The organism is Candidatus Pelagibacter sp. (assembly GCF_052049835.1).
Lineage (GTDB): Bacteria > Pseudomonadota > Alphaproteobacteria > Pelagibacterales > Pelagibacteraceae > Pelagibacter.
Genome location: NZ_JBNGZF010000017.1, coordinates 1 through 111,146, shown reverse-complemented (window position 1 = coordinate 111,146; position 111,146 = coordinate 1). Strand labels below are relative to the sequence as shown.

125 protein-coding genes (1 of these 125 running past the window's edge) are annotated in these 111,146 nt (G+C 29.4%); 53 read left to right on the top strand and 72 right to left on the bottom strand.

Translation table 11 applies throughout. The features are described 5' to 3' along the window. Together ACTT9R_RS06880 and bcp are read left to right on the top strand one after the other, a co-directional pair. Window positions 1–36, top strand: partial view of a glycosyltransferase family 2 protein gene (locus tag ACTT9R_RS06880; RefSeq protein WP_440927263.1) — the final stretch only. 942 nt of this gene lie to the left of the window's left edge; 36 of the gene's 978 nt are visible here — the last part of the coding sequence; its start codon lies off the left edge, out of view; it ends in the stop codon at window positions 34–36. After that, on the top strand, window positions 29–499 hold the full coding sequence (bcp, locus tag ACTT9R_RS06875; protein ID WP_440927262.1) for a thioredoxin-dependent thiol peroxidase: 471 nt from the start codon (window positions 29–31) through the stop codon (window positions 497–499). The genes ACTT9R_RS06880 and bcp overlap by 8 nt, the downstream gene beginning before the upstream one ends. Window positions 500–634: 135 nt before the next feature. Here the strand turns inward: bcp and ACTT9R_RS06870 are convergent, their stop codons facing one another. The 3 genes from ACTT9R_RS06870 to rseP all read right to left on the bottom strand — a co-directional run bounded on the left by ACTT9R_RS06870 (window position 635) and on the right by rseP (window position 3,627). Beyond that, the gene (locus ACTT9R_RS06870; RefSeq protein ID WP_440927261.1) at window positions 635–1,936 is read right to left on the bottom strand and encodes an ammonium transporter; all 1,302 of its coding nucleotides are present in this window, start codon (window positions 1,934–1,936) and stop codon (window positions 635–637) included. 146 nt (window positions 1,937–2,082) lie between these two features. Next, complete coding sequence (locus ACTT9R_RS06865; protein ID WP_023853992.1) at window positions 2,083–2,358, bottom strand: HU family DNA-binding protein; 276 nt, start codon at window positions 2,356–2,358, stop codon at window positions 2,083–2,085. A 156-nt stretch (window positions 2,359–2,514) separates the two neighbouring features. Continuing rightward, window positions 2,515–3,627, bottom strand: a complete 1,113-nt coding sequence (gene rseP / locus ACTT9R_RS06860; RefSeq protein ID WP_440927260.1) for an RIP metalloprotease RseP — start codon at window positions 3,625–3,627, stop codon at window positions 2,515–2,517. A 111-nt stretch (window positions 3,628–3,738) separates the two neighbouring features. On the opposite strand from rseP, the gene ACTT9R_RS06855 reads away from it, so the two are divergent. Beyond that, window positions 3,739–4,224 carry a YajQ family cyclic di-GMP-binding protein gene (locus tag ACTT9R_RS06855; RefSeq protein ID WP_440927259.1) on the top strand — a complete coding sequence of 162 codons (486 nt, stop codon included), beginning with the start codon at window positions 3,739–3,741 and terminating at the stop codon, window positions 4,222–4,224. Here the strand turns inward: ACTT9R_RS06855 and ACTT9R_RS06850 are convergent, their stop codons facing one another. From ACTT9R_RS06850 to ACTT9R_RS06835, 4 genes are read right to left on the bottom strand one after another with little or no spacing between them, the layout of a single operon-like run. After that, window positions 4,225–4,845, bottom strand: a complete 621-nt coding sequence (locus ACTT9R_RS06850) for an SOS response-associated peptidase (protein WP_440927258.1) — start codon at window positions 4,843–4,845, stop codon at window positions 4,225–4,227. Further along, a complete protein-coding gene (locus ACTT9R_RS06845) occupies window positions 4,845–5,393 on the bottom strand; it encodes a tetratricopeptide repeat protein (protein ID WP_440927257.1) in 549 nt (182 codons plus the stop codon). The genes ACTT9R_RS06850 and ACTT9R_RS06845 overlap by 1 nt, the downstream gene beginning before the upstream one ends. A 40-nt stretch (window positions 5,394–5,433) precedes the next feature. Further along, window positions 5,434–5,889, bottom strand: a complete 456-nt coding sequence (locus tag ACTT9R_RS06840) for a hypothetical protein (RefSeq protein ID WP_440927256.1) — start codon at window positions 5,887–5,889, stop codon at window positions 5,434–5,436. Then, window positions 5,890–6,501, bottom strand: a complete 612-nt coding sequence (locus ACTT9R_RS06835) for an arylesterase (protein ID WP_440927255.1) — start codon at window positions 6,499–6,501, stop codon at window positions 5,890–5,892. Here ACTT9R_RS06835 and ACTT9R_RS06830 point away from each other — a divergent pair. Next, window positions 6,500–7,165 carry an ABC transporter ATP-binding protein gene (locus ACTT9R_RS06830; protein WP_440927254.1) on the top strand — a complete coding sequence of 222 codons (666 nt, stop codon included), beginning with the start codon at window positions 6,500–6,502 and terminating at the stop codon, window positions 7,163–7,165. The two genes, ACTT9R_RS06835 and ACTT9R_RS06830, sit on opposite strands and share 2 nt — an antisense overlap. Next, window positions 7,149–9,683, top strand: coding sequence for an ABC transporter permease (locus ACTT9R_RS06825; protein WP_440927253.1), 2,535 nt, complete (start codon window positions 7,149–7,151; stop codon window positions 9,681–9,683). The genes ACTT9R_RS06830 and ACTT9R_RS06825 overlap by 17 nt, the downstream gene beginning before the upstream one ends. On the opposite strand, the gene ACTT9R_RS06820 is transcribed toward ACTT9R_RS06825, so the two are convergent. The 6 genes from ACTT9R_RS06820 to ACTT9R_RS06795 all read right to left on the bottom strand — a co-directional run bounded on the left by ACTT9R_RS06820 (window position 9,684) and on the right by ACTT9R_RS06795 (window position 13,883). Then, entirely contained in the window at window positions 9,684–10,097 is a 414-nt protein-coding gene (locus ACTT9R_RS06820) for a carbonic anhydrase (RefSeq protein ID WP_440927252.1), read from the bottom strand. Next, complete coding sequence (locus tag ACTT9R_RS06815; protein WP_440927251.1) at window positions 10,097–10,663, bottom strand: SOUL family heme-binding protein; 567 nt, start codon at window positions 10,661–10,663, stop codon at window positions 10,097–10,099. Before ACTT9R_RS06815 ends, ACTT9R_RS06820 begins: the two co-directional genes overlap by 1 nt. A gap of 2 nt (window positions 10,664–10,665) precedes the next feature. Then, window positions 10,666–11,220, bottom strand: a complete 555-nt coding sequence (locus tag ACTT9R_RS06810; protein WP_440927250.1) for a hypothetical protein — start codon at window positions 11,218–11,220, stop codon at window positions 10,666–10,668. Between the two features lie 50 nt (window positions 11,221–11,270). Beyond that, window positions 11,271–12,017 carry a sulfite exporter TauE/SafE family protein gene (locus ACTT9R_RS06805; protein ID WP_440927249.1) on the bottom strand — a complete coding sequence of 249 codons (747 nt, stop codon included), beginning with the start codon at window positions 12,015–12,017 and terminating at the stop codon, window positions 11,271–11,273. Then, window positions 12,008–12,277 carry a GNAT family N-acetyltransferase gene (locus ACTT9R_RS06800; RefSeq protein ID WP_440927248.1) on the bottom strand — a complete coding sequence of 90 codons (270 nt, stop codon included), beginning with the start codon at window positions 12,275–12,277 and terminating at the stop codon, window positions 12,008–12,010. Before ACTT9R_RS06800 ends, ACTT9R_RS06805 begins: the two co-directional genes overlap by 10 nt. Window positions 12,278–12,449: 172 nt before the next feature. Next, on the bottom strand, window positions 12,450–13,883 hold the full coding sequence (locus ACTT9R_RS06795; RefSeq protein WP_440927247.1) for a helix-turn-helix domain-containing protein: 1,434 nt from the start codon (window positions 13,881–13,883) through the stop codon (window positions 12,450–12,452). A gap of 112 nt (window positions 13,884–13,995) precedes the next feature. On the opposite strand from ACTT9R_RS06795, the gene ACTT9R_RS06790 reads away from it, so the two are divergent. The 3 genes from ACTT9R_RS06790 (at window position 13,996) to ACTT9R_RS06780 (ending at window position 16,713) form a co-directional block, all read left to right on the top strand. Next, window positions 13,996–14,157: a hypothetical protein gene (locus ACTT9R_RS06790; RefSeq protein ID WP_023854007.1), complete on the top strand. Its 162-nt coding sequence runs from the start codon at window positions 13,996–13,998 to the stop codon at window positions 14,155–14,157. A 51-nt stretch (window positions 14,158–14,208) separates the two neighbouring features. Beyond that, window positions 14,209–15,483: an isocitrate lyase gene (gene aceA, locus ACTT9R_RS06785; protein ID WP_440927246.1), complete on the top strand. Its 1,275-nt coding sequence runs from the start codon at window positions 14,209–14,211 to the stop codon at window positions 15,481–15,483. Between the two features lie 90 nt (window positions 15,484–15,573). Beyond that, window positions 15,574–16,713 (top strand): glycine cleavage T C-terminal barrel domain-containing protein, encoded by a 1,140-nt coding sequence (locus tag ACTT9R_RS06780; RefSeq protein WP_440927245.1) that lies wholly within the window; start codon window positions 15,574–15,576, stop codon window positions 16,711–16,713. On the opposite strand, the gene ACTT9R_RS06775 is transcribed toward ACTT9R_RS06780, so the two are convergent. Both ACTT9R_RS06775 and ACTT9R_RS06770 read right to left on the bottom strand, forming a co-directional pair. Further along, on the bottom strand, window positions 16,710–17,477 hold the full coding sequence (locus ACTT9R_RS06775; RefSeq protein WP_440927244.1) for an ABC transporter permease: 768 nt from the start codon (window positions 17,475–17,477) through the stop codon (window positions 16,710–16,712). The genes ACTT9R_RS06780 and ACTT9R_RS06775 overlap by 4 nt on opposite strands. Next, window positions 17,467–18,402: an ABC transporter ATP-binding protein gene (locus ACTT9R_RS06770; RefSeq protein WP_440927243.1), complete on the bottom strand. Its 936-nt coding sequence runs from the start codon at window positions 18,400–18,402 to the stop codon at window positions 17,467–17,469. The genes ACTT9R_RS06775 and ACTT9R_RS06770 overlap by 11 nt, the downstream gene beginning before the upstream one ends. Before the next feature lie 69 nt (window positions 18,403–18,471). Between ACTT9R_RS06770 and ACTT9R_RS06765 the strand changes: the two genes are divergently transcribed. Next, complete coding sequence (locus ACTT9R_RS06765) at window positions 18,472–18,840, top strand: thioredoxin family protein (protein ID WP_440927242.1); 369 nt, start codon at window positions 18,472–18,474, stop codon at window positions 18,838–18,840. On the opposite strand, the gene ACTT9R_RS06760 is transcribed toward ACTT9R_RS06765, so the two are convergent. From ACTT9R_RS06760 to ACTT9R_RS06750, 3 genes are all read right to left on the bottom strand, one after another. Then, window positions 18,833–20,272, bottom strand: a complete 1,440-nt coding sequence (locus ACTT9R_RS06760; protein ID WP_440927241.1) for a sodium:solute symporter family transporter — start codon at window positions 20,270–20,272, stop codon at window positions 18,833–18,835. The two genes, ACTT9R_RS06765 and ACTT9R_RS06760, sit on opposite strands and share 8 nt — an antisense overlap. A gap of 126 nt (window positions 20,273–20,398) precedes the next feature. Further along, window positions 20,399–20,692: a hypothetical protein gene (locus ACTT9R_RS06755; RefSeq protein ID WP_440927240.1), complete on the bottom strand. Its 294-nt coding sequence runs from the start codon at window positions 20,690–20,692 to the stop codon at window positions 20,399–20,401. A 3-nt stretch (window positions 20,693–20,695) separates the two neighbouring features. Then, complete coding sequence (locus tag ACTT9R_RS06750) at window positions 20,696–21,205, bottom strand: pentapeptide repeat-containing protein (protein WP_440927239.1); 510 nt, start codon at window positions 21,203–21,205, stop codon at window positions 20,696–20,698. A gap of 104 nt (window positions 21,206–21,309) precedes the next feature. Here ACTT9R_RS06750 and ACTT9R_RS06745 point away from each other — a divergent pair, with 104 nt between their 5' ends. Next, window positions 21,310–22,374 (top strand): tartrate dehydrogenase, encoded by a 1,065-nt coding sequence (locus tag ACTT9R_RS06745; RefSeq protein ID WP_440927238.1) that lies wholly within the window; start codon window positions 21,310–21,312, stop codon window positions 22,372–22,374. On the opposite strand, the gene ACTT9R_RS06740 is transcribed toward ACTT9R_RS06745, so the two are convergent. The 12 genes from ACTT9R_RS06740 to ACTT9R_RS06685 form a co-directional block, all read right to left on the bottom strand. Next, a complete protein-coding gene (locus ACTT9R_RS06740; RefSeq protein WP_440927237.1) occupies window positions 22,371–23,408 on the bottom strand; it encodes a Gfo/Idh/MocA family protein in 1,038 nt (345 codons plus the stop codon). The two genes, ACTT9R_RS06745 and ACTT9R_RS06740, sit on opposite strands and share 4 nt — an antisense overlap. A gap of 3 nt (window positions 23,409–23,411) precedes the next feature. Beyond that, window positions 23,412–24,380 (bottom strand): aldose epimerase family protein, encoded by a 969-nt coding sequence (locus ACTT9R_RS06735; RefSeq protein ID WP_440927236.1) that lies wholly within the window; start codon window positions 24,378–24,380, stop codon window positions 23,412–23,414. Between the two features lie 5 nt (window positions 24,381–24,385). Next, complete coding sequence (locus tag ACTT9R_RS06730; RefSeq protein ID WP_440927235.1) at window positions 24,386–25,147, bottom strand: SDR family NAD(P)-dependent oxidoreductase; 762 nt, start codon at window positions 25,145–25,147, stop codon at window positions 24,386–24,388. A gap of 1 nt (window position 25,148) precedes the next feature. After that, window positions 25,149–26,243, bottom strand: a complete 1,095-nt coding sequence (locus ACTT9R_RS06725; protein WP_440927234.1) for an ABC transporter ATP-binding protein — start codon at window positions 26,241–26,243, stop codon at window positions 25,149–25,151. A 2-nt stretch (window positions 26,244–26,245) separates the two neighbouring features. Continuing rightward, the gene (locus ACTT9R_RS06720) at window positions 26,246–27,151 is read right to left on the bottom strand and encodes a carbohydrate ABC transporter permease (RefSeq protein WP_440927233.1); all 906 of its coding nucleotides are present in this window, start codon (window positions 27,149–27,151) and stop codon (window positions 26,246–26,248) included. Further along, entirely contained in the window at window positions 27,141–28,016 is an 876-nt protein-coding gene (locus ACTT9R_RS06715; protein WP_440908057.1) for a carbohydrate ABC transporter permease, read from the bottom strand. The genes ACTT9R_RS06720 and ACTT9R_RS06715 overlap by 11 nt, the downstream gene beginning before the upstream one ends. 73 nt (window positions 28,017–28,089) lie before the next feature. Continuing rightward, window positions 28,090–29,346: an ABC transporter substrate-binding protein gene (locus ACTT9R_RS06710; RefSeq protein WP_440927232.1), complete on the bottom strand. Its 1,257-nt coding sequence runs from the start codon at window positions 29,344–29,346 to the stop codon at window positions 28,090–28,092. Between the two features lie 191 nt (window positions 29,347–29,537). Beyond that, window positions 29,538–30,440: an ROK family protein gene (locus ACTT9R_RS06705; RefSeq protein ID WP_440927231.1), complete on the bottom strand. Its 903-nt coding sequence runs from the start codon at window positions 30,438–30,440 to the stop codon at window positions 29,538–29,540. 2 nt (window positions 30,441–30,442) lie between these two features. Then, window positions 30,443–31,192: an SDR family NAD(P)-dependent oxidoreductase gene (locus ACTT9R_RS06700; protein ID WP_440927230.1), complete on the bottom strand. Its 750-nt coding sequence runs from the start codon at window positions 31,190–31,192 to the stop codon at window positions 30,443–30,445. Further along, entirely contained in the window at window positions 31,179–32,666 is a 1,488-nt protein-coding gene (locus tag ACTT9R_RS06695) for a tripartite tricarboxylate transporter permease (protein ID WP_440927229.1), read from the bottom strand. Before ACTT9R_RS06695 ends, ACTT9R_RS06700 begins: the two co-directional genes overlap by 14 nt. Then, on the bottom strand, window positions 32,667–33,173 hold the full coding sequence (locus tag ACTT9R_RS06690) for a tripartite tricarboxylate transporter TctB family protein (RefSeq protein WP_440927228.1): 507 nt from the start codon (window positions 33,171–33,173) through the stop codon (window positions 32,667–32,669). A gap of 23 nt (window positions 33,174–33,196) precedes the next feature. Beyond that, window positions 33,197–34,171 carry a Bug family tripartite tricarboxylate transporter substrate binding protein gene (locus tag ACTT9R_RS06685; protein WP_075504332.1) on the bottom strand — a complete coding sequence of 325 codons (975 nt, stop codon included), beginning with the start codon at window positions 34,169–34,171 and terminating at the stop codon, window positions 33,197–33,199. A gap of 69 nt (window positions 34,172–34,240) precedes the next feature. On the opposite strand from ACTT9R_RS06685, the gene ACTT9R_RS06680 reads away from it, so the two are divergent. Then, the gene (locus tag ACTT9R_RS06680; protein WP_440927227.1) at window positions 34,241–35,236 is read left to right on the top strand and encodes a 4-hydroxythreonine-4-phosphate dehydrogenase PdxA; all 996 of its coding nucleotides are present in this window, start codon (window positions 34,241–34,243) and stop codon (window positions 35,234–35,236) included. A 2-nt stretch (window positions 35,237–35,238) separates the two neighbouring features. Here ACTT9R_RS06680 and rbsK read toward each other — a convergent pair whose 3' ends face one another. The 8 genes from rbsK to iolD all read right to left on the bottom strand — a co-directional run bounded on the left by rbsK (window position 35,239) and on the right by iolD (window position 43,565). Continuing rightward, a complete protein-coding gene (rbsK, locus tag ACTT9R_RS06675; protein ID WP_440927226.1) occupies window positions 35,239–36,150 on the bottom strand; it encodes a ribokinase in 912 nt (303 codons plus the stop codon). A 10-nt stretch (window positions 36,151–36,160) separates the two neighbouring features. Next, window positions 36,161–36,622 (bottom strand): RbsD/FucU family protein, encoded by a 462-nt coding sequence (locus ACTT9R_RS06670; protein ID WP_440927225.1) that lies wholly within the window; start codon window positions 36,620–36,622, stop codon window positions 36,161–36,163. Window positions 36,623–36,695: 73 nt separating this feature from the next. Continuing rightward, window positions 36,696–37,628 carry a sugar ABC transporter substrate-binding protein gene (locus ACTT9R_RS06665; RefSeq protein WP_440925425.1) on the bottom strand — a complete coding sequence of 311 codons (933 nt, stop codon included), beginning with the start codon at window positions 37,626–37,628 and terminating at the stop codon, window positions 36,696–36,698. A 120-nt stretch (window positions 37,629–37,748) separates the two neighbouring features. Further along, a complete protein-coding gene (locus tag ACTT9R_RS06660; RefSeq protein WP_440927224.1) occupies window positions 37,749–38,762 on the bottom strand; it encodes an ABC transporter permease in 1,014 nt (337 codons plus the stop codon). A 2-nt stretch (window positions 38,763–38,764) separates the two neighbouring features. Next, complete coding sequence (locus ACTT9R_RS06655; protein WP_440927223.1) at window positions 38,765–39,514, bottom strand: ATP-binding cassette domain-containing protein; 750 nt, start codon at window positions 39,512–39,514, stop codon at window positions 38,765–38,767. A 22-nt stretch (window positions 39,515–39,536) separates the two neighbouring features. After that, a complete protein-coding gene (locus ACTT9R_RS06650) occupies window positions 39,537–40,559 on the bottom strand; it encodes an NAD(P)-dependent oxidoreductase (protein ID WP_440927222.1) in 1,023 nt (340 codons plus the stop codon). After that, window positions 40,560–41,714 (bottom strand): Gfo/Idh/MocA family protein, encoded by a 1,155-nt coding sequence (locus ACTT9R_RS06645; protein WP_440927221.1) that lies wholly within the window; start codon window positions 41,712–41,714, stop codon window positions 40,560–40,562. It abuts the gene before it with no gap. Window positions 41,715–41,720: 6 nt separating this feature from the next. Beyond that, the gene (gene iolD, locus ACTT9R_RS06640; protein WP_440927220.1) at window positions 41,721–43,565 is read right to left on the bottom strand and encodes a 3D-(3,5/4)-trihydroxycyclohexane-1,2-dione acylhydrolase (decyclizing); all 1,845 of its coding nucleotides are present in this window, start codon (window positions 43,563–43,565) and stop codon (window positions 41,721–41,723) included. A 93-nt stretch (window positions 43,566–43,658) separates the two neighbouring features. Here iolD and ACTT9R_RS06635 point away from each other — a divergent pair, with 93 nt between their 5' ends. Together ACTT9R_RS06635 and ACTT9R_RS06630 are read left to right on the top strand one after the other, a co-directional pair. Continuing rightward, a complete protein-coding gene (locus ACTT9R_RS06635) occupies window positions 43,659–45,101 on the top strand; it encodes an NAD-dependent succinate-semialdehyde dehydrogenase (protein WP_440927219.1) in 1,443 nt (480 codons plus the stop codon). Window positions 45,102–45,105: 4 nt separating this feature from the next. Then, complete coding sequence (locus ACTT9R_RS06630) at window positions 45,106–45,900, top strand: HpcH/HpaI aldolase family protein (protein ID WP_440927218.1); 795 nt, start codon at window positions 45,106–45,108, stop codon at window positions 45,898–45,900. Here the strand turns inward: ACTT9R_RS06630 and ACTT9R_RS06625 are convergent. From ACTT9R_RS06625 to ACTT9R_RS06615, 3 genes are read right to left on the bottom strand one after another with little or no spacing between them, the layout of a single operon-like run. After that, window positions 45,897–46,712 carry a 3-methyl-2-oxobutanoate hydroxymethyltransferase gene (locus ACTT9R_RS06625; RefSeq protein WP_440927217.1) on the bottom strand — a complete coding sequence of 272 codons (816 nt, stop codon included), beginning with the start codon at window positions 46,710–46,712 and terminating at the stop codon, window positions 45,897–45,899. The two genes, ACTT9R_RS06630 and ACTT9R_RS06625, sit on opposite strands and share 4 nt — an antisense overlap. Then, window positions 46,709–47,125 (bottom strand): MarR family transcriptional regulator, encoded by a 417-nt coding sequence (locus tag ACTT9R_RS06620; RefSeq protein ID WP_023854035.1) that lies wholly within the window; start codon window positions 47,123–47,125, stop codon window positions 46,709–46,711. Before ACTT9R_RS06620 ends, ACTT9R_RS06625 begins: the two co-directional genes overlap by 4 nt. Before the next feature lie 27 nt (window positions 47,126–47,152). Beyond that, window positions 47,153–48,130 carry a DUF1907 domain-containing protein gene (locus ACTT9R_RS06615; RefSeq protein ID WP_440927216.1) on the bottom strand — a complete coding sequence of 326 codons (978 nt, stop codon included), beginning with the start codon at window positions 48,128–48,130 and terminating at the stop codon, window positions 47,153–47,155. A gap of 88 nt (window positions 48,131–48,218) precedes the next feature. Here ACTT9R_RS06615 and ACTT9R_RS06610 point away from each other — a divergent pair, with 88 nt between their 5' ends. From ACTT9R_RS06610 to ACTT9R_RS06600, 3 genes are read left to right on the top strand one after another with little or no spacing between them, the layout of a single operon-like run. After that, on the top strand, window positions 48,219–49,163 hold the full coding sequence (locus ACTT9R_RS06610) for a ketopantoate reductase family protein (RefSeq protein WP_440927215.1): 945 nt from the start codon (window positions 48,219–48,221) through the stop codon (window positions 49,161–49,163). Further along, entirely contained in the window at window positions 49,164–50,033 is an 870-nt protein-coding gene (locus tag ACTT9R_RS06605) for a 2OG-Fe(II) oxygenase (protein ID WP_440927214.1), read from the top strand. Window positions 50,034–50,064: 31 nt separating this feature from the next. Beyond that, entirely contained in the window at window positions 50,065–51,045 is a 981-nt protein-coding gene (locus ACTT9R_RS06600; RefSeq protein WP_440927213.1) for a phytanoyl-CoA dioxygenase family protein, read from the top strand. A 2-nt stretch (window positions 51,046–51,047) separates the two neighbouring features. Here the strand turns inward: ACTT9R_RS06600 and ACTT9R_RS06595 are convergent, their stop codons facing one another. Both ACTT9R_RS06595 and ACTT9R_RS06590 read right to left on the bottom strand, forming a co-directional pair. Next, window positions 51,048–52,199: a Gfo/Idh/MocA family protein gene (locus ACTT9R_RS06595; protein WP_440927212.1), complete on the bottom strand. Its 1,152-nt coding sequence runs from the start codon at window positions 52,197–52,199 to the stop codon at window positions 51,048–51,050. Further along, a complete protein-coding gene (locus ACTT9R_RS06590; protein ID WP_440927211.1) occupies window positions 52,199–53,254 on the bottom strand; it encodes a sugar phosphate isomerase/epimerase family protein in 1,056 nt (351 codons plus the stop codon). Before ACTT9R_RS06590 ends, ACTT9R_RS06595 begins: the two co-directional genes overlap by 1 nt. 116 nt (window positions 53,255–53,370) lie before the next feature. On the opposite strand from ACTT9R_RS06590, the gene ACTT9R_RS06585 reads away from it, so the two are divergent. The 9 genes from ACTT9R_RS06585 to ACTT9R_RS06545 all read left to right on the top strand — a co-directional run bounded on the left by ACTT9R_RS06585 (window position 53,371) and on the right by ACTT9R_RS06545 (window position 61,514). Continuing rightward, window positions 53,371–54,675 (top strand): ABC transporter substrate-binding protein, encoded by a 1,305-nt coding sequence (locus ACTT9R_RS06585; protein ID WP_440927210.1) that lies wholly within the window; start codon window positions 53,371–53,373, stop codon window positions 54,673–54,675. A gap of 65 nt (window positions 54,676–54,740) precedes the next feature. Continuing rightward, complete coding sequence (locus ACTT9R_RS06580; RefSeq protein ID WP_023854043.1) at window positions 54,741–55,640, top strand: carbohydrate ABC transporter permease; 900 nt, start codon at window positions 54,741–54,743, stop codon at window positions 55,638–55,640. After that, on the top strand, window positions 55,640–56,584 hold the full coding sequence (locus ACTT9R_RS06575; RefSeq protein ID WP_440908460.1) for a carbohydrate ABC transporter permease: 945 nt from the start codon (window positions 55,640–55,642) through the stop codon (window positions 56,582–56,584). Before ACTT9R_RS06580 ends, ACTT9R_RS06575 begins: the two co-directional genes overlap by 1 nt. Before the next feature lie 20 nt (window positions 56,585–56,604). Next, complete coding sequence (locus ACTT9R_RS06570) at window positions 56,605–56,775, top strand: hypothetical protein (protein WP_256998244.1); 171 nt, start codon at window positions 56,605–56,607, stop codon at window positions 56,773–56,775. Window position 56,776: 1 nt separating this feature from the next. Next, a complete protein-coding gene (locus tag ACTT9R_RS06565) occupies window positions 56,777–57,859 on the top strand; it encodes an ABC transporter ATP-binding protein (RefSeq protein WP_440927209.1) in 1,083 nt (360 codons plus the stop codon). Next, window positions 57,859–58,869, top strand: a complete 1,011-nt coding sequence (locus tag ACTT9R_RS06560) for an ABC transporter ATP-binding protein (RefSeq protein WP_440927208.1) — start codon at window positions 57,859–57,861, stop codon at window positions 58,867–58,869. The genes ACTT9R_RS06565 and ACTT9R_RS06560 overlap by 1 nt, the downstream gene beginning before the upstream one ends. Next, window positions 58,859–59,488: a dihydroxyacetone kinase subunit DhaL gene (dhaL, locus tag ACTT9R_RS06555; RefSeq protein WP_440927207.1), complete on the top strand. Its 630-nt coding sequence runs from the start codon at window positions 58,859–58,861 to the stop codon at window positions 59,486–59,488. Before ACTT9R_RS06560 ends, dhaL begins: the two co-directional genes overlap by 11 nt. 8 nt (window positions 59,489–59,496) lie before the next feature. After that, entirely contained in the window at window positions 59,497–60,489 is a 993-nt protein-coding gene (gene dhaK / locus ACTT9R_RS06550; RefSeq protein WP_440927206.1) for a dihydroxyacetone kinase subunit DhaK, read from the top strand. Between the two features lie 59 nt (window positions 60,490–60,548). Then, entirely contained in the window at window positions 60,549–61,514 is a 966-nt protein-coding gene (locus tag ACTT9R_RS06545) for a hydroxyacid dehydrogenase (protein WP_440927205.1), read from the top strand. Between the two features lie 13 nt (window positions 61,515–61,527). Here ACTT9R_RS06545 and iolE read toward each other — a convergent pair whose 3' ends face one another. Further along, complete coding sequence (gene iolE / locus ACTT9R_RS06540) at window positions 61,528–62,430, bottom strand: myo-inosose-2 dehydratase (RefSeq protein WP_440927204.1); 903 nt, start codon at window positions 62,428–62,430, stop codon at window positions 61,528–61,530. A 138-nt stretch (window positions 62,431–62,568) separates the two neighbouring features. On the opposite strand from iolE, the gene iolG reads away from it, so the two are divergent. Both iolG and ACTT9R_RS06530 read left to right on the top strand, forming a co-directional pair. Beyond that, entirely contained in the window at window positions 62,569–63,570 is a 1,002-nt protein-coding gene (iolG, locus tag ACTT9R_RS06535) for an inositol 2-dehydrogenase (protein WP_440927203.1), read from the top strand. A gap of 1 nt (window position 63,571) precedes the next feature. After that, a complete protein-coding gene (locus ACTT9R_RS06530) occupies window positions 63,572–64,549 on the top strand; it encodes an aldo/keto reductase (protein WP_440927202.1) in 978 nt (325 codons plus the stop codon). Window positions 64,550–64,603: 54 nt separating this feature from the next. Here the strand turns inward: ACTT9R_RS06530 and ACTT9R_RS06525 are convergent, their stop codons facing one another. After that, on the bottom strand, window positions 64,604–65,905 hold the full coding sequence (locus ACTT9R_RS06525) for a tetratricopeptide repeat protein (RefSeq protein WP_440927201.1): 1,302 nt from the start codon (window positions 65,903–65,905) through the stop codon (window positions 64,604–64,606). A gap of 142 nt (window positions 65,906–66,047) precedes the next feature. Between ACTT9R_RS06525 and ACTT9R_RS06520 the strand changes: the two genes are divergently transcribed. The 9 genes from ACTT9R_RS06520 (at window position 66,048) to ACTT9R_RS06480 (ending at window position 71,186) form a co-directional block, all read left to right on the top strand. Then, entirely contained in the window at window positions 66,048–66,374 is a 327-nt protein-coding gene (locus tag ACTT9R_RS06520) for a GYD domain-containing protein (RefSeq protein ID WP_075504306.1), read from the top strand. Window positions 66,375–66,436: 62 nt separating this feature from the next. Continuing rightward, window positions 66,437–67,429, top strand: a complete 993-nt coding sequence (gene moaA, locus ACTT9R_RS06515) for a GTP 3',8-cyclase MoaA (RefSeq protein WP_440927200.1) — start codon at window positions 66,437–66,439, stop codon at window positions 67,427–67,429. Then, window positions 67,429–67,974, top strand: coding sequence for a cyclic pyranopterin monophosphate synthase MoaC (gene moaC, locus ACTT9R_RS06510; protein ID WP_440927199.1), 546 nt, complete (start codon window positions 67,429–67,431; stop codon window positions 67,972–67,974). The genes moaA and moaC overlap by 1 nt, the downstream gene beginning before the upstream one ends. Next, entirely contained in the window at window positions 67,974–68,243 is a 270-nt protein-coding gene (locus tag ACTT9R_RS06505; protein WP_440927198.1) for a MoaD/ThiS family protein, read from the top strand. The genes moaC and ACTT9R_RS06505 overlap by 1 nt, the downstream gene beginning before the upstream one ends. Next, the gene (locus ACTT9R_RS06500; RefSeq protein ID WP_440927197.1) at window positions 68,243–68,689 is read left to right on the top strand and encodes a molybdopterin synthase catalytic subunit; all 447 of its coding nucleotides are present in this window, start codon (window positions 68,243–68,245) and stop codon (window positions 68,687–68,689) included. The genes ACTT9R_RS06505 and ACTT9R_RS06500 overlap by 1 nt, the downstream gene beginning before the upstream one ends. Window position 68,690: 1 nt before the next feature. After that, window positions 68,691–69,596 (top strand): protein-methionine-sulfoxide reductase catalytic subunit MsrP, encoded by a 906-nt coding sequence (msrP, locus tag ACTT9R_RS06495; protein WP_440927196.1) that lies wholly within the window; start codon window positions 68,691–68,693, stop codon window positions 69,594–69,596. Then, window positions 69,596–70,174: a sulfite oxidase heme-binding subunit YedZ gene (locus ACTT9R_RS06490; RefSeq protein ID WP_440927195.1), complete on the top strand. Its 579-nt coding sequence runs from the start codon at window positions 69,596–69,598 to the stop codon at window positions 70,172–70,174. The genes msrP and ACTT9R_RS06490 overlap by 1 nt, the downstream gene beginning before the upstream one ends. Then, window positions 70,171–70,500: an XdhC family protein gene (locus tag ACTT9R_RS06485; RefSeq protein WP_440927194.1), complete on the top strand. Its 330-nt coding sequence runs from the start codon at window positions 70,171–70,173 to the stop codon at window positions 70,498–70,500. Before ACTT9R_RS06490 ends, ACTT9R_RS06485 begins: the two co-directional genes overlap by 4 nt. Beyond that, window positions 70,500–71,186 (top strand): XdhC family protein, encoded by a 687-nt coding sequence (locus ACTT9R_RS06480; protein ID WP_440927193.1) that lies wholly within the window; start codon window positions 70,500–70,502, stop codon window positions 71,184–71,186. The genes ACTT9R_RS06485 and ACTT9R_RS06480 overlap by 1 nt, the downstream gene beginning before the upstream one ends. Window positions 71,187–71,188: 2 nt before the next feature. On the opposite strand, the gene ACTT9R_RS06475 is transcribed toward ACTT9R_RS06480, so the two are convergent. Next, window positions 71,189–71,542 (bottom strand): DUF779 domain-containing protein, encoded by a 354-nt coding sequence (locus ACTT9R_RS06475; protein WP_440927192.1) that lies wholly within the window; start codon window positions 71,540–71,542, stop codon window positions 71,189–71,191. A 54-nt stretch (window positions 71,543–71,596) separates the two neighbouring features. Further along, window positions 71,597–73,141 (bottom strand): aldehyde dehydrogenase family protein, encoded by a 1,545-nt coding sequence (locus tag ACTT9R_RS06470; RefSeq protein WP_440927334.1) that lies wholly within the window; start codon window positions 73,139–73,141, stop codon window positions 71,597–71,599. Between the two features lie 309 nt (window positions 73,142–73,450). Here ACTT9R_RS06470 and ACTT9R_RS06465 point away from each other — a divergent pair, with 309 nt between their 5' ends. Further along, the gene (locus ACTT9R_RS06465; protein WP_440927191.1) at window positions 73,451–73,696 is read left to right on the top strand and encodes a DUF1244 domain-containing protein; all 246 of its coding nucleotides are present in this window, start codon (window positions 73,451–73,453) and stop codon (window positions 73,694–73,696) included. Here ACTT9R_RS06465 and ACTT9R_RS06460 read toward each other — a convergent pair whose 3' ends face one another. After that, window positions 73,697–74,197: a molybdenum cofactor synthesis domain-containing protein gene (locus ACTT9R_RS06460; protein ID WP_440927190.1), complete on the bottom strand. Its 501-nt coding sequence runs from the start codon at window positions 74,195–74,197 to the stop codon at window positions 73,697–73,699. 9 nt (window positions 74,198–74,206) lie between these two features. Here ACTT9R_RS06460 and ACTT9R_RS06455 point away from each other — a divergent pair, with 9 nt between their 5' ends. From ACTT9R_RS06455 to ACTT9R_RS06445, 3 genes are read left to right on the top strand one after another with little or no spacing between them, the layout of a single operon-like run. After that, a complete protein-coding gene (locus ACTT9R_RS06455; protein ID WP_440927189.1) occupies window positions 74,207–74,953 on the top strand; it encodes a sulfite exporter TauE/SafE family protein in 747 nt (248 codons plus the stop codon). A 36-nt stretch (window positions 74,954–74,989) separates the two neighbouring features. Further along, window positions 74,990–75,580 (top strand): putative 2OG-Fe(II) oxygenase, encoded by a 591-nt coding sequence (locus tag ACTT9R_RS06450; protein WP_440927188.1) that lies wholly within the window; start codon window positions 74,990–74,992, stop codon window positions 75,578–75,580. Further along, window positions 75,580–76,485 carry a homocysteine S-methyltransferase family protein gene (locus tag ACTT9R_RS06445; protein WP_440927187.1) on the top strand — a complete coding sequence of 302 codons (906 nt, stop codon included), beginning with the start codon at window positions 75,580–75,582 and terminating at the stop codon, window positions 76,483–76,485. The genes ACTT9R_RS06450 and ACTT9R_RS06445 overlap by 1 nt, the downstream gene beginning before the upstream one ends. Here the strand turns inward: ACTT9R_RS06445 and ACTT9R_RS06440 are convergent. Both ACTT9R_RS06440 and ACTT9R_RS06435 read right to left on the bottom strand, forming a co-directional pair. Further along, on the bottom strand, window positions 76,478–77,365 hold the full coding sequence (locus ACTT9R_RS06440; protein WP_440927186.1) for a DMT family transporter: 888 nt from the start codon (window positions 77,363–77,365) through the stop codon (window positions 76,478–76,480). The genes ACTT9R_RS06445 and ACTT9R_RS06440 overlap by 8 nt on opposite strands. Continuing rightward, entirely contained in the window at window positions 77,362–77,844 is a 483-nt protein-coding gene (locus ACTT9R_RS06435; RefSeq protein WP_440927185.1) for a YbaK/EbsC family protein, read from the bottom strand. Before ACTT9R_RS06435 ends, ACTT9R_RS06440 begins: the two co-directional genes overlap by 4 nt. Before the next feature lie 137 nt (window positions 77,845–77,981). On the opposite strand from ACTT9R_RS06435, the gene glnA reads away from it, so the two are divergent. Then, window positions 77,982–79,388 (top strand): type I glutamate--ammonia ligase, encoded by a 1,407-nt coding sequence (gene glnA, locus ACTT9R_RS06430; RefSeq protein WP_440927184.1) that lies wholly within the window; start codon window positions 77,982–77,984, stop codon window positions 79,386–79,388. A 9-nt stretch (window positions 79,389–79,397) separates the two neighbouring features. Here glnA and ACTT9R_RS06425 read toward each other — a convergent pair whose 3' ends face one another. From ACTT9R_RS06425 to ACTT9R_RS06385, 9 genes are all read right to left on the bottom strand, one after another. Then, entirely contained in the window at window positions 79,398–79,568 is a 171-nt protein-coding gene (locus ACTT9R_RS06425; protein ID WP_023855029.1) for a hypothetical protein, read from the bottom strand. A 66-nt stretch (window positions 79,569–79,634) separates the two neighbouring features. Next, entirely contained in the window at window positions 79,635–79,970 is a 336-nt protein-coding gene (locus ACTT9R_RS06420; RefSeq protein ID WP_072091219.1) for a HesB/IscA family protein, read from the bottom strand. Next, the gene (locus tag ACTT9R_RS06415; protein WP_440927183.1) at window positions 79,970–80,269 is read right to left on the bottom strand and encodes an SUF system Fe-S cluster assembly protein; all 300 of its coding nucleotides are present in this window, start codon (window positions 80,267–80,269) and stop codon (window positions 79,970–79,972) included. Before ACTT9R_RS06415 ends, ACTT9R_RS06420 begins: the two co-directional genes overlap by 1 nt. Window positions 80,270–80,272: 3 nt before the next feature. After that, window positions 80,273–80,737, bottom strand: coding sequence for a Fe-S cluster assembly sulfur transfer protein SufU (gene sufU, locus ACTT9R_RS06410; RefSeq protein WP_440927182.1), 465 nt, complete (start codon window positions 80,735–80,737; stop codon window positions 80,273–80,275). After that, on the bottom strand, window positions 80,737–81,954 hold the full coding sequence (locus tag ACTT9R_RS06405) for an aminotransferase class V-fold PLP-dependent enzyme (protein WP_440927181.1): 1,218 nt from the start codon (window positions 81,952–81,954) through the stop codon (window positions 80,737–80,739). Before ACTT9R_RS06405 ends, sufU begins: the two co-directional genes overlap by 1 nt. After that, window positions 81,951–83,198: a SufB/SufD family protein gene (locus ACTT9R_RS06400; RefSeq protein WP_440927180.1), complete on the bottom strand. Its 1,248-nt coding sequence runs from the start codon at window positions 83,196–83,198 to the stop codon at window positions 81,951–81,953. The genes ACTT9R_RS06405 and ACTT9R_RS06400 overlap by 4 nt, the downstream gene beginning before the upstream one ends. Beyond that, window positions 83,199–83,933, bottom strand: coding sequence for a Fe-S cluster assembly ATPase SufC (sufC, locus tag ACTT9R_RS06395; protein WP_075504281.1), 735 nt, complete (start codon window positions 83,931–83,933; stop codon window positions 83,199–83,201). Beyond that, window positions 83,933–85,375: a Fe-S cluster assembly protein SufB gene (sufB, locus tag ACTT9R_RS06390; protein WP_440927179.1), complete on the bottom strand. Its 1,443-nt coding sequence runs from the start codon at window positions 85,373–85,375 to the stop codon at window positions 83,933–83,935. The genes sufC and sufB overlap by 1 nt, the downstream gene beginning before the upstream one ends. Window position 85,376: 1 nt before the next feature. Next, the gene (locus ACTT9R_RS06385; RefSeq protein ID WP_072091208.1) at window positions 85,377–85,802 is read right to left on the bottom strand and encodes an Rrf2 family transcriptional regulator; all 426 of its coding nucleotides are present in this window, start codon (window positions 85,800–85,802) and stop codon (window positions 85,377–85,379) included. 148 nt (window positions 85,803–85,950) lie between these two features. Between ACTT9R_RS06385 and ACTT9R_RS06380 the strand changes: the two genes are divergently transcribed. After that, window positions 85,951–86,595, top strand: a complete 645-nt coding sequence (locus tag ACTT9R_RS06380) for an alpha/beta hydrolase (protein ID WP_440927333.1) — start codon at window positions 85,951–85,953, stop codon at window positions 86,593–86,595. Here ACTT9R_RS06380 and ACTT9R_RS06375 read toward each other — a convergent pair. Then, on the bottom strand, window positions 86,592–87,734 hold the full coding sequence (locus tag ACTT9R_RS06375; protein WP_440927178.1) for an anhydro-N-acetylmuramic acid kinase: 1,143 nt from the start codon (window positions 87,732–87,734) through the stop codon (window positions 86,592–86,594). The two genes, ACTT9R_RS06380 and ACTT9R_RS06375, sit on opposite strands and share 4 nt — an antisense overlap. A 45-nt stretch (window positions 87,735–87,779) precedes the next feature. Between ACTT9R_RS06375 and tyrS the strand changes: the two genes are divergently transcribed. Next, the gene (gene tyrS, locus ACTT9R_RS06370) at window positions 87,780–89,009 is read left to right on the top strand and encodes a tyrosine--tRNA ligase (protein ID WP_440927177.1); all 1,230 of its coding nucleotides are present in this window, start codon (window positions 87,780–87,782) and stop codon (window positions 89,007–89,009) included. Here tyrS and ACTT9R_RS06365 read toward each other — a convergent pair. From ACTT9R_RS06365 to ACTT9R_RS06355, 3 genes are all read right to left on the bottom strand, one after another. Beyond that, a complete protein-coding gene (locus tag ACTT9R_RS06365) occupies window positions 89,006–91,435 on the bottom strand; it encodes a hypothetical protein (RefSeq protein WP_440927176.1) in 2,430 nt (809 codons plus the stop codon). The genes tyrS and ACTT9R_RS06365 overlap by 4 nt on opposite strands. Next, window positions 91,425–92,526 (bottom strand): peptide chain release factor 2 gene (gene prfB / locus ACTT9R_RS06360; RefSeq protein WP_440927175.1). Its coding sequence is split into 2 segments (ribosomal slippage): window positions 91,425–92,456 and window positions 92,458–92,526, totalling 1,101 coding nucleotides; the frame shifts between segments, so codons are not numbered across the junction. Before prfB ends, ACTT9R_RS06365 begins: the two co-directional genes overlap by 11 nt. Next, window positions 92,526–94,862 carry a penicillin-binding protein 1A gene (locus ACTT9R_RS06355; protein WP_440927174.1) on the bottom strand — a complete coding sequence of 779 codons (2,337 nt, stop codon included), beginning with the start codon at window positions 94,860–94,862 and terminating at the stop codon, window positions 92,526–92,528. Before ACTT9R_RS06355 ends, prfB begins: the two co-directional genes overlap by 1 nt. A gap of 99 nt (window positions 94,863–94,961) precedes the next feature. Between ACTT9R_RS06355 and ACTT9R_RS06350 the strand changes: the two genes are divergently transcribed. After that, a complete protein-coding gene (locus ACTT9R_RS06350) occupies window positions 94,962–96,779 on the top strand; it encodes an Rne/Rng family ribonuclease (RefSeq protein ID WP_440927173.1) in 1,818 nt (605 codons plus the stop codon). Here the strand turns inward: ACTT9R_RS06350 and ACTT9R_RS06345 are convergent. After that, window positions 96,772–97,545 carry a thiazole synthase gene (locus ACTT9R_RS06345; protein WP_440927172.1) on the bottom strand — a complete coding sequence of 258 codons (774 nt, stop codon included), beginning with the start codon at window positions 97,543–97,545 and terminating at the stop codon, window positions 96,772–96,774. The two genes, ACTT9R_RS06350 and ACTT9R_RS06345, sit on opposite strands and share 8 nt — an antisense overlap. 1 nt (window position 97,546) lies before the next feature. After that, window positions 97,547–97,765, bottom strand: a complete 219-nt coding sequence (thiS, locus tag ACTT9R_RS06340) for a sulfur carrier protein ThiS (protein WP_440927171.1) — start codon at window positions 97,763–97,765, stop codon at window positions 97,547–97,549. Window positions 97,766–97,781: 16 nt separating this feature from the next. On the opposite strand from thiS, the gene aroQ reads away from it, so the two are divergent. From aroQ to accC, 3 genes are read left to right on the top strand one after another with little or no spacing between them, the layout of a single operon-like run. Further along, on the top strand, window positions 97,782–98,231 hold the full coding sequence (gene aroQ / locus ACTT9R_RS06335; RefSeq protein ID WP_440927170.1) for a type II 3-dehydroquinate dehydratase: 450 nt from the start codon (window positions 97,782–97,784) through the stop codon (window positions 98,229–98,231). Next, window positions 98,218–98,652, top strand: coding sequence for an acetyl-CoA carboxylase biotin carboxyl carrier protein (locus ACTT9R_RS06330; RefSeq protein WP_440927169.1), 435 nt, complete (start codon window positions 98,218–98,220; stop codon window positions 98,650–98,652). The genes aroQ and ACTT9R_RS06330 overlap by 14 nt, the downstream gene beginning before the upstream one ends. A gap of 3 nt (window positions 98,653–98,655) precedes the next feature. Beyond that, window positions 98,656–99,993, top strand: coding sequence for an acetyl-CoA carboxylase biotin carboxylase subunit (gene accC, locus ACTT9R_RS06325; protein WP_440927168.1), 1,338 nt, complete (start codon window positions 98,656–98,658; stop codon window positions 99,991–99,993). Here the strand turns inward: accC and ACTT9R_RS06320 are convergent. Together ACTT9R_RS06320 and ACTT9R_RS06315 are read right to left on the bottom strand one after the other, a co-directional pair. Next, entirely contained in the window at window positions 99,990–100,397 is a 408-nt protein-coding gene (locus ACTT9R_RS06320; RefSeq protein ID WP_440927167.1) for a DUF2155 domain-containing protein, read from the bottom strand. The two genes, accC and ACTT9R_RS06320, sit on opposite strands and share 4 nt — an antisense overlap. Next, window positions 100,360–100,719: an NADH-ubiquinone oxidoreductase subunit NDUFA12 family protein gene (locus tag ACTT9R_RS06315; RefSeq protein WP_440927166.1), complete on the bottom strand. Its 360-nt coding sequence runs from the start codon at window positions 100,717–100,719 to the stop codon at window positions 100,360–100,362. Before ACTT9R_RS06315 ends, ACTT9R_RS06320 begins: the two co-directional genes overlap by 38 nt. 114 nt (window positions 100,720–100,833) lie before the next feature. On the opposite strand from ACTT9R_RS06315, the gene ACTT9R_RS06310 reads away from it, so the two are divergent. Further along, window positions 100,834–101,658, top strand: coding sequence for a TSCPD domain-containing protein (locus ACTT9R_RS06310; protein WP_440927165.1), 825 nt, complete (start codon window positions 100,834–100,836; stop codon window positions 101,656–101,658). 1 nt (window position 101,659) lies between these two features. On the opposite strand, the gene aspS is transcribed toward ACTT9R_RS06310, so the two are convergent. Genes aspS through ACTT9R_RS06295 form a run of 3 tightly spaced genes read right to left on the bottom strand, consistent with a single transcriptional unit; the run spans window position 101,660 to window position 105,182 of the window. Next, the gene (gene aspS / locus ACTT9R_RS06305; protein WP_440927164.1) at window positions 101,660–103,444 is read right to left on the bottom strand and encodes an aspartate--tRNA ligase; all 1,785 of its coding nucleotides are present in this window, start codon (window positions 103,442–103,444) and stop codon (window positions 101,660–101,662) included. Next, a complete protein-coding gene (locus tag ACTT9R_RS06300) occupies window positions 103,445–104,107 on the bottom strand; it encodes a DNA replication protein (protein WP_440927163.1) in 663 nt (220 codons plus the stop codon). Next, complete coding sequence (locus ACTT9R_RS06295; protein ID WP_440927162.1) at window positions 104,094–105,182, bottom strand: hypothetical protein; 1,089 nt, start codon at window positions 105,180–105,182, stop codon at window positions 104,094–104,096. The genes ACTT9R_RS06300 and ACTT9R_RS06295 overlap by 14 nt, the downstream gene beginning before the upstream one ends. 11 nt (window positions 105,183–105,193) lie before the next feature. Here ACTT9R_RS06295 and purM point away from each other — a divergent pair, with 11 nt between their 5' ends. Further along, complete coding sequence (gene purM, locus ACTT9R_RS06290; protein WP_440927161.1) at window positions 105,194–106,225, top strand: phosphoribosylformylglycinamidine cyclo-ligase; 1,032 nt, start codon at window positions 105,194–105,196, stop codon at window positions 106,223–106,225. Then, window positions 106,200–106,781, top strand: a complete 582-nt coding sequence (purN, locus tag ACTT9R_RS06285; RefSeq protein WP_440927160.1) for a phosphoribosylglycinamide formyltransferase — start codon at window positions 106,200–106,202, stop codon at window positions 106,779–106,781. The genes purM and purN overlap by 26 nt, the downstream gene beginning before the upstream one ends. On the opposite strand, the gene ndk is transcribed toward purN, so the two are convergent. Together ndk and ACTT9R_RS06275 are read right to left on the bottom strand one after the other, a co-directional pair. Continuing rightward, window positions 106,771–107,181, bottom strand: coding sequence for a nucleoside-diphosphate kinase (ndk, locus tag ACTT9R_RS06280; protein WP_440927159.1), 411 nt, complete (start codon window positions 107,179–107,181; stop codon window positions 106,771–106,773). The genes purN and ndk overlap by 11 nt on opposite strands. After that, a complete protein-coding gene (locus tag ACTT9R_RS06275; RefSeq protein WP_440927158.1) occupies window positions 107,174–108,628 on the bottom strand; it encodes a leucyl aminopeptidase in 1,455 nt (484 codons plus the stop codon). Before ACTT9R_RS06275 ends, ndk begins: the two co-directional genes overlap by 8 nt. 60 nt (window positions 108,629–108,688) lie before the next feature. Here ACTT9R_RS06275 and ACTT9R_RS06270 point away from each other — a divergent pair, with 60 nt between their 5' ends. From ACTT9R_RS06270 to ACTT9R_RS06260, 3 genes are all read left to right on the top strand, one after another. Continuing rightward, on the top strand, window positions 108,689–109,798 hold the full coding sequence (locus ACTT9R_RS06270) for an LptF/LptG family permease (protein ID WP_440927157.1): 1,110 nt from the start codon (window positions 108,689–108,691) through the stop codon (window positions 109,796–109,798). Beyond that, on the top strand, window positions 109,791–110,870 hold the full coding sequence (locus tag ACTT9R_RS06265; protein WP_440927156.1) for an LptF/LptG family permease: 1,080 nt from the start codon (window positions 109,791–109,793) through the stop codon (window positions 110,868–110,870). Before ACTT9R_RS06270 ends, ACTT9R_RS06265 begins: the two co-directional genes overlap by 8 nt. Then, the coding region (locus ACTT9R_RS06260; protein ID WP_440927155.1) for a hypothetical protein at window positions 110,860–111,146 on the top strand (287 nt) is incomplete at its 3' end. The genes ACTT9R_RS06265 and ACTT9R_RS06260, both read left to right, overlap by 11 nt.

Sequence of the window (111,146 nt, the reverse complement as noted above, 5' to 3'; positions counted from 1 at the left end):
AAAAAACTTTGGGAGGAGAACGAAATAAATGATTAAAGAAAATACAAAAGCACCAATTTTTAAATTACCATCCACAAATAAAAAAGAATACTCTCTTAAAGATTCAATAGGAAATTATGTGATTATTTATTTTTACCCTAAAGATGATACTCCAGGCTGTACGATTGAAACAAATGATTTTAATAAATTACTTCCAAAATTTAAAAAGTTGAACTGTGAAATTCTGGGTATTTCTAAAGATAATTTAAAAAGTCATAATAAATTTAGAGATAAATACAAAATTAAATTTGATTTACTTGCTGACGAAGAATTAAAAGTTCTTAAAAAGTATAAAGTTTGGGGCAAGAAAAAATTTATGGGCCGTGAATTTATGGGAATAATCAGATCGACTTATTTAATCGATAAAAAAGGCAAAATACTTAAAGTTTGGGATAACGTTAAAGTAAAAGACCATGCTAAGGAAGTATTTAAAACTCTCCAAAATATTATAAATAAATAAATAAAAAGACCCCTTAGAAATAAGGGGTCTTTAGTTAACTAACTAGAGAGAGAGATTATAGTTAATTCTTTGTTATTAGAGGCTCTTCAATGAGATAACGACATGGAGATCGAAGAGCCTCTATATTGCATACAATTAGTCTCGTATTGCGTAGGCTATTACACCTGTTTCTGTAACGTCAGTACCTTTGGTTTCAGCTTCTTTACTTAACCTAATTCCAAACGTAGCTTTCATTATTGACCAGATTATATAAGACACAACAAACACAAAAATGTTAATTGAAAGTACACCTATTAATTGTGCACTAAACGTTGCATCAGCGTTTGTTAATGGCACTGCTAATGTTCCCCAAATACCAGCAAACATGTGAGCTGGAATTGCACCTACAACATCGTCAAGTTTGAAACTGAATAATAATTTAGTTCCAAACACTACGATTAATCCACCTACAGCTCCAATGAAAATTGCTGCTAAAGGTGATGGCGCTAATGGTTCAGCTGTAACAGCTACAAGACCACCAATTGCTCCGTTTAACATTTGAATTACGTCTGTTTTACCAAACATTAATCTTGTAATTATTGCAGCAGCCATAACACCACCACAAGCAGCAAGATTAGTATTGATAAATATACTTGATACAGCTACTGCATCATCAAATGTTCCAATAGCTAGTTGAGATCCACCATTGAATCCAAACCAACCTAACCATAATATAAATACTCCAACAGTTACTAATGGAATTGAAGAGGCAGCAAAAGGTTTAATTGCTTTCGCCTCACCTTTGCTATCAAATCTTCCATATCTAGCACCTAAAAGCATGATACCTGCTAAAGCAGCTGCACCACCTGTTGAGTGTACTAATGTAGAACCAGCAAAATCAGAGAAGCCTAGCTCTGCTAACCAGCCCCCACCCCATTGCCAACCCATAACAATTGGATAAATAATTCCAGCTAAAATAGCTGCAAATAAGAAAAATGGCCATAGCTTAATTCTTTCAGCCATAGCACCTGAACAAATTGAAACTGTTGTTGCACAGAATACCATTTGGAAAAACCAGTCTGAGCCATCAGCATAACCTGTATCAACTGCACTTGCATCTGACCAAGGTGTAAATGTTCCAATGTATCCTCCTTCAGGAATTCCGTAAGCTAAATTATAACCAAAAAGCCAAAACATAATTCCGGCAATTGAATATAGACCTATGTTCTTAGCACAAATTACTGATACACTTTTTGAAGTTACCATACCAGATTCTAGCATCGCAAACCCTGCTGCCATGAACATGACAAGGAAACCACAAATTAAAAATAGAAGCGAATTAAATATCGCTTGAACTTCTCCAGAGACTGTTGTCTCTGCCATACCTGCACTACTCATGTTTAATAAAAAAATTAAACTAAGAAGCGGTGCTGATATTTTTTTTATTATTTTAGTCATTAGACCTCCACTTGTTTAAGAGGTGTCTTATAAGTTTATTAATTTTTATAACTAACGCTGATTAGGAAAAGTGGCTATGCAGTTTTTGCATATAGAAACAGCCCCAAACGTGCTTTTAAAACGTTTAGGGCTGTAGAAAAAGAATATTATCTGTTGAATACTTCTTTTAAAGCTTTGGCTGGTAAGAATTTTACCTTTTGAGAAGCAGCGATTTGAATCTGTTCACCAGTTCTTGGATTTCTTCCAACTCTTGCTTTTCTCTTAGCAACTTTGTACGTACCAAATCCAGCAATTTTTACTGAATCATCACCTTTTAGAGCATCTAAAATAGTGTTGGTAATTGTATCAAAAGTTCGCTCAGCATCTGCTTTGCTCAAGTTTAATGAGCCAGAAAGCTTAGCAATTAGTTGTTTTTTGTTCATTTTAGCTCCGGTTTTGTTGGTTAATATTTATACTTGTCATAAACGTTGATAAATCAAGCTTTTTTTTAGTGTATAGTTTTTTAAAACACACAATATGTTGTAAAAACATAAATAAACGTTGATTTTATTGACTTTTTTAACTTTTAAAAATATGAATTATCTAAACAAACCTAGGTCTTTTAGATCATTAAATGTCGTGAAAAACATCAATGATAACAACAAAAACAATCCGATTCGAAAAAAACCTTCTTGAGTTTTTTGTGATAAAGGTCGGCCCAAAACTTTCTCAAATGCATAAAACATTAAATGTCCTCCATCTAACATTGGTATTGGAAAAAGATTAATAAGTCCTAAACTAATTGAAATATAAGCCATCATACTAATGAAAGCCAACACTCCAAACGTTGCAACTTGTCCAGAAATTTTAGCAATTCTAATTGGACCTCCCAGTTGAGAAGTATCTGCTTTTCCTAAAATCATTCCTCCGATGTATTTTAATGAGGAAAAGCTTACAAAATAAACTTCATAACCTGCATGATATAAAGCCTGAGCAGGTCCTAATTTAACATGGTTAACTTTATTATTGTAAGCTCCAAGCTTAATACCTACCATTCTTTTATTTATTTTATTACCTAATCCATCATCACCTTCAACAATATTAGGTTTTACTTTTAATATTAATTCACCATAGGAACGCTTAACTTTGAAATCTATAAAATCACCAGTAGACATCGTGATAAACTTAGAAACTTCCATAATGCTTTTAACTTCATTGCCGTCTATTTCTAAAATTATATCCTCAGCTTTTAGCCCTCCTTCCATTGCTGGACTATCTTTCTGAACTTCATTAATGACTGCAGGAGTAAAATCTTTACCTACAAAGGTATAGATTGAAAAAAATATTACTAAAGCTAATAAAAAATTAGCTAAAGGCCCGCCAAATACGATTAAAACTCTCTGGTATAAAGGTTTTAAAATAAATAATTTTTCCCGTTCCTCTTCATTATATTTTTCTAATATTTCTTGATGATCAGCTTGTGAATAAACATTTCTATCTCCAAAAAATTTTACATATCCACCTAGAGGAATTGCACAAATTTTCCATCTTGTTCCAGATTTATCGTTCCAACCAAATAACTCTTTACCAAAACCAATTGAAAAATCTGTAACACCTACTCCATATTTTCTTGCAAAATAGTAATGTCCATATTCATGTATAAAAACAACTACTAAGATAAGTATTAAAAATGGAATGATATAACTAAGCATAACTTAAATATATTATTATTTACAATTAACTCAATAAGCTAAAATGCCTTATTATTGCTAGAATTTATATTTTAGTTTAAATTTTGATCATTAATACTGTATAATATAAATATGCCTTCATTCGATGTAATTAGTAAAATAAATTATCAAGAATTTGATAATGCTTTAGCTAATTGTTTAAGAGAAATCAGTAACCGTTATGATTTTAAAGGACTTCATATTTCAATTGAACGAAAAGATAAAACGGTAACTACCAATGCACCTGATGAATTAAAATTAAAGCAAGTAAATGAATTATTACAAACCCATTTAGTTAGAAGAAAAGTAGATCCAAGGGTTTTAGAAGTTAAAAGTTCTGAAGGAGCGTCAGGAGGATCTATTAGACAAGTCAGTGAATTAAAAGAGGGAATTAGCCAAGAAAATGCTAAAAAAGTTATTGCTGATATCAAAAAACTAAAACTTAAAATTCAAATTAAAATCCAAGGCGATGAATTAAGAGTAGATGGCAAAAAAAAAGATGATCTTCAAGAAGCTATCGCTGCAATCAAAGCAATTGATATTGGGCTTCCAATTGATTTTGTTAATTTTAGAGACTAATTAAACTTTTTGAATTAAGGATGCGCTATTATTTGTAGGCTTATTAACATCTTTTGAAACTTCATGAAAAATTAAATTAGGAATTTTACGTTCCTTTAAAAATGTAGAACCTTGTAATTCTAAATTTAAATAACGATTAATATCAGCTTGATTTAAAATAACTGGTTGTCTGTGATGAATTTCATTTATATTTTCTTTTGCTTCCTCTGTAATCAAACAGAACTGATCATTTTCAAAGATGCCAGCAAAATAAATAGGATTAGTATCTTCACGGGTAAAATAATGAGGAGTTTTTTCTTTTTCTTCTCTTTTCCACTCATAAAAACCATCTGCAACTGCTACACATCGATTATTTTTTATTAGTTTTTTAAATGAAACTTTTTCATCAATGGTCTCAAGTCTTGCATTAATCAAAGCTTTAAAATCTTTATCTTTAGCCCAACTAGGTACCAAGCCCCATTGTAGATTTTCTAAAGTATTTCCATTTTTATATTTTTTTATGACAGGCAGTTTTTGATATGGATGAGCATTATAGTTTTCAGTATCTTCAACCTGAATTGCAGATTTAACTAATTTATTTGTTTTTGTTACGGGGTTTTTTATTACGTATCTTCCACACATTATATTGTTTGTTGTTTCATTAATTCTTCTATTTGCTTGATCATTATTTTTGGTGATCTCATAGCAGGATAAATTTCTTGTGCTTGTTCATAACTTCTTATTGCTTTTTCATAATTCTTAAGCTGAATATTCACTAAACCCTGCCCCGCTAAAGCTCCAAAGTGTCTTTGTTCTAGGGCTAATACTTGATCTATATCATCTTGAGACTTTTGAAATTCTCCTAACATATAAAGTACAGTTGCTCTTTTATTCCAAGCCTCAGCCCAACTTTGATCAAGATTAATTACTTCAGTAAAAATATCTTTTGCTTTTATATAGTTTTGATCTCTCACAAATTGAGAGCCCTCTTCTAGTCTTGCAGTAAGTTTTTCGTCTGTTGGATGTGTACTCCATAAAGCCCAAATTTCTTGTTCTATTATAAAAGCTACTTTCGATTTATTTGCTTTTAACTCATTAAACAATTGGTTAAGCCTAGTATCTCTTTCATTTGCTAAAGAACTAGCCTGTGTAAATAAACAAACAAAAACTATTAAGAATAACTTCTTCATATTTAAATATTATCAAATATTAGAATTAGAGTCTTTGGTCTTAAGTGTCTTTGTTGTTATTTTTACAACTATAAAAAGAAATATCTTTTTCTTTTTCCTCTTGTTTTATATTGGTTGTGATTTCGTGAATTAGTTCGCCTGTTTTTCTAGTATAGACTGCAGACTCAGAGTAATTCCTCTCTTTATCGAATGCTTGAATTAAGAATATATCCTTATTTGAAATTTTAACCTCTAAATCAATTTTATTAAAAAATTCTGATAAATTTTTAACATTTAGAACATCTGGTGTTTTTGACTCGATTATTAACTTATTAATATCTTTTCTTTTAATTTGATCTTTTGTGAAAGATTCAAAGTTATGGTCTGGATTTTTTAAAATTACTTTTTCAAATTTACAATTTAAGTTTAAATCAGAATTTAAAGTAATATTTGTATTTTGAGCTTGAGCAAAACTAAAACAACATAATAAGCTAAATATTGATAGAAAGATTTTCATTTAATTAATTATATTAATAATACTTTTTTTTATTGTTTCACTTACTTTAATTGTTCCATCTTTATTAGGGTGTATACCGTCTTGTTGATTCAAACTTGGATTAAGTGCCACACCTTCAAGAAGAAATGGGATAAATGCTAAATTATACTTTTTTGATAACTTCGGATAAATAGCATCAAACTCTTTTTTATATTGTTCCCCATGAGTATCAGGCGCTACCATTCCAGCTAAAATAATTTTAATTTTTTTATTCGTAGCAACATTTATTATTTGTTCTAAATTTCTTTCTGTTTCTTCTGGTTGGATTCCTCTAAGCATATCATTAGCACCTAATCCTAAAATAATTAAATCAATACCTGGCTCTGATAAACTCCAATCAGCTCTATTTAATCCACCTGATGACGTGCTTCCAGAGACACTTCCATTAATGACTTTAATATTTAACCCAGCTTGTTTAAGATTGTTTTCTAAAACTATTGATAAATGATGTTCTTTAGGTAATCCATAACCAGCCATCAAACTATCACCGAATAAAACTACCTTTTCTATTGCACTTGCGTTTATGTGCACTAGAAAGAATATCAAAATTTTAATAAATATAGTTTTATTCATGAGTACTCTTCTTAAATTAAAAAAAATAAATCTCAAATACCAAACTGGTAAAGATAGTATCAGTGTTTTAAAGAATATTGATTTAAATATTAAGAAAAAAGAAACTGTTTCAGTAGTTGGGGAAAGTGGCTCAGGTAAAACAAGTTTAATAATGTTAATTGGAGGCTTAGAAAAACCAACCTCTGGTAAAATAATTTTTAATGATCAAGAAATAACAGGCCTTGGTGAAGATGAAGTGTCGGAGATAAGAAAGAAAAATATTGGAATAATATTTCAATCGTTTTATTTAATTCCTAATTACACAGCAGTTGAAAATGTTGCTTTAACGCTTGAACTTAATAATTTTAAAAATCCAGAAAAAGAAGCTAAAATTTTATTAGACCGATTTGGTTTGAAACATCGTTTTAATAATTTGCCAAGTCAATTGTCAGGTGGTGAACAGCAACGAGTTGCTATAGCTAGAGCAATTGCAATGAAGCCTGAATTAATCTTAGCAGATGAACCAACAGGAAACTTAGATACTGAAAATTCTATCATGATTGCAAATATTTTATTTAAATATGTAAAAGAAGAAGGTTCGTCTTTAATAATGGTAACTCATGATCCTAAACTTGCTGACAAAGCTAAAAGGAAAATAAAAATTAAAGATGGAAAAATTAAATAATCCTTCAGAATTTAGTTTGATTTTTAAATACGCTTTAAAAGACTTAAACAGAAATTATCATAAAATTTCTAGTATCATTGTTACGCTATTTATAAGTCTTTTTATCTTAAGTGCTATTTTCACAATTGAAGATAGTCTTAAAAAAGAACTAAATGATAATGCCAAAGCACTTTTAGGTGGGGATTTAGAAATTGATTACAATCGTAATCAGGGAAATTTGGATCTAGTTAACATAGTGAAAGAATTTGCAACTGTTTCTCAAATGATTGAGTTCAGTACTATGCTTTCAACTACTGGCAGAGAAAAAAATAAATCATTATTTACTAGAATTAAAACTGTAGATGAAAAATATCCTTTATATGGAAATGTTGTTTATGAACCAATGGGTGCTTATGATAGAATGCAAAAAGAACCTAATACCATCCTAATCAATGAAAGTTTATCAAAAACCCTAAATATTAAAATTAATGAAATAGTAAAAGTTCAAGATCAAAATTTTAAAGTAATTGGAATTATTAAATCAGTACCAGATGTAAGTGGATTTGTTGCATTTGGTGATTGGGCTTTAGCGGGAAAACAAACTTTAGAAATTTTAAAACTAAACGGTATTGGAAGCTTTTTAAACTATGAATACAAAGTAAAATTTAATGAAAATGATAAACCAGAAGAAATTGAGAAAAGAATTGAAGAAATATTTAAAGACGATCAAAAAGTTAAACTTAGATATCCTGAAAATTCTGCAAGTGGTATAAAGAGAATTATTAATAATTTTTCTCAATTTTTATCTCTCGTATCTATCAGTGCAATGTTGATAGCAGGTATCGGAATAGCAAACACTCTGCTTTCCTTTATTAATCAAAACAACATGTCTATAGCTGTTAGAAAGGCAGTTGGCTTTTATTCGGGCAATATTAAAACCCTATATTATCTGCAGTTATTTATACTTTTATTTATCATCACTGTTGTTGCTTATGGATCAAGTTTTTTAATTGTACCAATAGCAGATAAATATTTGTCTGACGGACTAGGGTTGAATGTTTATCCAGTGTTTTCTTTAATAAATTTTTTAAAAATATTTTTAGTGGGATTATTAGTTCTAGTAATTTTTTCTATCCCAACAATCAGTTCTATTGATCAAGTAAAAGCGTCTAATTTATTTAGAAACGTATTTCAAAATCTTCAATTTAATTATTCTAAAAGATCAGTTGTTCTTAGCTTTGTTTTATTATCTATCTTAATTTTATTATTCACAGTTGGATCTGAACAGCCTTCTTATAGCTTGGGCTACTTTGCTGCTTTTTTTGTATGTTTAATTGTATTTTTCTTACTTTCAAAATTAATTATTTTTTTCCTAAAAAAATTCAAATCTAGTTCAATAATTTCTTTAAAAGTTTCAATTAAAAATATTACCCAAACAAAAAGTATAACTCCCATTACAGTTATGTCTCTTGGTTTAGGGGTTACTTTGTTATTAACATTAGCTTTAGTTGGTACAAATTTTCAAAGAGAAATAGCTAAATCTATTCCAGATATTGCACCTGATTATTTCTTCGTCGGTATTCAAAAAGGAGAAAGAGAGAAATTTGAGCAAGGTATTTTAAATATGGACCCCAATGCATCTATTGAAATTGTCCCAATGGTATCTTCTGGAATTGTTAAAATTAATGGTGTGGATCCTAACACTTATATTAAACCAGATAATGATAGTTATTGGGTAATTGGTAGCGAACGAAGATCTTCATGGGTAGAAAATATACCTGAAGATAATCCAATTTTAGAAGGTAAATGGTGGGATTTATCAAACCCAGATCAACTTCAAATATCTCTAGATGCAAAAGTCGCTAAAGATTTTAACATTCAGTTAGGTGATATTTTCACTTTAAATATTTATGGACGTGAAATTGAAGGAAAGGTCATTAATTTTAGAGAAGTAGATTATCGAGATTTAAGCATCAATTTTGCAATGTTATTTAATCCTCAATATGCAAAAAATATTCCACACGAATATTTGGCTACTGCCAAATTTAATTCAAATAAATTTGATGAAACTGAAATGCTTGAAATCATGCCAAGTTTATCAATGATAAAAATTGCAGATTATTTATCTAAAGTTACAGCTGTTTTAAATAAAGTATTTATTGCAGTTACTTTAATTTCAGCAGTTACTATTGTTATTGGTTTAATTGTAATTTCGAGTGCAATTATGGTTCAAGGAAAAGTAAAAGAATATCAAAATTTAGTCTTTAAAATTTTAGGTTTTTCAAAAAAACAAATTGTTTTTTCATCGTTAATTGAATTCATTATTATTTTTAAATCTGTAATTTTAATTGCAATATTTTTTGCAGTGATTGGTTCAAAATTTATTATGGAAAATATTTTTGAGCTAGTGTGGATGTTTAACTTTAAAGTTTTAATCTATTTAGGATTTTCAATTGGATTTGTTACTTTAATTTTAATATTGCTAACAAACTTAAAATATCTAAATCCTAAAGTTTATCCTCTTATAAGAAATCAATAATTAGAATTTAGTAATTTTACTATCCAAAGAAATTAAACTTAATTCTAATTTCAATTTTGGAAATCTTTTTTTTATTTGTTTTTTAATTTTAGAGAAAGACTCTTTATGAATTTTTTTTTCATTTACTGGACTAAATTCTTTATTTCCATTAGCAATTTTAGCTGCGCCACAATCTTTATGATTGATTACAATTAATTTTTCTATTTTATGTAATTGAATAGAGGCTGCTAAATTATCATAAAACGTTTTATGCCATTTTTTGAATTTATTATGTGTAACACCAATAGCTGCACCTGCAATTGTGAATGCACTGTATTTTCCTGTTAATTTTTTTTTCTTTAAATGATTATGTACTAAATGTTGAAATCTTGGATCCATACAAGATAACACCATTGCTTTAAATTTTGATTTCATCAATTTAATTCAACTTTAAACATAGCCTCGTTTCTTCTATTCATTGGAAGGGTAAATGGGCTATCATAGGTTGCTCTAATAGGTGGGCTTATAATTGATATATTATTTTTTTGTAACTCTTTTTCTAAAATTTCTTTATGCTTAAGAAAATTTCCATCTGAAGCTCGTCCAGAATATCTCAGCACCGCGTAGTATCCTCCTTCAATATTAACTATTTTAACGTCTTCTCTGCTTGGATTTGGTGCATTTTCTGAGTTAAATTTAGATGGTAAATAAAATTGCATACTCATATTTCCATTTTTTTCAACTTGAGTAACTGGAGTTGTCATTTTAATTTTCTCTTGGGTATCGTTTCTGCCTGAAATGTAATTAAATAATTTTCTAAAATTACTATCTATTCCAGATGTCATTGTTTCCACCGCTAAACGATCTGAATATTTTCTAATCTCATAAACTTCATTTTTAGAGACAACTTCATAATTTGCTTCTTCATAAGCCATAACCATAGAATAAGGTAAAATAAATAAAGTACAAAATACTATAAAATAAAGTTTAATAATTTTCATTGTTACATAACTTTATATTCAAAATTTTGTGTAGTTTCATTAATTTGAATTAATTTAGCGCCATTTCTCTCATGAAAATTTGTTGCCATTTCTGTTAGAGGTGAAAGGGTTACCAATCTATTTAAATGATTAGATTTTTTAATTTTTTTGAATACTTCTTTTACTATTAATTTCCCTCCACCCTTTTTTTTAGACCATACAGTGTAAGCAATTGCTATTTGACCTCCAGTCTGATCTCGCATAGCAGTTTGTAAAAATGCGTCAGTACTAAGTTTTTCTAACTCTTCAACACTTTTTGGTATCTCATTTGTGTAAGCAAAACACATAACGGCATGAATTTCTCCTTTGTACTCAACTCCAAAAATTTTTCTTCCAAAACCCGTTCTAAACTTATTATCTAATTCCGGTCTTACAGGATCTTCATCTGTATTGCATTCTTTAAGTTCAACAAGTTTTGCACCTTTAATCCATCCAAAAAAGTTGTCGATATTTTTACTTAAGACTTGTCTATTTTTTCTTAATCTAGCTTTAATTCTTGGATTAAATTTTTTTTTCATAATTTAAATAAACTTAAACATTTATTTTAAATTGAGTATGTGTAAAAAAATCATATTAGATAATCATATAATAGCTTTGTGCTTGATACTAAAATTAGAGCATATATAAAATTGTAAAATAATTTTTCTTCAATAATTTTAAGTAATCTATATCCAATCAATATTCCTAATAATGCAACTGGAAATAATATTGCTGAATGTTTAAAAGATTCTAGATTTGTCATAGACAAATTAATATACAAAGGAAGTTTAATTAAATTCACAAAAGTGAAAAAAAATATTCTTGTTCCAACATAGATTTCTTTTTTCATTCTAAGTGGAAGTAAGTAAAGACTGGTTGGAGTTCCTCCTGCATGTACACAAAAACTTGTAAAACCTGCAACCACAGAACAAGCTCCACCTTTTAAAAAATTTTTTTCTGATTGTTTTTCTTTGTCTTTTTTAAAAAAGAAATAATGACCTGCAAATAAGAAGCCCATTACTCCAATGATAAATTTTAATAAGTCTTCTGAAAAATATGAAAAAGTTAAAGATCCAATAATTATACCAATAGCTGCAAATGGAACCATTAGTTTTAAAGTTCCTAAATCAAATTCTTTTCTATATTTATAAACAGCAATAAAATCTGAAAATATTAAAATTGGTAAAATAATTCCTAAAGCTTGATTAAGTGGCATCACGATTGTCATTAACGGAACGGAAATTAAAGTCATGGATCCACCTAGGCCTGATTTTGCAATTCCGTATAAAATTATGGCTGGAACAACTGTAAAAAAAAATAATAAGTTTATTTCCATTTATTTAATGAGTTTAATAATTTCGATCCTAGAGGGCTGATTGGTTCCTGAAGTATTATTTCTTTTCCAGTTTTTTGTTTTACTAATTGTAATAGTTTCGTTGCTAACCCTTGTTTTCTAAAAATTGGATTAACAAATATATACTCTACCTCACCTTTCTCATTAAATCTAACAAAGCCTATTGTTGTATTTTCGTTTTTAAAGGTAAAAACTCCCTCAGTTTCCTCAATTTTAAAATTTGAAACTTCCAGACTGTTCATGAATCCTAGTAATTTAGGAGTAAAAGGATAACTGCTATTGCAGCAATAATGGAGCTAACAACAATATAATTAAGCTTAATATTGAATTTTTTTTCTACGGACTCAGTAATTTTTTCCCAGAATAATACTATTAAAAAAATAATTATAGCTGGCAGTATATATTTAATCATAATTAGGCTTTATCATCGCTGACATAAACCGAAACACCTCTTGTATTTAAATCAACATCAAATTTTTTATGTAATGGGGGGAATGCTCTTTGTGAACAATCTAATCTGTCACAGGTTCTGCAAGAAACTCCAATTGGAATTTCAGTCGATTTATCATTTATATTTACGTTTTCAGTATAAACAAAGTCTTTTGCATATTTTGCATCACAACCAAGTCCTATAGATAAAACACTCTTTGCTTGACCAAATCGTCCAATACCTTTTTCAACGGTTCTTGCAATACAAACGTATTTTTCACCATTATTCATTTTACTCACAGCTGCTTGAATAACCCCTGGTCTAGTAAAAGCAGAATAAACATTCCATCGTGGGCAAGCACCACCATATCTTGGGATATCTATACCTGATAAAGAAAATCTTTTAGAAATATTACCTGCCATATCAACTCTTAAAAAATGAAAAGGAATTCCAGGAAGTTTTGGGTCTTGAAGACAAGTTACTCTATGAGCTACTTGTTCAAAAGATGTTGCAAAAGTATTTTGAAGTAACTCTAAATCATATTTAAGTTTCTTACACTCAGAATGAAATAATTTATAAGGCATTAAAATAGCTGCCCCACAATAATTGAGTAAAGCAACTTTAGTTAACTTTTTTGACTCCTCAGATGGAAAACTAAATTTAGAAAGATAGTCATCAATTTCTTTATTTGCGCCTTCTTGTGCTATTTGTGCAGCTGCATGTAATTTTTTTGTTTCTAGTGAACTGTAATCACTAAGCAATAACTCTTTTTTATTTTTATTATAAATTTTTGAAAATGGTTTGCTTTCATCAGGAATAACATCTTTTACAGTAATAGAATATTCTGAATACAAATATTCACATAAAGCAATGTATCTTGTACGATTATTTTTTTGAATTTTATCAAATACTTTATTTGCAAATTCTTCTAATTTAGGAAAATAATTTTTATTATCTTGTAAAAAGTCTGAAATAACTTCTCCTGGAAAAGAATTCTTTCTATTATCAACAATTTTCCCAGAAATTTTTTCAATTTTATTAATTAGTTCGTGATCTTTTTTCTTTAAAATATCTCCAAGTCTTACAATTGCTTTTCCAATTTTTGGATTAGTACTAACTAAATCTTTTACTTCAGGTCCTAAAATATCTAAATCTTCGAATAAACTATCATCTAAAATTTCAGAAATATTATTTTGAAGATTAATATCTGTTTTTGAAGTAAGATCTGATAACTGAATATTTAATCTTTCACATAAGTTTAATAGTAGATCACCGTCAATTTTTCTTTTTCCACTTTCAATAAGATTCAAATAACTTGGAGAAATGCTTAAATCTTCTGCTAATTTATTTGCTTGAAGACCGAGCTGTCTTCTAAAAGACTTAATTTTAGGCCCTATTTTTAAATCTATTTGACTCATATTTACTATTTGTAAATTTTGTAAATTTATTTTTACAATATTTTTTCCTTATTTACAAAGCTTTCTAACGTTTTTTATAGATTTTGTAAATTCTGTAAAATATATAATTTACATGGATAAAAATTTAAAAAACACAGAAAATGAAGCTCAAATCATCAAAAAAGAGGACTTAGATCAGCACAACAGTAGAGGAATCTATATGAGAGATGATCATTGTGATTGGGGTTCAAGTGGAATGAGTGAGCTAATCAAAGCCTTAGACGATAGCAACTAATTCATTCTTCTTAATCAATTTTCTAGATAAAAACACAAAGGAAACTAAAAAATGAGTGCAGAAAATATCTCATACGACTTAAAAAGATTTGCTGGAATAAAAAGAGACTACACTGATGAGGAAGTTGAAAGATTAAGAGGCTCAATTAAAATTGAATATTCTTTGTGTAAAAACCAATCTCAAAAACTTTGGAAATTATTAAATTCTGAACCTTATGTAAATACACTTGGTTCTTTGTCAGGTAATCAAGCAGTTCAACATGCGAAAGCTGGTTTAAAAGCAATTTATTTAAGTGGATGGCAGGTAGCTGCTGACGCTAATACAGCTGGTGAAATGTACCCAGATCAATCTTTGTATCCTTATGACAGTGCACCAAAATTAGTTGAGTCTATGAATAATTCTTTAATCAGAGCTGATCAAATTCAGCATATGGAAATGCAAGACGGTGATATGAAAAAAGAAGATAGAACAGATTACATGTTGCCTATTATTGCTGATGGAGAAGCTGGATTTGGTGGTCCATTAAATGTGTTTGAATTAACTAAAAAATTTATAAGAGCAGGTGCTGCAGGCGTACACTTTGAAGATCAACTAGCTAGTGAAAAAAAATGTGGTCACATGGGTGGTAAAGTTTTAGTACCAACAGGAACAATGGTAAAAAATCTTAAAGCTGCGAGATTGGCTGCTGATATTGCAGAAGTTCCATTAATTATTTTAGCTAGAACCGATGCGAATGCTGCAAAACTAATTACGAATGATTTTGATGAAAATGATAAACCATTTTTGACAGGTGAAAGATCTCCTGAGGGTTTTCATTACGTAAAAGATGGAATAGAACAAGCTATCTCTAGAGGTTTAGCTTATGCTCCTTATGCTGATTTAATTTGGTGTGAGACTGCAACACCTAATTTAGCTGAAGCTAAAAAGTTTGCTGATGCTATACATGAAAAATTTCCTGGCAAACTTTTGGCTTATAATTGTTCACCTTCTTTTAATTGGAAAAAACATTTAAGCGATGATGAAATTGCTTCATTCCAACAAGAAATTGCAAAAATGGGTTATAAATTTCAATTTATTACTCTTGCTGGTTTTCATACTCAAAATATTGCAATCTTTGAACTTGCTGAAAAATATAGAAAAGAAGGTATGGCTGCATACTCTAGAATTCAACAACAAGAATTTGCTCGAGAAAAAGATGGCTATACTAGTGTTAAACACCAAAGAGAAGTTGGTACATCTTATTTTGATGCAGTATCAAATACTATCAGTAGTGGTCAAAGCTCAACTACAGCAATGGCTGGATCGACTGAATCAGAACAGTTTTAAAAAAATAACTTCCCTCTCCATTTTTTTAGTAGCCCTTAACAGGGCTATTTTTTTATTTGTAATTCATACTCAGACTGTTAAGGGTCACAAATGTCTAATAAAAACTTTGGTTTTGGAACTCAAATAAGAAAGTCTCCATATTTCAACTCTACTGTTAAATGGGGAGCTACAGGTTTTTCTGTATATAATCACATGTATATTCCAAGAGATTTTGGAAGTCCTGAACAAAATTTCTGGAACCTTATAGAAAAATCAATCTTATGTGATGTGGCGGTTGAGAGACAGGTTGAAATAACTGGTCCTGATGCCTACAAATTTATTCAATTATTAACTCCTAGAGATCTTTCAAAATTATCAGTTGGACAATGTAAATATGTGTTAATAGTAAATAACGATGGAGGCATATTAAACGATCCAGTTTTATTGAGATTAGAAAAAAATCATTTTTGGTTATCATTAGCTGATAGTGATGTTTTGTTATGGGCACAAGGTGTTGCATTTAATTCAGGTTTAGATGTTAAAATTTCTGAACCAGATGTATCCCCTCTGCAGTTACAAGGACCTACCTCACAAGAAATAATGGTTAAATTATTTGGTGATGGCATTAGAGATCTTAAATATTATTGGCTCAGAGAATATAATCTTGATGGAATTCCACTAATTGTTTCAAGAACAGGTTGGTCAAGTGAACTTGGTTATGAAATATATTTAAGAGATGGTACAAAAGGAAATGAATTATATGAAAAAATAATGTCTGCTGGTAAAGAACATGGAATTAAACCAGGTCATACATCGTCCATAAGAAGAATTGAAGGGGGTATGCTTTCATATCATGCAGATGCAGACATTCATACCAATCCATTTGAATTAGGATTAGATCGATTAGTTAATTTAGAAACTGATATAGACTTTATAGGTAAAGAAGCTCTAAAAAAGATTAAGCAAAATGGAATAAAGAGAAAACAGGTTGGTCTTATCATTGATTGTGATCCTTTATCAGGACCTAATACAACTTTTTGGCCAATTGAAAAAGATAGTAAAACGATTGGTAAAGTAACCTCAGCTGTATATTCACCTAGATTAAAAAAGAATATTGCACTTGCAATGATAGAAATAAATTATTCAGAATTAGGAAATCAATTAGATGTTCAAACTCATGAAGGAAAATATCCTGCTACTATTGTAGAAAAACCTTTTTATGATCCTAAAAAGAAAATAGCTAGTAGCTAGGATTTAATATTGTAACCTTTTTTAAGTAATACTGTAACAACTGTTACACAAGCAACTAAAAACACAACCATAGAAATTATACTTACCCAAATATTAAAGTCCGATACTCCATAAAAAGCAAATCTAAGACCATTAATTAAATACACTACTGGATTAAAATAAGTAACTGTCTGCCAAAATTCTGGCAGCATATCTAATGAGTACAAGCTACCCCCTAAAAATACCATTGGTGTAATAACTAAGGTCGGAATGATAGACATCTGTTCGAAATTAGAACTCATTAAACCTATTAAGAAACCAAATAATGCAAATGTAAATGCAACCAATACTAATAAAAAAATCATTAATAATGGATACATGACCTTGACCTCTACAAAAAATGTTGAAGTGATAAATATTACAACACCTACAATAAGAGTTTTAGTTGCTCCTGCTCCAACAAAAGCTAGAACAATTTCAAAAGTAGAAATTGGTGCTGCTAAAATTTCATAAATAGTTCCATTAAACTTAGGAAAAAATATTCCAAAAGAAGTATTACTGATAGATTGAGTTAAAAGAGTAAGCATCAATAAACCTGGAACTATGTATGATCCATAACTAATTCCATCAATATTTTCAACGTATCCACCGATAACAGAACCAAACACTATAAAGTACAATGAGGTTGATAAAACTGGTGAAAAAAGCGACTGCATTAGAGTTCTTCTAAAGCGATCCATCTCATGAAGATAAATTGCACTAAAAGCTTGAAAATTAAACTTCATTATTCTCCTTTACTAAAGAAACAAATATTTTTTCTAGTGTTGTTTGCTCTGTTTTTAAATCTTGTAATTTTAAATTTGCATCTTTTAAATCTTGAAGCAAATTAGTAATACCTGTGCTTTTAGCTCTAACATTGTAAGTATAATTTACTGATTTTTTATCTTCACCAATTTCAAGATTATATTTTTCTAAACTACTTGGTAATTCTTTAACTTCTTCTTGCAAGTCTACAGTAAGTTTCTTATGTCCCATTTTCTTTAATAGTTCTTTTGTTTCATCTACAACTATAATTTCTCCTTGATTAATTACTCCTACCCTATCTGCAATAGCTTCTGCTTCTTCTATATAATGTGTGGTTAAAATTATTGTAACTCCAGTTTTTCTTAAACTCTCAACAACTTTCCACATATCCTGCCTTAACTCAACATCAACACCAGCAGTTGGTTCATCTAAAAATAAAATGGTTGGTTCATGAGATAATGCTTTTGCAATCAAAACTCTTCTTTTCATTCCCCCAGACAATTGTCTAAGCCTTAAATCTTTTTTATCCCATAGACTTAGATCTTTTAAAACTTTCTCAATATGTTTAGGGTCAGGTTTTTTTCCGTACAAACCTCTAGAATATGAAACGTTATTAAATACAGTTTCAAATTGCTCTAAAGTTAACTCTTGAGGAACTAATCCGATTCTAGATCTTGTTTCTCTATAATCATTAATAATATCAAATTCATCTACTGTTACTTTACCAGAAGATGGTCTTACTATCCCGCAGATAATACTTATAAGCGTAGTTTTCCCCGCACCATTTGGTCCTAACATTGCAAAAATTTCACCCTTTTTAATATTTAGGTTTATTTTTTTTAATGCCTCAAAACCATTGTCGTAAACTTTTGACAGGTTATTTATACTTATTTGCTCGTTTGACATATGGTTAGGCATATATAGAGACAATTTATAGTATTACAATAAATTAAAATTTACCTTAATTTTGGTTCAATGAAAAAATTTTTAGTATTTATCTGTTTTGTATTAGCATTTAGTACCAAGGCAATTGGAAAAGAAACCACTTATAGTAAAGAGTTATTTGATAAAGCTCTATCAGAAGGAAAAGTTGTGGTAGTTAGTTCTTGGATTAAATATTGTACTTCTTGTGCTAGCCAAATGAAAGTTCTTGAAAAAGCAAAAAATGATTTTGATAATATGGAGTACTTTACTTTTGATGTAACAAATAAAGAAATTGCTCAATTTTTTAACGTTCAATATCAAACAACACTTTTAATTTTTAAAGATAATAAAGAAGTTTACAGAAGCATTGGTGAGACCACTAAAGAACTTATTTATGATGCTTTAAAATCCTCTATCTAAATTTAATTTTTAAAATTATTGCAGGCAAAAATGTTGCAGTTAAAAAAGATAAAAATAATAAAGATTGAGATATAAAAGGTGAAAACAAATCTTTAGACAAAAATACTCCCACTAACAAACTTTTAGAAAAATCTGGAAATGGAAACATTAAAAATCCAGCAACTAGACCAATTATAATTGAAACATAAGCAGTTTTTTCATTCACTTTATTATAGAAACTATAAAAAACAGTCACTACAAATGCACAACAAAATAAATCTGCAAGAAGGAATAAATATAAAATATCAAATCCTTTTGAAGCAACTCCAAAAGCAATTACGGACAAAATTAAAATGAAATATTTAGATATTTTTAAATAATTAGTTTTTTTATCTAAGTTAAAAGTTGCTTTGCCATCAACTACAAATAAACTAGAAATAGCATTAACCAAAGTATCAACAGTAGAAATTGTTAATGCAAGACCAAGGATAATGATCAATAAGGATAAAATTTCTCTTTGATCTTTTAATAATAAACTAAAAAATCCTAAATCAGGTCTAACTGATGGATCAATTGAAAATGAAACCATTCCAATAAAACCCATTAAAAAAACTATTGGAACAATAATAAAGAAAGATATTATCAAACCACTTTTTAGTGTTTGATAATCTTTTGCTGCATACACTCTTTGCCAATTTCCTTGGTGAAATAAATTAGTTGCTGCAACTGCTATGAAAAAAGTTAATCCAGCTGTGTATCCCGGAGTATAGTTTGAACTTAATAATTGTGGATTTTTCTCATTAATTAAAGAAAAAGAAAAATTATTTCCTGAAGATGAGCCAATAATTGAAATCAAAATAAATAACAAAACACCAATTACAATCATTTGAATATTGTCAGTAAATATTGATGCTCTTAATCCCCCATAAAGAGTGTAACTTAAGGTAGCTACCAAGACTATTAATGCTGTAATCCACAGTTCTGTTCCAGATATATAATTAATTAATAAAGCAACTGCCGTTACTTCTGCACAAAGAAAAATGAACATATAAAAGATTGTCATTAACAAAATTAACTTAAATAGACTTTTGCCAAATTTCTTTCTCATAAACTCAACTAAAGAAGATCCTTTTGGAAACTCATTTCTAATTTTTTTTCCAAAATAAATTAAGAAAATCATTGGAAAAGCTGTGCCTAATGCATAACCAATAACAGCACCTACTCCACCCCATGTAGCGGCTGCAACTGGTCCAAATAAAATCCAAGCTCCTAAAGCTGATGCTACAAGACTTGTAGTGAGCGAAAATAAACCAATGTTTCTATTAGCAGTTAAATAATTATTAATTCCTGGAAATTTTTTAGAATGAAGAATTCCTAAAAAAGCAAATATTAAACTAATTGCAATTACTAATATTAATGATGTTGATTGAGTTAAAAAATATGTTTTATCCATTTTATCCCTTTCTGAATTACCGGACAGGTTCTTAGGGTATGATCTCAGTCTGTTAAGACACCCCTTTAAATAATCTTTACATTATATTAATCTATATAGCTAGTGATTTAAGTTTTTTTTCTTAAATTATTTTTGACTTTTATGATTCATTATTTCAATCATGCATTGAGTTGCGTATTGTCTCCACTCAGATGAAGTTTTATTTTTTAAACTTTGAAGATGATCTCTGTTACTTTGAATATCATCTTTATGTTTTAATTTGTCAGCTCCATTAAGTTTTTTCTCCATTTCAAACAAATTTGTTTCCATTGCTTTTATCCACTCTTTTCCAAGCTCAACACATTTTTGATCATCTTTTTCATCACAAATTTGTTTAAAAAAATTAAAAATAACATCATCAGTATTTACTGAAGTATTCATCAATTATTGTTTACAGGTACCAATAGACTCTGGACCACAAGTTTGACCATTAGTCCACGTTGCTCCAGTTAAATTAGCTCCATCAAAATTAGCATTGGTGATGTTAGAGGAAGTAAAGTTAGCTTCCATCAAATTAGAGTTTTGAAAATTTGCTTCGATTAAGGTTGCTCCCATAAAATCAACTCTAGTTAAGTTTGCTCCAGTAAAATTAGTTTTTTCAAAATTTGCACCTATAGAAACAGATTCATAAAGATTAGCTCTTACAAAAGTAGACTCCGGAAAAGTTCCAAAAGATAGATTTGAAGTCATCATAATGCTTTTATCAAAGTTCACTTGAATAAAACTTGCAAAAGAAAGATTTGAATTTGGAAGATAACTTCCTTGCAAATCTTGAGAGTCTGAAAATCTGCAGTTAGAATAATCAACACCTTCTGTTAAAGGATCATCACATGCAGCATTTGAGTTTGTGAAAATTAATAAACTAAATAAAGCAAGTAAGATTATTTTTTTCATAATCAAAGTTAGCAAAAAAAATATGTCAAAACAATGAAGGTTTAAAATTTAATATTAATTTAACAATGTAATTTATTGATATTTTGCAGTATAAAAATCAACTGATGAAAGAATATAACATTGCTTCAATAGCTGGTGACGGGATTGGTAAAGAGGTATTGCCTGAAGGCTTAAAAGTTTTAAAAGACGTTGCTTTAAAACATCAATTTAAAATAAATTTTACAGAATATGATTTTGCTTCCTGTGATTATTACGAAAAACATGGAAAAATGCTTCCTGATGATTGGAAAGAAAAATTAGGAAAACATGATGCTATATTTTTTGGAGCAGTCGGTATGCCAGACAGAGTTCCAGATCATATTTCTTTATGGGGATCCTTACTTCAGTTTAGAAGAGAATTTGATCAATACATAAATCTTAGACCTGTAAAACTTTTCCCAGGTATTAACCCTCCTTTGGCTAATAAAAAACCTGGCGATATAGACATGTTGATAGTTAGAGAAAATACTGAGGGAGAATATTCTACTGTGGGCGGAAGAATGTATAAAAATACAGATAGAGAAATTGCAATTCAAGAAACTATCATGTCTGCCCATGGAATAGACAGAGTTCAAAAATTTGCATTTGAATTAGCCAAACAACGAAAAAGGAAAAAATTAACAAATGCAACAAAGTCAAATGGAATTTCAATTACTATGCCTTTTTGGGATGAACGTTTTAATGAAATGAAAAAAAATTATCCTGAAATAAAAACAGATCAATTTCATATTGATATTTTAGTTGCTAGATTTGTTCTCAATCCAGAATGGTTTGATGTTGTGGTAGCGTCAAATTTATTTGGAGATATTCTTTCAGACTTAGGACCTGCTTGCACAGGAACAATTGGAATTGCTCCTTCTGGAAATATTAACCCAGAAAATAAATTTCCATCTTTGTTTGAACCAGTTCACGGTTCTGCCCCTGATATTGCAGGAAAAGGAATTGCAAATCCTGTAGGACAAATTTGGTCTGGAGCAATGATGCTAGATTATTTAGGAGAAAAAGAAGCATCTAATTCAATAGTTGAAGCAATTGAAAAATCTTTAAGTGATAAAAGTAGCAGAACTAAAGATTTAGGGGGTGATGCTGATACTATTAAATCTTCTAATTCGATTTTAGCTAATCTTTAAATTTTAATTTTCTTTCCAGTTTTTGCACTTTTAGTTATTGCAGCAAAAATTTTAAGAGAGATTAAACCATCATTACCATTAACTTTTGGTTTAGCTTTTTTTGCAACAACATTAGCAAAATGGTCAATTTGATTTACTAATGTATTATCATCTTTTTTATTTTTATCTTCATTAACAAAAATCTTATTCCACCAGCTTCGTTCTTTTTTATAGAACCAATATTTAAGATTAGGAAACTGTAAAGAACCTTTAGTACCTCCAATCATATATGCAGATTGATTAGTAATTGGATATACAGGATTTTCTCCAGCAGTTAATTCATAACTCCACGGTGCAACAATTGTATCTGACAAATTAAGTGTACAAAGCGCTCCTGAACTAAATATCAAGCTTATTGTAGCTGTATCCTCTACTTTATATTTTCTTGTTTTATTAGTTGTAAATGCTTGCACATATTTTATTGAACCCAATAAATAACAAATCGTATCAATGTCATGAACTAAATTAATACCTAAAGGCCCTCCACCTTTCCTAACTCTCCATTTTTCATTGTAATAAGCTTTGTGTTTATATAACCAGCATAAAACATTTGCAGAAACTATGTTGCCCAATTTACCTTTGTTAATAACATCTTTTACTTTAGAAACTATTGAATTGTGTCTACGATGATATCCAATAAGCAATGGAGTTTTATTCTTATTAGAACTGATTATTATTTTTTTTGCAGAATTAATATTATCTGAAATAGGTTTTTCTAACAGAACAGGTATTTTATTTTTTAAAAAACTTACAGTATGTTTTTCATGTAATTGATTTGGGGTAGCAACTATTACAGCATCAAGTTTTTTTGAATTTAAAAGCTCTGATACATTTGAATATAATGGGATTTTATATTTTTTTGATAAATTTTTAGCATTATTACTAATGTCTACTATTGAATGAAGATTTGCTTTCTTTGATTTTTGAATAGCTTTAATATGTTGTAAACCCATTAAACCTGTTCCAACTATAGAAATATTAATTTTTTTACTCATCAATTAACTAATTTTAATTTTTGTAAAGCATGTATACCTTTTATTAGGTTTAATTAAAGTACTTGGAAAATTTTTTTTATTAGGTGCATCAGGAAAGTATTGGGTTTCTAAACAAATGCCTTGATAAGGAAACAATTTTTTTTTGTAATTTAGATTTTGTGCTGAATAAAGTTGCACACCAGGTAAATTTGAAAAAAAATCAACTTGTATATTAGTGTTATTATTTTTTAAAGTACCAACTAATTTTCTAGTATTTTTCTTTACAACAAAAGTTGTATCAAAACCTTTAAATTTAATATTAATCTTTTTATTTTTAAAATAATCTAATTTTTTTCCAATATTTTCAAAATTTGAAAAATCATGAATAGATTTTTTTATATTTTTAAATCTACCAGTTGGAATTAGATTTTTATTTATTTGAAGATATTTAGATGAGTTTAATTTTAACGTATGATTATAAATCATATTTTTTTTATTTTTTTCTAAATTCCAATAACTATGATTGGTTAAATTAACATGAGTGCTTTTATTAGATTTGTATTCATATTTTATAATCAGAAATTTATTTCTTAATTTATAAGTGCAATTGACAACAAGATCTCCTGGAAAACCTTGATCGTTATTTGCTGAATTAAGTTGATACACTATTTTATCTTTTGTTTGATTTAATTTTTCCCATGGGAGAATTGAGAAACCCACTTTACCACCATGAAGTATATTTTTTCCCTCATTTGCATTTAAATTAAATTTTTTATTCCCAATCTTAAATTTTGCATTGGAAATTCTACCTGCATATCTTCCACAAGTAGTTCCAACACTTGGATGTTTGTACCGATAGTTTTCTTTTGATCCTAAATTTAAAATTAAATTTATTTTCTTTTTTTTGTGATAAACTTCAAAAAGACTGGCACCGTAATTAAGAGTTTGAACTCTTAAAAATTTATTTTGAATTATAGAGCTTTCAACTTTCACCTAGATCAAGTTATGCCACCATCAACAATAAAGCTTTGTTTTGTGCATCCAGAAGATTGATCTGATGCTAAAAACATTACCATTTGAGCAACATCATTAGGTTTTAATTGTCTTTTTAAAGCCTGACTGTCTAAAATAAGCTTTTTATACTTTGGTGTTAACCAATGTTTTATTTGTCTTTCAGTAGCTATAGATCCAGGTACTACTGAATTGGTTCTGATATTATATTTTCCATATTCTTGCGCAAAAGATCTGGTTAAACCTACTACTGCAGATTTTGCAGTTTCATAAACAACTTTATCGCCTTCACCTAGCATCCACGAAACTGAACTTAAATTTACAATCGAGCCAGCTTTCATTTTTTTCATAGATTTAACAACAGCTTTAGCTGCAAAAAAATAATGTTTTAAGTTTATTGCCATTCTATTTTCCCAATATTTTTCATCTACCTGATCTGTTGTGTGTCTGTCATCATTGGCAGCGTTATTTATTAAAGCATGTATTGGACCTTTTTTTGCAATAATATTTTTGATTGTTTTTTCTAATTTATTGATATCTAACAAATTGCATTCAATAAATGTTGGTGTTCTAAATTTTTTTTTCTTAATTTTGTTTAAAAGTTTTTTTGTTTCTTTTAGAGCAATATCTACAAAATAAACTTCACTTCCTTGCTCACAAAAATGCTCAACTATTGAAGCTCCAATACCCGAACCACCACCAGTAATAAATACTCTTTTATTTTTTAAATCAGAATATTTAACTTTCATTTTATATTCTCTCCTCAGTTTGAGCGTCAAATAAAGATGATTGTGTTAAATCAAAGTATAATTTTGTTTCTTTCCCCAGATCTATTTTAATTGTAGATGGAAATTTTGCTAAAAGTTCTTGATTTGCATAATCAAAGGTCATTATTTGCTCATGACCTATGTACTCACTAAGATCTGCTCTTAAATTAATTTCAAAATCACTTTCATTAAATTTTTTGAAGAAAATATGTTCTGGTCTAATACCAAAGAAAACTTCTTTATTATTTAAATTTGATTTATCTTTAAAATCATAATCTTTTATTGGAATTTCTAAATTTGATCCACTCACTGTAAATAATAAGTCTCCTGAATTTTCTTTTAAGATTCCCTTAATAAGATTCATTGATGGAGATCCAATAAAGTCTGCAACAAAAGTATTGCTTGGCTTATTATAAATCTTTTCAGGAGTATCATTTTGTTGAATTACTCCATGATTCATAATTGCAATGTTAGTACCCAAACTCATTGCTTCTGTTTGATCATGGGTCACATAAACAACTGTTGTTTTTAGTTGTTGATGAAGTTTTTTTATTTCTCTCCTCATTTCAACCCGTAGCTTTGCATCTAAGTTAGATAAAGGTTCGTCAAACAAAAATATTCTTGGCTCCCTTACGAGAGCTCTACCAATAGCAACACGTTGTCGTTGTCCTCCAGATAATTGAGAAGGTTTTCTTTCTAACAATTGATCTACCTGTAGAAATTTTGAGACTTTTTCTAACTGTTCTTGTATTTTTTCCTTTGATGTTTTTGCCTGTTTAAGACCAAAAATCATATTCTCCTTAACATTCATAGATGGATACAGAGCGTAAGATTGAAAAACCATAGCAATATTACGGTCTTTTGGTTCTACTTTGCTTACATTATAATCATCAATAAAAACATCGCCCTCATTAATTGATTCTAATCCTGCAATAATATTTAATAAAGTTGATTTTCCACATCCAGATGGTCCTAAAAGAACTAGGAAATTTCCTTCATCTATTTCTAAATTAATTTTTTTCAAAACCTCAGTCGATCCAAAGTTTTTTGATAGTTCTTCAATTTTTAACGTTTTCATTGTTATCCTTTCACTGCTCCTGAAGTTAATCCTCTAATAAAATATTTACCTGCCAATACATAAACTATAAGTGTTGGAATACCGGCTATAATAGCTGAAGCCATATCTACATTGTATTCTTTCACACTTGTACTAGATAAAACCATATTATTTAAAGCAACTTGAATTGGTGCTGCCTCACCAAAAGAGAAAGTTGATCCAAATAAAAAATCATTCCATATTTGTGTAAATTGCCAAATTACAGTTACAACAATAATCGGTGCAGATATTGGAAGTAAAATTTTGAAAAATATTTTAAAGAAACCTGCTCCATCAATTCTTGCAGCTTTAACTAATTCTGTTGGAACAGAAATGTAATAATTTCTAAAAAATAATGTGGTAAAAGGAATTCCGTAAACTGTATGAACCAAAACTAACCCAACAACAGAATTTGATATTCCTAACACTCCAAGAGTTCTAGCCATTGGCAACAATATTGCTTGAAAAGGTATAAAACATCCAAATAATAAAAAAAGGAAAACCCACTGATCTCCTTTAAACCTCCATTTAGTTAAAACATAACCTGTCATAGCTCCAATGAAAGTTGAAAAAAATACTGCAGGCACAACCATCTTGATTGAATTCCAAAAATATGGTCTTAAAAAAGTATCACCAGCGCCATATCCTCTGCCTCCCCATGCCACTGCCCAAGATTCTAAATTTAATCCGCTTGGCCAACTTAAAAGTGTTCCTTGACGTATCTCTTCCATTGTTTTTAACGAAGTAACAACCATTACGTAAAGTGGAAAAATAAAATAAGAAGCAAAAAGAATTAAAATAAAATACAAAAACCATCTCAAAAACATATTTGTATATTTAGATTTTTGTTCTAACTGCTGATAAGAAGAAGATTTTAAACTATCTTGCATTTTCTCTCCTTAATTCTGAATATAAATATGGGATAATCACAGCTGCTACAGCCATAAACATCATCATCGCACTCGCCGCAGATAAACCAACTTGGCTTTTATGGAATGCAGTTTGAGTCATGTATAAAGCGGGCATAGTTGTTGATATGCCTGGCCCACCTTGAGTTAATGCAACAATCAAATCATAACTTTTAATTGAGATATGAACTAAAATTACAAAACTTGTAAAAAATACTGGTCTCATCATTGGAAGTAAAATCTTCCAATAAACCGTAAATAAACTTGCGCCATCTATTTTTGCTGCCTTAACAATTTCATCTTCTACTGACCTTAATCCAGCTAAGAATAGCGCCATCACGAACCCTGCAGACTGCCAAACACCTGCGATAACTATGGTATAAATGGCCATTTCCCTATCTACCAACCAATCAAAGGTAAAGTTCTCAAAACCCCAATCTCTAAACATCTTTTGAATGCCTAAAGTTGGATTTAATATCCATTTCCAAGCGGTTCCTGTCACGATGAAAGATAGTGCCATTGGATACAAATAAATCGTTCTTAACAAACCCTCTGCTCTGATTTTTTGATCTAAAAAAATTGCAAGAATTATTCCTATAACAACGCAGAAGATTAAAAATAGTGCTGTAAAAATAAGCAAATTATCTACTGCAATAAGCCATTTTCTTGATGCCCAAAGTTTTTCATACTGTCCAAATCCCCAAAGTTCATACTTTGGAAGAATTTTAGAATTGGTAAAAGATATATATAAAGTCCAAAGTACAAATCCATAAACAAACCAGCCAATCAAACCAACAGCTGGAGCCATTACAATTTTAGGTAAATTTTTTTCTAACCACTTGAACATTATAAATATTTTTTATTTTTAGATTTAAAAAAAAAGGCCACTTTATCAAAAGTGGCCTTTTAATTTTTATGTACTACATGTTAGCTAAAACTGAGTCAGCTAAAGCGTTAGCAGCATCTACAGATGACATATCAGAGTTAAAGTGCTCTGTAATGATATCTTGTAGGGCAGCTTTCATAGTATTACCTTGAGCCATACCGTGAGCAAAACTTGGAACTAATCCACCGCTTGCACCTGCAGTTTTAATATCTGCATTAGATGTTTTTGCACACTTGTCAAATTCATCCATTGATACGTCTAAACGTGCCGGAATAGAACCTTTGTATAGGTTGAAAACTTTTTGAAAGTTTTTACCCATCATAAGCTTAGCTAATAACTTTTGGCCAGCTTGTTTATCTGGATCGCTAGATTTGTAAAAGATAAAACTATCTACGTTATATAAGTATCCATTGTTTGAAGGAGTGGCAGCACAGTAGTAATCTACACCTGGAACTTTTCCTGCAGCTGTAAATTCACCCTTTGCCCAGTCACCCATAATTTGGAAACCAGCTTTTCCTTCAATAACCATACCAGTAGCTACGTTCCAGTCTCTTCCTGGACTACCTTCGTCAGTAAACCCTTGTAGTTTTCTCATTTGATCAAAAACTTTAACTGTTGTTTCGCTTCTTAAACAGCTTTCTTTAAGATCTACATAACAATTTTTGTAATAGTTATTTCCTCCAATACCCATAGCAACTGCTTCAAATACTGTAGCATCTTGCCAAGCTTGACCACCATGTGCAAATGGAATGATACCAGCAGCTTGTAATTTTTCAGCAGCAGCATTTAACTCATCCCAAGTAGTTGGAACTGAAATACCGTTTGCATCAAATACAGCTTTGTTTGCCCACATCCAGTCAATTCTGTGAATGTTCACTGGAGCAGCACAATAAGGTCCGCTATTATTTTCACACTTGTGAATTGCTGCAATCATTGGGTCTAATAAATTGTCCCAACCTTCTGCTTTAGCAACTTCATCAATGTTATATGGAGCCACAACACCTTCTTGGTCATACTCTTGAATTGTAGGACCTTTGATTTGTGATGCTGATGGAGGATCTCCAGCAACGATTCTTGCTTTCAATGCAACGTTGGCAGCGTCTCCACCACCACCTGTTACAGGCATGTCCATCCATTCACCACCGTTTGCAGCGAAATCATCCTTTAAAACTTTAAGTGCAGCAGCTTCACCACCAGACGTCCACCAGTGCAATACCTCGATCTTAGGTCCTGCAATTGATGAAGTAGATGTGAACGCTAATGTAATTAAAGCGATCATTAGTTTTTTCATATCTTCTCTTCCTCTTTTTATTTAGTTAACTATTTTTTTAAAAACGAAACTATAAGTAGAATAATTCTCAATTGATAACTAAAAAAACGTTATTCAACTAAAAGTTGATATTGATTTTTTTCCTTATTTAACAATGTTTTTTTTAATTATAAAAAAAAATTTTTTTTGTGATTCTACTTTGAGTTGAAGTTCTAATATGTCGCGCTTCTTCCTAATCTAGCAGCGCCTCTAACTCCACTAGCATCTCCATATCTAGGTTTTAAAAAAACACCCTCATATTCTCTTCCAATAACAAATTTTCTAACCAATGAATCTATTTCATGCAAAAAATCAATTTCGTTTGAAACTCCTCCTCCAAATATAAAAGCATCTGGATCTAAAATATTTATGATGCTTGAAAGTGACATTGCTAAATTTACTTTAAAATCATCGATAAATCTTTCAGCATCTAAATCATGTTTTCTATTTAATTCAAAAATTTCATTTGTTTTTAAATTTTTTCCATAAAGTTTCTTAAATCTTTTTGCTAAACTCAAACCAGATAAAAAACTTTCAATCTCTGCTTCCCTTGCATTACTTGAGTCAAAATTTTCTTTCTTAGCTGCAAAATATGGAATTTGGTTGTGTCCCCATTCCCCCGCTACTCCATTCGAGCCAGTAATAATTTTTTTGTCTATTACTAAGCCACCTCCAACTCCTGAACCTAATATAATTCCATAAACGATTTTATAATGTGTACCAGCTCCATCTATTGCTTCAGATAAAGCAAAACAATTTGCATCATTTTCACAAAACACTTCTTTTCCAAGAGCTTTACGTAGATCGCTTTGAAATGGTTTTTTTTCTAACCAAGTTATATTTGGAGCATTTTTTACTAACCCTGTTTGAGGAGAATGAACCCCTGGATGACAAACACCAATTGGAAGTTCTTGTTTGAAATCTTGTTCTAATTTTTTATGGATATCTCTTATCGCAGTTATAATTTGAGTATACTCTTTTGGACACGATATTCTTGATCTATGTTTTTCGTTCCCATTCTCTTCGAGTACAACACTCTCAATTTTAGTTGCTCCTACGTCAATACCTACTTGCATAACTAATAGGTGGCTCTTCCACCACTTAAATCAAAAACAGCTGCTGTTGAGAATGAATTTTCTTCACTAGCTAACCAGGTTACTAGGGAAGCTAATTCTTCAACTTTTGCAAATTTGTTTCTGGGAATTTTTGATAACATATAATTTATATGTTCTTCAGTCATTTGATCAAAAATTCTTGTTTTAGCTGCTGCTGGAGTTACGCAATTTACAGCTATATTTTTTTGTGCCAATTCTTTACCTAAAGATTTTGTTAAACCTATAACGCCTGCCTTAGAAGTACTATAAGCACTTGCATTTGGGTTTCCTTCTTTTCCTGCAATAGATGCAATATTTACTATTCTTCCATAATCATTCTTTAACATAAAAGGAACAACCGCTTTACAACAATAAAAAACTGAATTTAAATTTAAATTCATCACTTTTTTCCATTCATCTAAGGGATATTCAGAAACAGTAGTATTCATGCCTGCAATACCTGCATTATTTACAAAAATATCTATTTTTCCATATTTTTTCTCTACTTCTTTTAAATTTTGATTTACTATTTCAAAATTAGTTACGTCTACAATCTGATGACTTAGGTTTTCTGATTTAACTTTACCAATTGCATCTTTAACAGCATTTTCATCAATATCCCAGATTACAACTTTAGCTCCTGCTTCGATAAATCTTTCAGTTATTGCTAAACCAAAACCCTGGGCCCCACCAGTAACAACTGCTACTCGATTATTTAAATCATACTTTATCATTGTTTTTTTTAAATTTTCTTGATCTTATTAAAGGAAAAGCCAGAGCAATTAAAGACAAAATGAAAAATGTTAAAGCAATTGGTCTAGTGAAAAACATTAGCCAATTACCATCAAATATAACTAGAGATTGTCTTAGAGTTCCTTCAACTAGCTCGCCTAAAATTAATCCAATAATAACTGGAACAACAGAAAAACCATATCTTCTCATGAAGAAACCTAGCACCCCAAAAAATAACATTATCCAAACATCTATTATGGATTGATTTAAAGAATAAGTTCCACACACTGAAACTGCGAATATCATTGGCCATAAAATTTTATTAGGTACTAAAGTTATTCTTGCAAATATTTTTGCTCCAAAAAATCCAAAAATAAAAAAAAGTATATTAGCTATTAGCATGGCGCCAAAAATTCCATATAGGAAATCTGGCTGCTCTCTAAACAAATCTGGTCCAGGTCTAACACCATGAATAATCAATCCAGTAAGTATAACCGCTGTTGTTGCGCTACCAGGAATACCCAGCGCTAAAGTTGGAACCATCGCGCCACCTGTTGCTGCATTATTTGCTGCTTCTGCTCCTGCAATCCCTTCTATTGATCCTTTTCCAAATTCTTCTGGATTTTTTGAAAATCTCTTCGCCTCAGAATAACCAATTAAAGAAGCAACTGTTCCACCTTCTGCAGGTAGTACTCCAATAAACGATCCAATCCCACTTGATCGTAATATTGTTTTCCAAGTTTTTTTATAATCATCTTTGCTTGGTAATTTAATTGCTTTTAAAGCAATCCTATTAAAAATTTGATTTATCAAAGTTGATTGAGTTAACATTTCACTCATTGCAAAAAGCCCAACTACTACTGGTATAAATCCTATTCCCTCAGTTAATTCATTGATCCCAAAAGTAAAACGATCAATTGAAGTCATAAAATCTTTACCAACTGTAGAAATCAATATTCCAAATGCACCAGCGATTAAATTTTTTATTGGACTACCCTCACCTATTGAAGCAAGCATTGTTAAACCAAATATTGCTAATGCAAAATATTCTGGCTGACCAAATTCATAAGCAAGTTGCGCTAGTATAGGAGCAAAGAAAACTAATATAACGACACTAAAAATACCTCCAACAGTACTTGAGACTGTTGCCATACCTAAAGCTCTTCCAGCTTCGCCTTTTTGTGCTAAAGGATAGCCATCTAAACAAGTGGCTGCAGCTGCCGGTGTCCCTGGTGTATTAATAAGTACAGCAGTTATTGCACCACCATAGGTTCCTGCACAATAAATAGAAGTTAATAAAACAATTGCAGATAATGGATCTAGAGTCATTGTGAAAGGTAAAATCAATGCTCCACCTGTTGTTGGTCCTAAACCTGGCAACACACCTAATATCAAACCAAATAAAGTTCCAAAAAATAAAACTAATAATAGTTTAGAACTGAAAAGTGGTGCCAGCATTAATAATAAATTATCCATTTAATTATAGTAAATGTTAGTAATTATTCCTGGGGGAAATCTTAAACCTAAAATAGTTTCAAAAAATATAAAAACAATAATTGGAAAAATAATCCCAACTAGTAATAAATAAAATAATCTTTTTTCTCCCCAACAATAAGAAACAAAGATAGATAAAGCTGAGATTGCTAAAAAGAAATCAAGTGTTTTAGAAACTACTACAAAAATAACAAAACTTGATAAAGTTAGAAAAAATGATCTTGGTAATTTTTTTTCTACTTTCCAAGGATTTTTAGTTGCCAAATAATAGATTAACATTGTCATTGCTATTATTAAGACCAAGAGCGCTTTTGGGAATGTTGCTGGTTGTATTCCTCTATTTAAAATTGGAGGAACAATATCAAAAGTAAAAGTTGTGATTAATAATGCTACAGATATTAAAATAATTACAAGAGAAACTCTAAACTCATCTCTAAAAAAAAAGGGCAAACTTTTGTTTGCCCTTTTTTGATTTTGTACATTTTTCATATTCAAATGTACTTTTAATTAGATTAGTTAATGTAACCTAAAGCTTTAAGCTGCGCAGTCATCTCGGTAAGCATTTCTTCCATTTGCTTACCCCATTCATCTGCACCTACAACACTTGTATCATCAAGACCAATTTCTGTTAGGAAATTTTTGTAGTAGTTATGGCTCATAGCTTTCATCATTCCAGCTTCTAATTGTTTTACTCTGTCTGCTGGAGCACCTTTTTTAGTTACGAAACCTCTAACAGTAGATAAAGAAACAGGTATACCTAATTCTTTTGCTGTTGGAGAGTCTCCAATTTTAGCCATTCTATTATTTGCTAATACAACTGAAACACAAAGTTTACCCTCATTAATTTCAGTTAATGCTTCACCTAGGTTTAAAACACCTACATCAATATCTCCTTTGATAAGGTTTGTTTTAATTGGTGCAACACCTTTGTACGCAACGATAGTTGGATCTTTTAATCCACCTTTTTTTGTAAATGCGATTGCACTGACATCGTCAATACCACCAGTATGAGTTGTTCCATATTTTAGCGATTTTGATTTTTGTGTGCTAATAAATTTTTTAGCATCTTTTATGTCGTTTTTGCAATTTACAACAAATAATTGAGGGTCGTCTGTTCCTCTAGCAAGTGGCTGCATATCACTTAACTTAACTTTAGTTTTGCCTAAAGCCATAGAAACAGCATGACCTGTTGTCCAAGTTAAAGTATGATTTCCATCAGCTGGTAAAGACATCATGTAATCCATTGATGCTGCTCCACCACCACCTTTTTTGTTTACTAATTGCATGTCTTGCTTAAGGACTCTTCTTGCTCTTAATAACATCATTCTAGTAGTAACGTCAGTTCCACCACCAAAACCAGCATGTGTAATTGCTTGTATTGGATGACCATCAGCTTTAGCTGATGTGATCATTAATGGAAGAGCTACAACAAAAAATTCAGTTACTAGAAAAGCAGCTGCTAAAAATAGTTTAAAGCTTTTTTTCATTATTTCCCTCTTTAGTTAATTTATATTTAATAATTTAAACATAATCTGCTACAAGACGTAAAGAAAAAAATGACTGAAAATAAATCTAACATTGCTCTTCTACTTGGTGATCCAGCTGGGATTGGACCAGAATTAATTTCAAAACTTCTAAATGATGAGATGACAAAAAAAGCAAACATCATCATAATTGGTGAAAAGCAAGTATTTGAAAGTGGAAATAGTATTACAGGAATTTCACACAATATAGATGTTGTAGAAAATTTTGATGAGGTAAATTTTGATAAATCAAATAGATTTTTATTAGATATTTCTAAAGGAAAAAATCATAAATATAAATTATCTGAACCATCAAAAGAATCTGGCGAAAGTGTATTGGAAGCTTTAGATTTAGCGTTAACTCTTGCTAAAGAAAAAAAAATAGATGCAATTAATTTTGCGCCAATGAATAAGACAAGTTTAAAACTTGGAGGCAATAAACATTCAGATGAATTACAGTTAATGGCTGAAAAACTTGAAGTAAATAGTTTTTGTTGTGAGTTTAATGTAATAGATAATTTTTGGACAGCAAGAGTAACTTCTCATATTCCAATAAAAGAAGTTGCTCAACATATTACTAAAGAAAATATTATGAAGCCTATAAAATTAATAAATGAGGTTATGAAGTTGAATGGTATTAAAAATCCTAGAATTGCCATTCAAGCTCTAAATCCACACGCAGAGTTTGGTACAGAAGAAAAAGACGAAATCATTCCTGCAATTGAGGAAGCAAAAAAACTTGGTTACAACGTTGATGGGCCACTGCCATGCGATACCTCTTTTGTCGTAGCCTATAAAAATAAAAACCATGATTGTATGGTTGGTATGTATCATGACGCGTTACAATCTGGTCTTAAAGCATTTGGTTTCGATAGAGGAGTTACAGTTCAAGGTGGATTGACCGTACCAGTAACTACTACTGCACATGGATCAGCATTTGCTATCGCTGGGAAAAATGAGGCTAACCTAGCTCCGATTTTAAACTCATTTAAAATTGCATTATCAATGGCTGAAAATAAAAAGAATTAAATTTAATTATATGTTAGTTCTTTAGCAAAAGGCATAGATGAAGCAGCACCTAATCTTGTCGTTGAAATACCTGCAACTTTATTTGCGAATGATAAAGCTTCTTTTATATCTAGATCATTTGCTAAACCGACAGCAAAAGCTCCATTAAATGCGTCTCCTGCTCCTGTAGTATCTATTACAGGTTGTTTTAGTTTATAAGCTTCCAGGAAAAAGTTTTCTTTTCCGTTTGCGAAATAAATACCTTTTTCTCCTAAAGTAATAATCACATTTTTTATACCTTTTTTTAACAAATCATTAGCTGCGTTTTTTATATCTTCACTTGTTTCAATTTTTTTATTTAAATAAAATTCAGCTTCTGTTTCATTTGGTGTAAAAAAATCTATTATTTTAAAAATATCCTCATCAATTTTACGTGCTGGGGCAGGATTTAAAATAGTTATACATTTATGTTCTTTTGCTTTCTTTAATGCGTAAATAGTAATTTCATCAGGAGTTTCCATTTGTGTCAAAAATATTTCTGAATTTTTAATTGTTTCAACTTTATCATCTATATCGTCAGCAAATAGATGTTCAGCCGCTCCAGAAACAATATTGATTGCATTGTTTCCATCTTTATCGATCATAATACCAGCAACTCCTGTAAAAAGTTTTTCATCCTGAATAATTGAATGGGTTTTTACTCCAGCTTCCCTATAAAGATTAAATGCCATTTCAGAATGACTATCTTTACCAACTTTGGTAATAAAACTTACATCTCCATTTAATCTAGCAGCTGCAATCGCTTGATTTGATCCTTTTCCACCTGGACCTACTACATGTTTTTTTCCTAAAATTGTTTGACCTTTGCTGGGAATTCTATCTCCAATAAAACATAAATCTGCTACAAAAACTCCTAATATAGAAATAGATTTCATTTGTTAAATTTTATGACCAAACCTTGCCATCTGGTAAAATTACACCTTTGGTTAAAACAAAACATCCAAAAGGTCTAGCATCTGTAGTTGTAACTATGCAGTATGCTTTTTTTGCTTCTTCGTAAAAATTTTGTCTAGATATTGAACCAACTTTCCAATTTTCTCCAGAAACATTTTTAACTACATCAATAAATTCCTTATGCGTCTCTGTTAATTCATCTGGTTGATCATCCACTTCCATTCTCAAAGCTGGAGATCCACCTTGTGTAACAATAAAACTATCAAGAGGAAAAACTGAGAGGATTGCTGAGGCTGCTTCTTTAATACCAACTCCATCTAATCTTATTACCTTATCATTTGAAGTATTAGCAGGAAAATTCGCATCAGCTAAAATTAATTTTTCTCCATGACCCATAGATCTTAGATGAAATAATAGTTCAGGGCTTAAAACTGGATTAATATTTATTAACATTAAAATATTATATTACATAAAAAAAAAGGGTGGAATTAAATTCCACCCTTTTTAATATTTTATTATCTAATGATTATTTAAAATCGTTAGCGTTTTCTTTTGTTACTAATTGCGTTCCTGTATCAATATTTGGATCAATACTTCCACCATTAGCTAATTCTAGAGCATATTTTACTCCATATGCGCCCATGTTATAAGAAAACTGAGCAATTGTTGCTGTCATCTCTCCTTTTAAGATACTTGTAGCTGCATCTGGCGTAGCATCAAATCCTACTACAACCACATCATTCATGTCTGCATCTTTAAGAGCCTGCATAGCACCTAAGCCCATATTATCATTTGAAGCAAATATTGCTTTAATGTTTGGATTTTTTAAAATAATCGACTCAGTTACAGATCTACCTTTTGCAGTATCCCACTCAGCAGTTTGAGTTGCAACAATGTTTAATCCACAATTTTTAAAACCTTTTATTGCACCATCTCTTCTTAACAATGCTGTAGATTGTGACTCAATACCAGTTAAAATTGCAACATCTGAACCTTTAGGAGTTTTGTCACAAATAAATTTTGCAGCTAACTCTGCACCATTCATGTTATTTGTTCCTATAAAAGTTACTCCTTCGTTTATTCCTTTTGTGTCAACGAATACTACAGGAACTCCACTTTTGATAGCATCATCAACGATTGGAGCAAATGCATTTGGATCTCCTGGTGCAAGTGCTAAAGCGTCAACGCCTTTTGCAAGTTGGTCCTCGACTTGGTTTATCTGTGCCTGTACATCTCCTTCTTGAGGAGGTGCAATTAAAATTAATTTAACACCAAGTTTTTTGGCTTCCTCTTCAGCACCTTTTGTTACAGATGCCCAAAAAGGGTTTCCTGATCCAGGACCTTTAATACTGAATAGAATTTTTTTACCATGTCCATCAGCAAAAGAAACTGAACCTATACTGATTGATAAAAAAATTGCTGTAAAAAAAACAACAATTTTTCTTGTTAAGTTCTTCATTTATTTCCCCTATTGTTATTTAAAAAACTAAATTAAATAAAAAAAATTAGAAGAGTTCAACTGTTTATGAAGGTGATAAGACAATTTTGAATACAACTAGGACGAGTAAGTAAGTATAATTTACTTTCTAGTTCCCAAATCTCTTCTTAATACATCTATATAGACTGCAAGAACTATTATAGAACCTATTAATACTTGCTGCCAAAAAGAACTAACATCCATCAAATTGAGACCATTTCTTAGAATTCCCATAATCATTACACCTGCAAATACCCCTAGGACTGTACCTCTTCCACCAAAAAAACTTGCTCCTCCGATTATACATGCAGCGATCGCATCAAGTTCAGATTGAAGTCCAGCGTTAGGATAGCCTGAGTCTGTTCTACCTGCTAAAATTAAAGCACCAATACCAGATAGAAATCCACATAATGAATAAACTATAACTAAAATTTTGTTAACATTAATTCCAGATGCTCTAGCAGCATTTGGATTTCCTCCGATAGCGTAAATCCACTTTCCAGTTTTACTATGATTTAAAAAAATCCAAAAAATTATATATACTATTGCAATCAAAACTAAACTTACAGGAAGGTATTGCGATTTTTCTAATCCTAACCATTGAAGATCAATTCTTCCATGACCAAGGTACCTGACTTCGTCTGTAAAACCACTTATAGGAGTTCCACCAGAGATTAAGTTTCCAGTTCCTCTAAATATATAAAGTGTACCTAATGTCATTATAAAAGGATGTGGCATGCGAAGTAAGGTGATACCTAGGCCATTAAATAGACCACATAAAAATCCTGCAATTAAAGGTGTAATAACCACAATATACCAAGGCGCTCCGGCTTTAGCAACTACAGCTAAAATCATTAATGATAACATCATTATTGAACCAACCGAGAGATCTATTCCAGCAGTCACAATTACCATAAATACTCCCAAAGCTAACATTGATTGCCAAGATATTTGTTTAAAAACGTTAGTTACATTTCTCCAAGATAAAAAAACATCTGGTTGTAAAATGTGCATAACCAAAATCATAATTACTAATAAAAGAAGAATTCCATATTTTTCTAAATATGGCATTAGTTTCAAATGAAGACTTTCAATTTTTTTATCTTTATCTTCCATATTTATTTTTTTCCCATAATCCAACCAATCACTTCATCTCTAGATGTATTTGATAGGTTAGCTTCTGCAAAATTTGTTCCTTGAAACAAAGCCATCACTCTGTCACATACTGTAAATATATCATCCATTCTATGACTAATTACAATCACTCCAACACCTGTTTTTTTTAAACTATTAATTAAATCCAATACTTTACCCACTTCTTTGATTGCTAATGCAGCAGTTGGTTCATCCATAATTACTACTTTAGCATTAAAAGCTGTAGATCTAGCAATTGCAACTGCTTGTCTTTGACCACCTGAAAGTTCCTCTACTTTCTGATCTGCACTTTTCACATTTATTTTTAATTTATCTAAATGAGCATTTGTTAATTCTTTAATTTTATTAAAGTCTAATAATTTTATAAATCCTAAATTTTTAGTGGGTTCTCTTCCAAGAAATATATTTTCACCTATTGGTAAGTTTCCAGCTAAGGCAAGATCTTGATAAACCATTTCTAAGCCTAAGTTTTGAGAGTCTCTTGGACTTTCTAAAATTTCCTCTTTGCCTTGAAAGAATAATGAGCCTGCACTAGGCTTATAAAGACCAGATAGTACTTTCATTAAAGTTGATTTTCCTGCACCATTATCTCCAACAACTCCTAAGCATTCACCTGCGTGAACTTTTAAATTAACGTTTTCTAATGCTGTTATGGTTCCAAAATATTTTGTTATTCCTTTTGCTTCTAGAAGTGGGTTAATGGTTGACGACATAAATTATAAAATTATAAAAATATCAATTAATTGCAACTGGTTTTGAAGCTAATAATCCTACTGTCTTCAATTCAGCCTTTTTACAAAATTTTGGTTTTAAATTTTTTGATATTAAATGCATGTCCTTTAAAACTATGTCCCCCATAGCAAAAAAGGCCTCTGTTAAAGCTCCAGCTCTATGTGCTGAAAACAAAATATTTTTAACTTTTCTGATTGGGTCACTTTTTCTCACTGGCTCCTCAGGAAATACGTCAGTAGCTACATATATATCTCCTTTTTTAACTCTATTGATCAAATCTTTAAAATTTACTACTGCTGCTCGACTCATCAATATAAATAATGAGTTTGTTTTCATTTTGTTAATTAAATTTTTGTTAACTAAATTTTTATTTTTAGTCGTTACAGCTGCTAACACATATATAATTTCGCATGTTTTAAACATTTGATTTAAGCTCACTGGATTAAATCCAAAGCTTTTAATTCTTTTTTTAGATAACCAAGGGTCGTAAACATTTATATCTTTGGTAAACGGTAGCAACATTGGGTATAAAGATTTTGCTAAATCACCAAATCCTAATAATCCAATTTTTTTTCCCGATAATAGTGATGCTTTTAAATTACTATCTAATCCATATTTTTCTTTGCCTTTTACAAAATCAAAATGAGCATTATGAATATTTCTTAACAAAGAAAGTGTCATTCCAAGTGCGATTTCTGCTACAGGCTTTGAAAATACTGGAGAAGTTGCAATTACATGAATTCCTTTTTTAGAACAATAAGAATAATCAACATTGTTCATAAAATTACTTTCAACATTTATTATTGCTTTCAATTTTTTTGCTTTTGACAAAATTTTTTTATCTAGGTCTGGTTGACCCATAATGAAAGTAGCCTTATCAATATAGTTTTCATAAAATTGTTTTTTTTTTTTATTAGGTGCTACTAAAACTTTATATTTTGTTTTTAATTCTATTAATTTTTTTTTTGTAAAAATCAGATCTAATGTTCTTGGAAAAGGGTCAGATATAACAATTGGTTTTGACATCTAAATTAAAATTTTTTTTACTTCTTCTTCAGTAAATTTTTTTGGCTTATCGCATTTTGTTTTTATTTTTTGAGGAATTCCTGTGTTAGCTGCCCTCATGGTTGACTCGATTATATCTAATACATGTAAAGATAAATCACCTGAACACCTATGTTTTTTGTTTTTCTGAATAGAATATAACATTTCTGATAAACCAACACTCCGATAGTTTGCATTTGTGGCAGCTTCATTTGATCTTCCACTAGAAGAAGTTATGTTTATTTTTCCTAAATGCATCTTATCTGTTTTATGTTCACCCCATTTTCCACCTTCTGTAACAGAGATAAATACAGAACCTCCAAACATATTTGGATCCGGAACAATAATCGATCCTTTTGTTCCATAAAGCTCCATGTGGTTTCTTTGATGATTAATTACATCAAAAGAAAGTGTTACCTGAATTATAGCACCACTGTGAAATTGGATTGTCGCTAAATATGTTGTGGGTGTTTCAACTTTAAATGATTTATTTTTTTTAGGTCCTACTCCATAAATTCTCTTTTTAAAAGCAGTTAATGTTCTTCCTTGAACTTGTTTTGCAGGTCCAAGTAAATTTACTAAGGTCGTGAAAAAATATGGTCCCATATCGATTACTGGACCTCCTTCTTTTTTATACCATGACTCAGGTTTAGGATGAAAAGACTCTACTCCTGGAAATGCAAAGATTGCGTTACCTAGTTTAATCTCTCCAATTAAATCTGAGTCAATTAATTCTCTAGCTTTTTGAATTCCCCCACCTAAAAATGTATCAGGAGCATTTCCAAGATAAAGTTTGTTTTTTTTTGCTAGTGATACGAGTTCTTGACCTTTTGAAAAATAAGTTGCTAAAGGTTTTTCTGAATAAACGTGTTTACCTGAATTTAAAACTTTTTTTGAGACTGAATAATGAGATTGTGGTATAGTTAAATTTAAAATAACTTCTATTTCGTTGTCTTTTAAAATTTGTGCAACTGTTTTAGATTTAATATTGTATAATTTTGCACATTTATCAGCTGCTTTTTGATCAATATCTGCACAAGCAACTATTTTAAAATTATTAAAATATTGTTGCCCTCTAAAATATGTTTCAGCAATATGTCCACAACCAATAAGACCAACCTTAAAAGTTTTATTCATAAAGGTCTATACGCCTTGTCTTTGTTTGTCTTTTCCTTCTTTATAAAGTTTTAAAGCTTCCTCATTTTCCCTAGTTTTTGGGATTTCAAGTGTTGGACTGTCCCAAAAAGCTGAACCTTCAACCCATTTATATGCATGAGTTTTTATTGAAATAACGTAAGTTACTTCAGAAGCTTTTGCTCTCTTGAATGCAGCTTCTAGATCTGAAATTGAATTAACGTGCTCAGATTTTGCTCCCATACTTTCTGCATGTTTTGCAAAATCAACATCAACTAATCCGGGAGTATTAGAGCTCTTTAATAAGTTATTAAATTCTTTACCACCTTTAAATAATTGAAGTCGATTGATAACTGCGAACCCACCATTATCACAAACTATAATTATTAATTTATTTTTTGTAATAACTGATGAATATATATCTGTGTTATTTAAAAGATAAGAGCCATCTCCTACAAAAGAAATTACTTCTTTATCTGGATTAGCCATTTTTATTCCAAGAGCACCTGAAATTTCATAGCTCATACAGCTAAAACCCCACTCTGTTTCATGAGTATTTAACTCTCTAGGTCTCCAAACTTGAACTACTTCACCAACCAAACCTCCAGCTGCCGTAACAGCAATATCTGTTGGGTCAGAATTTCGATAGATTGCACCAATTACTTGAACATAACTTGGAACTTCTTGATTTGTTGGCGCACTCTCTTTATCTATATGTTCATTCCATAATTTAAGTTCAATTTGAGATTTTTTATTCCATTCTTCCTCTGCTTTCCAATTACCTAATGCTTGTGAAAGCTCATTTAATGAAACTTTAGCATCTCCAACGACAGCTTGAGCTAAATGTTTGTTAGCATCAAATCTTGATACATTTATTGAAACAAGTTTAAAATTTTCGTTCTCAAAATTTGCCCAAGATCCAGTTGTAAAATCTGCAAGTTTTGTTCCAACTGCAATTGCTAAATCTGTTTCTTTTGCTAAATTATTTGTATTTTTTCCACCCAAACCTCCTATTTGACCTGCAAAATGAGAATGATCTTTTTTCATAGTAGAGTATCCCATTACGGTTTGAGTTACAGGAATGTTGTGTTTAATTGCGAACTGGCTCAACTCATCCATTGCATCTGAGTAAAAAACTCCGCCACCTGAAATTATAATTGGATTTTTAGATAACTTAATTTTTTCTGCTGCCTCTTTAATTTGAAATTCATCTGGTCGTGGTCTTCTGATTGCGTGTACTCTTTCTTTAAAAAATTCCTCAGGATATTCAAATGTTTGACCTTGTATATCTTGACTTAAAGCGATACATGCCGGACCACAGTCTGCAGGATCTAACATTGTTTGAACTGCTGCTGGGAATGATTGAATAATCTGTTCAGGTCTAGTTATTCGATCAAAATATCTTGTAACTGGTTTAAATGCATCATTAGCTGTTATTCCAGGATTATTAAATTGCTCAACTTGTTGCAATACTGGATCTGGCATTCTGTTTGCATAAGTGTCTCCGGGTAAAAATAAAATTGGCAACCTGTTACTCATGGCAACTGCAGCAGCTGTAACCATATTCGTTGCACCAGGCCCAACAGAAGATGTCGCTACAAAAATTTGTTGTCTTCTTTTAGCCCTAGCATAACCAATTCCTGTAAGAGCCATATTTTGTTCGTGATGTCCTCTAAATGTTGGGAGTTCTTTTTGATTTTCCTCTAGTGCTTGACCTAAACAAGCTACATTTCCATGCCCAAAAATTCCAAAGACACCTGGAAATAAAGGTTCTTTTTTACCATTAATTAATATTTTTTGAGCTATCAAATATTTTACGATTGCATGAGCGCATGTAAGTTTAATTTTTTTCATAAAGTATGTTTGTCTTTTAATATGTATAGTCTTTATATATAATTCTATTTATAAATTAAAAAACCCAATTAAGTAAACTTAAAAATAAAATCTATGTACGAAAAATTTGGACAATTCATTGATGGTAAATGGCAACAAGCTGAAAAAAAAGAAACTTATGATGTAATCAATCCTGCAACTGAAGAAGTGATTGGAAAAGCGTCGAAAGCTTCATCTATTGAAGTACAGAAAGCATTAAAGTCAGCAGAAAAAGGTTTGGAAGTTTGGAAAAATACTGCACCATGGCAAAGAGCCTATGTGTTGAGAAAAATTGCCGATCTAATGAGAGAAAAAAAAGATGTACTTGCAAAATGGTTAACGCTAGAGGTGGGAAAACCACTAACCGAAGCTGTTGGTGAAGTCGGCGGCGGTGCTGACATTTTTGAGTGGAATGCTGAAGAAACAAAAAGGATTTATGGTCAAACACAACAAAGTAGATTTCCAGATACAAGAGTCCACGTTTATTATCAGCCAGTTGGAGTAGTGGCTGCTTTGGTTCCTTGGAATTTTCCAATAGTATTGGCTTCAAGAAAAATTTCAACTTCCTTAGCTGCTGGTTGTTCTGTCATATGTAAACCAGATGTAATTACTCCTGGAGCTGTAATGGAATTAGTTAATATTTGTAAGGAAGCTGGTGTACCAGATGGTGTGGTAAATCTATTATCTGGTGATCCTGCAGAAGTTTCTAACGAATTAATGGAGTCAGATATAATTAAAAAAGTTTCAGTAACGGGATCTACAAGAGTTGGTAAATTAATTTTAAAAAAGGCAGCCGATAAAGTTCAAAGAGTAACTATGGAACTTAGTGGACATTCTCCTTTTATAGTTTGTGAAGATGTAGATATGAATAAAGTAGCTGATATAGCAATAACTGGTAAATTTCGAAATAATGGTCAAGTCTGTATTTCTCCAAATAGATTTTATATCCAAGAAAATCGAAAAGATGAGTTTGTTAATGCTTTTATAGAAAGAGCAAAAAAATTAAAAATTGGAAATGGTATGGATGATGGAGTTGATTTAGGACCTTTAACTACTGCAAAGAGACTGGAAGAAATAGAAAAACTTGTTGATACAACTAAAAAAGAAGGAGCGAAAGTATTAATGGGAGGACAAAGACCCTCTGGTTTCAATAAAGGATATTATTATGAACCAACTGTTTTTGATGACGTTAAAGATAATTTTACAATAATGAAAGAAGAACCTTTTGGGCCACTTGTTCCAATTTTGACTTTTAAAACTTTTGATGAGGTAATTGAAAGAGCAAATGACAATGATTTAGGATTATGTAGTTATTTGTATACTAATTCTATGGATAAAGCTCATATTGGATCTGAGAAATTAGAATCTGGTTGTGTAGCAGTTAATACTGGTGTTGTTGCAATTGCAGAGGCACCTTTTGGAGGAATAAAACAAACTGGTTACGGGCGTGAGGGAGGATCAGGCGCAATAAAAGATTATTTAAATGTGAAATACACTCACATGGGCTTAAAAATCTGAATTAATGAGAAAAAATAAAGTTAAACAAATGATGAAAGACGGTAAACCCGTCATCAATGGTTGGTGTGCAATTCCAAGCACAGCATCAGCTGAAGCAATGGCTCATCAAGGTTGGGACTCTCTAACTGTAGATATGCAACATGGTTTGATTGATTACAGTAATGCACTTCCAATGATGCAAACAATATCAACAACAGAGGTAACTCCTTTAGCAAGAGTAAATTGGAATGAACCAGGTCAAATAATGAAAATATTAGATGCTGGGTGTTATGGAATTATATGCCCGATGGTAAGTAATAAAAAAGAGGCTGAAAACTTTGTTCAAGCATGCATGTACCCACCTGATGGTTATAGAAGCTTTGGTCCTGTAAGAGGTTTGATTTATGGCGGAGCTGATTATGCAGATCATGCTAATAATGAAATACTAAAATTAGCAATGATAGAAACAAAAGAATCCCTAGAAAATCTTGATGAAATTATGTCTACACCAGGTGTTGACGGTATTTATATTGGACCAGCAGATTTAAGTTTAGCTATAGGTGAAAAACCGGGGTTTGACAAACCTGAGTCTACAAAAGCTTATTCAGAAATTTTAAGAATTTTAGAACATGCTAAAAAAAATAATATTTTTGCAGGAATTCATAATGGTACTACAGAATATGCAACTAAGATGATTGAAAAAGGTTTTAATTTTGTAACCATAGCATCTGATTTAAGAGCCTTAAGTACTAGTGCCAAAGCTACAGTTGACAAAATGAAAGGTTCTTTATCAAAAAAAGATGATAACGCTACTTACTAATCTATTTGATCTAAAAATTTCTCAAATTGTTTTTTCTCTAAATTAGATGATTGTTTTTTTCCAGGAAATTTACCAGTAATTGAGTCTTTTTTAAAAGCTTTAAGAGCTTTTAATCTTTCAATTTTAATTTCTTGTCTTAATCTTAATAAATTTCCGTATGCTTTAGAGTGTCTTGGAGGATTTTCAGTATCACCACAAATATCTTCCATAAATAAATACATTACATCAGCATTTTTCCCTGAACCTAATGAAACAGTAACAATATCTGTGCGCTTTGAAATTTCACCCATTACATTTTCTGGTATAACTTCACACTCTGCAGAAAAAGCACCTGCATCTTCTAATCTTTTAAATTTTTGAAATAGATCATATGCTTCATCTGCAGTTTTGCCCACTGCTCTCAAGCCACCAATCCAAGTAGATTTTCTTGGAACCAAACCCAAATGCCCCATTACTGGAACATCTTCCTTAGCTAGCATTTCAACTATATCCATACTTCTAGGTGTCATAACTGCATCTGCACCATTTTCTAAAGCTTTAAAAGCTCCTCGCATAACGTCCTCTGCAGTTACGAACTCATTTAATACTAAAGCAGCTGTTAAAAATAAATTTTTTGAACCTTGTCTTACAGGAATTACATTTTTTGCGTTTGATATAATCATATCAAATCCTGCTTTTTCTGCTGCCTCTGCTTCTTCAATGCTGTTCGCAGTAACTTGCGTGAATTTTCTTTTTCCTTTAGCTGTTTTTAAGTCTCCAACAGTTAAAGTTCGTTTTGCTGGTTTAGCAGCCCATGTATAGATATTCTTCATTTAATTCCTTTATAAAGAATATCTCTTCTATCAATAAACTCCTCAAAGGTTTTGATAGTAATTACTGAAGGTAAAATAAAAATGGATCTTTTGTCTCTCTCATTTCTAATAATTCTAAAATAACCTTTTTTAATTGCTGTATCGATATAGACGTTTGAGGTCAAATATGATTTCTCAATTACTTTAAGTAGTTGATTTTTAGTAATTGATTTATTTTTGTAATAAGCAAGCATAACCATATGCAACATTATCCAATGTTGTGGGGTTAAAGAAAACCAATTCAATAATTCATTGGCTAATCTTCCTTCAAAATCACCAAGTGATATTTCTGCTAGTTGAATTCTTTTTTGAGTTAGTTTTGGAATTTTTTTTTGTTCTTCGAAGTGTTTTGGGTATTTAAACTGTCTTTTCATTAAATAAATTTAAACACATTCAGTTTTCTATTCAATAATATTTTTATTTTTTAGTTCTTTATAAATATTGTTTACTCTGTGTACTTCCGTTGCAGTATTGAAATATCCCTCATATTCTATCTCATTTGGTGTAACGTCAAAATGATAATGACCAGCATCTCTATTGTGCTCATAAGAATGAAAGTGAGTATGCTCACCAGACTCTCTTAAATTTAAGTCTCCTCCTGTAGGATCACCAGTCCAAAGAACTGTATAACACTGCAATTTTGGTCCAACCGGCTCATAGAATTGAAGAAAATCCTTAACACATTTCATTTGTTTTGGATCGTAATACTCATGTTTTATATCTTTATAATCAGGCTGAACATGTGATCTTATTTTTCCATCTAAAACTCTAAATACTCCAGAGAGAGACATATGCTCGTTATTTTTAATATTTAAATTTTTTGACAAAGAAGACCTCATTGCTTGAGGTAAAGAACCTTGTTCTCCTTTTCTACCTTTGATTTTTATTTTAATAACTTTTCCTTGTTTACCATCTGTGTAATAAATGTTTCCAAGTCCACCATGTTTTTTTGCAGAATATTTTTCGACAATACATTTTCTATCTGGACTTACTCTTGCAATTATTGATTTAGACTCATCAGTAATTAAATTTTCATTAATAATTAGTTCTCCACAGTGACCGTCTAAACATGACATTGCACCTGATCCAGCTCCTAAGGCATAAGATTTTTCAGAGTCGATCATTTTAGATATTTCTTGGTAGTCAAACTCTGCACCAATAAATTTTGGATCATGCATATAAGGCTCTCCACCAACGTCTATTATTTTTTGATTTCCACTTATTCCTTCAGATGGACAATCCCAATCTCTAAGGTTAGGACAATCTACCACTTCTACTTCAACGTTTTTGAAATTTTCAGTCAATCCTTTTTTTAATGCATCTGAAATATCTTTTAATGAGTAATCTTTAAAAGTTCCTTTTTCTATTTTTAATTGCATGATGTAAATAAGCTATAATTTATTTTGCATAATGTCTATAGATAATATATATAATTTCTATACATAAATAATTTTAAATAAGGTAACGATGATTAATAAAGATTTGAAAGTAGCTGTTCTTGGTGCAGGGGCAATGGGTTGCTTGTTTGGTGGTTTGCTTGCTGAAAAAGGTTTGAATGTAGTTTTAATTGATGTTTGGAAAGAACATGTAGATGCAATTAATAAAGATGGTTTGAAAATGGATGGACATGGTGGTGATAGAGTAATCAAAGTTAAAGCAACCTCAGATCCGTCGTCTTTAGATAAAGTAGACGCTATAATAGTTATGTGTAAAGCTACAGCTTTAGAGCCAGCATTAAACAGTATTAAAAATATCATAGGAGATAAAACAGTATTCATGTCTTTTCAAAATGGTATTGGTCATGAAGCAATTATTCAAGGTATTGTTGGTAATGAAAAAGTAATTGGTGGAACAACAACTCAAGCTTCAAACATTTTAGGACCAGGTCATATAATGAATCATGGTTCGTTACCATCTTGGATTGGTGAGTACGAGGGAGGAATTACTGATCGAATTAAAGAAATAGCAGATACTTTTACAGCACATAATCTTGAAATGATTGCTGCAGAAGATGTAAAGAAAAGAAAATGGATGAAGCTTTTTGCTTTAACAGCAATTGGACCATTATCTGCAATTTTTGATCTTCATCATACTGATTTATATATAAACAATAAAGCAAACGAAGTATCTCGAGGTTTGGGTAAAGAAATAATTTTAGAGACAAGAGAAGTGGCGCTTGCAGATGGAGTTAATGTTTCAGAAGATGAATGCTTATTTATGTTTAATAAAATTGTAGACTCCATGCAAACCAACAAATCTTCAATGGCTTTTGATGTTCAATATAAGAGAAAGACTGAAATAGACTTTATTAGTGGTGCAGTTTCAAAAATAGGAAAAAAACATGGGATTAAAACACCTTTAAACGATCTGATGTATAAAATGATTAAAGTGAAAGAAGGAATGTACAGCTAAATGCTAAGTACAAATAGATTAAAAAAAATCAAAAGTAACTTTCCTGTTTTAGTTGGAAACAATGTTGTTTCAAAAAATATCTGTAATTTATTAATAAAAGAAATCAGTAACTCAAAATCATTTGATGATATGATTATGGGGGGTAGAAGTAGGATTAACAAAGGTTCAAAAAATTTTAATTTATACATCAAAAATTCAGTTAACTCCGCAAAACTTTTTAAGCTTTTTAATAGTAAGTCTTTTTATAAGAAAATTGAAAATCTTTTTACAAAAAATTTTAAGGATGGATCGTGGGTTAATTTATATAAACCACAATCATTTAATCCTAAAAAGTTTACTGTTAAAAAAAAATTAAATTCAACTGAATTAAAAAAAATGTTAGGTAATAATTATACTAATCCTAAAGTAAATTTAGATATAGACTTTTCAGTGTCAAAAGGAGGATATAGATTACGACCTCACAGAGATGATATAACTAGATTATACAATTTCTTAATTTATTTAACCGACATACCAAAAAAAAATGGTGGTTCTCTTACTATCTACAGAAAAAAAGTAAAAAAAAATTTAAGAAAGAGTTTTAGAAGATTTCCAAAAATAACTGAACTCGAAATAGTTAAGTCTTTTACGCCAAAAAAAGGAACTGTCGTTTTTTTTCAATCTACTCCAAATTCTTATCATGGAGTAAAGAGGTTTATAGAAAGAAATTGTCCAAAACGTTTTTTTATTTATGGCAGTTATGCGTTAAATAAACCGGTAATATGGAATTACAAAGGGATCTCATATTATCCACACGTAGTTAGCAACAAAAAAAGAATGCTTACTTCTTTTCATGACGCGAACTATTTAACCACACCACCAAACCATTGAAATTATTTGAATGATAAAATAAATTTTAATAATGAAAAACACTTTTCAAAAAAAATTATATGAGAATGGTTATTTAATTATAAAAAATGTACTTAATTTTGAGAGAGACTTAAAACCAGTTCTTAATGATATGGAATTTGTAATGGATTGTCTCATACAAAAATACACTAAGAGAAAAGAGATTAAAAAAATTCTTAATCTCGATTTTAGAAAAAAATATTCTTTTATTTCTAAACTTAATATCTATGATTTGGATCAATATTTTAATACAAGATTACCGAGAGACCACGTAAAAAAAGATAGCGATTATTTTGCTACACAATCATTGTGGAATTTAATTACTAATAAAAAAATTTTAGATTTAGTAGAAAAAATTTTGGGGAAAGAAATAATGTCAAACCCGGTTCAAAATACTAGAATTAAACAACCTGAAAAAAAATTACCAAAAGGATCAATTCATGACGGTTTAAGTGGAAGAACACCTTGGCATCAAGATGCTGCTGTTTTAAATTCTCGGGGACAAAAATTAACAGATATGGTCACAGTTTGGATTCCTTTTACTAAAACAACGAAGAAGAATGGATGCATGATTACAGTTAAAAAAATTAATAAAATGGGATTATTAAATCATATATCTGGATACAGGGGACAAGTGGAATTAAAAAATAGTGAATTACTTGATAATATGGAGCATATTTATTTGGAAGCAAATATTGGTGATGTAATATTGTTGCACAAACACTCTATACATTGTTCTTTACCAAATAGATCTGACGACTTTAGAATAAGTGCTGACCTAAGATATAATATAGCTGGACAACCTTCAGGTAGAGAACCTCTTCCAAATTTTTATGTGAGAAGTAGAAATAAAAAAAATATTGAAATAAAAAATTTCAAACAGTGGTTGGCTCTTTGGGAAAAAGCCAAAGAAAGTCGTGTTGGGAAATATGCTTTTAAATATCCACTGCCAACTTATAAAACAAATAAAAGAGACTTATCAAAATTAATTTAATTTTATTTATTAAACTTAATCCATTTACTATTGTTTTTGCTTGAATCTAAAACAGTCTCTATAAACTTCATACCTTCGACTCCATCATAAATAGTTGGGTAGCAGTCATCTAACTCGTCATAATGTTCATTTTTTATTTGAGCATTTAATTTTTTAGAAACATCAGTATAAATATTTGCAAAACCCTCCAAATATCCTTCTGGATGACCCGGCGGAACTCTTGTAACGTCGTTAGCTTCTTTATTTGCACTGCCACTACCTCTTGTTATTTTTTCAGTAGGTTTTCCAAATTTTGTATAATACAAATAATTCGGATCTTCTTGTTTCCACTCTAACCCACCATTTTCACCATACACTCTGATTTTAAGATTATTTTCATTACCGACTGCAACTTGACTAGACCATATCGCACCTTTTGCACCGCCTTTAAATCTAAGCATGATTTGTGCATTATCATCTAATTTTCGGCCTTTCACAAAAGTATGAATGTCAGCTGATAACTCATCCAATTCTAACTCAGTTATAAATCTAATAAGATTAAATGCATGAGTACCAATATCTCCTATGCAACCTCCTCCTCCTGATCTTTTAGGATCAGTTCTCCACTCAGCTTGTTTTAAACCAGTATCTTCAGCTTTTGTAGTTAACCAATCTTGAGGATATTCTGCTTGTATAACTCTTATTTTTCCAAGATCACCTTTTTTAATAAGAGATCTTCCATGTCTTACCATTGGGTATCCAGTATAATTATGTGTTAAAGCAAAGATTATCTTTTTATTTTCTATTATATCTTTAAGAGAATTTGCTTCCTCACTTGATAAGGCAAGAGGCTTATCACAAATAATGTGAATACCTTTTTCTGCAAAAATTTTTGCCACTGGCACATGAAGATGATTAGGAGTTACAATAGAAACAACATCTATTCCATCTGAACGATCAGACTCTTTTTCTGCCATTTCCTGATAAGTTTCATATATACGTTCTTTCGACAATCCAAGTTTTCTTCCAGTTTCTTTTGAGTTATTAAAATCAGATGAAAAACACCCTGCTACTAATTCGTAATGACCATCAAGTCTTAGCGCTATTCTGTGAACACCTCCAATAAAAGCGCCCTCTCCTCCGCCAACCATTCCAATACGGATTTTTCTTTGCACTAATTTATACCTAGCATTTTTTTATTAGCTTCAATATCAGCGCCACTTCCTGCAAAATCATCAAATGCTTTTTCTGTAGTGTTGATAATATGATTTTTAATAAATTCAGCTCCTTCTCTTGCACCATCTTCTGGATGTTTTAAACAGCACTCCCATTCAAGAACTGCCCAACCATCATAACCGTATGAAGTAAATTTTGAAAAAATTGATTTAAAATCTACTTGTCCATCACCAAGGGATCTAAATCTACCCGCTCTGTTAACCCAAGATTGAAAACCACCGTAAACTCCTTGTTTTCCAGAAGGATTTAACTCTGCATCTTTAACATGAAACATTTTTATTTTTTCATGATAAATATCTATATGAGCTAAGTAATCTAAATTTTGTAAGACATAATGACTAGGATCATAAAGCATATTGCATCTTTTATGGTTACCAACTTTTTCTAAAAACATTTCAAATGTAATACCATCATGTAGATCTTCTCCTGGATGTATCTCGTAACAGAGATCAACTCCATTTTGATCAAATTGATCGAGAATTGGTTTCCATCGATTTGAAAGCTCATTAAATGCATTTTCAATTAATCCTTCAGGTCTTTGTGGCCAAGGATAAACATAAGGCCAAGCAAGTGCTCCTGAAAAAGTAACATGTCTATCTAGCCCAAGATTTTTTGAGGCCTTAGCTGCCATCATTAATTGATTTACTGCCCACTCTTGTCTTGCTTTTGGATTTCCTCTAACCTCAGGCGCTGCAAATCCATCAAATGCTGTGTCGTAAGCTGGGTGTACTGCAACCAACTGTCCTTGAAGATGTGTTGATAGTTCTGTGATTTCAAGATTATATTTTTTTGTTACGCCTTTGATTTCATCACAATAATCTTTGCTTTCAGACGCTTTCTTCAGATCAATTAATCTAGCATCCCAACTTGGAATTTGAACACCTTTATAACCTAGTGAAGATACCCACTTACAAATATTATCTAAAGAATTGAATGGTGCATCTTCACCTACAAATTGTGCTAGGAAAATTGCAGGACCTTTTATATTGTTCATTATCTCCCCTCTCTCTTTGAATTTTTTAACAATTTATTTATATAAAAAAAATACTAGCAGGCACAACTCATCTTGGGTAGACTATTCTTATCAAAAATAAACTAAGAGGAGATAAAATGAAAAAAATAATGATTTTATTGTTTGTTTCTCTATTTTCGTTCTCTGTAAATTCAAATGCTAAATCTATAACATTAGGATGGGCCGCTTGGGACCCAGCTAATGCTTTGCAAGAGTTAACTAAAGAATTTACTGCTGAAACTGGAATAGAAGTTAACTTTGAGTTTGTACCGTGGCCAAATTTTGCTGACCGTATGTTAAATGAACTTAACAACAAAGGTAAAACATTTGACTTATTAATTGGTGACTCACAATGGATCGGTGCTGGAGCTGTTTATGGGCATTACGTGAAATTGAATGACTTCTTTGATAAAGAGGGAATTTCAATGAGTGATTTCTCGCCAGCTACTGTTTATGCATATTCGACTTGGCCAAAGGGTAGTAAAAATTACTACGCATTACCAGCTATGGGAGATGCATTAGCTTGGGCTTATAGAAAGGACTGGTTTGAAAGACCAGAACTTAAATCAGAGTTCAAAAAGAAACACGGATATGATCTAGGAGTTCCAGCTAACTGGAATCAACTATATGATATGTGTACGTTCTTCCAAGGAAGAGAAATTGATGGTCAAAAAAGATATGGGGCTGCAATTAACACAGAACGTGGATCAGAAGGTATAACAATGGGTGTTACAGCTGCTATGTATGCATGGGGTATGGAATATGAAAATCCTAACAAACCATACGATATGGAAGGATATTTCAATTCACCACAAGCTGTTGAAGCGGTTGAGTTTTATAGAAAGTTATATGAAGACTGTGCACCTCCAGGACACTCTGACGCTTACATGGTTGCAAACTTAGATGCTTACAAATCGGGGCAAGTTGCATTTCAAATGAACTGGTATGCTTTCTGGCCTGGTGTTTCTAAAGAAGACAGTGGTGGAAGAGTTAGTGGTTTCTTTGCAAATCCAAAACAAAATGTTGCAGCTGCAACATTAGGTGGACAAGGGATATCTGTTGTTAAATACTCAGACAAACAAGATCTTGCTCTTGAATACATTAAGTGGTTTGCAAGACCAGATGTACAGCAAAAATGGTGGGATCTAGGTGGGTACTCATGTCATAATGATGTTTTAAATTCACCATCATTTCCAACATCTACTGTTTATGCACAAGGGTTCTTGGACTCAATGGGAATTGTCAAAGATTTTTGGCAAGAACCGACATTCGTTGAGTTAATGCTTCCTATGCAAGAAGCAATTCATGACTATGTTGTTAATGGAAAAGGAACTGCTAAAGAAGCTCTAGATAAAATTATCGAGGAGTGGGTTGAAGTGTTCGAAGCAGACGGAAAACTTTAACATTAATAGTTAAGAAATTAAAAATTAGGGGGGGTTAAACCTCCCCTTTTTTTATTAAAATTCATATGAGCGTTAAAAAAAAATTCAAGGGACTTTCTGATAAAGCTGTAGGTTGGCTTTTTATTGGACCAACTGTACTTTTACTTCTGGCTATTAATATTTATCCATTGGTCTATGCAATCAAAATGTCTTTTACAAATTTTTACGCAAATAAAATTGGAAGAGAACCTCAATTTGTTGGTTTAAAAAATTATATTAAAGTTCTTAATAAAGAAGCCATATGGGAAAAAATGCAAGTTACAGCAAGCTTTATGTTTTGGACTTTGTTACTTCAAGCAATTATAGGCTTAGGTTTAGCTTTACTTCTAAACAGAAAATTTAAAGGTAATGAACTACTTACAACATTAATTGTTTTACCCATGATGTTATCACCTGCAGTAGTAGGGGTATTTTGGACTTATCTTTATAACCCTCAAGTAGGTTTATTTAATTATGTGGTTAATTTTTTTTATGATTTAGGAAGCTTTGACATGATTGGTTCAAGTACGCTTGCTCCTTGGGCTATTGTTATTGTTGATACATGGATGTGGACACCTTTTACAATGTTAATTTGCTTAGCAGGCCTAAGATCTGTTCCAAATTATTTATATGAAGCTGCAGAGGTTGATAGAGCCAGTAAATGGCAGCAATTCATATATATTACTTTGCCTTCCGTTCTACCATTTTTATTACTAGCTCTACTTTTTAGAGGGATTGAGAATTTCAAAATGTTTGACATGGTTGTTGAGCTAACCTCTGGTGGTCCTGGCTCCGCTACAGAGCTTGCTTCAATTAACTTAAAAAGAGAAGCGTTTGAAAAATGGAAAACAGGTTACAGCTCAGCATTTGCTGTTATTCTTTTTGTTACCATATTTGGTTTCGGAAATGTCTATGTAAAAGTAATGAATAAAATAAAGGAACGCTGATGGATACCTCTAGATCATATTTGGAACCTTCGTCTTTTTCAAAAAAAATGGCTGCTGCTATTATTATAGTTTACGCTGTAATTACTTTGATACCAATATCTTGGATGGTAATGACGAGTTTTAAAAATGTTGATAGTGCTATTTCATATCCACCCGAAGTTCTGTTTGAACCATCACTAGAGGGATATGTTAACTTGTTTACTAATAGGTCAAGACAGTCACAAGAATACCTTGATTCATTGCCTCCCCCAAAAAATTGGTATGAAGAACTAGTTAGAAGTAGAGAAATGGTCATAACAGGACCATCAAAATTTTTGGGTAGATACTCAAATTCAATGATAATTGGATTTGGTTCAACATTTGCATCTGTATTTTTAGGAGCATTGGCAGCATATGCATTTTCAAGGTTTAGGGTACCTTTAAAAGATGATTTATTATTTTTTATTCTTTCGACCAGAATGTTTCCCCCAATAGCAGTGGCTGTTCCTATATTTATTATGTATAGAAAATTAGGTCTTGGGGATACTCACCTTGGAATGATCATATTGTATACGGTTGTAAACTTAAGTTTAGCAGTATGGTTATTAAAAGGATTCATGGATGAAATTCCTAAAGAATATGAAGAAGCAGCTATGATTGATGGATATTCTAGACTTCAAGCTTTCTTTAAAGTTGTTCTTCCACAAGCAATGACTGGTATAGCTGCAACAGCAATTTTTTGTATGATTTTTTCATGGAACGAATACGCTTTTGCTGTTTTACTAACCCAATTCAATGCACAAACAGCTCCACCATTTATTCCTACGATCATTGGTGAAGGTGGTCTTGATTGGCCAGCAATTGGTGCGGGAACAACTTTATTTCTTTTACCTGTTATGATTTTTACAATAATTTTAAGAAAACATCTTTTAAGAGGTATTACCTTTGGAGCAGTAAGAAAATAATGCAAGGAGAAAAGTCATTAATGAGAAAAATATTTAGAAGAGTTTACTGGGAAAACTTATCGACGATATTAATTTTAATTGGAGTTTTCATGTTGTTACAACCATTTGCGATGTGGATGTTTACTTATTCATTTATTGTAATTTTAGTAGGAACTATAGGTTTCATAATCACAAGCCACTTTCCGGATTAATATGTCTCAAATTAAAATAGTAAATTTACAAAAATCATTTGGAGATTTTACTGCAGTTAAAAATTCTAATTTAACAATTAATGATAAAGAGTTCTTTGTTTTACTTGGACCCTCTGGTTGTGGAAAAACTACAACACTTCGAATGATTGCAGGATTAGAATTACCTACATCTGGTGAGATATATCTTGGAGATGAAGAGGTTGGAATGTTAAGAGCATCAGAAAGAGATATTGCTTTTGTTTTTCAATTATTTGCTCTCTATCCACACATGAATGTTAGAAACAACTTATCATTTCCCCTAAAAATGCAAGGTTATAAAAAAGGTGATATCAAAAGTAGAGTTGAAGAAGCAGCAAAACTTTTAAGAATTGATCATATTTTAAATTCTAACATTTCCTCTCTTTCAGGTGGAGATAGACAACGTGTAGCTTTAGGCAGAGCACTAGTTAGAAGACCAAAAGCATTTTTAATGGACGAGCCATTGGGGACTTTGGATGCTGAATTTAGAGAATTAATGTGTCTAGAATTAAAAAAACTACATTTAGATATTGGAGCAACTACAGTTTATGTAACACATGATCAGTTAGAAGCAATGTCATTAGCTGACCGAATTGCAGTTATGGATGGTGGTGAAATATTGCAAGCTGATGAGCCTAATATTATTTACAATAAACCTAAAACTAAATTTGTGGCCTCATTTATTGGATCTCCAGGTATGAACTTTTTTGAAGTTAATGAGGGAATTTCTAAAGATCAATCATTTGTAAATATCGAAGGAGCTAAATTTGATATTCCCAAACAACTTGAGGAATCAAGAGGAAGTAAAAATTTCTTTGGTATACGTCCAGAAAATTTAACTTTAAATAATAATGAAGGTCTAAAAGGTTCAGTTTTTGGAGTAGAGTATTTAGGATCAAGAAAAATAATTACAATTAGAACAAGTTTAGGTGAAATTAAAGTTAAAACAGATATTTCTATTAACGTTAAATTGAATGAAAATGTGCAGGTCAAACCTTTAAATAACAATATTATTATTTTTGACGGTCTGACAGACAAGTCTTTAAACAGTGAGTTTATAAAATAATGGCAAAAGTAGAATTAAGAAAATTATTTAAAACTTATAATAAAAAAATTACAGCTTTGGAGGATATAAATCTTACGATTGAAGATGGTCAATTTTTTGTATTACTAGGTCCATCTGGTGCCGGTAAAACTACAACACTAAGATGTATAGCCGGTTTAGAAAAAATTGATTCTGGAGATGTATTATTTGATGATGAAAACATAACTCATGATCAACCTGCTTCAAGAGATGTATCTTTTGTTTTTCAACAATACTCTCTTTATCCTCATTATACCGTTTATGAAAATCTTGCTTTTCCTTTGAGGTCTCCAATGAGAAAACTTCCTGAGGAAGAAATAAAAAATAAAGTAGAGAAAATTGCTGAAATGCTCAAAATTACAAACAAATTAAAAAATAAAGCTACAGAACTTTCTGGTGGAGAAATGCAAAGAGTAGCTATTGGTAGAGCTCTAGTTCGTAAACCAAATATTTATTTGATGGATGAACCACTTTCCTCATTAGATGCTAAACTAAGAGAAACTCTTAGAGTAGAATTAAAAAATATTCAATTAAATCTAAACGCTACTATTTTGTATGTTACACATGATCAGGCTGAAGCAACAACATTAGCAGATAAAATTGGGGTTTTAAAAGAAGGCAAAATTGTTCAGATTGGAACTCCTGAAGAAATTTATGAAAATCCAAATTCAATTTATGTATCTCAAAGATTAGGTTCACCAAAAATAAATATTTTACCTGGTTCTTTGTTTAAACTCGATAACAACATAACAAAAATTGGGCTTAGACCAGAAAATATAGAATTAGGTAATGGGCCATACGAAGGAAAAGTTATTTCTACAGAAAATTTAGGATCAGAGACTGTTGTAGCTATCAATTTTCAAGACAATGAAATATTAGCTTCAATTCAGGGTATCTATAAATCATCAATAAATGAAAAAATTAATTTTGACATTAATACAAATAAAGTTTTAAAATTTGATAACGGGGACCAAAGAATTTATGAGCGTTAATTTTTTAATTTCTCAAGCAAAGAATATTCAAATAGTCATTGATGAAAATGCAGCAGAAATTGAGGCACTAGATCAAAATATTGGAGATGGGGATCATATATTTAACGTGCAAAGAGGTCTTAAGTTAGTAGTTGAGCTTGAAGATGACATTAAAAACCTACCCTTACAAAAAGGGTTAAATATGATTGCTATGAAAGTTTTGTCAGGTATTGGTGGCTCTTCTGGAGCTTTGTTTGGAACTTTCTTTATGTCTATGGCTAAAACACCAGATCTAGATAAAGATATAGATTTTAAAAAAGCATGTGAAATGGTTATAACGGGAATAAATGCAATGAAGGAAAGAGGAAAAGCTGATGTTGGAGAAAAAACAATGATGGATGTTTTAATTCCAGTATCAGAAAAACTTAATGAATTAAAAAGTGGTAATACGGATATGAAAGAAGGGTTAAGTGAGATAACAAAAATTGCCGAAGATAGAATGTTAGCAACAAAAGACATGCTGGCTACCAAAGGTAGAGCTTCATTTTTAGGAGAACGTGCCAAAGGTCATATAGATCCAGGAGCTCGTTCATCACAACTTATAATCGATACAATATGCAAATCACTAATTAATAAATAGGAGGAAATATGAAAAAATTTATAAATAATGTTGATGATTTTTTAAAAGAAAGTCTTAATGGATTTGGTAAAGCACATAGGGATATAATTAAAGTAAATTTTGAGCCAAACTTCATTTCTAGAAAGACAAAAACCAAAGAAGGAAAAGTATCTTTAATTTCAGGTGGAGGAAGTGGACATGAACCGATGCACGGTGGTTTTGTTGGCCATGGAATGCTAGATGCAGCATGTCCAGGTTTTGTTTTTTCAGCGCCTACACCAGATCAAATGCAAGCTGCTGCTGAACATGTGGATAGCGGAGCTGGTGTTTTATTCATAGTTAAAAATTATTCTGGAGATATTATGAATTTTCAAATGGGTGCAGAAATGTACTCAGGTAAAAATGATAGTATCATTACTAATGACGATGTGGCTGTTGAAGACTCTACGTTCACAACTGGTAGAAGAGGTGTGGCTGCAACAGTTTTGGTCGAAAAGATAGTTGGATCACTTGCCGAGAATGGAGGTTCGTTAGAAGAATGTAAAAAACTTGGCGAAAAAGTAAACAAAAACTCAGGAACTATGGGCGTTGCTTTTACTAGTTGCACAGTTCCTGCTGCAGGCAAACCAACTTTTGATATTGGAAATGATGAAATGGAATTTGGAGTAGGTATACACGGTGAACCTGGAAGAAAAAGAGAAAAAATTCAACCATCTAAAACAATAGTAAATAATATGTTGGAAGCTATACTTGATGATTTAAAACCACAAAAAAATGAAAAGACACTTCTTTTTGTAAATGGTATGGGCGGAACCCCACTTACTGAATTATATTTAGTATACGATGATGCTTGTGAAATGTTAAAATCTAAAGGTATTGAAATCACAAGAAATTTAGTTGGTAATTATTGTACATCACTTGAAATGCAAGGAGCATCTATAACACTCCTAAAATGTGATGAGGAAATTTTAAAAAATTGGGATTCACCTGTACATACTGCAGCTATGCGTTGGGGTATGTAAAAAGTAATTTACATTTTAAATTAATTTTCGTATTAGAAAGTTCTTATTAAAACTGAACTATGAGTATTAAAAAAAAAATTTTAATTATTCAGCCTATTCACACTGAGGGTATAAAATTATTAGAAAATAATTCTGATTATGAATTTGAAATAGTGGAAAATACAGATAACGAATTTTTAAAATCTAAGATAAAGGATTGTGATGGTATTTCTATCAGGACTGCAAAACTTACTGGTGAAGTTATAGAAAGCTCAACTAAATTAAAAATTATTTCAAGACATGGTGTTGGTTATGACAATATAGACTTAGAGAGCACTAAAAAAAATAATATCACTCTTGCTATCACAGCAACTGCAAATGCAGTAGCTGTAGCTGAACATGTAATGTTTATGCTGCTAAATATTTCTAAAAAAGGAAATATGTATGATGAAACTGTTAAAAGCGGCAAATTCAATGATCGAAATAAATTACCCAAAACAGTTGAATTGTGGAATAAAAATATATTGATTGCTGGATTTGGTCGTATTGGACAAGCTTTGATAAAAAGATGTCATGGATTTGAAATGAAAGTTTTCGTCTATGATCCATTCGTATCTAAAGAAATAATTGAAAAACACGGTGGTACAAAAGTAGATAGTTTAGAAGATGCCTCGAAAAGCATGGATGCTATATCCCTTCATGTGCCACTTAATGAAAAAACTAAGAATATTATCAATTATGATTTACTAAAAAATATGAAAAAAAATTGCATTATAATCAATGCTGCAAGAGGTGGAGTTATAAATGAAATTGATCTAGATAAAGCTTTAAATGAAAATTTAATTCTTGGAGCTGGTTTAGATGTTTTTGAGATTGAGCCACCTGACTCAGATAATCCTTTACTTAAAAATAATAAAGTTTTTTTAAGTCCACATACCGCTGCATTCACAGAAGAATGCATGACTAGGATGGGAAAAGAAACAATTCAAAATATTATTGATTTTTTTAATGAAAAGCTGGAAAAATCAAAAATTGTTAAATTATAGAATATAAAAATTATTATTTTTTATAAATATTAATTCTACTCTTACTCAGGGTATCTGCCAGATAATTATAACCAATTTTTGCGTATTCAAATGGATTAGCTTTGGCAGGATCTTGTTCTGCTTCAACAACTAGCCACCCTGAATAATTATTTTTTTTTAAAACATCAAATAGAGGCTTATAATCAATGCACCCATCACCTGGGACAGTGAAAGCTCCCTCTAAAAAAGCTTCTCTAAAGCTAAAATCTTCTTTTAAAGATTTCTCTAAAATATCTTTTCTTATATCTTTACAATGAATATGAATTACTCTTTCACCAAAATTTTTTAAAATTTCTAACGAATTTCCTTGTGCAAATAGCATATGACCAGTGTCCAGAGTCAATTTAACAGTATCATCAGTATTTTCTAACAACCTTACTGTATCATCTTGACTTTCTATAACGGTACCCATGTGATGATGGAAAGCAAGTGGCATTCCTTTGTCCTGAAGATATTTTCCCATTTCTGAAATTTTTTCATAATATTTCTTTGACTCTTCTAAATTCATTTTTGGCCTTGTAGACAATTTTTTATTTGGATCTCCTTGAATTGAACCAGATACTTCTGCAAAAACGATACAGGGTGAATTACAATCTTTAAATAATTTTAATTGAGCTTGAATTATAGCTTTTTCTTCATCTACTGTATTTGTTCGTAAATTTGCTCCATACCATCCAGAACAAAGATTTAAATTAAATTTGTTTAAAATCGGAATTAACTCCTCAGATGTTTTAGGAAATTTTCCTCCAAACTCTATTCCTATAAATCCTGCTTGTCTCGCTTCAGATAGACATTGTACTAATGGTGTTTCGCCTCCAAGTTCAGGCATATCATCATTACTCCAGGCTATTGGTGCAACTCCTAATTTTACAGTCATAACTTTATTAATTTTTTATATCAATATTTATTCATAGAATATGGTTTAATTGGCATCAAGAATTTTTTATTTTTAATACTACATTGTTTATTTCCAAAATGTACCTTGATTTTAATTTTAATTCTGTTCTATTTTATTATGCTAAATTTTTCTCTAATAGGTGCAGGTAGAATTGGAAATATGCACGCGAAAATTATAAACGCACACCCAAAAACCAACTTAAAATATGTTTATGATGTTAATTCTAAATTAGCAAATGATGTAGTTAAATTAACTAGCTGTGCAAAAGCCAAATCCCCAGAGCAAGCAATAAATTCAAAAGATATCGATGCAGTTTTAATAGCGTCAGCTACTCCAACTCATACTAAATTTATAACAACTGCAGCAAAATCAGGAAAAGCAATATTCTGTGAAAAGCCAATTGATTTGAATATTAAAAAAGTGAGTCAATGTGAAAAGAATATTAAGAATTATAAAGTACCAATACAGATTGGATTTAATAGGAGATTTGACCTAAGTCATGCAAAAGTTCAAAAAGCTTGTTTAAATAAAGAAATTGGTAATTTGGAAATGGTTGTTATAACAAGTCGTGACCCTCAACCTCCAAGTATGGATTATTTAAAGGCTGCAGGAGGATTTTTCAGAGATGCCACAATTCATGATTTCGATTTAACCAGATTTATTTTAGGAAATGATCCTGTAGTTCAAATTTCAGCATTTGGCGAAGCTCTGTTTGATAAACATGCAAAAAAAATTAAAGATCAAGACACTGCTATGTTTATTTTGAAGTCAAAAAAAGGAGTTTTAATTCATATAAATAATTCGAGAAGAGCTGTATATGGATATGATCAAAGGGTTGAAATCTTTGGAAGCAAAGGAATGGTAATATCAAATAACCAAGTTCCTAATTCAGTTGAAAAGTTCACAAATAAATCAACAAACATAAAAGATCCAATTCATTTTTTTTTTATGGAAAGATATGAACAGGCATACAAAGATCAATTTAATGAATTTGTAAAATGTGTATTAAAAAAAACAAAACCCAAAGTTACATTTGACGATGGAAAGAAAGCGTTAATTATTGCAAATGCTGCATATAAATCTTTGAAAAGTGGAAAAGTTGTTAATATAAAATTTTAACATGAATAGTTTTTCATTAAAAAAAAATAAAATTAAAAATACTGGTGTTGAAGTTACTGAATTAAGCTTTGGTACATCTTCATTAGGAAGTATGCCAGATACTTATGGATATGAAGTTTCAGAAGAAAGAGCTTTAGAAACTCTGAGTAGATTTTTTGAAGGGCCAGTAAATATGCTTGATACATCAAGAAATTATGCAATGGGAGAGAGTGAAAAAAGAATTGGCAGCGCTATTAAAAAAATAGGAGGTTGGCCAAAAAACTTTGTTTTATCAACTAAAATTGATAGAGATATGAAAACACTTGTTCTAGACAAAAAAAGAACCAGAGAATCTATTGAGGAGAGTTTAAAAACAATGTCAGTGGATAAAGTAGACTTACTTTTTCTTCACGATCCTGAATATGTGAAAGATATTAATGATATTAAAAAAAAGGACGGTGCATTTGATGAATTATTTAAGCTAAAGGAGGAAGGACTAACAAAAGCTGTAGGCTTAGCCATGGGAAAAATAGACATAATGTTTCCGATGATTAAAAATTGGGATTTTGATGTTTTAATAAATCATAATAGGTATACATTGCTTAACAGAGAAGCTAACGACATGTACGATTATGCTTACAGTAAAAATATAGCTATAATAAATGCTGCTCCCTATGCAGGAGGGGTTTTAGCTAAGGGACCTAGTAATTTCAAAAAAATAACTTACCAAGATGTTTCTGAGGAAAAATTAGCACCAGCTAGAGAAATTGAGAAAATTTGTAAAAATTATAATATTGAAATTGGAGCGGCAGCATTACAATTTTCAATGAGAGATAAAAGAATAACATCAACTCTCTGTGGTGTAACTAGTGTACAAAGTATTGAAAAAAACCTTGAATGGGCAAATTTAAATATTCCAAATCAATTTTGGTATGAGATTCTTAACTTACCATATTCAAGCAGAGATCCTGAGGCTGAGAGAATTTATACACCAGGCTAGTAGTATATTTCATTATTTTTGGATCGAAATAGTCTGTTTATATAATTTTTAATATTAATTTTGAGTATTTCTTCTATTTACAGCTTGAAATATATATTCTGAAAAAAATATTTCACTTGTGATATCCTTATATGTCTGGTCATTAATTAATTTTGCATAATTTAACCAATTATTCATAGTTAAGATATCTCCCAAACAAACACCAGATAAGCTTCTACTAAAAAATTTTTTTCCTTTTTTACTACCATTAAAAATTTCTTCATCAATCAATTCTTCTTTAATTTTCCATTCTTTATCGTAATTCACTTTATTCAAATTATTAATATCTTTATAACCTGGAAATACTAAATCAAATTCTGTACATCCTCTTTTTATTGATAAATTAAAATTTTTTTCGATTAACTTAGCCATATAGGGCTCTAAAATATCAATAATTTTTTGCGCTTCTTCTACTGACTCACAATAAACAAGACCTTTGTAGGTTCCTGGTATACCCGGTCTTAACTCGATAAATGACTTTCTAATATTATCATTAGGGAAACTAATTTGATCAAATATAAAATAAAGTTTCAACAATTGAACCACAGTTGTTAAATTAATTTGAACTTTGATACAACCAAAGCAATATTTTGGTATTATTTTGAATTTGTTAAATGCCTTATGATGTCGATCACAATTTAGATTAAACCCATTTCTTCTGTGAATTTGTGAGTCAAAAAAAGATAAATTTTTTAAGTTTTTCTTTAATATGTGATTACACTTTATTAAATAATCATTCAATTCTCTTAGTGAAATTTTATTTAATATAGAGATTTTAGTATCAATATTTTTAATATCGTGATTAGCTCTAATGATTGAATTTTTTTCATCATTTTCTGGATTAAAAAAATTCATTAAGTGAATTAGATTATTTTGGGCTTGTAAATGATCTGAATTAAATTTTAAGGCATTGACATAATTTTTGACTGCTTGATCATACTTCCCTAAATCATCATAATGAGATGCTAAATTGTTATAAGCATTTGAATAGTCTTTTTTTATTTCTATTGCTTTATTATAATTTTCTATAGCTTTATCTTCTTTGCCCAAATGACTATAAGCAATCCCTATATTATTATATGCCTCAACAAATTTATCATCACAATCAATAGCTTGTTGAAATACTTGAACAGAATTCTCCCAATTTTCTAAACTTAAATTTATAAGCCCATTTAAGTTAAACAAAAAAGGTATATTTTTTTCTTTTTTTAAAAGTTTGTTAGACAATACTAATGCGTCATCAAATTTTTTTTGTTTATAAAGATGTACTATTTTGTCAATTTCTGATTTATCTAAATTGTTGATTTTTAAATTCATATTATAAAATTATATATTTTATAATTATTTAATAAATCTAGCATTAGTTGAACATATACATTTAAACATAACATAACAAATATGTAATTTTCTCATTGATGTTTTTTTTCTTATAATGTTAAATTTAAGTAAAGGAGGAACTATGGCTAAATTTATAGTAATGGGCAATTACACTGCTCAAGCTTTTAAAGGATTTATAGGTAATCCAGACCAAGACAGAGCTGCAGCAGCTACTGCTTTATCAGAGGCAGTAGGAGGAAAGATGGAATCTTTTATGATCACAAGAGGAGCTTATGATTTTGTAGGAGTTGTGAGTGGTAGTATTGGATTTGAAGGTGCAGCAGCAGTTAAGTTAGCAGTTGAAGCTTCTGGAGCTATAACAAATTTTACCATATTAGAGGAAATGGATATGGGTAAAGCTGCCGGCATGGCATCAAAAGCTATGGCTAATTATAAACCAGCAGGTTAAAGCTAGATTTTAAGTTAATTCTATCATGATTAATTTTATTAATTATGATAGCTTTAACTTAAATGAAAATGTTAAGAGATAGTTTTGGTAGGTCTTTTCCATATATAAGACTTTCGATTACCGATGTATGTAATTTTAAGTGTGGGTATTGTCTGCCTAGTGGTTATCAAGTTGATAAACGCGATAATAGAAAGTTTCTTCACTTAGAGGAAATTAGACGTCTGGCAAAAGTTTTTTCAAAATTGGGTGTATGCAAAATTAGACTTACTGGAGGTGAACCAACGGTAAGAAAAGATTTTTTTGATATAATCAAGATCTTAAAAAATGAAGCTGGAATAAAAAAGGTTGTAATTACCACAAACGGTTATCATTTAGATGAAAAAGCAAAGATGTTAGTAGATAGTGGCTTAAACGGCATTAACATTAGCATTGATAGTCTAGATAGAAATACATTCAAAAATGTTACAGGTCATGATCGATTACCAGAGATTTTAAAAGGAATTAACATCCTACAAGATTTAAATTTTGAAAATATTAAGATTAATGCAGTTCTTTTAAATGGAATAAATGCATCAGAAAAAGATTTTGAGTCTTGGGGAAAATTTATAAAAAAGAATAATGTGGATTTTCGATATATAGAACTAATGCAAACAGGTGATAACCTAGATTATTTTAAAAAATATCATGTATCTTCAAAAATTTTCAAAGAATACTTAAATAAAAATAATTGGATTTATCAAACCTTTGGTAAAGATGCTGGACCGTCACTAAACTATATCAATCCAGAATATAAAGGGAAATTTGGTATCATAGCACCCTACTCAAAAGATTTTTGTAGAAGCTGTAATAGATTAAGAATTACATCAAGAGGAGATCTTAGATTATGCCTATTTGGAAATACTGGAATAAGTATAAGACATTTATTACAAAAAGATGATCAAATTGAGGAATTACAAGATCTTATAATGGGTCAAATGAAATTTAAAAAAGAATCTCACCATTTGGAACTTGGTGAAACTGGTTTAACTAAAAATTTATCTACCACAGGTGGCTAATGTCAAAATTAAAAATTATAAATCAAGTAGAACTTAAAGATTGGGCGAAAGAAATATTTCAAAAAAATTCTTTCAATATGGTTGATGTTTCTTCAAAAAAAGAAACCTTTAGAAGAGCTCTAGCATCAGGTAAAATTTATGTTGGAAAAGAAGTTTTTGATCTAATTAAAAATAAGAAGATGCCAAAAGGAGACCCCATTACTTTAGCTGAGGTATCAGCTGTGTTGGGTGTAAAAAAAACGAGCGAACTTATTCCTCTATGTCACCCACTACCAATTGACCACACGGCTACTAAAATAATTATGAATGAATTAGACAGTTCAATAGAGGTTTTTTGCGTTGTCTCTGCAGTAGCAAAAACAGGTGTTGAGATGGAAGCTATAATGGGAGTTAACTCTGCTTTAATTACAATTTATGATTTAAGCAAAATAGTAAATCCACATCTTCAAATTGATAACGTAAAATTATTAATTAAAGAAGGTGGAAAAAGTGGGTTATGGAAAAACCCTGATGGACTACCAGATTTTTTAAAGAATATTTTTTAATGAAAATATCAGTTGAACTGTTTGGCGTGGCTAGAGAATTTAGTAATAAATCACATATAGACTTTGAATTAATAGAAAATTCCTCAATTAAAGATCTCAGAAACCAGATGATAGATTTTATTGATTTAAATTTTAAAGGAAATGAAACTTTCAAAAGAATTATTAAATCATCAGCTTTTTGTTCGTCTGATGATAAAATTGTCTCAGATAATTATAAAATAGTTAAAAAACAAAACTTTAGCATTATACCTCCTATAGGAGGCGGTTAATGCTACATACTAAAATTATTGATGCTTCAAAATCAGAGAAGATAGAAATTTCAAAAGCAGAAAATTTTTTAAACCAATCAAAATTTGGAGCTGTAATATATTTTGTTGGGACTGTAAGAGATTTAAATGAAAATAAAACAGTTACTGGTATTACCTATGATACCAAAGAAAGTATGGTTATCAAAAGTTTTGAAGAAATTTATGGTGAAGCAGATAAGAAGTTAAATATTAAAGAAAAAGCAGTATTTATTGAGCATGTTAAAGGATATGTGGGTTTAAAAGAAAAAAGTATTATTATCGGCGTAGCTTGCAAACATAGAGATGAAGCATTTGTTTTATCTAGATATATAATTGAAGAAATTAAAAAAAGATCTCCTATTTGGAAAAAAGAACATTATGAAAATGAGAATAGTGAGTGGTTGAAAGGAGTTTCTCTAAATAATTAAAATGATAAAATTTAAAAATTCAGAAATTACACCAGAAAGTATTTATAAAAAAAGAAGATCTTTCATTAAATCTTTAGGTCTTGGTGCAAGCTCACTGGCTATGTCCGCTATACCTTTTGTAAATAAATCTTTTGCAAGTGAGAGAGATAAATTAACAAGTTATAAAGACATTACGACTTATAATAATTATTATGAGTTTGGAACATCAAAGAGTGATCCTCATAGAAATTCTCAAATATTTAAAACAACTCCTTGGGATATAGCAATTGAGGGTGAAGTTGAAAAACCGATAAAATTATCTATGGAAGAAATTTCAGAAATGTTTATTTCTGAGGAAAGAATATATCGATTAAGATGTGTTGAGGGTTGGTCTATGGTTATTCCATGGATGGGTTTTTCTTTAAGTAAATTACTATCAAAAGTAAACCCAACTAATAAAGCAAAATTTGTTGAATTTGAAAGTGTATATGACCCTGCACAAATGAAAGGTCAAAGATACCCTGTTTTAAACTGGCCTTACAATGAAGGTTTAAGACTTGATGAAGCCATGCATCCTTTAACAACAGTTGTGACAGGTTTATATGGAAAAAAACTTCCTAATCAAAACGGAGCACCACTAAGAATTTTTATTCCTTGGAAGTATGGTTTTAAAAGTGCAAAAGCAATTGTTAAAATTAAATTTGTCGAAAACATGCCAACCTCATCGTGGATGTGGGCTTCGCCTAGAGAATATGGATTTTACTCAAATGTTAATCCTAATGTTGATCACCCAAGATGGTCTCAAGCAACTGAAAGAATAATAGGCGAAGGTGTTTGGGCTCCAAGAGTTAAAACTTTAATGTTTAATGGCTATGGTGATGAAGTAGCAAGTTTATATACTGGTATGGATTTGAAAAAGTACTTTTAATGATAAAGTATTTTAAGCCGAGTGTTTTCATATTAAGTACAATTCCATTTTTAATTATAATTTATAAAATTTTTTTTAATAAATTAGGACCAGAACCAGTAAAAGAAATAACTCATTTTACAGGAGAATGGACTTTAATTTTTATTTGTTTAACCTTAGCAATGAGTCCTTTAAAAAAATTAACTAATTTAAATTTTTGGGTAAAAGGAAGAAGAATGTTAGGATTATTTGTTTTTTTTTATGCATCATTACATCTATTAACTTATGTAGGCATAGACTATAGATTTAGCTGGCAACCAATCTTTGATGATGTTGTTAAAAAAAAATATATTTTTGTTGGATTTGCAGCTTGGTTGTTACTAATACCACTTACATTAACCTCATCTCAAAAAATGATGTTGTTGCTTAAGCAAAATTGGAAAAAATTACACAGATTAATCTATGTTATTGCAATTTTTGGTTCTTTACATTTTATTTGGTTATCTAAAACTATATATTTTAAACCTTTAATTTACTTTGTGATAATAACAATTTTACTATTTTTAAGAGTAAACTTTAAAAGGATATTTAATAAATGAATAATTTTACCGAAAAAAAAATATTTGAAGAAGCTGATAATTGGTTAAAAAAAAATAAAAAAGTTTCATTAGCAACTGTTATTCAAACATGGGGTTCATCACCTTTAGGAGTAGGCAGTAGAATGATAGTTAGCGAGGATGGAAATTTTTTAGGATCTGTATCTGGAGGATGCATAGAGGCTAAAGTTGTTGAAGAATGTATATCTCTAATTAAGAATAAAAAAGATTGTAAAAAAATTGATTTTAAGATTTCAAATGAAAATGCCTGGGAAATAGGTTTGGCATGCGGTGGTGATATTTCAATTTATATTGAAGAAATTAAATAATGAAAATAGAAATAATTAGAGAAACTTTAAAAAATAAATCTTTAAAAAAAGAATTTGCACTTATTACAAATTTGATTAATGGGGATTGTGAAATATTTATTCCTGGAATAAATCTTACTGGGATGTTTTCAAAATATTTTGATGAAATAGAAAAAATATTTAATTCAAACAAAAGTGGTATAATAGAAAATTCAGAAATATTTGTTCAAACATTTAAAAATCCAATTAAAGTAATCGTTGTAGGTGCTGTCGATATTTCAATGTATTTAATTAATTTTGCAAAAAATTTAAATTTTGAGATTATTATTGTTGATCCGAGGGGATATTTTGCATCGAAAGAAAGGTTTCCAGATACGAAAATTATTAATAAATGGCCTAATGAAGCATTTGATGAAATAGAAACTAATTCAAAGACAGCTTTGGTTACTTTAACTCATGATCCAAAAATTGATGATCCTGCTTTACAATATGCATTAAAAAATAATTTTTTTTATATTGGTGCTTTAGGAAGTAAAAAAACACACGAAAAAAGATGTTTTAGATTGATAGACGCTGGCTTTAAAAAGTCTGATGTAGAGATGATAAATGGACCAATTGGTATTAAGTTAGGAGGAAAATCACCATCTGAAATAGCATTATCAATTATTTCACAACTCGTTTCTGAAAAATATAAAAATAAAATTTAAATTTATTTATTATCTTGATCGTTATCCACTACTAAGCAAATTTCAGATTTTGTTAAAAATCTTTTACCTGTTCCATTATCCAATGAAAACATTCCTCCAATTCCATTGACAGCATCAATCGTAAGGTCTGTATGTTTCCATTTTTCATACTGATCACCATTCATGTAGAATGGAACTCCCCCAATTTCACCCAGTTTTACATCATTATCACCAAGAGGAAATTCACCCTCAGGAAAGCACATTGGGGCACTTCCATCACAACATCCTCCAGACTGGTGGAACATTAATTTTTCTCCATACCTTTCCTGGAGCTGTGATAATAGATTTAACGCTGATTGTGTTGCAGATACTTTCATTTTTGATGTTCGGCCCATGACTTAGAATCATGGGCCAGTATATATTATTATCGTTTAAAAGAAGCCTAATTTTTGCTCAGCATAAGAAACATGAAGATTCTTATTCTGTCTATAATGATTAAGCATCATTTTATGAGTTTCTCTTCCTACTCCAGATTGTTTGTAACCTCCAAATGGTGAGTGAGCTGGATAAGCATGGTAACAATTTGTCCATACTATTCCTGCTTGTATTGCTCTACCCATTCTGTAAGCAATATTACCATTTCTTGTCCAAACACCCGCGCCTAAGCCATAAAGAGTATCGTTAGCAATCTCCAATGCGTCTGCTTCATCTTTAAATTTAATTACAGATACAACTGGACCGAAAATCTCTTCTTGAGAAATTCTCATGCTATTCTTGGCCTCAAAAATAGTAGGCTGAATATAGTTACCTTTTTCTAAGCCACTATTTAATTTAGCTTCACTACCTCCAGTAAGAACTTTGGCACCCTCTTTTTTTCCAATATCTAAGAAAGATTTAATTTTCTCCATTTGCTCTACTGAAGCTTGTGCTCCAATCATTGTTTCCATTTTCAAAGGATTGTCTTGAACAACTGCCTTTGTTCTAGCAATACATTTTTCCATAAATTTATCATAAATAGATTCTTGAACTAATGCTCTACTAGGACAAGTACAAACTTCACCTTGGTTTAGATTAAACATTACAAAACCTTCAACACATTTGTCTAAAAAATCATCATCTTTATCCATGATATCTTCAAAGAAAATATTTGGAGATTTTCCACCTAATTCCAAAGTTATAGGAATTATATTTTGTGCAGCATACTGCATGATTAATCTTCCAGTTGTTGTCTCACCAGTAAATGCTACTTTAGCAACTCTTTTTGATGAAGCTAATGGTTTACCAGCTTCTAATCCAAAACCACTTACGATATTAACAACACCAGGAGGTAATAAATCACCAATTAATTCCATCATTACCATAATAGATGCTGGTGTTTGTTCTGCCGGTTTAAGAACTGAACAGTTACCTGCTGCAAGTGCTGGTGCTAATTTCCAAGTTGCCATCAGTAATGGAAAGTTCCAAGGAACTATTTGACCAACTACACCAAGTGGCTCAGGAATATTGTAAGAGTATTGAGAATTGCTTATCTCAGCAACTGATCCCTCTTCTGCTCTAATTACACCTGCAAAATATCTCCAATGATCTATTACAAGTGCCAAATCAGCAGCCATACATTCTCTGATTGGCTTACCATTATCTAAACATTCAGCTACAGCTAACATGTCTTTGTTTTCCTCAATCTTGTCAGCTATTTTATTTAAAATATTAGATCTTGTTGTGATATCCGTTTTGCCCCATTCTTTAAATGCTGCATGGGCTGCATCTAATGCTGCCTCAACATCTTTTTCATTTGATCGTGCTACAGAACAGATTATCTCGTTTGAAATTGGGCTTGGATTATCAAAATACTTTCCTGATAATGGCTCAACAAACTTTCCATTAATGTAATTTCCATATTTTGATTTAAATGGAAATTTAACATTTAAGTGAGATGTATCTAGTACTGAAGACACCTTAATTGCTTCTGCACTCATGTTTTTGACCTCTCTCTTGTTAGTTTTTTTACTTAGTTTATAACTTTTTCTAGACTTTTTAGAACGATTCTTAGTCGCAGACTTTTTAGTCACAACTTTTTTTTTCGTTTTAGTTTTTTTTCTAGAAGATTTAACCAATTTAGATTTTTTTTTGGTCTTTGATTTTGCTATTTTCTTTTTCTTAATAGCCATTCATAATTAAACTAATAAACACTGCTAAAGTCTATTTATTAAAAATATAATTTTCTACTTGCAGGTGTATCAATACTACATCTTGTGCTTCTCTAATTTGTGATTAATAATTTATTAATGAATGATAATCAAAAAAAAGAACTGCAATCAGCTGCATTTGAAAGATTGTTAAAACATTTGGATGAAAGAAAGGATGTTCAAAATATTGATTTAATGAACCTTGCTGGGTTTTGTAGAAATTGTTTATCAAGATGGTTTAGAGAGGAAGGTGAAAAAAATGGAGTAAGCATGTCAGACTTAGAGGCTAGAGAACATGTTTATGGAATGCCTTATTCTGAATGGAAAGAAAAATATCAAAAATAATTATTTTTCTTTTAATCTTGGGAACAATTCGACAAAGTTACAAGGCTTGTGATTAATATCTAATTGGTGTTTTAAAATTCCATCCCATGCATCAGTAACACCTCCAGAAGATCCAGGTAATGCAAATATATATTTTCCATTAGATAAGATTGCACAAGCTCTAGATTGAATTGATGAGGTTCCAACTGTTTTTAAACTAATTGTTCTGAATACTTCGCCAAATCCAGGTATGTGTTTATCAGCAATCTCTCCCAATGCTTCAGGAGTAATATCTCTCCCAGTTAAACCTGTGCCTCCAGTTGTAATAATTACATCAATATTTTTGTTATTGGTCCACTCTTTTAAGATTAATACAATGTCATCTTTATTATCTTTGCAAATTTTTCTATCAATCAATTTATGATTAGCTTTAGCAATTTTATCTACAAGGATTGCACCTGATTTATCGTTATCAATTGTCCTTGTATCTGTTACAGTTAATAAAGCTATATTTACAATCATAATTTTCAAATGATTATACTAACTATATTTTTTTTTATAACAGCAATTTTTTACTCTAGCATTGGTTTTGGAGGTGGGTCTACTTACCTTGCTTTGATGTTAATTTGGGATATCCCTTACTATATCTTCCCAATTATAGCATTAATTTGTAATATTATTGTTGTTACTGGTAATTCAATAAATTTTTTGAGGACAAAAAATATCAATATTAATTTAATCGCCCCTTATTTAATTGGATCTGTGCCTTTTGCTTTTTTTGGAGCTTCTATTTCGATTGATAAAGATTTATTTGAGATTTTACTGTTCTTTATACTACTAATAGCAGGAATTTTTTTATTATTAGAGAGTAAATCCTTTAATAAAGATCAGATTGTAATTAGACAAGTCTCAAAAGTTATTTCTATTTTTATTGGTTCAATTATTGGGTTTATATCTGGGTTAGTAGGAATAGGTGGAGGAATTTTTTTAAGTCCAATTTTATTTCTTATTAAAGCTGGCTACCCAAAACATATAACAAGTACAGCATCTCTATTTATATTGATCAACTCTGTATTTGGTATAGTAGGACATTTAACAAAGGACATAGTTTTAAAAGAATTTTTAAACTTTTGGCCTTTGTTTGTTGCTGTTTTAATTGGTGGACAAATTGGAAGTTTTCTTAATATAAAATTTTTATCGAACAAAGTACTAGCTCTTATGACTTCTTTTTTAGTTATTTTTGTAGCAATAAGAATGGGATATAGATTAATAGCATAAGCTTGAATATAATTATTTTTAAGATATTTAAAATGTATGAGAAATATAAAACCATTTGGTCCATCTATTGGGAAAGCAAAAATTTCAAAGAAATTTTTAGATATCTTAAATACAGAAATTGACAATAAGATTTTAACAAAAAAAAACGATTATAGCTCTAAATTAGCTAGTCAGATTAAAAAAGAAATTAAAATTTCAAATAATTTTATAAAAAAAAATTTAGAAAAGGAAATTAAAAAAAATATCAAAAATTTTCTTAAAAATGAAAAAATTAAAAAAGTTGAAGATATAAAGATACTAAATTTATGGGTAGTTAGTCAATTTAAAGATGAATATAACCCTATCCATTATCATGATGGGGATTTATCTGGCGTTGGTTATTTAAAAGTTCCAAAAGGTATGACTAAAAATAAATTTCTAAAAAATAAAAAAGATAAAACTAATGGTACAATTGATTTTATAAATGGACAAAGAGGTTTTTTGAGTAAAAGTATTTTTAATATTATTCCCAAAGAAAGAGATCTATTAATTTTTCCTAACTACTTAATGCATACTGCTTATCCATTTAATATTAATGCTGAAAGAAGATCTTTTTCTTTTAATGCTAAAATTAATTTTAAAAAATAATGATTAACAAAGATTATTTCAGAAAAACTAGAATTTTAGATGGTGGAATGGGTCAAGAGTTACTTGCAAGAGGAATGAGACCTAATTCAACATTATGGAGCGCTAATGCAATATTAGATGCAAATTACCATCAACTTGTTTTAGATACCCATCTTGATTTCATAAAAGCAGGAGCAGAAATTATTGTCACTACAACTTTTGCAACACGACAGAAACGTTTAAAAGAGAATAACCTTTTAGATAAATTTGAATATTTAAATCAAAAAGCTGGCGAAATCGCTCAAGCTGCAAAACAGAAATTTCCTAATACTTTTATTGCTGGCGGTATACCTCCCCAAAATTTAACATATGAGGCGGATGATAGAGATGAGAGTGAAATTACTGAAAACTTTAATAGTCAAGCAAAGGCTCTAAATCCATATGTTGACTTTTTTTACTTTGATGTTTGGAGCAGTATTAAGGAGGTTAGATGTGGAATTGAAGCTATAAAAGAATTTAAAAAACCTTACTTAGTTGGACTCCATATATCAGAAGGAACAAAATTACCAAGTGGAGAAAATATTAAAGAAATTAAAAAAATAATCGATGAAAATGCTCTAGGTGTAATGTTGTCTTGTGTTTCTCCAGAAAATTTTGAAAAAAACTTAGTAGAATTAAAAAGTTTAAATGTACCATTTGGTTTCAAATTAAATGGTTTTGTTACAACTAAACTTGAAGAAAGTTACACATCTATTTTTCAAGGAAAAAAAACTAACCCGAATGAGATTTTAGGAAAAAGAAAAGATCTTACACCAATTAAAATACAAGAAATTGTAAAAAAATTTAAAGAAAATGGGGCAACGATTATTGGTGGCTGTTGTGAAACAGGGCCTTCACATATCGAAGCAATGGCAAAAATTAAATAGTTTGTTTGTTTCCACCTTTTTTAACAAAGTAAATACCAATGCAAACTGCAATTAAAGAAATTAAAACTTTTGTAGTAATTAATTCTTTTAAAAATATGTAGCCTAAAATAGTTCCAAAAATTGGTATCAAATAAGAAACTTGAGATTGAAAAATTAATCCATTTGTTGTCAAAATTCTAAAACGTAACAACCAAGCAATACCAGTAGGAACAATTCCTAAATAAATAGCTGATATTAGAGAATCTGTTCTTGGCATGGTTTGAAATGGTTGTTCAATTAAAAATGTTAATGGTAACAAAATAATTATTGCCCAAATTAAAATAGATCCAGTTACATTTTCATTTTTTTTCTTACTTATTTTTAATGTTAGTACTCCCCCTACAACATAACAGGTTGATCCAAGCAATATCAATAAAGCTGAAACAAAATTATTTTCATCTATTAAAAGATTGTCAGAAAATAAAAACACTATTCCAGAAAACCCAATTAAAATTCCAATAGTTTTTACTAAATTGAATTTTTCATTTTTTGTATAAAAATGAGCTAGTACTGTGGAGCTTAAAGGAGTAGTTGACATTAATATAGCTGCCAAATTACTCTGAACTGATTTAACTCCATAAGCAATTAAGAAAAATGGAGCTACCAAATTAATAAATCCTATCATTGCAAACCAGTGCCAATCTTTAGAAAAAGCTTCAACTTTAATTTTTTTTAGATAACATAAAAGTAAAACTGGAATTGCTCCAAAAAATACTCTTAGGAAAGCAATTGTAATTGGTCCAAAAGAATAGGTTGCTATTTTAATGTTAAAAAATGCAGAAGCCCATATAAGAGACAATATTGTTAATAAAAAATAATCAATTAATTTTGGTTGTCTCATTCTGTTATCTCTTTTATCTCACCAGAGGTTAATGCTATTAAATTTTCAAAATTTATTTCGAATACTGCATTAGGATGACCTGCGGCTGCAAAAATAGAAGAAAATCTATTTAAAGTTTCATCAATAAAAATTTTTATTTTTGTTAAATGTCCTGTTGGAGATACTCCACCAATTGTATATCCAGTAATTTTTTTTACATCTTCTGGGTTCGCCATTGAAACATCTTTTTCATTTAAAATTTTTTTTAATTTATTTAATGAACACCTTTTATCTCCAGAAACTAAACATAAAACATAACTATCGCCTGCTTTAAAAAGTAAGCTTTTGACAATTGCCCCTACTTTGCAACCTAAAGCTGTAGCTGCATCGTTAGCTGTTCTTGCAGTTTGCTCTAAAACAATCACTTTAAGATCTGGATTAAATTTTTTTAGCGATTTTTCTGCTCTTAAAACTGGCTCTTTATTTAATAATGATTTCACAGGTTTAATATATTTATTATTTTAGTGACTAATTACACTACTTATGTGAAAATTGCATAGGTGTTATTTATTAAATAAGCAATATTTTTTAGTATTTTTTTGCTAATTAGGCCAAACAAAATTACATAGGAGACAAAATGAGTGCAGCAAAAGTATTAAAATTTATCAAAGAAAAAGAAGCTGAATTTGTGGATCTAAGATTCACTGATCCAAGAGGAAAACTTCAACACTTAACAATGGATGCTTCAATAGTTGATGAAGATATGTTGAATGAAGGTGTATTTTTTGACGGTTCATCTATTGCTGGTTGGAAAGCAATTAACGAGTCAGACATGATTTTAAAACCTGATACTGCAAGAATGTTCATGGATCCTTTTACGTCTCATAATACTGTGGTTTTGTTTTGTGACATTCTAGATGCAATCAAAAAAGATCCTTATGAAAGAGATCCAAGAGGTGTTGCTAAAAAAGCTGAAGAATATTTAAAAGCTTCAGGTATAGGTGATAAAGCTTTTTTTGGACCTGAGCCAGAATTTTTTGTTTTTGACGATGTAAGAATTAAAAATGATATGAATGAGTGTGGATTTAAATTAGATAGTAAAGAAGGTCCTTACAATTCAGGTAAAGAATATGAAAATGGAAATATGGGTCATAGACCTCAAATTAAAGGAGGATATTTCCCAGTGCCACCAGTTGATAGTGAACAAGACATGCGTGGTGAATATCTTAAAAATTTAAAAGAAGTTGGTATTAAAGTTGAAAAACATCACCATGAAGTTGCTCCTAGTCAGCACGAGCTTGGAATGTATTTTGGAACTTTAGTAAATCAAGCTGATAACGTTCAATTATATAAATATGTTGTTCAAATGGTTACACATTCATTTGGAAAAACTGCAACATTTATGCCAAAGCCAGTTGCTGGTGACAATGGTTCAGGTATGCACATCCATCAATCTATTTGGAAAGGTGATACACCGGTATTTTCAGGTGATGCTTATTCTGGATTAAGTGAAACCGCTTTGCATTATATTGGTGGAATCCTTAAACACGCTAAAGCAATTAATGCTTTCGCTAACTCCACAACAAACAGTTACAAAAGATTAATTCCAGGTTTTGAAGCGCCAGTTCTTCTTGCGTATTCAGCAAGAAATAGATCTGCTTCTTGTAGAATACCAATCACATTAAGTAAAAAAGGCGCAAGATGTGAAATTAGATTCCCAGATGCTGCAGGAAACCCATATTTAACTTTTGCAGCAATGTTGATGGCTGGAATTGATGGAATTAAAAATAAAATTCATCCAGGTGAGTCTTTTGATAAAGATTTATATGAATTGCCACCTGAAGAAGTTAAAGCTATACCAACAGTTTGTGGTTCTTTAAGAGAAGCAATGGAAAGTTTAGATAAAGACAGAGAGTTTTTAACTCAAGGCGGTGTCTTTACTGACGATCAGATTGATGCTTACATTGCTCTTAAGTTTGAAGAAATTCACAAATTTGAACATGCACCTCATCCTGTAGAGTTTGAGATGTATTACAGTAGCTAATAAATTTAATTACTGTCTAGTTGTTGCAATTGTATCTTTGTTAACACCTTTTTTGACTACGTAATCTTGCGTGCCGTTCGCACCAGTTTCAACTTCTTTACGTAGTTCTTTAAAGAATGTTTTCTCCTTTAAAGAGTCTTTTAAGTTTTTAACAAGATTTTTAAACTCAAATTTATTCATATAGAATCTATACATTAGATATGCATACAATGCAATACAGATATGCAATTAATAGGATAATACAACTTATGATATTTTGAAAGACTCTCCGCAGCCGCAACGCTCAGTTTCATTAGGATTATTGAACACAAATGATGAGGACAATTCCTCCTTTTTATAATCCATTTCAGTGCCAAGCAGATACATAATAGCTGCTGAGTCAACGAACACTTTCACTCCCTTATCTTCTATAACTTCATCATTAGGATTTAACTCTTTTGTATATTCCATTACATAAGACATCCCTGCGCAACCACCAGATTTCACTGATACTCTAACTCCGATAGAATCTTTTTCAGCATTAGACATTATCTCTTTTATTCGTAATGCTGCGTTATCACTTAATTTAATTATAGGGTTCATTATAAATTCAATTCCAATTTTGCTGCTTCTGACATCATATCTTTATTCCAAGGTGGATCCCAAACTAATTCAAGATCTACATCCTCTATACCTTCAACTTGCATTACACCATTTTTTACTTCTTTAGGTAAACTTTCAGCTACTGGGCAATTAGGTGTAGTCAAAGTCATTTTAATTTTAGCAAACTTTTCATCTTTTACTTTAATATCATAAATCAAACCCAATTCGTAGATATTTACAGGTAACTCAGGGTCATAAATTTTTCTTATTTCTTCAATTATCTGTTCTTTTTTTGACATTATTTAATTTTCCGTTTTTACTTCCTCTGTTTTTTCATCAAAAGCAGAAACCATTGTATGCCAAGATAGAGTTGCACACTTAACTCTCATTGGATATTGCTTAACACCAGATAAACACATTAGTTTAGTTTTTTCATCTTCACTTAAATACTTAGATTTTAATCCAGGATTTTCCTTAATCATTCCTAAAAAATCCTCAACAATCTCTTTAGCCTCATGCTCATTTTTTCCTTTAATTAAATCTGTCATTATAGAAGCCGAAGCCATTGAAATCGCACAACCACTCCCTTCGAAGGATGCATCTTCTACAATTTTTTGTCCATTTAGTTTTAAATAAACGTGAACATTATCACCACAAAGTGGATTATTACCTTTAGCGTCTTTATTAAAACCTTCTGTCTTTCTAAGATTTCTAGGATTCTTACCGTGTTCTAATATAATTTCTTGATAAAGTTCTTTTAAATTCATTATAAATTAAATATTTTTTTACAGTTGTTAATTGACTCATTTAACTGATCTAAATCTTCTTTAGTATTATATATACCAACTGATGCTCTTGCACTTGCTGGAATATTTAATTTATCATGTAAAATTTGACAACAATGGTGTCCTGCTCTTATCGCAACCCCGTCTTCATCCAATATAGTTGCAATATCATGAGGGTGAACTCCTTCTATAGTGAATGATAAAACCCCTCCTTTTTTTTTTGGACTTCCAATAAGTTTAACTGAGTTATTTTTTTGTAATAGCTCTTGTCCATATTCAACTAGGTCTGCTTCGTGTTTCATGACATTTTCTATGCCAATGCTTTCTAAAAATTTTATTGATTGGTCGAAAGCAATTACTTGTGCTGTAGCCATAGTACCAGCCTCGTATTTATTTGGTAATTCACCATAGGAAATCCTATCTTTTTTAACTTCATTTATCATTCCCCCACCACCTTGGTATGGAGGTAATTCCTCTAACCATTTTTTCTTACCGTAAAGAACTCCCAAACCTGTAGGTCCGTACATTTTATGACATGAAATTGCATAGAAATCACAATCTAAATCTTGCATATCTAATTTTAAATGTGGCGCTCCTTGACATCCATCAACTACAACAATTATTCCTTTTGAATGTGCAAGCTGGGTAATTTCTTTTACAGGTAAAATTGCACCTGTTACATTCGACAGATGAGTAATAGAAATTAATTTTGTTTTTGGAGTTATTTTTTTTTCTATTTCCTCAAGAGTGATTTCACCTTCTTCATTTATTTCGGCAAAATTAATTTTTATATTTTTTGATTTCCTTAAAAAATGCCATGGAACATAATTTGAATGATGCTCAAGTTCTGTAATTAATACTTCGTCACCTTCCTGCAAGTAACTTTGACCCAATGTATTAGCAACTAAATTTAATGCTTCAGTAGCACCTTTTGTAAAAACAATTTCATTTTTATCTTTAGCGTTAATATATTTTTGAACAGATGTTCTTGTATTTTCGTACAAATTAGTAGCAGCAACTGCAAGATAATGTACACTTCTACCAACATTTGAAAATTGTTTGGTATAAAATTCATTAATTCTATCAACAACTATCTTAGGTTTTTGAGATGAATTGGCGCTATCTAAATAAACTAGATCATTATTTTGAATTTTTTCATCAAAAATAGGAAATTCTTTTTTTATCTGATCAATATTCATTCTTTAATTCCAATCATATTTTTTATTAAGTTTTTTATTTCCGAGTCAGTAATTTTTTCCACAACATCAAGTAGGAAACCATTGATTAATAGCTCTCTTGATTGCTGATAACTTAAACCTCTAGACATTAAATAAAATATAGAGTCTTCACTTAAACTACCAGAAGCTGAACCATGTGAACATTTAACATCATCAGCATAAATTTCTAATTCGGGCTTGGCATTAAACTCTGACTCTTTATTCAGCAATATTGCTTTGCTCAATTGGTATCCATCAGTCTTCTGAGCGTCTGAATTTACAAAAATTTTTCCTTGATACACTGCTTTAGAACTTTCATCTAAAACACTTTTAATTAGTTGATAACTTTTTGTATTTTCAGTTAAGTGATTTATTACTGATCTAATTTCGTGATGTTTATCATTATTCAATGAAAAAACACCATTAACAAAAGCTGATGCATAAACTCCGTTTAAATTACAGTTTATCTCATTTTTAGAAAAATTTGATCCAGAAGATAAAATAAATGTTTCAGAAATACTGTTCTTATCTTGATCAATATTATTAAAAGAATACTTAATATTTTTATTCTCAAATTTATCTACTTTATAGTTTTTTAAAACAGCATTTTCCTTTAATTCAAAGTTATAAAATATATTTAAAAAATTCTTTTCAGATGTATCATTAAACAAATCAATTAATCTTAACGAGCTATCTTTATCTAGTTCAAAATTAAGTCGTAAATTAATGTTTTTAGACCAAATTTTTGAATTTGTTGTATGATAGATAATTAGAGGTTTTGCTAACTGATAACTTTTTTTTACCAATATTTTAAAACATTTGTTAGTAAAGGCATTATTTAAGTCAGATAAAGAATTGCTATTTTCAAATTCATTTATAGTTTCTGATTGATCAATTATTTCTATTTGATCTTTTTTTTCATATCCAAAATCAATTTTTTCAATTCTACCATTTATAAAAACTATTTTATTGTGCTCTAATCCATCTACAAATACAGAGGTATCAACTTTATTAGTATATGCTTGATCATTATAAAAACTAAGTTCTCCAATATTATTTTTTATTATTTGATTAAGATCTGAAAATTTCCAATCTTCTTCTTTTTTATTTGGAAAACCTTTGTCTATAAAATTATCTAAACAAAATTTTTTTATCTCAATATCTTTTTGAGATAAACTTAAATTTTTTATATTATTATAAAAATCTTTTTGTAATTGTTCTTTCATTTAATTAAAATTTTCGTATCCTTTTTTCTCTAATTCTAAAGCTAAATCTGGACCACCAGATTTTACAATTTTTCCATTCATTAAAACATGAACAAAGTCAGGTTTTATATAATCAAGTAATCTTTGGTAGTGTGTGATAATTAAAAATGAATTGTTTTTATCTCTCAACGTGTTAACTCCATCTGCAACAATCTTTAATGCATCTATATCTAGACCAGAATCAGTCTCATCTAAGATTGATAGTTTTGGAGCTAACAATGACATTTGTAAAATTTCATTTTTCTTTTTTTCACCTCCAGAAAAACCAACGTTTAATTGTCTGTTTAGTTTTTCCTCATCAAATTTTAGTTCTTTAGATTTTTCTTTTACCAACTTTAGAAATTCAATAGCATCAAGCTCTTTCTCACCCCTTGCTTTTCTTACGGCATTTAAAGAAGTTTTTAGAAATATATTAGTATTTACACCTGGAATTTCTAAAGGATATTGGAAAGCTAAAAATATACCTTTATGTGCTCTTTCCTCTGTTTCAAGTTCAAATAAATCTTTTTCTTCAAAAAGAACTTCCCCAGAAACTTCATAGCCTTTTTTTCCAGATAAAATGTTGGACAAAGTACTTTTTCCAGATCCATTAGGACCCATAATTGCATGTACCTCACCAGGATTTATATCTAAGGATAGCCCATTTAAAATAGACTTATTATCAATCGTTGCATTTAAATTATTTATTTTAAGCATTAGCCTACACTTCCTTCTAAACTGATACCTACAAGTTTTTGGGCTTCTACAGCGAATTCCATAGGCAATTGTTGCAGTACTTCCTTACAAAAACCATTAACAATCAAGCCAACAGCTTCCTCTGGATTTAATCCTCTTTGTTGACAATAATGTAACTGCTCATCACTAATCTTAGATGTGGTTGCCTCATGCGCAATGTTTGACTCAGAATTTTTATTCTTTATATAAGGAACAGTGTGAGCTCCACATTTGTTACCCATCAATAAAGAGTCGCACTGAGTATAATTAGTTGAATTTTTAGCTTTTGATGAAATATCAACTAAACCTCTATATGTCATATCTGAACTACCTGCTGATATTCCTTTAGAAATTATTTTACTTTTAGTATTTTTACCTAGATGGATCATTTTGGTACCTGTATCTGCTTTTTGATGATTGTTAGTAATAGCTATTGAATAGAACTCACCAACAGAGTTATCTCCTTTAAGAATACAACTAGGATACTTCCAGGTAATTGCAGAACCTGTTTCAACTTGTGTCCATGAAATTTTTGAATTTTTTCCCTTGCATAAACCTCTTTTTGTTACAAAATTATAAATTCCACCTTTGCCATCTTGATCACCTGGATACCAATTTTGAACAGTTGAATATTTTATTTCTGCATCATCAAGTGCAATTAGTTCTACATTAGCAGCATGTAATTGATTTTCATCTCTCATTGGAGCTGTACATCCTTCTAAGTAGCTAACATAACTTCCTTTATCTGCAATAATTAAAGTTCTTTCAAATTGACCTGTATTAGATGCATTAATTCTAAAATAAGTTGATAGTTCCATTGGACACCTAACACCCTCTGGAATATACACAAAAGAACCATCTGTAAAAACTGCTGAATTTAATGTTGCAAAAAAATGATCACTTGTTGGAATTACGGAGCCTAAATATTTTTTGACTAATTCAGGGTGATTTTGAATTGCCTCTGATATAGGACAAAATATAATTCCTTGTTTTGTTAATTCATCTTTAAAAGTAGTAGCTACAGAAACTGAATCAAATACAGCATCAACGGCTATTCCATTTAATCTCGCTTGCTCTTGCAAAGGAATTCCAAGTTTTTTATAAGTTTCTAAAAGTTTAGGATCTAGTTCATCTAAGCTTTTTGGCTTATCTTTCATGCTTTTAGGAGCAGAGTAATAATATAAATCTTGATAATCTATTTTTGGAAATTTAGGTTTCTGCCAATCTGGTTCTTTTAATACCTTAAATCTTTCAAAAGCTTTTAGTCTAAATTCAAGCATCCATGCAGGTTCTTTTTTAATATTAGATATAAATTTAATGACATCTTCATTCAAACCTTTTGGGGCTCGAATATTTTCTATGTCTGTCGAAAAACCATATTTATAGTCTTTTAAATTATTTATCTCTTTTTGTCTGTTATCCATTCTAAACTCTTGTTTCTTTATTGTTATTTAACAAATCTTTTAGGCTTTTATTTTCAAAGAATGTATTTATGTGAATCTCTAATTCATCCCAAAGATTGTGAGTTATACATTTTGTGGCTTTACCGTTACATCCTTTTTTAGATTCTTTTTTACATTGAACAGTTTTTACTTTCTCATCTACAGCATGGAAAATATTTGTTAATTTAATATCGTTTGGGTTTTTATTAAGAACATAACCTCCTTGAGTTCCTCTAATACTTTTAACAATTTCATTTTTTTTTAATTTAGAAAAAATCTGTTCTAGGTAATCTAAAGATATACCTTGTCTTAATGATATGTCTCTTAGTGATACTGGATTGATGTTATCAAACCTAGCTAAATCAACTAATGCCATTACAGCATATCTACCTTTTGATGTAAGTTTCATTTTTACCCTAAAATTGTGAGTTTATATACATACCTGACTAAAATGGTCAAGTTTAGAGTATAAAAAAAAACTAACATATTGTCGCTGACTTATGATAAACGTACATTTTTTTTGAGAATAATAATCAATATCGATTATGGATAACAAAATTTTAGAAATATTTATACCTGGCCCAGCTGGAAGACTTGAGGCTAAATATTATAAAAGTAAAAAAAATACATCTCCGATTGCTTTAGTATTACAACCCCATCCTCAATATGGAGGAACTATGAATAACAAAGTAGTAGTAGATACTTTTCATACATTTATGGATAATGATTTTTCAGTTTGCAGAGTAAATTTCAGAGGTGTTGGTAAAAGTGATGGAGAATTTGATAATGGTCAAGGCGAACTTGCTGATGCAGCAGCAGCTTTAGATTGGTTAGAAAGAGAAAATTTTGACAATTCACAATGTTGGGTTTCAGGATTTTCATTTGGATCTTTAATTGCAATGCAATTATTAATGAGAAGACCAGAAATAAACCGATTTATAGCTATTTCACCTCAACCAAATGTTTATGATTTTTCTTTTTTATCTCCATGTCCAACTTCAGGCTTGGTTGTTTATGGTAAAAAAGATGAATTGGTACCAGTAGAATACATTACAGAATTAGATAAAAGATTAAGTGCTCAAAAAGGAATTAAAGTAGAATTTAATGCAATATCAGAAGCTAATCATTTCTTTTCAAAAACAAGTGAAGCTTTAGTTAAGTATCTTGAAAAATATATAAAAAAAGAAACAGCACTTTATTAAAAATTTTCTACCAGTTTTCCACCCACTGTAAATTCTTTACATCCAGTTGTCGCGCTAAAAGAAATTGGTAAATTTAAAAAAGATCTTATTGCTAAAAATCCGAATGCTTGGGATTCAATATAATCACCATTTAAATTATAATTATCTATAAATTTCAAAGTAATATTACTTTCATTTGATATGTAATTTTTTATACGATTAATTAAATTACTATTTTTTCTTCCACCACCACAGAGTAAAAATGTAATACTATTTTTTTGACCAATATATTTTAAACCTTCTGTGATCAAATATGCTGTAAAATCTGTTATAGTAGCACAACCATCTTCTAGCGATAAACCTCTTGCAAAAGATACATCAAAATTTTTAATATCCAATGACTGGGAGTAAGAATTTATTTTAAAATTATCTATTGCCTGATTTAGAATTAATTGATTAACTTTCCCTGCATTAGATAGTTCACCATTTATATCAAATTTTTTATTAGAATTATTTCTTACCCATTCATCAATTAAACAATTACCAGGGCCTATATCAAAAGCAGAAAGGTTATTTTGAAAATTATCCGAGTCATTAATAACTTTTGTAACATTTGCGATACCACCAATATTCAAGAAACCTATTGGAAATTTAATATCAAAATTTTGGTTAATTTTTTTTGATAAAATATGATGAAAAATTGGAGTTAAAGGTGCACCTTGACCATTATTTTGAATGTCTGCTTGTCTAAAATCATATACGACTTTTTTTTTAACTATTTGTGATAACAATTTCCCATCTCCTAATTGATTGGTAATTTTTTCATTTGGGTTATGAAAAATTGTTTGACCATGAAAACCTATCAAATCAATGGGGTCTCTATATTTTTTTAATGATTGATTAACTGAATCGGCATGAAAAAGAGTTAAATTACGCTCCAATTCTCTTAATTTTTCTGAATTTTGTAAAAGATCTTTCTTTGTTAAAACTAAATCTCTTAATCGAACTAACTGATCCTGAAGATTTTTATCATACTCATAATAATCATCTAAAATATTTGAAAATTCATCGTATCCATCTGAACTAATTATAGATAAATCAATACCATCCATAGATGTTCCGCTCATTAGTCCAATTGCAGTATATAATTTTTTTTTCATTGATATGTTTTTTAAAAAAAATTTGTATATTGTAACTATAAACTTATGAATAAATTTTTAAAAGAATTTAAAGATAGAGGTTTTTTCTATCAATGCACAAGTGAAGATGAGCTATCTAAACAATTAGATGAAGAAAAGATAAAAGGTTACATAGGTTTTGATTGTACAGCCGAAAGCTTGCATGTGGGTAGCTTATTGCAAATTATGTGTTTGCGACTACTTCAAAAAAATGGACATCGACCAATAGTTTTACTTGGTGGAGGAACTACAAGAATTGGGGATCCATCTGGTAAAGACAAAACTAGAAAAATATTAAGTGAAGAAGAAATTGAAAAAAATATTAAAAATATCAAAAATATTTTAAAAAAATTTTTAGATAATGATGATCCGAATACAAAGCCAATATTTGTAAACAATTATACTTGGCTTAAAGATTTAAATTATATTTCATTTTTGAGAGATATCGGAAAACATTTCACGATAAATAGAATGCTAACATTTGATAGTGTAAAACTCAGATTAGATAGAGAACAATCTCTAAGCTATATGGAGTTTAATTATATGATTTTACAAGCATATGATTTTCTTGAATTAAATAAGAAAGAAAATTGTGTCTTACAAATTGGAGGTTCAGATCAATGGGGAAACATTATAAATGGTGTTGAGCTAATTAAAAGGTATTCTAATAATCAAACCTTTGGTTTAACAACTCCATTAATTACGCTTGCAACTGGTGCTAAAATGGGAAAAACTGAAAGTGGGGCTATTTGGTTAGATGAAAAATACTTGTCAGCTTATGATTATTGGCAATTTTGGAGAAACATAGATGATAGAGATGTAATTAAATTTTTAAAAATGTTTACTGAAATTGATATTAAGGAAATAGAATTAATTAAAGACAAAGATATAAATGAATTAAAAATACTACTTGCTAATAAAACCACAGAAATGTTACACGGAAAGGAAGCAGCTAAAAATTCTGAGCAATCAGCAAAAGAAGCTTTCTCCGGAAACACTCTGGGTTCAAACTTACCTAAAGTTAATATTCAATCAAACAAAATAGAAGAAAAAATAAATATAGTAGACCTTGTTTTATTATCCAAGCTAGAAAACTCGAAAAGCGAAATCAGAAGACTTATAAAAGGGAATGCGGTAAAAATTAATGACGATGTTATTTCAGATGAAAAATTCGAAATCAATAAAAATTTATTTAAAAATAATTATATTAAACTTTCCCTTGGAAAAAAAAGACATATTAAAATAGAATTAAATTAATTTTTTTTAATTTTCTCTAAAGTTCTAGTAATAAACCTGGGTGTTAAAGTTTTTATAGGATTTACAGTAGTTTCCAACTGATTGGGAGGACCTTTAATTTTAAAGCTAACTCCAAAAACACCTTCACCCACTTTTTTTCCAATCAGTAAATCTCCAAGCAAAGGTATTGAAGCAATAGATCTGTTAATTGTTGTCGCTGGAACCAAAGTTCCTCTCAAACTTATTAATTTATCTTCCTGTATGTATCCTTCCAATAAAATAGATATTGCTGGGCCAATTGCATACAACTCTTGAATTTTCATAAGTTTATCTTGATTTGTAAAATTCATCTCAAAATCTGTAAATCTAATCCCTTCTCCTGTAAGTAAGTCTGCCAATCCTTGAAGAGATGCAAGTGCTAACAACTTTGCTAATGCAGGAATATCTTTAACTTTAAAATTATCTATAACTAACTTTGAAGATGAAATTCCGTCTTTTTTTCGAGAGGAGAAATCTAAATATCCCTCTTTACCATCTTCAAAACCTTTAATGAATTTGTATCTATCTACTAATGGTTTTGCCTTAGATGAGAAAAGAGTAGTAATTTTTTCACCTCGATCATTTGTTTTAATTGTAAATTTTATATTTTGTGAATTGTTATAAAAGGCTAAAATATCTACTTCTTCTACTTTGTTATTAATAATATTTATCTGCCCCTTAAAATCTTCAACAAAGTATATTTTATCAAAGTAAACTTTATCAAAATCTAGGTCCATACTTATATTATTTTCAAAAAGACTGTTTTCTTTTTTATCATCTTTATCTAGCAAATTAGAAATTAAAGAATTTGCATTAAAAGAAGTGCCATCAATTAAATAATTTTGGTCATCTACTTTTTTTATATTGTAATTATTTTTTTTATTTTCATTATCTGAATAATTTAAATTTGCATTATCAATTTTAATTATTTGATTAGAATCATTGAGAGATAAATTATTAATTTTAATTTTATTATCTCCTTCATTAACAACAAAGCTATTAATATTTAAATTTTTATTTTTTTTTAGTTCTCCATTAATTTTAAGATACATTTGGCTATCATCTTTTTTTTCATAATTAATATTGTCAATTATAAATTTTGTATTTTTTACATTCAAATTAGTGTTAAAACTTATTTTATTTTGTGTTTTCTCAATAAAATAATCAATCTCTTCAAATTCTTTATCAATTTTAAATTTTCCAGAACCTAAAAAAGTTAAGTTATTATTTTTAAAATTAATTTCTAATTTTTGATTACTCAAATTAATTTTTTTATTTGTTTGAGGGAAAAAAATTTTTAAAAAATCTTGTTGCTGCAAAACTATTTTTTTTAAAAATAATTCTACGTTTATACTTAAATCCTTATCTTTTTTATTTATAAAATATTTAATTTCATCTAATTCTCCAGTATTTAACTGAATTTGTCCCTCACCGTTAATTGATAAATTGTTGTCTTTAAAATTTAAATTTAATTTATGATTATCGAGTAAAATTAAGTCATCAACTTCTGGAAAATAATTATTAATTATTTTCAATTTTTTATATTTCAGCTTAGTAATATTTATGTCAGAACTTAATATAATATTTTTAAATTTGAATTTTTGATCTATTTCTAAAGAAATTTTATTATTTGTTTTAAATTTGGCATCATCAATAATTATATTTTCAAAACTTAAATTTAATAATTTTAATATATTTAAATTTAAACTTGACTGATCATTTTCAATAATAGCATCAACTAAAAAACTATTTTTTTTCTTTTTTATTTTTACTTTTTTTGAAGTAAAATTTACTTCTTCTGCTTTAAAATTTATCTCATTTAAAAGATAATCATCTTTTTGAAAATTGAAATTAAAATTTATATTCTTTAAATTTGCCTTATTTAAAAAATTAATACTTGCATCCTTTATTAAACCCTCGATTTCATAATCATTTTTAATATTGCCATTTTCATCGATGTTCAAACTCAAATTTATAATTACATGACCTTTTTTTACTATTTTTTCTATTAAAAATAATTGAGGTTTTTTATTTGTGGTCCGAATAAATTTAATTAAATCATTTAATAAAATTGACTTAGTTTTTACCTCTATATTAGATGATGAAATCTTATTTTTAATTAAAGAACCAAGCGAAATTTGTGTTTTAATGCTTTCTAAAGCTAAAGGTCTTTTTGAAAAATATACTGTGGTACCGACAGTTTTTGCATAAATTTTTAGTTTAAAAGGATCTAGAGTTAATTTAATTTTTTTTAAATCTATATCTATCTTTTTATTTATTAGTGAAATTCTTTTTTTAATTTGATCATTAAATTTATCTGTCTCGATGCCCACAGTACTAAGATACACTGTCAAAATAATTAATACTGACAGAAGTAAGATAAAATATTTTAAAATATTATTTTTCATTTAACTTATAAAGTGATTGTTCCAAAAATTCATCAATATCCCCATCTAATACTTTATCAGGACTAGTGCTTTCAAAATTGGTTCTATTATCTTTCACAAGTCTGTAAGGTTGAAGCACATATGATCTAATTTGATGACCCCAACCTATTTCAGATTTGGAATTTTCAACATTTTGACTTTCTTCCTCTCTTTTTTTTATTTCAAAATCATATAATCTTGCTTTCAACATATTCATGCATGTTTCTTTATTTTTATGTTGAGATCTTTCATTTTGACATTGAACAACAATTTTTGAAGGAATGTGTGTTATTCTAACTGCGCTATCAGTAGTATTAACGTGCTGGCCACCTGCTCCACTGGAACGATAAGTGTCTATTCTTAAATCTTTTTCTAAAATTTCTATATTTATATTTTCATCTACAACTGGATAGATCCAAACACTTGCAAAACTTGTGTGTCTTCTTGCTCCAGAGTCAAATGGAGATATCCTAACTAATCGATGTATTCCCGATTCCTTTTTTAACCATCCAAAAACATAGTCACCATCTATTTTAATTGTTGCAGATTTTATCCCAGCCTCGTCACCTCTATGTTCACTAATCAAACTTGATTTAAAATTTTTTTTATCAGACCATTTTAAATACATTCTTCTTAACATATCAGCCCAATCTTGACTTTCTGTACCTCCAGCACCAGCATGTATCTCTATGTAACAATTTAAAGGGTCGGCCTCATTAGATAAAAAACACTTAATTTCATTTTTTTTAACTTCACTTCTTAAGTATTTTATATTTTCTAAAACTTCTTTTTGAACTTGTAAATTTTCTTCTTCTAGCGCCAGCTGATTCAAATCATCTAAATCTTTTAGTTTTTCAATATTATTATTTAATGAATTAGTTAAATCTTCATAAAATTTCTTTTCCTTGATTACTCTTTGAGAGTTGTTTTTATCTTGCCAAAAATTGGCGCTCAGCATTTGTGAATTTAAAGATTGCAGTTTTGAATGAATATTATTTTTTTCAAAGATACTCCTGTATTTTTTGATTTATCTTTTCAACTTCCTCTTTAAAATTTTGATAATTATTATCCATTAATAAAACTTTAATATATTATTTGAATCTAATCTATCTGAATTTGTAAAAAGCACTTTTCCATCAACCACATTCTCTTTTTTAAAAACTTCAATAATAGTATTCTTTGAGTTAAATTTTGCTTTTTGACCTGTTAAAGGGTCAACAACCATCATAACTGTTCCTTTGGAAGCCTTAAATGGTCTTGCATCATATTTGTTAACAGAATCACTTATAAAACTCTTGAATATTGGCAAAGCAGTTTTAGATCCTGTTTCATGTTTCCCTAATGAAGTTGGGTTATCTGAACCAACATAAACACCAACTAACAAATTTGAAGTAAAACCTATAAACCAAGTATCTGTATTTTTATTTGTTGTTCCAGTTTTACCTGCAATGTTTAAATTCAAGTCTTTTAGTTTTTTAGCAGTACCTCTTTGAACAACTCCTTCTAAGATTGATGTCATTTGAAAAGCTGTTTCTGAAGAAAAAATTTGCGTATAGTTATTTTTAATCTCTGGATAATCGTTTGTTAAATAAGAAATTTGATCGCAATTAATACATTTTCTTTTTTCATTATTAAAAATAGTATTTCCCTCACTGTCCTGAATTCTATCAATCAGTATTGGTTCAACAAGTTTTCCTCTATTAACAAAAACTGAATAAGCAGATGTAAGTTTTAATAAAGTTGTTTCAGTAGAACCTAAAGATATGGATAAAAGTTCTTCTGGATTATCATAAATTTTTAATGCTTTTGAAAAATCAACTATTTTCTCTACACCAAGATTTTGAGCTATTCTTACTGTCATTAAATTTCTAGATTTCTCCAAACCAACCCTTAAAGTAGAAGGTCCATAAAATTTTTTTCCATAATTTTCTGGTTTCCACATTTTTAAATCATCTCCTTGGTCTAAAACAAGTGGTGCGTCTAGAACTAATGATGTTGGTGTAAAATTGTTCTCTAAAGCTAATGCGTAAACAAATGGTTTAAAAGCTGATCCAGGCTGTCTTTTAGCTTGAGTTGCTCTGTTAAATTCACTTTGTTTAAAACTAAAACCACCACTTAGCGCTAAAACTCTGCCAGTAAATGGATCCATCACAATAATTCCACCATTTACTTTTGGTAATTGTTTTAAATTAAAAATATTATCTTTAACATTTTTAACATAAATAACATCACCAGGTTTTAATATTTTATTAAAATCTTTCTTTGTCCAAGAAATACTCTGATATTCAATGACACCTTTGATATTATCTTCTGTTTCTATTTCTGCTGAAAATTTATTTATCTTTTTGACTATTGCTAATTTCCAATTAATTGAATTTTCTAATTTATACTTTTCTAAATCTTTTTTCCATTCTGAGTTATAAATTTTGTTAGTAAGTGATCCTCTCCATCCCTTTCTTTTATCATATGCTATTAATCCATCTCTAAGAGATTTTGTTGCAATTGTTTGTAAATTTAAATCTATTGAAGTATTGATATTAAAACCTTGTTTGTAAACTTTATCGTAGCTCAAAGTTTCAATTACACTCTTTCTCACATCTTCAATAAAATATTGAGCATCTTCTAAATAAATTTTTTTATTTTTTTTTAAAATTATTTCCTCTTTTGTAAGTTTTTCATACCATTCTGAAGTTAAATAATTATTATCTAACAAATTTTTTAGAACTAAATTTCTTCTAAATTTTGCTATATCTGGATCTCTATAAGGATTATATCTGCTAGGTGCTTTTGGCAAAGCTGCTAATAAAGCAGCTTCTGAATAATTTAATTCTTTAATAGATTTATCAAAATATTCTAAGCTTGCTGCAGCTACTCCATATGCTCCACTTCCAAGATAAATTTGGTTTAGATAAAGTTCTAGAATTCTTTCTTTCGATAAAGCTCTCTCTATTCTAAAAGCTAGAATTGCTTCCTTAATTTTCCTATTTAAACTTACTTCATTTGTTAGTAAAAAGTTTTTTGCTACCTGTTGAGTAATTGTAGATGCTCCCTCTAACCTTTTAGATGATAAAATATTTGAAATATTATTTATTACAGCTCTAATAACACCTTTAGCATCAACGCCTGGATGTTTGAAAAAATTTTTATCTTCAGCAGATAAAAATGCGTTAATTACATTTTTTGGAATTGAATTAAATGGAACAAATACTCTTTTTTCCTTTGAAAAATCTGCCACTAAATCACCATTACCAGAGTAAACTTTGCTGGAAACTGGAGGTTTGTAACTTTTAAGAAATTTATAATCTGGCAAATCATTAGAATAAGTCCATAAAACACTTATTATCAAAATTGCTGATAACAGAATAAAAGAGGTAATTAAAATAAAGATATTTCTAAAAAATTTATTCATTTTAATTTCATTATATCTTGGAATTTGTTAAAGATATGGCAAGAAAATTAAACAAAATTTAAAAATTAAATTACTAATGAAATTAACATTCACAAAAATATGGAAAAAAATTTATATATCGATGCTTCGCATCCCAACGAAACTAGAGTTGTTCTTAAATCAGGTGAAAATATTGAAGATTACGAGTACGAAGGTTTAAAAAATAACTTAATTAAAAATAATATCTATTTAGGAAAAGTAAGTAGAATTGAACCATCGTTACAAGCAGCCTTTGTTGATTTTGGAAGAGAGAGGCATGGGTTTTTGTCTTTTAATGACATTCAATCAGATTATTATCAGATACCAAAAGCAGATTTAGAAAGAATTAAAGAGGAGGAAGAAAAAGCCAGAGAAGAGCTTTCAAGAGAAGTTGAGGCTAAAGAAGAGGAAAATATTGCTGAAGGAAAACTAGAAATTGATGATCCTATAGAAAAGGTATCAGAAGAACAAATAGAAGAGGACTCAAATAATAAAGAAAATATTACCGAAAAAGAAAATTTAGATGATGCAAAAGAAAAAAAGAAAGAGCATAGATTTAAATTTAAAAGATATAAAATTCAGGAAGTAATTAAGCCTAACCAAGTAATTCTTGTACAAGTTATTAAAGACGAGCGAGGTCAAAAAGGTGCAGCTTTAAGTACTTTCATTTCTATTGCTGGTAAGTATATAGTGTTAATGCCAAACACTCCTAAAGGTGGAGGTATATCAAGAAAAATATTTAATCCTGCTGATAGAAAAAAAATAAGATCAATTTTAAATGAAATTGAAATACCTAAAGAGATGGGATTAATTGTCAGAACTGCTGGAAGTAATAAAACAAAAAATGAAATAAATAGTGATTTAGAAACTTTGATTAATTCTTGGAGTCAAATAAAAGAAAATGCAATAAACTCTATTGCTCCTTCTTTAATACATCAAGAAAGTGAAATAATAAAAAGAACATTAAGAGATATGTTTGACGAAAATACCAACAATATAATTGTAGAAGGTAACGAGGGTTATAAAAAAGCTCAATCATTCATGAAAACAATGATGCCATCAAATGTCAAAAAAGTAAAAAAATATAGAGGAAAAATTCCACTATTTATTCAAGAAAATATCGAACAAAAATTAAATCAAATTTTTGACTCTGAAATAAAACTAAAATCTGGAGGATATTTAGTTATTAACCCAACAGAGGCTTTAGTTTCTATCGATATAAATTCTGGAAGTTCAATAAAAGGAAAAAATGTTGAAAGCACTGCTCTAGATACGAATATTGAAGCTGCAGAAGAAATTGCTAGACAAATAAAGATAAGAGATTTGTCTGGGTTAATCATTATAGATTTTATTGATATGCTAAGTTATGGAAATAGGAGGTTAGTAGAAAGAAAACTTAAAGAAAAATGCAGGTCAGATAGAGCTAGAATTCAAATTGGAAGAATAAGTAATTTTGGTCTTCTTGAGATGTCAAGACAAAGACTGAGGGAAAGCGCAATAAAATGGAAAGTTACATTGACAGATGAGTCTTTTGCTCAAAAAATTTTAAAAATTGTTGAGTTAAAAGCTGTAATTAACAAAGCTAAATTTGTTGAATTAAAAGTTTGTGAAAAAATTTCAGATTTCCTTAAAGAAAATTTTGTTAATGACTTAACTTATTTTGAGAAAAAAAATAAAATGAAAATAGATATTATTAGCGATAATTCTTTAATTATACCTGAGTACATCATAGACATTAAAAATAAATCAAAAAAAACGATAGACTTAATAGAATATTTTGAAAAATTAAAAAATTTAGAAACTCAAAATAAAGAAGATAAATTTTCAGAAAAAAAAGAAAATAAAAAGATTAATAAAAAAAAATATAAAAAAAAAAGGTATTATAAAAAGACTAAATAATTCCTTTTGACGGTGAGGATGGATTGCCCATTAAAATTTTATCTATCCTTCCAGATTTGTAAGATTGTCTCCCTGCAATAACAGCATTTTTAAAAGCTAAAGCCATTTCAAATGGTTTTTTTGCTTTTGCAATAGCGGTGTTAACAAGCACTCCGTCACATCCTAATTCCATTGCAATTGTAGCGTCTGAAGCTTGACCCAAGCCAGCATCAATAATTAATGGAAGTTTGGTTTGTTTTCTAATTATTTGAATATTGATTTTGTTTTGTATGCCTAGTCCTGATCCAATTGGTGCAGCTAGGGGCATAATTGCGTCAGCACCTGAATTCTCTAAACGCTTAGCCATTAAAGGATCATCATTACAATAAACCATAACCTTAAAACCTTCTTTAGCGAGAACCTCAGTAGATTTTAAAGTTTCAATCATGTCGGGAAATAAATTCTTTTTATCGCCTAAAACTTCTAATTTAACTAACTTCCAACCACCTATTTCTCTTGCTAATCTCAAAGTTCTCAAAGCCTCTTTTGAATTAAAACATCCAGCAGTATTGGGTAGATATGTAATTTTTTTTGGATCAATATAATCCATAAGCAGAGGCTTTTTTTTATCTGAAATATTAACCCTTCTTACGGCAACTGTTACGATTTCTGCTCCTGAGAGTTTAATTGCTTTTGCGCACTCAGACATGCTTTTATATTTTCCAGTTCCAACAATTAATCTGGAATTAAATTTTTTATTCGCAATAATTAGACTATCTTTTTTCAAATTAACCACCACCAATAAAATGAACTATTTCAATTTTATCATTTTTATTTAATTTTATTTTATTAATTTTTTTTTTATCTATTATTTCTTCATTAAGCTCAATAGCTACTTTATTTAAGGGTATTTTTAGATTTTTTAACACTACAGAGAGTTTAGAATCTTGAGTTATAGATTTGATTTTACCATTTATTTTAATTTTTATTTTTTTTATTTTTTTCATCGTATATAAATGCTGAATGAATAATAAAATAATTATTATTAATGGTCCAAATCTTAATCTATTAGGAGAAAGAGAACAATCACAATATGGATCAACCACATTTGATCAACTTAAAGAAAATTGTTCTAAAAAAGGACAAGAAATTGGTCTTGATATTGAATTTGCTCAATCTAATATTGAAGGAGAGCTTGTTAATATAATTCAAGATGCTAGGAAAAAATTTGATGGAATGATTATAAATGCTGCTGCATTTACTCATACCTCTGTAGCTATAAGAGATGCTCTAGATTTATTTAAAAAACCAATAATCGAGCTACATTTATCTAATATTTATAAAAGAGAAGAATTTAGACATAAATCACTTATAAGTGATGTGGTAACTGGAGGAATTTTTGGATTAGGTGCTGAAGGATATATTTTGGCCATAATTTCATTACAAAAGACTTTGCATAATGAAAATAGATAAAAAAATAATTAAAGAATTAAGTGATTATTTAAAAGAATTTAATCTTACTGAAATAGAGATAACTGAAAAGGATACAAAAATTAAAGTATCAAAAAATAATGTTTCAATAAGTAATCAACCTCAAGTTACTTCGTCCTCATCTACTGTATCAAGTTCAGCACCTACTCAAACTCAAAATATTAAATCAGGAACTGAAATTACTTCACCTATAATTGGAACTGCCTATCATGCTCCAGAACCAGGTGCAAAAAAATTTGTCGAGATTGGAAAAAAAATTAAAAAGGGTGATACAATAATGATTGTTGAGGCAATGAAAACCATGAATCATGTTCCTTCAACAGCAGATGGCGTAGTAAAAGAAATTTGTGTTGAAGACGGTCAACCTGTTGAATTTGGCCAAACAATTATTATCCTAGATTAAATAATGTTTAAAAAAATTTTAATTGCAAACCGTGGGGAAATTGCAGTTAGAATTATTAGAGCATGTAAAGAATGGGGAATATCTACAGTAGCTGTTCATTCAGATGTGGATAGAGAAAGTATGCATGTAAGAATGGCTGATGAAAGCGTGTGTATTGGTTCTCATCAACCAGCAAATAGTTATTTAAATATTCCTGCTTTAATGTCAGCTATAGAGCTTACTAATGCTGACGCAGTACATCCCGGATATGGCTTTCTTTCTGAAAATGCAAACTTCGCAAAAATTTTAGAGGAGAATAAGATTACTTTTATAGGAGCCTCATCAAAACATATTGAAATGATGGGTGATAAAATTCAAGCAAAAATAATAGCTAAAGAAAATGGATTACCTGTTATTGAAGGTTCTGAAGGCGGTGTAAAAGATGTTTCTGAAGCAAAAGAACTTTGTAAAAAAATTGGTTTTCCCGTTTTAATTAAGGCCTCAGGTGGAGGTGGAGGCAAAGGTATGAAAATAGTTTATAAGGAAGAAGAATTTGAAACATTGTTTTCAACCGCTAAATCTGAAGCACAAAAATACTTTGGTAATGATGAAGTCTATATTGAAAAATTTTTTCAAAATCCAAGACATATTGAGGTTCAAATATTAGCTGGAAAAAATAGAGCTGTTCACCTTCATGAAAGAGATTGTTCAATTCAAAGAAGACATCAAAAACTGATAGAGGAAACACCAAGTCCAGTTTTAAATGATGAAATAAGAAAAGATTTATTTGAAAGAACAGTAAAAATGGTAGCTAAAATAGGTTATATGGGAGCTGGAACAGTAGAGTTTATATATGAAGATGGGAAATTTTATTTCCTTGAAATGAATACAAGAGTCCAAGTTGAACATCCGGTAACAGAAATGGTTACAGGGATCGATATAATCAAAGAACAAATTTGGATTGCTTTTTCAGGAGAAACAGCTTTGAAACAAAGTGATATAAATCCTAGAGGACATGCAATTGAATGCAGAATAAATGCTGAGGATGCTAGTAAAAATTTTCAACCTTCGCCTGGTATTATTACTATGTGTCATCAACCATCTGGTTTTAGAACAAGAGTAGATGGCGCAATATTTCAAGGATATAAGGTAACACCCTATTACGATAGTATGGTTTGTAAGTTAATTTGTCATGGAAGAAACAGAATAGAAGCAATTCAAAGAATGAATAGATCTTTGGATGAATTTGTAATTGAAGGAATAACTACAACAATTCCTCTACATAAAAAATTACTTAATCATAAAAAATTTATCAATTCAGATTTCAATGTTAGTTGGCTAGACAAAGATTCAATTGTTTAATAGCATCTAACAAGCCAAACATCGTAAACAGGATGATCAAAAGGTGTGATCGATGGACTTGATGAAAACATCCAACCATTAAAAACAAAAACTTCATCATTATTTTTATTAGTCAAATCTCTAACTTGTATATAGGCAGTTATTTCTGGATTATCATCAAATTCTGAATTTTTACATTTCAGACTTTTAATTGATAAATCTTTAAACTTTATTAAATCTCCATTTTTAATTTTAAGTAAAGTATTTTTAGAGCTTATTTTATCCAAAATTTTTATATCAGTAAAAGCTCCCTCTAAATTACTTTTTGCATTTGAGTTTAAAACTAAACAAAAATAAAATAAAAAAACTAAATAGATTAATTTAAAATTATTCTTTCCAACTTGAGTATTTCTTTTTAATACCATCTTTATTTTTATTTGGATAATATGCTGAGTCAGTCCCAGTTAAATTTTCTTGATGTGGTTTTTGCCATTCATATTTTTCTAAGGTATGTTTTTTCTCAATTTTATTTGGTGTAAAATGTATCCAAGAATACCATTCAACGGGAATTTTTGACGCGTCAATTGTGTTTGAATAGATAACCCATCTTTTTCCATTTTTACTTTCATAGTATTTATTACCTAGCTCATCAGTGCCAACTAGTTTTCCAAAAAAAATAGTTTTTAATCTTGTTCCAAAAGTGTCTTGATTCCACCATGTGAAAATTTTTCTTAAGAGTGTCAACATAATATTTTTTTATTTATTCAATTAAAAATTGTAAAATTTAAATTAGACTAAAATATGAATATGTATATAAATTAATTGATTCATTATTCAAATTAAAATTTAAATTGAGGTCAAATGGCAAAGTATTTAGTTGAAACTTATTATACCTGTACCTTTAGAGTAAATCATTATTTAGATGATATTAATGAGGCAGAGTTAAAAAATTTAGAAAAAAGAGATGATGGTAAATTTGAGGTTTTAGACGTAAAACTTGATAACAGAAAAACAAAAAGTCTAGATCCTAAAAGCAATAAAGTCATTGAAAACAACAAAGTGGATGTAGTTACCGAAACGGATAAAATAAACCCTATAAATAAAGAAAGTGTAATAACAAATATAAACACAGCTAACGAGAGGTCAGGTAAAAGGTTTGGCATGCCTGACAGAAGAAAAGGATATATTCAAAAAGCTACTATTGGTGACCACAAAGTTTACCTACATACTGGAGAATATGAAGACGGAAAAATTGGAGAAATATTTATTGATACCAGTAAAGAGGGTGAACTTGTTAAAGCATTAATGAATAACTTTGCAATTGCTGTTTCTTTAGGCCTTCAATACGGTGTTCCGTTAGATGAGTTTATAAGTGCATTTGTTGGCACAAAATTTGAACCATCAGGCAAAGTACATGGTAATGATAGAATTTTAAGTGCTACATCAATTTTGGATTATATTTTCAGAGAATTAGCTATTTCATATCAAAATAGAGAAGATCTGGCCCATACTCCAGCTATTGGTGGAAATGATGCCATCAATGCAGAAGATCAAAGTTCTGAAGATCAAAATCAATTATTGAAAATTGTAAAAGACATTACCAGTAAAGGTTTTGTTAGAAATAATTATAAAAAAAATCTAGTTGATCTTTCAGATGTAAAAATAAGTTTAAAAGGTAAAAAATAAGTTATTTTTTTGTTTTTGAAGCTAAATTTAATTCTTTCAATTGATCTGGATTTACCTCAGATGGTGCATTCATCATCAAATCTTGTGCGTTTTGGTTCATTGGAAACATAGTAACTTCCCTAATATTTTTCTCATTAGCTAGTAACATTACGATTCTATCAATACCAGGTGCTATTCCTCCATGTGGAGGTGCGCCATAACTGAGTGCATTAATCATACCACTAAATTTTTCATCTACTTGATTTTTATCATACCCTGCAATCGAGAAAAGTTTATACATAAGTTCTGGTTTATGATTTCTAATTGCTCCTGAAGATAATTCTATACCATTACAAACTATGTCGTATTGATATGCAAGTATATCTAATGGGTTTTCAAAATCTTTTTCACTTAAATCTCCTTGAGGCATTGAGAATGGATTATGACTAAACTTAATCTTGTTTGTTGAGACATCTTTTTCGAACATTGGATAATCTACAATCCAACAAAATGCGAAAATATTTTCATCAACTAAGTCAAGATCTTTTGCAATTTTATCTCTTGCTAGTGCGGTAATTTTTTCTAATTCATCTTGTTTTCCACAAGCCATGAAAATACTATCCCCAATTTCACAGTTTGTTTTTTTCATGATTTCAACCAATGCATCTTGAGAAAAGAATTTTCCTATAGGGCCTTTTGCTGAAATATCTTTATCCTTTTCAAAAGTAAAATAAGCTAAACCAGAAGCACCCTCTTCTTTAGCCCATTTATCAATATTATCAAAAAAACTTCTGGGTTTATCTTTTGTATTTTTTGTAACAATACATCTTACCTTAGATCCAGATTTTACTAATTTTTTAAATATTTCAAATGAAACATCTTCTCTTGTAAAAATTTCAGTTATATCATTTACAATGAGTGGATTTCTTAAATCTGGTTTATCAGTACCATATTTAAGCATTGATTCCTTGTATGAAATCTTTGGAAATTTATCAAACATCAGTTTTTTAGTTGAAAAATTTTTAAATGTATTAACCATCAACTTTTCAACAACATTAAATACATCCTCTTGCTCAACAAATGACATTTCCAAATCTAATTGATAAAACTCCCCAGGACTTCTGTCTGCTCTTGCATCTTCATCTCTGAAGCAAGGTGCAATTTGAAAGTATCTATCAAAGCCCGAAACCATTATTAATTGTTTAAATTGCTGAGGAGCTTGTGGTAGTGCATAAAATTTTCCGGGATTTAGACGACTAGGTACTAAAAAATCTCTAGCACCCTCTGGGCTAGAAGAGGTTAAAATTGGTGTTTGAAATTCTAAAAAACCTAATTTAGTCATTTCATTTCGGATATATGAAATAACCTTGGATCTTAAAATAATATTTTCATGAATTTTTTTTCTTCTTAAATCTAAGAATCTATATTTCAATCTTATTTCTTCTGCATATTCTTGATCACTAAAGATTGGCATTGGGAGCTCTTTACAAGTACCTAAAACTTCATACTGCTCAATAACAACCTCAATTTCACCAGTGTCAATTTCAGAATTAATTGTTTCTTTAGATCTGTTAACAACTTTACCCTCAACTTTAATTACTGTTTCTAATTGCATTTTTTCTAAATCAGAAAAATATTTATTATCTTTATCAATTATACATTGGGTAATTCCATAATTATCTCTCAAATCAATAAATAATAAATTCCCATGGTCTCTTTTTTTATTTATCCAGCCTGAAAGAGAAATTTTTTTATCTACATCCTCTTTTCTTAATTCATTACACTTATGTGTTCTGTATTTATTCAATTAAACCTCTAATGCTTCTTTTATAATTTTAAAATCGATTGGTTTCTTTCTTTTTAAACTAATTTCGTCGATTTTATATATGAAATCGGAAATTTTGCCATAAGTTCTATCAATTCTCTTAATTATAAATTCAATAAGTTTTTGGTCTATTGATATTTGACGATCAGAAAGATTTTTTAATATTAGTGCATAAATTAAATCATCACCAGGTTTTTCAATTTGAGATAAGATAAAATTATTAGATCTTGAATTAAGATCATTTAATTTAAAATTAAAGTCAACTATTGGTATTTTTGAGGTTACTATTAAGTACTTATTATCCTGATCTATTATATTTATAAGTGTAAATAATAAATTTTCATTTATTTTTTCGGTTAAATCCTCAACAATAATATTTTCATATATTTTAATTTGTTGAAGAAAGTCATTATTAATATCTTCAGCGTTAATTTTAATTCCTCTGTGCTTTTCTAAAAATATATTTATTAAATGACTTTTCCCAGAAAACTTTTCACCTATTAAGTTTATAAAATTTTTATCCCATTTTGGCCAACTATTTAACAGGCTAAAAGAGTGTTCGTTACTGTTTGAAACATAAAAATCCTGATCTTTAAAATTTTGATCATAATCAAATTTAAGTATTTGCTGATTAAGATTTGTCATTTAAAACCCAAATTTTATTTTTAATTTCAAAATCATAATTTTTTCCACTCATAACTTCTAAAAACTTATCAGGAGTTCCATTAAAAATAACTTTATAAAAATTATTTCGATTATCGAACTTATAAATTGAAAAATTATATATCAAATCCATATCAGATAAAATTCTTTCAAATTTGTTAATTTTTATATTATTTGAGTTATCAATAGAAATATTTAAAGATAACTTTACTGAAGTATTGATTTGATTTTGTGATTTCCAAAAATCTTCGTAGACTAATTTTAAATTATCAATAAATTCAAATAACTCTTCTTCTTCATCAAAATTAATTTCAGTATATTTTAAATTTTTAATATTTTTTTTTTGATTGAAATAAATTTTATTAAATACTCTTATTTTATTATCATCTTTAAATACAATCATAATTATGTGATCATTTATATTGTATTTATTTATAATTTCTTTGAAGTCATAAGTTTCTAAATTATTAATATTTCTTTTTATTAAACTAAAATCATCAAGATCTTGAGTGGGTAAGATATAATTTAAAAGACTATATTTTTTGTTATTTACATTCCAGCTGGAAAATAATTTATCCTCAGAGAACATTGAAACTTGATTTTTATTCTGATCAACAAAAACTGGAATGAATAAGAAATCTTTTTTTACAGGTAAAGACGGAAATACATTTTTTGACTCTAGTAAATCAAATATATTTTTTTTATTAAATGAAACATTCAGGACAAGATAATAAATTTCATCTACAAACTTTTCTTCCTTAATAGAGAAAGTTTCTATCATTCCTTTTATTTGATTTATTGGCGTTTTTTTTAATTTTATTTGATCTTTACTTTGGACAATTGAAAAAATTAGTTCATTAAATGCCTTTAAAAATCCTTTATCAATAATTTCATTTTTATTAAAATTTATTTCAAAAGGTGTTGATATTTCAACATCATTTATAGAAAATGTCTTTGCATGACTATTTTCTGTGGAAAAGAAAATATTTATTAAAGCAAGAAATAAAAAAAAATTATATAAAAGCCTTAATTTATAAAGTTGAGAAATAAATTTCATAAAACATATTAATGAATAAAAAAAAATTTACCTATAAAAAAAGTGGAGTTAATATCAAAGCTGCAGACAAGTTTGTTGATTTCATTTCTACAGTTTCAGCAAAAAAAAGAGGCAAAAAAAAGTTTTCAAATATAGGTGGGTTTGGCTCAATAACAAATATACCAAATAATATTAAACAACCTAAAATCGTAGCTTGTACAGATGGTGTAGGAACCAAAATTGAAATTGCTAATACTTTAAATAAATTTGATACCATTGGAATTGACTTGGTTGCTATGAGTGTAAATGATTTAATCGTACAAGGAGCTAAACCTTTGCTTTTTTTAGATTATATATCAATAAATAAAATTGATCTTAAAAAACTTAAAGCAATAATAAAAGGGATTAACAAAGGTTGTAATCAATCAGAATGTGAGCTCGTCGGAGGTGAAACTGCTGAAATGCCAGGTACGTATGAAAAAGGTAAATTTGACATCGCAGGTTTTGCTGTAGGAGTTGTAGGAAAGAATAGAATTTTAAAAAAAAATAAAATAAAAAAAAATAATCTTATAGTTGCAATTCCTTCCAGTGGTTTACATTCTAATGGGTATTCTCTTGTAAGATATTTATTAAAACTAAAAAAAATAAATATTAAAAAAAATAAATTTTTAAAATCTGAGCTTCTAAAACCAACCAAAATATATGTTAAAGAAATAATGAATTTAATAAATAACAACTTAATCAATGGCTGTGCAAATATAACTGGAGGAGGTTTGTCCGATAATATTAAAAGAATTATACCAGATAAACTCTCAGCACATATAAGTTTAGATAAAATTGAAACTTCTAAAATATTTAATTGGCTTAAAAATAATGGAATTTCTGATAAAGAAATGCTTAAAACATTTAACTGTGGAGTTGGTTTTTGTCTTATTGTTGAAAGTAAAAATTTAAAAAAAATAAGTAAATTTTTTTCAAAAGAATACAAACCATATGTTATTGGAAAAATTTTTAATGGAAAAAATAAAGTTAAGTTAAATGGTTCTATCAATTGGTCAAAATAAAGTAAGAACAGCTGTATTTATTTCGGGGACAGGCAGTAATTTAAAATCTTTAGCTAAATTCTCTAAAACTAAAATATCTCCTATATCAATTAATTTTATTTTTTCAAATAACTCTAAGGCTAAGGGTTTAAATTATGCCAAAAAATTTAAAATTAAAAAAAAAGTTTTAAATTTTAAAAATAAAAAATTAAGTGAAAATAATCTACTTTCTATCTTAAAAAAAAATAATATTGAAATGATTTGTCTAGCTGGATTTATGAAAATTTTGTCAAAAAATTTTATAAAAAAATTTAAAGGAAAAATTTTAAATATACACCCCTCTTTACTACCTAAATATAAAGGATTAAATACTCACCAAAGAGTATTAAACAATAAGGAAAAGTACTCAGGATGTACTGTTCATTTTGTTAATACTAGATTGGACTCGGGGAAGATTATTCTTCAAAAAAAAGTAAAAATTTCAAAAAAAGATACAAAGACCTCTCTTGCTAAAAAAATTTTAGCTCAAGAACATAAGTTGTACCCAAAAGCTATATTAAAAGTTTTTAATCTTTAAAGAAAAAATCTATTTCAATTTTAGCATTTTCAGCACTATCTGATCCATGTACGGAGTTTTTGTCTATTGAAATCCCGTATTTTTTTCTAATAGTACCTTCTTCTGCATCTTCTGGATTTGTAGCACCCATTAATTCTCTATTTCCTAAAACTGCATTTTCTTTTTCAAGAACCATTACAACAATCGGACCTGATGATAAATAGGCGCATAAATCATTATAAAATGGTTTGGTTTCATGAACTTTATAAAACTTTTCAGCTTCTGATTTTTCAATTTGGATTTTTTTTTCTTTTAAAATTGTAAATCCCTTAGTTTTAAACATTTCTTTAATTTCATTGTCGAGATTTCTTTCAACTGCATCTGGTTTAATGATTGATAAAGTTTGCTCAATATTACTCATAATTATCCTCTATAAGTTTGTTTAATAATCTTACTCCATAACCTGTGGCACCCCCTGAATTTAGCGCTCCACCATATTTTGAAAAAGCCATTCCAGCTATATCTAAATGTGCCCAAGGCGTTTTATTTAAAATAAATCTTTGTAAAAACTGTGCAGCTGTTGTGGATCCTGCACCTCCAACATAATTGATATTTTGCATATCAGCATTTTTTGAATCTATTAGTTTGTCGAAATTTTTATTTAATGGCATTCTCCAAACTTTCTCTTCAACATATTCTCCTGCGTTAATTAATTGATTTGATAATTTATCATCGTTTGAAAACAATCCTGCATATTCTGATCCAAGAGAAACAATAATTGCACCTGTTAAAGTTGCCAAATCTACAATAAATTTTGGTTTAAATTTCTCCTCCGTGTAAGTTAAAGCATCAGCTAATACCAGTCTTCCTTCAGCATCAGTATTTAAAATTTCAACTGTCTTTCCACTGTATGATTTTACTATATCTCCTGGTCTTTGTGCATTGCCTCCAGGCATATTTTCAACAAGCCCAACTACACCCACTGCATTTACTTTTGCTTTTCTTTGAGCCAAACTTTTCATTAATCCAACCACTACAGCGGAACCTGCCATATCATACGTCATATCTTCCATGAATTTAGCTGGTTTAAGAGAAATTCCTCCAGTGTCAAAACAAACTCCTTTACCTACAAATGCTAGAGGTTTCGATTTATCCTTTAATCCATTCCACTCCATTGTAACTAAATAAGAACCTCTTATACTGCCCTGACCAACTCCAAGTAGAGTATTCATCCCAAGTTTTCTTAATTTCTTCTCATCATAAATATTAATTTTCAATCCAACTTTTTTTAATGAGTTTAATCTTTTAGCATATTCATCAGGATGTAAAATATTTCCTGGTTCAGAAACTAAGTCTCTTGTATAAAATGTTCCCTCTTCTATTGCTTTAAATTTTAATTGATCTTTAGATGAGGGTATATTTTTTCCAAGAACATTAATTGTAATATTGTTTTTATTTTTCTTACTTTTATATTTGTCAAACTTATATGACTTTAGATTTAATCCATGTAAGAAATATCCAACTATATTCTTATCAATGCTCGGTAAAGAATTTGAATTTATGTAAAAATTTCTTATTTTTGAATTATTAAATTGTTCATAAAACTTTGCACCTAAGTTTTCAATTTCAGAATTAGAATAATTTTTTTTTATAGATACTAAAATTATTTTTTTTTTTGAGCTAACATCAAAACTTGCAATATTTTTCTTTAGATCCTTAGTTTTTATTAAATCAGAAACAAAAGCATATTCACTGTTTGAAATATGTTTTTTTAATGGTGAAGAGCTGAATTTTTCATCAACAAATAGAATAAGATTAGATGGGTTTTTGATTGAGAATTTGTTTTTATAATAAATTTGAATAGACATAATTTTTAAATACACTCTGGGAGTGTAGAATGGTATATAATTTAATATTATTGTATTTCAATGAAAAAATTAATTTTTAGAAAAATAAATAAAGATACCACTTATTTATTTTTACTTTTGTGTTTATCTTTGGGCCTAATTGTCTGGACAATACAAGCGGTCAATTATCTTGATTATGTAACCCAAGATGGTCACGGTTTGAGGACGTATTTTTTATATTCTATTTATAATTTTCCTAAGATAATCCACAGACTTATTCCTTTTATTTTTTTTATAACACTATTTTTAATTTTGACGAATTATGAAACAAAAAATGAGCTTTTAATTTTTTGGACTCATGGTGTAACAAAAATAAAATTTGCAAATAAAATCATTTATATTTCAATAATTTTGTTTATCATCCAAATTTTTATCGGAGGTTATGTATCTCCTCATTTTCAACTTAAATCAAGAACTTTGCTTAAAGAGTCCAATATAGATTTTTTTTCATCATTAATTAAAGAAGGAAAATTTATAAATGCTGTACAAGATTTAACTATTTTTATTGATAAAAAAAATAAAGATGGTTCATTTGAAAACATCTTTGTTGACGACTCCTCAAAAAAAACAACAAAAATGACGTATGCGTCGAGAGGAACAATAATTGATAATTTTCAGACAAAAATATTTAGGCTTTATGAAGGAAAAGTAATTAACAAAAATAAAAACAAAATAAATGTTTTTGAATTTGACAGAATAGATATAAATTTATCTGAATATTCTTCTAATACAACTTTGGTGCCAAAAATTCAGGAAACGCCATCAAAACAATTAGTTTTATGTTCTTTTCGAAATATTTATAAACAAAAAGTAAATGATACAAGAAATTGTAGCACTTCACTCATGGAAAAAATAAATCAGGAAATTTTAAAAAGATTTTATAAACCCATTTACATTCCTATTCTAGCTGTTATTTGCAGTTTTTTAATAATTTTACCTAAAAATAATTCTAGATACAAATCACAAACTAAATTAACTTTTTTATTTGGTTTTTGTTTGCTAGTTTTTTCTGAAACAACCTTAAGATACTCAACATCTTCAATGATATCCACTTTTGCATATTTATTAGCTCCTTGGATAATTTTTATATTCAGTTACACACTGTTTTATTTAAAAGCAAAAAATGTTTAAAATTTACGAAAAATATATATTAATAAAATTCTATAAAAAATTTCTTTTAATTTGTTTGGCTTTTTTTTGTCTGGGAATAATTCTAAATATTTTTGAAGAAATATCATTTTTCCAAAATAAAAAAGTGAATTTTATTCTTCCTTATTTTTTAACAATATTAAACGCACCTATTACATTATTTGATATTTTTCCGTTTATATTTTTAATAACTGCACAATTTTTTTATTACGAAATAATTAAAAATGACGAAATTGTACTACTTAAAAATAATGGTCTTAGTAATTTAAAAATAATTAAAACTTTATTTTTTTCAACTGTAATAATCGGTATTTTAATTGTTTTTGTTTATTACAATTTTTCATCAAAATTAAAATTTTTATATACAGATATTAAAAATAACTATAGTGACGACAACAAATATTTAGCTGTCGTTAATGACAGTGGTCTTTGGTTAAAAGACGAAAGTCAAAACTCAATTTTGATAACTAAATCTAAAAATATAAATAATAATATATTAAACGAAGTAATTATTAATGAGTTTAGTTTTGATTTTAAGCTCATAAAAACAATACAGGCAAATAAAGTAAATATAGATACTACAAAATGGATATTGTATGAACCAACTGTTACTATAGAAAACGTTTCCTCTAAAAATTACGATATTCTTGAGTTTCAAACAAATTTTGACGACGACAAAATAAGAAATTTGTTCTCCAATTTTAGAACACTAGATTTAATTGAATTGTTTAATTTAAAGAAAGACTACGAAAAGCTTGGATATTCTTATGATGAAATTGAAATTCATTTGTATCAACTTTTTATCTCTCCATATGTTTATGCCCTACTTACAGTACTATCTTCTGTGATAATGATTAATATAAGAAAAAAAACTTCAATCTACTTCAATATAATTTTAGGTATTTTTATATCAGTTATAATTTATTATTTAAATTTTCTGTTTATTTCACTTGGAAATACTGGCAAAATCCCTCCTGTAGTTTCAGTTTTTTTACCTATTATATTTATTACAATTATTACAATTATTGGTTTAATAAGAATAAATGAAAAATAAATTTTTTACACTTTGTCTGCTTTTATTTTTTATTTTACCTCAAATATCAAAAACTGAAACTTTTGAATTTGATGTAAAAAATATTAATATTCAAGATAAAGGTAATCTTGTTTTAGCAAAAGAAGGAAAGGCTTTTTCAGAAAATAATAATTTTGAAATAGTAGCAGAAAATTTTAAATATATTAAAAATTTAGACCAACTAGAAGCATCAAATGGAAATGCTACTATTAAATCACAAAAATTAAATTTAAAATTCAAATTAATTAAGTTTGATAT

What these genes read in the sequence shown, in the direction of transcription:
- ACTT9R_RS06690 (WP_440927228.1), bottom strand. Translation starts at nt 33,173, where the DNA reads ATGAAAAATGTACAAAATCAAAAAAGGGCAAACAAAAGTTTGCCCTTT.
- ACTT9R_RS06710 (WP_440927232.1), bottom strand. Translation starts at nt 29,346, where the DNA reads ATGAAAAAACTAATGATCGCTTTAATTACATTAGCGTTCACATCTACT.
- sufC (WP_075504281.1), bottom strand. Translation starts at nt 83,933, where the DNA reads ATGCTTAAAATAAATAATTTAAATGCAACGATTGATAATAAGTCTATT.
- ACTT9R_RS06575 (WP_440908460.1), top strand. Translation starts at nt 55,640, where the DNA reads ATGGATACCTCTAGATCATATTTGGAACCTTCGTCTTTTTCAAAAAAA.
- sufU (WP_440927182.1), bottom strand. Translation starts at nt 80,737, where the DNA reads ATGAATTTAAAAGAACTTTATCAAGAAATTATATTAGAACACGGTAAG.
- ACTT9R_RS06705 (WP_440927231.1), bottom strand. Translation starts at nt 30,440, where the DNA reads ATGCAAGTAGGTATTGACGTAGGAGCAACTAAAATTGAGAGTGTTGTA.
- dhaL (WP_440927207.1), top strand. Translation starts at nt 58,859, where the DNA reads ATGAGCGTTAATTTTTTAATTTCTCAAGCAAAGAATATTCAAATAGTC.
- ACTT9R_RS06605 (WP_440927214.1), top strand. Translation starts at nt 49,164, where the DNA reads ATGCTAAGTACAAATAGATTAAAAAAAATCAAAAGTAACTTTCCTGTT.
- ACTT9R_RS06815 (WP_440927251.1), bottom strand. Translation starts at nt 10,663, where the DNA reads ATGAAAATTATTAAACTTTATTTTATAGTATTTTGTACTTTATTTATT.
- ndk (WP_440927159.1), bottom strand. Translation starts at nt 107,181, where the DNA reads ATGAGTAATATTGAGCAAACTTTATCAATCATTAAACCAGATGCAGTT.
- ACTT9R_RS06415 (WP_440927183.1), bottom strand. Translation starts at nt 80,269, where the DNA reads ATGTCAAAAAAAGAACAGATAATTGAAGAAATAAGAAAAATTTATGAC.
- ACTT9R_RS06490 (WP_440927195.1), top strand. Translation starts at nt 69,596, where the DNA reads ATGATAAAGTATTTTAAGCCGAGTGTTTTCATATTAAGTACAATTCCA.
- ACTT9R_RS06825 (WP_440927253.1), top strand. Translation starts at nt 7,149, where the DNA reads ATGGAAAAATTAAATAATCCTTCAGAATTTAGTTTGATTTTTAAATAC.
- ACTT9R_RS06810 (WP_440927250.1), bottom strand. Translation starts at nt 11,220, where the DNA reads ATGAAAAAAAAATTTAATCCAAGAATTAAAGCTAGATTAAGAAAAAAT.
- ACTT9R_RS06630 (WP_440927218.1), top strand. Translation starts at nt 45,106, where the DNA reads ATGAGAAAAAATAAAGTTAAACAAATGATGAAAGACGGTAAACCCGTC.
- ACTT9R_RS06665 (WP_440925425.1), bottom strand. Translation starts at nt 37,628, where the DNA reads ATGAAGAACTTAACAAGAAAAATTGTTGTTTTTTTTACAGCAATTTTT.
- ACTT9R_RS06375 (WP_440927178.1), bottom strand. Translation starts at nt 87,734, where the DNA reads ATGAAAAAAAAATTATATACTGCAATTGGACTAATGAGCGGAACATCT.
- ACTT9R_RS06590 (WP_440927211.1), bottom strand. Translation starts at nt 53,254, where the DNA reads ATGAACAATATAAAAGGTCCTGCAATTTTCCTAGCACAATTTGTAGGT.
- rseP (WP_440927260.1), bottom strand. Translation starts at nt 3,627, where the DNA reads ATGCTTAGTTATATCATTCCATTTTTAATACTTATCTTAGTAGTTGTT.
- glnA (WP_440927184.1), top strand. Translation starts at nt 77,982, where the DNA reads ATGAGTGCAGCAAAAGTATTAAAATTTATCAAAGAAAAAGAAGCTGAA.
- ACTT9R_RS06615 (WP_440927216.1), bottom strand. Translation starts at nt 48,130, where the DNA reads ATGCAATTAAAAATAGAAAAAGGAACTTTTAAAGATTACTCATTAAAA.
- ACTT9R_RS06740 (WP_440927237.1), bottom strand. Translation starts at nt 23,408, where the DNA reads ATGAGTAAAAAAATTAATATTTCTATAGTTGGAACAGGTTTAATGGGT.
- ACTT9R_RS06470 (WP_440927334.1), bottom strand. Translation starts at nt 73,141, where the DNA reads ATGAGTGCAGAAGCAATTAAGGTGTCTTCAGTACTAGATACATCTCAC.
- ACTT9R_RS06765 (WP_440927242.1), top strand. Translation starts at nt 18,472, where the DNA reads ATGAAAAAATTTTTAGTATTTATCTGTTTTGTATTAGCATTTAGTACC.
- ACTT9R_RS06460 (WP_440927190.1), bottom strand. Translation starts at nt 74,197, where the DNA reads ATGATTGTAAATATAGCTTTATTAACTGTAACAGATACAAGGACAATT.
- ACTT9R_RS06800 (WP_440927248.1), bottom strand. Translation starts at nt 12,277, where the DNA reads ATGAACAGTCTGGAAGTTTCAAATTTTAAAATTGAGGAAACTGAGGGA.
- ACTT9R_RS06385 (WP_072091208.1), bottom strand. Translation starts at nt 85,802, where the DNA reads ATGAAACTTACATCAAAAGGTAGATATGCTGTAATGGCATTAGTTGAT.
- ACTT9R_RS06750 (WP_440927239.1), bottom strand. Translation starts at nt 21,205, where the DNA reads ATGAAAAAAATAATCTTACTTGCTTTATTTAGTTTATTAATTTTCACA.
- ACTT9R_RS06475 (WP_440927192.1), bottom strand. Translation starts at nt 71,542, where the DNA reads ATGAAAGTATCTGCAACACAATCAGCGTTAAATCTATTATCACAGCTC.
- tyrS (WP_440927177.1), top strand. Translation starts at nt 87,780, where the DNA reads ATGAATAAATTTTTAAAAGAATTTAAAGATAGAGGTTTTTTCTATCAA.
- ACTT9R_RS06695 (WP_440927229.1), bottom strand. Translation starts at nt 32,666, where the DNA reads ATGGATAATTTATTATTAATGCTGGCACCACTTTTCAGTTCTAAACTA.
- ACTT9R_RS06720 (WP_440927233.1), bottom strand. Translation starts at nt 27,151, where the DNA reads ATGCAAGATAGTTTAAAATCTTCTTCTTATCAGCAGTTAGAACAAAAA.
- ACTT9R_RS06625 (WP_440927217.1), bottom strand. Translation starts at nt 46,712, where the DNA reads ATGAAGAATATCTATACATGGGCTGCTAAACCAGCAAAACGAACTTTA.
- ACTT9R_RS06760 (WP_440927241.1), bottom strand. Translation starts at nt 20,272, where the DNA reads ATGGATAAAACATATTTTTTAACTCAATCAACATCATTAATATTAGTA.
- ACTT9R_RS06725 (WP_440927234.1), bottom strand. Translation starts at nt 26,243, where the DNA reads ATGAAAACGTTAAAAATTGAAGAACTATCAAAAAACTTTGGATCGACT.
- ACTT9R_RS06685 (WP_075504332.1), bottom strand. Translation starts at nt 34,171, where the DNA reads ATGAAAAAAAGCTTTAAACTATTTTTAGCAGCTGCTTTTCTAGTAACT.
- iolD (WP_440927220.1), bottom strand. Translation starts at nt 43,565, where the DNA reads ATGAAAAAAATTAAACTTACATGCGCTCATGCAATCGTAAAATATTTG.
- ACTT9R_RS06545 (WP_440927205.1), top strand. Translation starts at nt 60,549, where the DNA reads ATGAGTATTAAAAAAAAAATTTTAATTATTCAGCCTATTCACACTGAG.
- ACTT9R_RS06830 (WP_440927254.1), top strand. Translation starts at nt 6,500, where the DNA reads ATGAGTACTCTTCTTAAATTAAAAAAAATAAATCTCAAATACCAAACT.
- rbsK (WP_440927226.1), bottom strand. Translation starts at nt 36,150, where the DNA reads ATGAAATCTATTTCTATATTAGGAGTTTTTGTAGCAGATTTATGTTTT.
- ACTT9R_RS06635 (WP_440927219.1), top strand. Translation starts at nt 43,659, where the DNA reads ATGTACGAAAAATTTGGACAATTCATTGATGGTAAATGGCAACAAGCT.
- ACTT9R_RS06450 (WP_440927188.1), top strand. Translation starts at nt 74,990, where the DNA reads ATGAGAAATATAAAACCATTTGGTCCATCTATTGGGAAAGCAAAAATT.
- ACTT9R_RS06505 (WP_440927198.1), top strand. Translation starts at nt 67,974, where the DNA reads ATGAAAATATCAGTTGAACTGTTTGGCGTGGCTAGAGAATTTAGTAAT.
- ACTT9R_RS06770 (WP_440927243.1), bottom strand. Translation starts at nt 18,402, where the DNA reads ATGTCAAACGAGCAAATAAGTATAAATAACCTGTCAAAAGTTTACGAC.
- ACTT9R_RS06845 (WP_440927257.1), bottom strand. Translation starts at nt 5,393, where the DNA reads ATGAAGAAGTTATTCTTAATAGTTTTTGTTTGTTTATTTACACAGGCT.
- ACTT9R_RS06310 (WP_440927165.1), top strand. Translation starts at nt 100,834, where the DNA reads ATGGCAAAGTATTTAGTTGAAACTTATTATACCTGTACCTTTAGAGTA.
- ACTT9R_RS06620 (WP_023854035.1), bottom strand. Translation starts at nt 47,125, where the DNA reads ATGAAAAGACAGTTTAAATACCCAAAACACTTCGAAGAACAAAAAAAA.
- iolE (WP_440927204.1), bottom strand. Translation starts at nt 62,430, where the DNA reads ATGACTGTAAAATTAGGAGTTGCACCAATAGCCTGGAGTAATGATGAT.
- ACTT9R_RS06580 (WP_023854043.1), top strand. Translation starts at nt 54,741, where the DNA reads ATGAGCGTTAAAAAAAAATTCAAGGGACTTTCTGATAAAGCTGTAGGT.
- ACTT9R_RS06405 (WP_440927181.1), bottom strand. Translation starts at nt 81,954, where the DNA reads ATGAATATTGATCAGATAAAAAAAGAATTTCCTATTTTTGATGAAAAA.
- ACTT9R_RS06780 (WP_440927245.1), top strand. Translation starts at nt 15,574, where the DNA reads ATGTCTAATAAAAACTTTGGTTTTGGAACTCAAATAAGAAAGTCTCCA.
- ACTT9R_RS06805 (WP_440927249.1), bottom strand. Translation starts at nt 12,017, where the DNA reads ATGGAAATAAACTTATTATTTTTTTTTACAGTTGTTCCAGCCATAATT.
- ACTT9R_RS06870 (WP_440927261.1), bottom strand. Translation starts at nt 1,936, where the DNA reads ATGACTAAAATAATAAAAAAAATATCAGCACCGCTTCTTAGTTTAATT.
- ACTT9R_RS06530 (WP_440927202.1), top strand. Translation starts at nt 63,572, where the DNA reads ATGAATAGTTTTTCATTAAAAAAAAATAAAATTAAAAATACTGGTGTT.
- ACTT9R_RS06315 (WP_440927166.1), bottom strand. Translation starts at nt 100,719, where the DNA reads ATGTTGACACTCTTAAGAAAAATTTTCACATGGTGGAATCAAGACACT.
- ACTT9R_RS06400 (WP_440927180.1), bottom strand. Translation starts at nt 83,198, where the DNA reads ATGAAAGAACAATTACAAAAAGATTTTTATAATAATATAAAAAATTTA.
- dhaK (WP_440927206.1), top strand. Translation starts at nt 59,497, where the DNA reads ATGAAAAAATTTATAAATAATGTTGATGATTTTTTAAAAGAAAGTCTT.
- ACTT9R_RS06420 (WP_072091219.1), bottom strand. Translation starts at nt 79,970, where the DNA reads ATGAACCCTATAATTAAATTAAGTGATAACGCAGCATTACGAATAAAA.
- aroQ (WP_440927170.1), top strand. Translation starts at nt 97,782, where the DNA reads ATGAATAATAAAATAATTATTATTAATGGTCCAAATCTTAATCTATTA.
- ACTT9R_RS06670 (WP_440927225.1), bottom strand. Translation starts at nt 36,622, where the DNA reads ATGTTAATAAATATTAATCCAGTTTTAAGCCCTGAACTATTATTTCAT.
- ACTT9R_RS06600 (WP_440927213.1), top strand. Translation starts at nt 50,065, where the DNA reads ATGAAAAACACTTTTCAAAAAAAATTATATGAGAATGGTTATTTAATT.
- ACTT9R_RS06445 (WP_440927187.1), top strand. Translation starts at nt 75,580, where the DNA reads ATGATTAACAAAGATTATTTCAGAAAAACTAGAATTTTAGATGGTGGA.
- ACTT9R_RS06835 (WP_440927255.1), bottom strand. Translation starts at nt 6,501, where the DNA reads ATGAATAAAACTATATTTATTAAAATTTTGATATTCTTTCTAGTGCAC.
- ACTT9R_RS06485 (WP_440927194.1), top strand. Translation starts at nt 70,171, where the DNA reads ATGAATAATTTTACCGAAAAAAAAATATTTGAAGAAGCTGATAATTGG.
- moaC (WP_440927199.1), top strand. Translation starts at nt 67,429, where the DNA reads ATGTCAAAATTAAAAATTATAAATCAAGTAGAACTTAAAGATTGGGCG.
- bcp (WP_440927262.1), top strand. Translation starts at nt 29, where the DNA reads ATGATTAAAGAAAATACAAAAGCACCAATTTTTAAATTACCATCCACA.
- ACTT9R_RS06440 (WP_440927186.1), bottom strand. Translation starts at nt 77,365, where the DNA reads ATGAGACAACCAAAATTAATTGATTATTTTTTATTAACAATATTGTCT.
- ACTT9R_RS06520 (WP_075504306.1), top strand. Translation starts at nt 66,048, where the DNA reads ATGGCTAAATTTATAGTAATGGGCAATTACACTGCTCAAGCTTTTAAA.
- ACTT9R_RS06680 (WP_440927227.1), top strand. Translation starts at nt 34,241, where the DNA reads ATGACTGAAAATAAATCTAACATTGCTCTTCTACTTGGTGATCCAGCT.
- purN (WP_440927160.1), top strand. Translation starts at nt 106,200, where the DNA reads ATGGTTCTATCAATTGGTCAAAATAAAGTAAGAACAGCTGTATTTATT.
- ACTT9R_RS06645 (WP_440927221.1), bottom strand. Translation starts at nt 41,714, where the DNA reads ATGAATAAAACTTTTAAGGTTGGTCTTATTGGTTGTGGACATATTGCT.
- ACTT9R_RS06425 (WP_023855029.1), bottom strand. Translation starts at nt 79,568, where the DNA reads ATGAATAAATTTGAGTTTAAAAATCTTGTTAAAAACTTAAAAGACTCT.
- ACTT9R_RS06295 (WP_440927162.1), bottom strand. Translation starts at nt 105,182, where the DNA reads ATGAAATTTATTTCTCAACTTTATAAATTAAGGCTTTTATATAATTTT.
- ACTT9R_RS06355 (WP_440927174.1), bottom strand. Translation starts at nt 94,862, where the DNA reads ATGAATAAATTTTTTAGAAATATCTTTATTTTAATTACCTCTTTTATT.
- ACTT9R_RS06650 (WP_440927222.1), bottom strand. Translation starts at nt 40,559, where the DNA reads ATGTCAAAACCAATTGTTATATCTGACCCTTTTCCAAGAACATTAGAT.
- thiS (WP_440927171.1), bottom strand. Translation starts at nt 97,765, where the DNA reads ATGAAAAAAATAAAAAAAATAAAAATTAAAATAAATGGTAAAATCAAA.
- ACTT9R_RS06855 (WP_440927259.1), top strand. Translation starts at nt 3,739, where the DNA reads ATGCCTTCATTCGATGTAATTAGTAAAATAAATTATCAAGAATTTGAT.
- ACTT9R_RS06795 (WP_440927247.1), bottom strand. Translation starts at nt 13,883, where the DNA reads ATGAGTCAAATAGATTTAAAAATAGGGCCTAAAATTAAGTCTTTTAGA.
- purM (WP_440927161.1), top strand. Translation starts at nt 105,194, where the DNA reads ATGAATAAAAAAAAATTTACCTATAAAAAAAGTGGAGTTAATATCAAA.
- ACTT9R_RS06820 (WP_440927252.1), bottom strand. Translation starts at nt 10,097, where the DNA reads ATGAAATCAAAATTTAAAGCAATGGTGTTATCTTGTATGGATCCAAGA.
- ACTT9R_RS06275 (WP_440927158.1), bottom strand. Translation starts at nt 108,628, where the DNA reads ATGTCTATTCAAATTTATTATAAAAACAAATTCTCAATCAAAAACCCA.
- ACTT9R_RS06655 (WP_440927223.1), bottom strand. Translation starts at nt 39,514, where the DNA reads ATGTCGTCAACCATTAACCCACTTCTAGAAGCAAAAGGAATAACAAAA.
- ACTT9R_RS06365 (WP_440927176.1), bottom strand. Translation starts at nt 91,435, where the DNA reads ATGAAAAATAATATTTTAAAATATTTTATCTTACTTCTGTCAGTATTA.
- ACTT9R_RS06755 (WP_440927240.1), bottom strand. Translation starts at nt 20,692, where the DNA reads ATGAATACTTCAGTAAATACTGATGATGTTATTTTTAATTTTTTTAAA.
- ACTT9R_RS06455 (WP_440927189.1), top strand. Translation starts at nt 74,207, where the DNA reads ATGATTATACTAACTATATTTTTTTTTATAACAGCAATTTTTTACTCT.
- iolG (WP_440927203.1), top strand. Translation starts at nt 62,569, where the DNA reads ATGCTAAATTTTTCTCTAATAGGTGCAGGTAGAATTGGAAATATGCAC.
- msrP (WP_440927196.1), top strand. Translation starts at nt 68,691, where the DNA reads ATGATAAAATTTAAAAATTCAGAAATTACACCAGAAAGTATTTATAAA.
- ACTT9R_RS06775 (WP_440927244.1), bottom strand. Translation starts at nt 17,477, where the DNA reads ATGAAGTTTAATTTTCAAGCTTTTAGTGCAATTTATCTTCATGAGATG.
- ACTT9R_RS06350 (WP_440927173.1), top strand. Translation starts at nt 94,962, where the DNA reads ATGGAAAAAAATTTATATATCGATGCTTCGCATCCCAACGAAACTAGA.
- sufB (WP_440927179.1), bottom strand. Translation starts at nt 85,375, where the DNA reads ATGGATAACAGACAAAAAGAGATAAATAATTTAAAAGACTATAAATAT.
- ACTT9R_RS06525 (WP_440927201.1), bottom strand. Translation starts at nt 65,905, where the DNA reads ATGAATTTAAAAATCAACAATTTAGATAAATCAGAAATTGACAAAATA.
- ACTT9R_RS06715 (WP_440908057.1), bottom strand. Translation starts at nt 28,016, where the DNA reads ATGTTCAAGTGGTTAGAAAAAAATTTACCTAAAATTGTAATGGCTCCA.
- accC (WP_440927168.1), top strand. Translation starts at nt 98,656, where the DNA reads ATGTTTAAAAAAATTTTAATTGCAAACCGTGGGGAAATTGCAGTTAGA.
- ACTT9R_RS06585 (WP_440927210.1), top strand. Translation starts at nt 53,371, where the DNA reads ATGAAAAAAATAATGATTTTATTGTTTGTTTCTCTATTTTCGTTCTCT.
- aceA (WP_440927246.1), top strand. Translation starts at nt 14,209, where the DNA reads ATGAGTGCAGAAAATATCTCATACGACTTAAAAAGATTTGCTGGAATA.
- ACTT9R_RS06480 (WP_440927193.1), top strand. Translation starts at nt 70,500, where the DNA reads ATGAAAATAGAAATAATTAGAGAAACTTTAAAAAATAAATCTTTAAAA.
- ACTT9R_RS06560 (WP_440927208.1), top strand. Translation starts at nt 57,859, where the DNA reads ATGGCAAAAGTAGAATTAAGAAAATTATTTAAAACTTATAATAAAAAA.
- ACTT9R_RS06330 (WP_440927169.1), top strand. Translation starts at nt 98,218, where the DNA reads ATGAAAATAGATAAAAAAATAATTAAAGAATTAAGTGATTATTTAAAA.
- ACTT9R_RS06790 (WP_023854007.1), top strand. Translation starts at nt 13,996, where the DNA reads ATGGATAAAAATTTAAAAAACACAGAAAATGAAGCTCAAATCATCAAA.
- ACTT9R_RS06865 (WP_023853992.1), bottom strand. Translation starts at nt 2,358, where the DNA reads ATGAACAAAAAACAACTAATTGCTAAGCTTTCTGGCTCATTAAACTTG.
- ACTT9R_RS06570 (WP_256998244.1), top strand. Translation starts at nt 56,605, where the DNA reads ATGAGAAAAATATTTAGAAGAGTTTACTGGGAAAACTTATCGACGATA.
- ACTT9R_RS06745 (WP_440927238.1), top strand. Translation starts at nt 21,310, where the DNA reads ATGAAAGAATATAACATTGCTTCAATAGCTGGTGACGGGATTGGTAAA.
- moaA (WP_440927200.1), top strand. Translation starts at nt 66,437, where the DNA reads ATGAAAATGTTAAGAGATAGTTTTGGTAGGTCTTTTCCATATATAAGA.
- ACTT9R_RS06730 (WP_440927235.1), bottom strand. Translation starts at nt 25,147, where the DNA reads ATGAAAGTTAAATATTCTGATTTAAAAAATAAAAGAGTATTTATTACT.
- ACTT9R_RS06320 (WP_440927167.1), bottom strand. Translation starts at nt 100,397, where the DNA reads ATGGTATTAAAAAGAAATACTCAAGTTGGAAAGAATAATTTTAAATTA.
- ACTT9R_RS06300 (WP_440927163.1), bottom strand. Translation starts at nt 104,107, where the DNA reads ATGACAAATCTTAATCAGCAAATACTTAAATTTGATTATGATCAAAAT.
- ACTT9R_RS06565 (WP_440927209.1), top strand. Translation starts at nt 56,777, where the DNA reads ATGTCTCAAATTAAAATAGTAAATTTACAAAAATCATTTGGAGATTTT.
- ACTT9R_RS06660 (WP_440927224.1), bottom strand. Translation starts at nt 38,762, where the DNA reads ATGGAAGATAAAGATAAAAAAATTGAAAGTCTTCATTTGAAACTAATG.
- ACTT9R_RS06610 (WP_440927215.1), top strand. Translation starts at nt 48,219, where the DNA reads ATGATTAATAAAGATTTGAAAGTAGCTGTTCTTGGTGCAGGGGCAATG.
- ACTT9R_RS06465 (WP_440927191.1), top strand. Translation starts at nt 73,451, where the DNA reads ATGAATGATAATCAAAAAAAAGAACTGCAATCAGCTGCATTTGAAAGA.
- ACTT9R_RS06265 (WP_440927156.1), top strand. Translation starts at nt 109,791, where the DNA reads ATGTTTAAAATTTACGAAAAATATATATTAATAAAATTCTATAAAAAA.
- ACTT9R_RS06500 (WP_440927197.1), top strand. Translation starts at nt 68,243, where the DNA reads ATGCTACATACTAAAATTATTGATGCTTCAAAATCAGAGAAGATAGAA.
- ACTT9R_RS06700 (WP_440927230.1), bottom strand. Translation starts at nt 31,192, where the DNA reads ATGATAAAGTATGATTTAAATAATCGAGTAGCAGTTGTTACTGGTGGG.
- ACTT9R_RS06270 (WP_440927157.1), top strand. Translation starts at nt 108,689, where the DNA reads ATGAAAAAATTAATTTTTAGAAAAATAAATAAAGATACCACTTATTTA.
- ACTT9R_RS06840 (WP_440927256.1), bottom strand. Translation starts at nt 5,889, where the DNA reads ATGAAAATCTTTCTATCAATATTTAGCTTATTATGTTGTTTTAGTTTT.
- ACTT9R_RS06850 (WP_440927258.1), bottom strand. Translation starts at nt 4,845, where the DNA reads ATGTGTGGAAGATACGTAATAAAAAACCCCGTAACAAAAACAAATAAA.